Origin of the sequence: Dickeya ananatis (assembly GCF_019464615.1) — a bacterium.
Lineage (GTDB): Bacteria > Pseudomonadota > Gammaproteobacteria > Enterobacterales > Enterobacteriaceae > Dickeya > Dickeya oryzae.
In genome coordinates this window covers 863,726-979,068 of the sequence record NZ_CP040816.1, presented here as the reverse complement: position 1 = coordinate 979,068, position 115,343 = coordinate 863,726, and the positions used below count along the sequence as shown (strand labels likewise).

General features: G+C 53.9%; 100 protein-coding genes and 1 tRNA gene (2 of these 101 running past the window's edge). 49 read left to right on the top strand and 52 right to left on the bottom strand.

Annotation, left to right across the window (positions count from 1 at the left end; genetic code table 11):
• The 4 genes in view from FGI04_RS04285 to FGI04_RS04270 are tightly spaced (at most 48 nt apart) and all read right to left on the bottom strand, a layout consistent with a single transcriptional unit that may run on beyond the window.
• A protein-coding gene (locus FGI04_RS04285) for an ABC transporter ATP-binding protein (RefSeq protein ID WP_407273772.1) crosses the window boundary here: on the bottom strand, positions 1-189 show its beginning. It extends 591 nt beyond the left edge of the window; only the first 189 of its 780 coding nucleotides appear in the window; its start codon is at positions 187-189; its stop codon lies beyond the left edge, outside the window.
• Positions 186-1,073, bottom strand: coding sequence for a branched-chain amino acid ABC transporter permease (locus tag FGI04_RS04280; RefSeq protein ID WP_342700317.1), 888 nt, complete (start codon positions 1,071-1,073; stop codon positions 186-188). Before FGI04_RS04280 ends, FGI04_RS04285 begins: the two co-directional genes overlap by 4 nt.
• Positions 1,066-1,959, bottom strand: coding sequence for a branched-chain amino acid ABC transporter permease (locus FGI04_RS04275; protein ID WP_248589344.1), 894 nt, complete (start codon positions 1,957-1,959; stop codon positions 1,066-1,068). The genes FGI04_RS04280 and FGI04_RS04275 overlap by 8 nt, the downstream gene beginning before the upstream one ends.
• 48 nt (positions 1,960-2,007) lie before the next feature.
• A complete protein-coding gene (locus FGI04_RS04270) occupies positions 2,008-3,135 on the bottom strand; it encodes an ABC transporter substrate-binding protein (RefSeq protein WP_407336325.1) in 1,128 nt (375 codons plus the stop codon).
• A gap of 671 nt (positions 3,136-3,806) precedes the next feature.
• Here FGI04_RS04270 and FGI04_RS04265 point away from each other — a divergent pair.
• The 3 genes from FGI04_RS04265 (at position 3,807) to FGI04_RS04255 (ending at position 6,615) form a co-directional block, all read left to right on the top strand.
• The gene (locus tag FGI04_RS04265) at positions 3,807-4,508 is read left to right on the top strand and encodes a GntR family transcriptional regulator (RefSeq protein WP_016943408.1); all 702 of its coding nucleotides are present in this window, start codon (positions 3,807-3,809) and stop codon (positions 4,506-4,508) included.
• A 122-nt stretch (positions 4,509-4,630) separates the two neighbouring features.
• Positions 4,631-5,809, top strand: coding sequence for a M20 aminoacylase family protein (locus FGI04_RS04260; RefSeq protein WP_407336324.1), 1,179 nt, complete (start codon positions 4,631-4,633; stop codon positions 5,807-5,809).
• A 2-nt stretch (positions 5,810-5,811) separates the two neighbouring features.
• Entirely contained in the window at positions 5,812-6,615 is an 804-nt protein-coding gene (locus FGI04_RS04255; protein ID WP_168366115.1) for a pyrroline-5-carboxylate reductase family protein, read from the top strand.
• A gap of 206 nt (positions 6,616-6,821) precedes the next feature.
• On the opposite strand, the gene FGI04_RS04250 is transcribed toward FGI04_RS04255, so the two are convergent.
• The 5 genes from FGI04_RS04250 to FGI04_RS04230 are packed head-to-tail and all read right to left on the bottom strand — an operon-like array spanning position 6,822 to position 12,111.
• On the bottom strand, positions 6,822-8,336 hold the full coding sequence (locus tag FGI04_RS04250) for an ABC transporter substrate-binding protein (protein WP_407273777.1): 1,515 nt from the start codon (positions 8,334-8,336) through the stop codon (positions 6,822-6,824).
• Positions 8,317-9,354 (bottom strand): ABC transporter ATP-binding protein, encoded by a 1,038-nt coding sequence (locus tag FGI04_RS04245; protein ID WP_342700312.1) that lies wholly within the window; start codon positions 9,352-9,354, stop codon positions 8,317-8,319. The genes FGI04_RS04250 and FGI04_RS04245 overlap by 20 nt, the downstream gene beginning before the upstream one ends.
• A complete protein-coding gene (locus FGI04_RS04240) occupies positions 9,351-10,334 on the bottom strand; it encodes an ABC transporter ATP-binding protein (protein WP_342700311.1) in 984 nt (327 codons plus the stop codon). Before FGI04_RS04240 ends, FGI04_RS04245 begins: the two co-directional genes overlap by 4 nt.
• Positions 10,331-11,176: an ABC transporter permease gene (locus FGI04_RS04235; protein ID WP_342700310.1), complete on the bottom strand. Its 846-nt coding sequence runs from the start codon at positions 11,174-11,176 to the stop codon at positions 10,331-10,333. Before FGI04_RS04235 ends, FGI04_RS04240 begins: the two co-directional genes overlap by 4 nt.
• Complete coding sequence (locus FGI04_RS04230; RefSeq protein WP_407336323.1) at positions 11,173-12,111, bottom strand: ABC transporter permease; 939 nt, start codon at positions 12,109-12,111, stop codon at positions 11,173-11,175. The genes FGI04_RS04235 and FGI04_RS04230 overlap by 4 nt, the downstream gene beginning before the upstream one ends.
• 268 nt (positions 12,112-12,379) lie before the next feature.
• On the opposite strand from FGI04_RS04230, the gene FGI04_RS04225 reads away from it, so the two are divergent.
• Together FGI04_RS04225 and FGI04_RS04220 are read left to right on the top strand one after the other, a co-directional pair.
• Complete coding sequence (locus FGI04_RS04225; RefSeq protein WP_342700309.1) at positions 12,380-13,132, top strand: helix-turn-helix transcriptional regulator; 753 nt, start codon at positions 12,380-12,382, stop codon at positions 13,130-13,132.
• 84 nt (positions 13,133-13,216) lie between these two features.
• Positions 13,217-14,110 (top strand): proline iminopeptidase-family hydrolase, encoded by an 894-nt coding sequence (locus tag FGI04_RS04220; RefSeq protein ID WP_407336321.1) that lies wholly within the window; start codon positions 13,217-13,219, stop codon positions 14,108-14,110.
• 329 nt (positions 14,111-14,439) lie between these two features.
• Here FGI04_RS04220 and FGI04_RS04215 read toward each other — a convergent pair whose 3' ends face one another.
• The 3 genes from FGI04_RS04215 to FGI04_RS04205 are packed head-to-tail and all read right to left on the bottom strand — an operon-like array spanning position 14,440 to position 15,628.
• Positions 14,440-14,850, bottom strand: a complete 411-nt coding sequence (locus FGI04_RS04215) for a DUF6691 family protein (RefSeq protein ID WP_407336319.1) — start codon at positions 14,848-14,850, stop codon at positions 14,440-14,442.
• Between the two features lie 16 nt (positions 14,851-14,866).
• Complete coding sequence (locus FGI04_RS04210; protein WP_407336317.1) at positions 14,867-15,292, bottom strand: YeeE/YedE family protein; 426 nt, start codon at positions 15,290-15,292, stop codon at positions 14,867-14,869.
• Between the two features lie 6 nt (positions 15,293-15,298).
• On the bottom strand, positions 15,299-15,628 hold the full coding sequence (locus tag FGI04_RS04205; protein WP_016943401.1) for an ArsR/SmtB family transcription factor: 330 nt from the start codon (positions 15,626-15,628) through the stop codon (positions 15,299-15,301).
• A gap of 229 nt (positions 15,629-15,857) precedes the next feature.
• Between FGI04_RS04205 and FGI04_RS04200 the strand changes: the two genes are divergently transcribed.
• The 3 genes from FGI04_RS04200 (at position 15,858) to FGI04_RS04190 (ending at position 18,443) form a co-directional block, all read left to right on the top strand.
• Positions 15,858-16,997, top strand: a complete 1,140-nt coding sequence (locus tag FGI04_RS04200; RefSeq protein ID WP_038905122.1) for a ribosomal protein uL16 3-hydroxylase — start codon at positions 15,858-15,860, stop codon at positions 16,995-16,997.
• 315 nt (positions 16,998-17,312) lie between these two features.
• Complete coding sequence (locus tag FGI04_RS04195) at positions 17,313-17,789, top strand: WbuC family cupin fold metalloprotein (protein ID WP_342700304.1); 477 nt, start codon at positions 17,313-17,315, stop codon at positions 17,787-17,789.
• 465 nt (positions 17,790-18,254) lie between these two features.
• Positions 18,255-18,443, top strand: a complete 189-nt coding sequence (locus FGI04_RS04190) for a YjfB family protein (RefSeq protein WP_019844956.1) — start codon at positions 18,255-18,257, stop codon at positions 18,441-18,443.
• A gap of 167 nt (positions 18,444-18,610) precedes the next feature.
• Here the strand turns inward: FGI04_RS04190 and FGI04_RS04185 are convergent, their stop codons facing one another.
• Complete coding sequence (locus FGI04_RS04185) at positions 18,611-19,684, bottom strand: LacI family DNA-binding transcriptional regulator (RefSeq protein ID WP_210174124.1); 1,074 nt, start codon at positions 19,682-19,684, stop codon at positions 18,611-18,613.
• 267 nt (positions 19,685-19,951) lie between these two features.
• Between FGI04_RS04185 and FGI04_RS04180 the strand changes: the two genes are divergently transcribed.
• Positions 19,952-21,223 (top strand): maltoporin, encoded by a 1,272-nt coding sequence (locus FGI04_RS04180; RefSeq protein ID WP_407321620.1) that lies wholly within the window; start codon positions 19,952-19,954, stop codon positions 21,221-21,223.
• 154 nt (positions 21,224-21,377) lie between these two features.
• Here FGI04_RS04180 and FGI04_RS04175 read toward each other — a convergent pair whose 3' ends face one another.
• From FGI04_RS04175 to FGI04_RS04150, 6 genes are all read right to left on the bottom strand, one after another.
• Positions 21,378-21,692, bottom strand: coding sequence for a PTS sugar transporter subunit IIB (locus FGI04_RS04175; RefSeq protein ID WP_012885573.1), 315 nt, complete (start codon positions 21,690-21,692; stop codon positions 21,378-21,380).
• 117 nt (positions 21,693-21,809) lie between these two features.
• On the bottom strand, positions 21,810-23,867 hold the full coding sequence (locus FGI04_RS04170; protein WP_407321621.1) for a beta-galactosidase: 2,058 nt from the start codon (positions 23,865-23,867) through the stop codon (positions 21,810-21,812).
• Between the two features lie 133 nt (positions 23,868-24,000).
• On the bottom strand, positions 24,001-25,200 hold the full coding sequence (locus tag FGI04_RS04165; RefSeq protein ID WP_407321622.1) for a glycoside hydrolase family 53 protein: 1,200 nt from the start codon (positions 25,198-25,200) through the stop codon (positions 24,001-24,003).
• Positions 25,201-25,205: 5 nt separating this feature from the next.
• Positions 25,206-26,096: a sugar ABC transporter permease gene (locus tag FGI04_RS04160; RefSeq protein ID WP_342700298.1), complete on the bottom strand. Its 891-nt coding sequence runs from the start codon at positions 26,094-26,096 to the stop codon at positions 25,206-25,208.
• A gap of 16 nt (positions 26,097-26,112) precedes the next feature.
• Positions 26,113-27,420 (bottom strand): carbohydrate ABC transporter permease, encoded by a 1,308-nt coding sequence (locus FGI04_RS04155; RefSeq protein WP_038905132.1) that lies wholly within the window; start codon positions 27,418-27,420, stop codon positions 26,113-26,115.
• A 70-nt stretch (positions 27,421-27,490) separates the two neighbouring features.
• On the bottom strand, positions 27,491-28,723 hold the full coding sequence (locus tag FGI04_RS04150; protein WP_016943389.1) for an extracellular solute-binding protein: 1,233 nt from the start codon (positions 28,721-28,723) through the stop codon (positions 27,491-27,493).
• A gap of 361 nt (positions 28,724-29,084) precedes the next feature.
• Here FGI04_RS04150 and FGI04_RS04145 point away from each other — a divergent pair, with 361 nt between their 5' ends.
• Positions 29,085-30,197: an ABC transporter ATP-binding protein gene (locus FGI04_RS04145; protein ID WP_407336315.1), complete on the top strand. Its 1,113-nt coding sequence runs from the start codon at positions 29,085-29,087 to the stop codon at positions 30,195-30,197.
• A gap of 291 nt (positions 30,198-30,488) precedes the next feature.
• Here FGI04_RS04145 and FGI04_RS04140 read toward each other — a convergent pair whose 3' ends face one another.
• Positions 30,489-30,851 carry a hypothetical protein gene (locus tag FGI04_RS04140; RefSeq protein WP_342700295.1) on the bottom strand — a complete coding sequence of 121 codons (363 nt, stop codon included), beginning with the start codon at positions 30,849-30,851 and terminating at the stop codon, positions 30,489-30,491.
• 639 nt (positions 30,852-31,490) lie between these two features.
• Here FGI04_RS04140 and pelI point away from each other — a divergent pair.
• Positions 31,491-32,525 (top strand): pectate lyase PelI, encoded by a 1,035-nt coding sequence (gene pelI / locus FGI04_RS04135; protein WP_342700294.1) that lies wholly within the window; start codon positions 31,491-31,493, stop codon positions 32,523-32,525.
• Between the two features lie 127 nt (positions 32,526-32,652).
• Here pelI and FGI04_RS04130 read toward each other — a convergent pair whose 3' ends face one another.
• Positions 32,653-33,744, bottom strand: coding sequence for an iron-containing alcohol dehydrogenase family protein (locus tag FGI04_RS04130; protein ID WP_407336314.1), 1,092 nt, complete (start codon positions 33,742-33,744; stop codon positions 32,653-32,655).
• Between the two features lie 273 nt (positions 33,745-34,017).
• On the opposite strand from FGI04_RS04130, the gene manD reads away from it, so the two are divergent.
• From manD to FGI04_RS04105, 5 genes are all read left to right on the top strand, one after another.
• On the top strand, positions 34,018-35,232 hold the full coding sequence (gene manD / locus FGI04_RS04125) for a D-mannonate dehydratase ManD (RefSeq protein WP_016943383.1): 1,215 nt from the start codon (positions 34,018-34,020) through the stop codon (positions 35,230-35,232).
• A gap of 28 nt (positions 35,233-35,260) precedes the next feature.
• Complete coding sequence (gene uxaC, locus FGI04_RS04120; protein ID WP_342700292.1) at positions 35,261-36,667, top strand: glucuronate isomerase; 1,407 nt, start codon at positions 35,261-35,263, stop codon at positions 36,665-36,667.
• A gap of 30 nt (positions 36,668-36,697) precedes the next feature.
• Positions 36,698-38,242 carry an MFS transporter gene (locus tag FGI04_RS04115; RefSeq protein ID WP_407336312.1) on the top strand — a complete coding sequence of 515 codons (1,545 nt, stop codon included), beginning with the start codon at positions 36,698-36,700 and terminating at the stop codon, positions 38,240-38,242.
• A 63-nt stretch (positions 38,243-38,305) separates the two neighbouring features.
• Positions 38,306-39,763, top strand: coding sequence for a mannitol dehydrogenase family protein (locus FGI04_RS04110; RefSeq protein ID WP_407336310.1), 1,458 nt, complete (start codon positions 38,306-38,308; stop codon positions 39,761-39,763).
• A gap of 132 nt (positions 39,764-39,895) precedes the next feature.
• Positions 39,896-40,582 (top strand): GntR family transcriptional regulator, encoded by a 687-nt coding sequence (locus tag FGI04_RS04105; RefSeq protein ID WP_019844939.1) that lies wholly within the window; start codon positions 39,896-39,898, stop codon positions 40,580-40,582.
• 280 nt (positions 40,583-40,862) lie between these two features.
• Here the strand turns inward: FGI04_RS04105 and FGI04_RS04100 are convergent, their stop codons facing one another.
• Entirely contained in the window at positions 40,863-41,861 is a 999-nt protein-coding gene (locus tag FGI04_RS04100) for an MBL fold metallo-hydrolase (RefSeq protein ID WP_407321627.1), read from the bottom strand.
• A 151-nt stretch (positions 41,862-42,012) separates the two neighbouring features.
• Between FGI04_RS04100 and FGI04_RS04095 the strand changes: the two genes are divergently transcribed.
• Positions 42,013-42,918 (top strand): LysR family transcriptional regulator, encoded by a 906-nt coding sequence (locus FGI04_RS04095; protein WP_407336308.1) that lies wholly within the window; start codon positions 42,013-42,015, stop codon positions 42,916-42,918.
• Positions 42,919-43,059: 141 nt separating this feature from the next.
• On the opposite strand, the gene hutU is transcribed toward FGI04_RS04095, so the two are convergent.
• The 7 genes from hutU to FGI04_RS04060 all read right to left on the bottom strand — a co-directional run bounded on the left by hutU (position 43,060) and on the right by FGI04_RS04060 (position 50,996).
• Positions 43,060-44,751 carry a urocanate hydratase gene (gene hutU / locus FGI04_RS04090; protein ID WP_342700287.1) on the bottom strand — a complete coding sequence of 564 codons (1,692 nt, stop codon included), beginning with the start codon at positions 44,749-44,751 and terminating at the stop codon, positions 43,060-43,062.
• 13 nt (positions 44,752-44,764) lie between these two features.
• Positions 44,765-46,327, bottom strand: a complete 1,563-nt coding sequence (hutH, locus tag FGI04_RS04085; protein WP_342700286.1) for a histidine ammonia-lyase — start codon at positions 46,325-46,327, stop codon at positions 44,765-44,767.
• A 107-nt stretch (positions 46,328-46,434) separates the two neighbouring features.
• Positions 46,435-47,220, bottom strand: a complete 786-nt coding sequence (locus FGI04_RS04080) for an ABC transporter ATP-binding protein (RefSeq protein WP_038914370.1) — start codon at positions 47,218-47,220, stop codon at positions 46,435-46,437.
• Positions 47,217-48,077: an ABC transporter permease gene (locus FGI04_RS04075; protein WP_168366140.1), complete on the bottom strand. Its 861-nt coding sequence runs from the start codon at positions 48,075-48,077 to the stop codon at positions 47,217-47,219. Before FGI04_RS04075 ends, FGI04_RS04080 begins: the two co-directional genes overlap by 4 nt.
• Positions 48,078-48,095: 18 nt before the next feature.
• Positions 48,096-49,058 carry an ABC transporter substrate-binding protein gene (locus FGI04_RS04070; RefSeq protein ID WP_407321631.1) on the bottom strand — a complete coding sequence of 321 codons (963 nt, stop codon included), beginning with the start codon at positions 49,056-49,058 and terminating at the stop codon, positions 48,096-48,098.
• A 232-nt stretch (positions 49,059-49,290) separates the two neighbouring features.
• Positions 49,291-50,055 carry a YkgJ family cysteine cluster protein gene (locus tag FGI04_RS04065; RefSeq protein WP_407336305.1) on the bottom strand — a complete coding sequence of 255 codons (765 nt, stop codon included), beginning with the start codon at positions 50,053-50,055 and terminating at the stop codon, positions 49,291-49,293.
• 251 nt (positions 50,056-50,306) lie between these two features.
• On the bottom strand, positions 50,307-50,996 hold the full coding sequence (locus FGI04_RS04060; RefSeq protein ID WP_342700283.1) for an ATP-dependent Clp protease proteolytic subunit: 690 nt from the start codon (positions 50,994-50,996) through the stop codon (positions 50,307-50,309).
• 317 nt (positions 50,997-51,313) lie between these two features.
• Here FGI04_RS04060 and hutC point away from each other — a divergent pair, with 317 nt between their 5' ends.
• From hutC to FGI04_RS04040, 4 genes are all read left to right on the top strand, one after another.
• Positions 51,314-52,063 (top strand): histidine utilization transcriptional repressor HutC, encoded by a 750-nt coding sequence (gene hutC / locus FGI04_RS04055; RefSeq protein WP_407336303.1) that lies wholly within the window; start codon positions 51,314-51,316, stop codon positions 52,061-52,063.
• A gap of 601 nt (positions 52,064-52,664) precedes the next feature.
• Positions 52,665-53,981, top strand: a complete 1,317-nt coding sequence (locus tag FGI04_RS04050) for a PTS transporter subunit IIC (RefSeq protein ID WP_038925280.1) — start codon at positions 52,665-52,667, stop codon at positions 53,979-53,981.
• Between the two features lie 192 nt (positions 53,982-54,173).
• Positions 54,174-55,787: an ATP-binding protein gene (locus tag FGI04_RS04045; RefSeq protein ID WP_342700282.1), complete on the top strand. Its 1,614-nt coding sequence runs from the start codon at positions 54,174-54,176 to the stop codon at positions 55,785-55,787.
• Positions 55,788-55,810: 23 nt separating this feature from the next.
• Positions 55,811-56,503 (top strand): response regulator, encoded by a 693-nt coding sequence (locus tag FGI04_RS04040; protein WP_016943370.1) that lies wholly within the window; start codon positions 55,811-55,813, stop codon positions 56,501-56,503.
• Positions 56,504-56,530: 27 nt separating this feature from the next.
• Here the strand turns inward: FGI04_RS04040 and FGI04_RS04035 are convergent, their stop codons facing one another.
• From FGI04_RS04035 to FGI04_RS04005, 7 genes are all read right to left on the bottom strand, one after another.
• The gene (locus FGI04_RS04035) at positions 56,531-58,075 is read right to left on the bottom strand and encodes an HAL/PAL/TAL family ammonia-lyase (RefSeq protein ID WP_407336302.1); all 1,545 of its coding nucleotides are present in this window, start codon (positions 58,073-58,075) and stop codon (positions 56,531-56,533) included.
• A 10-nt stretch (positions 58,076-58,085) separates the two neighbouring features.
• On the bottom strand, positions 58,086-58,868 hold the full coding sequence (locus tag FGI04_RS04030; RefSeq protein ID WP_407273804.1) for an ABC transporter ATP-binding protein: 783 nt from the start codon (positions 58,866-58,868) through the stop codon (positions 58,086-58,088).
• Positions 58,861-59,577: an ABC transporter permease gene (locus FGI04_RS04025; RefSeq protein ID WP_407273805.1), complete on the bottom strand. Its 717-nt coding sequence runs from the start codon at positions 59,575-59,577 to the stop codon at positions 58,861-58,863. The genes FGI04_RS04030 and FGI04_RS04025 overlap by 8 nt, the downstream gene beginning before the upstream one ends.
• Entirely contained in the window at positions 59,574-60,296 is a 723-nt protein-coding gene (locus tag FGI04_RS04020; protein WP_038905155.1) for an ABC transporter permease, read from the bottom strand. Before FGI04_RS04020 ends, FGI04_RS04025 begins: the two co-directional genes overlap by 4 nt.
• A 16-nt stretch (positions 60,297-60,312) precedes the next feature.
• A complete protein-coding gene (locus FGI04_RS04015; RefSeq protein ID WP_407336301.1) occupies positions 60,313-61,170 on the bottom strand; it encodes a transporter substrate-binding domain-containing protein in 858 nt (285 codons plus the stop codon).
• Between the two features lie 336 nt (positions 61,171-61,506).
• Entirely contained in the window at positions 61,507-62,055 is a 549-nt protein-coding gene (locus FGI04_RS04010) for a HutD/Ves family protein (RefSeq protein ID WP_407336300.1), read from the bottom strand.
• Positions 62,055-63,419 carry a formimidoylglutamate deiminase gene (locus tag FGI04_RS04005; protein ID WP_342700276.1) on the bottom strand — a complete coding sequence of 455 codons (1,365 nt, stop codon included), beginning with the start codon at positions 63,417-63,419 and terminating at the stop codon, positions 62,055-62,057. The genes FGI04_RS04010 and FGI04_RS04005 overlap by 1 nt, the downstream gene beginning before the upstream one ends.
• Before the next feature lie 230 nt (positions 63,420-63,649).
• Here FGI04_RS04005 and hutI point away from each other — a divergent pair, with 230 nt between their 5' ends.
• Both hutI and hutG read left to right on the top strand, forming a co-directional pair.
• Positions 63,650-64,864 (top strand): imidazolonepropionase, encoded by a 1,215-nt coding sequence (hutI, locus tag FGI04_RS04000; protein ID WP_342700275.1) that lies wholly within the window; start codon positions 63,650-63,652, stop codon positions 64,862-64,864.
• A complete protein-coding gene (gene hutG, locus FGI04_RS03995) occupies positions 64,861-65,661 on the top strand; it encodes an N-formylglutamate deformylase (RefSeq protein ID WP_342700274.1) in 801 nt (266 codons plus the stop codon). Before hutI ends, hutG begins: the two co-directional genes overlap by 4 nt.
• An 11-nt stretch (positions 65,662-65,672) precedes the next feature.
• Here the strand turns inward: hutG and FGI04_RS03990 are convergent, their stop codons facing one another.
• The gene (locus FGI04_RS03990; protein ID WP_407321634.1) at positions 65,673-67,625 is read right to left on the bottom strand and encodes a methyl-accepting chemotaxis protein; all 1,953 of its coding nucleotides are present in this window, start codon (positions 67,623-67,625) and stop codon (positions 65,673-65,675) included.
• A gap of 427 nt (positions 67,626-68,052) precedes the next feature.
• Between FGI04_RS03990 and folD the strand changes: the two genes are divergently transcribed.
• Positions 68,053-68,922 (top strand): bifunctional methylenetetrahydrofolate dehydrogenase/methenyltetrahydrofolate cyclohydrolase FolD, encoded by an 870-nt coding sequence (folD, locus tag FGI04_RS03985; protein WP_020477073.1) that lies wholly within the window; start codon positions 68,053-68,055, stop codon positions 68,920-68,922.
• Positions 68,923-68,927: 5 nt separating this feature from the next.
• Positions 68,928-69,140, top strand: coding sequence for a ribosome-associated protein YbcJ (gene ybcJ / locus FGI04_RS03980; protein ID WP_016943363.1), 213 nt, complete (start codon positions 68,928-68,930; stop codon positions 69,138-69,140).
• Between the two features lie 94 nt (positions 69,141-69,234).
• On the opposite strand, the gene cysS is transcribed toward ybcJ, so the two are convergent.
• Both cysS and FGI04_RS03970 read right to left on the bottom strand, forming a co-directional pair.
• Positions 69,235-70,620: a cysteine--tRNA ligase gene (gene cysS, locus FGI04_RS03975; protein ID WP_342700272.1), complete on the bottom strand. Its 1,386-nt coding sequence runs from the start codon at positions 70,618-70,620 to the stop codon at positions 69,235-69,237.
• A gap of 466 nt (positions 70,621-71,086) precedes the next feature.
• Positions 71,087-71,509: a DoxX family protein gene (locus tag FGI04_RS03970; RefSeq protein ID WP_038908661.1), complete on the bottom strand. Its 423-nt coding sequence runs from the start codon at positions 71,507-71,509 to the stop codon at positions 71,087-71,089.
• A 338-nt stretch (positions 71,510-71,847) separates the two neighbouring features.
• Here FGI04_RS03970 and ppiB point away from each other — a divergent pair, with 338 nt between their 5' ends.
• From ppiB to FGI04_RS03940, 6 genes are all read left to right on the top strand, one after another.
• Positions 71,848-72,342 (top strand): peptidylprolyl isomerase B, encoded by a 495-nt coding sequence (gene ppiB / locus FGI04_RS03965; protein WP_012885612.1) that lies wholly within the window; start codon positions 71,848-71,850, stop codon positions 72,340-72,342.
• Between the two features lie 10 nt (positions 72,343-72,352).
• A complete protein-coding gene (locus tag FGI04_RS03960; protein WP_407273810.1) occupies positions 72,353-73,075 on the top strand; it encodes a UDP-2,3-diacylglucosamine diphosphatase in 723 nt (240 codons plus the stop codon).
• 222 nt (positions 73,076-73,297) lie between these two features.
• On the top strand, positions 73,298-73,807 hold the full coding sequence (gene purE, locus FGI04_RS03955) for a 5-(carboxyamino)imidazole ribonucleotide mutase (RefSeq protein WP_016943358.1): 510 nt from the start codon (positions 73,298-73,300) through the stop codon (positions 73,805-73,807).
• Entirely contained in the window at positions 73,804-74,874 is a 1,071-nt protein-coding gene (gene purK / locus FGI04_RS03950; protein WP_407336299.1) for a 5-(carboxyamino)imidazole ribonucleotide synthase, read from the top strand. The genes purE and purK overlap by 4 nt, the downstream gene beginning before the upstream one ends.
• Positions 74,875-75,451: 577 nt before the next feature.
• Entirely contained in the window at positions 75,452-76,735 is a 1,284-nt protein-coding gene (locus FGI04_RS03945; RefSeq protein WP_407321635.1) for an HAAAP family serine/threonine permease, read from the top strand.
• 61 nt (positions 76,736-76,796) lie between these two features.
• Complete coding sequence (locus FGI04_RS03940; protein ID WP_023640340.1) at positions 76,797-78,167, top strand: L-serine ammonia-lyase; 1,371 nt, start codon at positions 76,797-76,799, stop codon at positions 78,165-78,167.
• A 297-nt stretch (positions 78,168-78,464) separates the two neighbouring features.
• Here the strand turns inward: FGI04_RS03940 and FGI04_RS03935 are convergent, their stop codons facing one another.
• The 5 genes from FGI04_RS03935 to FGI04_RS03915 all read right to left on the bottom strand — a co-directional run bounded on the left by FGI04_RS03935 (position 78,465) and on the right by FGI04_RS03915 (position 84,666).
• Positions 78,465-78,905 carry a helix-turn-helix domain-containing protein gene (locus FGI04_RS03935; protein ID WP_342700267.1) on the bottom strand — a complete coding sequence of 147 codons (441 nt, stop codon included), beginning with the start codon at positions 78,903-78,905 and terminating at the stop codon, positions 78,465-78,467.
• Between the two features lie 217 nt (positions 78,906-79,122).
• Positions 79,123-79,683, bottom strand: a complete 561-nt coding sequence (locus FGI04_RS03930) for a YolA family protein (protein WP_407321636.1) — start codon at positions 79,681-79,683, stop codon at positions 79,123-79,125.
• Between the two features lie 320 nt (positions 79,684-80,003).
• Complete coding sequence (gene pstB / locus FGI04_RS03925; RefSeq protein WP_434964880.1) at positions 80,004-80,819, bottom strand: phosphate ABC transporter ATP-binding protein PstB; 816 nt, start codon at positions 80,817-80,819, stop codon at positions 80,004-80,006.
• Positions 80,820-80,836: 17 nt separating this feature from the next.
• The gene (gene pstA / locus FGI04_RS03920) at positions 80,837-82,483 is read right to left on the bottom strand and encodes a phosphate ABC transporter permease PstA (protein WP_407336298.1); all 1,647 of its coding nucleotides are present in this window, start codon (positions 82,481-82,483) and stop codon (positions 80,837-80,839) included.
• Complete coding sequence (locus tag FGI04_RS03915; RefSeq protein WP_407336297.1) at positions 82,480-84,666, bottom strand: ABC transporter permease subunit; 2,187 nt, start codon at positions 84,664-84,666, stop codon at positions 82,480-82,482. The genes pstA and FGI04_RS03915 overlap by 4 nt, the downstream gene beginning before the upstream one ends.
• A gap of 221 nt (positions 84,667-84,887) precedes the next feature.
• On the opposite strand from FGI04_RS03915, the gene ppk1 reads away from it, so the two are divergent.
• The 3 genes from ppk1 (at position 84,888) to FGI04_RS03900 (ending at position 89,384) form a co-directional block, all read left to right on the top strand.
• Entirely contained in the window at positions 84,888-86,957 is a 2,070-nt protein-coding gene (gene ppk1 / locus FGI04_RS03910; protein ID WP_342700263.1) for a polyphosphate kinase 1, read from the top strand.
• Between the two features lie 4 nt (positions 86,958-86,961).
• Entirely contained in the window at positions 86,962-88,491 is a 1,530-nt protein-coding gene (gene ppx, locus FGI04_RS03905; protein WP_342700262.1) for an exopolyphosphatase, read from the top strand.
• A 626-nt stretch (positions 88,492-89,117) separates the two neighbouring features.
• The gene (locus tag FGI04_RS03900; protein ID WP_342700260.1) at positions 89,118-89,384 is read left to right on the top strand and encodes a DksA/TraR family C4-type zinc finger protein; all 267 of its coding nucleotides are present in this window, start codon (positions 89,118-89,120) and stop codon (positions 89,382-89,384) included.
• Positions 89,385-89,466: 82 nt separating this feature from the next.
• Here the strand turns inward: FGI04_RS03900 and FGI04_RS03895 are convergent, their stop codons facing one another.
• Entirely contained in the window at positions 89,467-89,895 is a 429-nt protein-coding gene (locus FGI04_RS03895; RefSeq protein WP_012885626.1) for a universal stress protein, read from the bottom strand.
• A 225-nt stretch (positions 89,896-90,120) separates the two neighbouring features.
• On the opposite strand from FGI04_RS03895, the gene FGI04_RS03890 reads away from it, so the two are divergent.
• On the top strand, positions 90,121-90,486 hold the full coding sequence (locus tag FGI04_RS03890; RefSeq protein WP_038905175.1) for a DUF4186 domain-containing protein: 366 nt from the start codon (positions 90,121-90,123) through the stop codon (positions 90,484-90,486).
• Here the strand turns inward: FGI04_RS03890 and FGI04_RS03885 are convergent.
• Both FGI04_RS03885 and FGI04_RS03880 read right to left on the bottom strand, forming a co-directional pair.
• Entirely contained in the window at positions 90,483-91,007 is a 525-nt protein-coding gene (locus FGI04_RS03885) for an isochorismatase family protein (RefSeq protein ID WP_407321639.1), read from the bottom strand. The two genes, FGI04_RS03890 and FGI04_RS03885, sit on opposite strands and share 4 nt — an antisense overlap.
• Before the next feature lie 179 nt (positions 91,008-91,186).
• Positions 91,187-91,274, bottom strand: a tRNA-Ser gene (locus FGI04_RS03880).
• Positions 91,275-91,509: 235 nt separating this feature from the next.
• Here FGI04_RS03880 and yccA point away from each other — a divergent pair.
• Together yccA and tusE are read left to right on the top strand one after the other, a co-directional pair.
• Positions 91,510-92,169, top strand: a complete 660-nt coding sequence (gene yccA / locus FGI04_RS03875) for an FtsH protease modulator YccA (RefSeq protein ID WP_407336296.1) — start codon at positions 91,510-91,512, stop codon at positions 92,167-92,169.
• A gap of 156 nt (positions 92,170-92,325) precedes the next feature.
• Positions 92,326-92,655, top strand: a complete 330-nt coding sequence (gene tusE / locus FGI04_RS03870; protein ID WP_016943341.1) for a sulfurtransferase TusE — start codon at positions 92,326-92,328, stop codon at positions 92,653-92,655.
• Between the two features lie 30 nt (positions 92,656-92,685).
• Here tusE and yccX read toward each other — a convergent pair whose 3' ends face one another.
• On the bottom strand, positions 92,686-92,964 hold the full coding sequence (gene yccX, locus FGI04_RS03865) for an acylphosphatase (protein ID WP_038905181.1): 279 nt from the start codon (positions 92,962-92,964) through the stop codon (positions 92,686-92,688).
• Positions 92,965-93,168: 204 nt separating this feature from the next.
• Here yccX and hspQ point away from each other — a divergent pair, with 204 nt between their 5' ends.
• Entirely contained in the window at positions 93,169-93,477 is a 309-nt protein-coding gene (gene hspQ, locus FGI04_RS03860; protein WP_016943339.1) for a heat shock protein HspQ, read from the top strand.
• Between the two features lie 89 nt (positions 93,478-93,566).
• On the opposite strand, the gene FGI04_RS03855 is transcribed toward hspQ, so the two are convergent.
• The gene (locus FGI04_RS03855) at positions 93,567-93,980 is read right to left on the bottom strand and encodes a CoA-binding protein (protein ID WP_038906428.1); all 414 of its coding nucleotides are present in this window, start codon (positions 93,978-93,980) and stop codon (positions 93,567-93,569) included.
• 250 nt (positions 93,981-94,230) lie between these two features.
• Between FGI04_RS03855 and FGI04_RS03850 the strand changes: the two genes are divergently transcribed.
• Both FGI04_RS03850 and FGI04_RS03845 read left to right on the top strand, forming a co-directional pair.
• Entirely contained in the window at positions 94,231-94,884 is a 654-nt protein-coding gene (locus tag FGI04_RS03850) for a DUF2057 family protein (protein WP_342700255.1), read from the top strand.
• A 142-nt stretch (positions 94,885-95,026) separates the two neighbouring features.
• Positions 95,027-95,485, top strand: coding sequence for a methylglyoxal synthase (locus FGI04_RS03845; protein WP_012885637.1), 459 nt, complete (start codon positions 95,027-95,029; stop codon positions 95,483-95,485).
• Positions 95,486-95,560: 75 nt separating this feature from the next.
• Here FGI04_RS03845 and helD read toward each other — a convergent pair whose 3' ends face one another.
• Positions 95,561-97,618 carry a DNA helicase IV gene (helD, locus tag FGI04_RS03840; RefSeq protein ID WP_407336295.1) on the bottom strand — a complete coding sequence of 686 codons (2,058 nt, stop codon included), beginning with the start codon at positions 97,616-97,618 and terminating at the stop codon, positions 95,561-95,563.
• A 167-nt stretch (positions 97,619-97,785) separates the two neighbouring features.
• Between helD and FGI04_RS03835 the strand changes: the two genes are divergently transcribed.
• Positions 97,786-98,232: a YccF domain-containing protein gene (locus tag FGI04_RS03835; RefSeq protein ID WP_038925220.1), complete on the top strand. Its 447-nt coding sequence runs from the start codon at positions 97,786-97,788 to the stop codon at positions 98,230-98,232.
• Positions 98,233-98,241: 9 nt separating this feature from the next.
• Entirely contained in the window at positions 98,242-100,443 is a 2,202-nt protein-coding gene (yccS, locus tag FGI04_RS03830; protein WP_342700253.1) for a YccS family putative transporter, read from the top strand.
• On the opposite strand, the gene FGI04_RS03825 is transcribed toward yccS, so the two are convergent.
• The gene (locus tag FGI04_RS03825) at positions 100,440-101,069 is read right to left on the bottom strand and encodes a TfoX/Sxy family DNA transformation protein (protein WP_342700252.1); all 630 of its coding nucleotides are present in this window, start codon (positions 101,067-101,069) and stop codon (positions 100,440-100,442) included. The genes yccS and FGI04_RS03825 overlap by 4 nt on opposite strands.
• A gap of 219 nt (positions 101,070-101,288) precedes the next feature.
• Here FGI04_RS03825 and sulA point away from each other — a divergent pair, with 219 nt between their 5' ends.
• Positions 101,289-101,783 carry an SOS-induced cell division inhibitor SulA gene (sulA, locus tag FGI04_RS03820; RefSeq protein ID WP_012885642.1) on the top strand — a complete coding sequence of 165 codons (495 nt, stop codon included), beginning with the start codon at positions 101,289-101,291 and terminating at the stop codon, positions 101,781-101,783.
• A 363-nt stretch (positions 101,784-102,146) separates the two neighbouring features.
• On the top strand, positions 102,147-103,211 hold the full coding sequence (ompA, locus tag FGI04_RS03815; protein ID WP_342700250.1) for a porin OmpA: 1,065 nt from the start codon (positions 102,147-102,149) through the stop codon (positions 103,209-103,211).
• Positions 103,212-103,902: 691 nt separating this feature from the next.
• Here the strand turns inward: ompA and FGI04_RS03810 are convergent.
• Positions 103,903-104,865, bottom strand: a complete 963-nt coding sequence (locus tag FGI04_RS03810) for an aldo/keto reductase (RefSeq protein ID WP_407336294.1) — start codon at positions 104,863-104,865, stop codon at positions 103,903-103,905.
• Positions 104,866-105,120: 255 nt separating this feature from the next.
• On the opposite strand from FGI04_RS03810, the gene FGI04_RS03805 reads away from it, so the two are divergent.
• From FGI04_RS03805 to FGI04_RS03785, 5 genes are all read left to right on the top strand, one after another.
• Positions 105,121-106,302, top strand: coding sequence for a NupC/NupG family nucleoside CNT transporter (locus FGI04_RS03805; protein WP_012885645.1), 1,182 nt, complete (start codon positions 105,121-105,123; stop codon positions 106,300-106,302).
• Between the two features lie 210 nt (positions 106,303-106,512).
• Entirely contained in the window at positions 106,513-107,778 is a 1,266-nt protein-coding gene (locus FGI04_RS03800) for an MdtA/MuxA family multidrug efflux RND transporter periplasmic adaptor subunit (protein WP_407336293.1), read from the top strand.
• Positions 107,778-110,918 (top strand): MdtB/MuxB family multidrug efflux RND transporter permease subunit, encoded by a 3,141-nt coding sequence (locus FGI04_RS03795; RefSeq protein WP_407336292.1) that lies wholly within the window; start codon positions 107,778-107,780, stop codon positions 110,916-110,918. The genes FGI04_RS03800 and FGI04_RS03795 overlap by 1 nt, the downstream gene beginning before the upstream one ends.
• Complete coding sequence (gene mdtC / locus FGI04_RS03790; protein ID WP_342700247.1) at positions 110,915-114,004, top strand: multidrug efflux RND transporter permease subunit MdtC; 3,090 nt, start codon at positions 110,915-110,917, stop codon at positions 114,002-114,004. The genes FGI04_RS03795 and mdtC overlap by 4 nt, the downstream gene beginning before the upstream one ends.
• A 95-nt stretch (positions 114,005-114,099) precedes the next feature.
• Positions 114,100-115,343, top strand: partial view of an MFS transporter gene (locus FGI04_RS03785; RefSeq protein ID WP_342700246.1) — the 5' portion only. It continues 160 nt past the right edge of the window; 1,244 of the gene's 1,404 nt are visible here — the first part of the coding sequence; it begins with the start codon at positions 114,100-114,102; the stop codon falls past the right edge of the window.

Sequence of the window (115,343 nt, the reverse complement as noted above, 5' to 3'; positions counted from 1 at the left end):
AAATGTGATGCTGCCGCCATCCGGTCGGGTAAAACCGGAAATGGTGTTAAGCAGCGTGCTCTTACCGGAACCATTCGGCCCCAGCAGACCAAGAATTTCGCCCTTCTCCAGCGTGAATGATACGGATGTCAGTACCTGGTTGCCGCCAAAAGCTTTGCTGACATCAGCCACTTCAAGCAAACAGCTCATGATAACGTCCTTAATTTTTCCGGTAACAGGCCGCCGGGGCGGGTAAGCAGACAGAGTAATAAAGCCAGACCTACCAACCCCAGGCGCAGAGCGCCAGTCAGGTCTGAGCTGATATGGAAATAATCTTTTGCGAAGGGGATAAAGTTATACAGCCCCTCCACCAGCAACACGCCCAGCAGCACGCCGCGCACATTGCCAATACCGCCTATCATCACCATGCTCCAGATAAGAAAGGTTTCCGAAGAGAGCAAATAATCCGGGCTGACATAGTCGGTGTACCAGGCCAGTAACATGCCAGCCAGACAGCACATCACCGCGCTGCTCATTAACGCCCGGCATTTCAACCAAGGCAGCGCATAGCCCATGCAGATAGCCAATTGAGGTTGCTCGCGCATCAGGCGTAGCGCCCGACCAAACCGACTGGCACCGATCCGCAGGCTGGCGAGTGTAGCGACGATGACGCAGAGCAGGATAATGACCGCGAAGATACGCGTATCGGCGGCGGTATCGCCGGTTGACCAGGGTGCGGACAACCCGCCAATCCCCTGCGCGCCGCCCGTCAGACGGTCTTCATTGACGACCGCAATACGGATGATTTCAGCCAGCGCCAGCGTGGCGATGCCCCAGTAATCCGCCGTGAGCTGACGGCCCAGCAACGTCATCAGCGCGCTGATAACAATGGCACACAGTAACCCGGCCGGGATCACCAGCCACAGCGGCAACCCCAAATTGCTTCCCAGACCGATGGCATAAGCGCCGGTTCCGACAAACACGATATGACCGAAATTCAGCAAACCGGCGTAACCTGCCTGTAAATTCAGGGCAAGCGCGACGATGGCATAGATCCCGCCAAGGCAAAGGATATGCAGTAAAAACTCAGACACGGCGGACCTCCCGGTTAAACAGGCCATAAGGACGCAGCAACAGCGCCAGCAGCAGAATCACAAACGATGAGGCATTCACCCAGGTTACCGGGATAAACAATAAGTCGCCGCCAAACAGCCAGCTCCAGTCGATGTTGGTAACGAGGGTTTCGGTTGCCGCGATAAGGAGTGCGCCAAAAATGGCGCCCATTGGGTTTCCCAGCCCGCCGAGAATGGCGGCAGCGAGTACCGGCAACATCAGATCATTGCCCTGGTTAACCCATGCGCTGGCGTTCATCGCCAGCATACTGCCCCCCACAGCAGCCAGCATTCCGGCCACCAGATTGACGTTGTGGATAATGGCACTGGCATTCAACCCGGAGGCTGCCGCCAGATCCCGGTTACTGGCCAGCGCACGGATAGCGCGCCCTTGCGGCGTGCGAAACAGCAGCAGGCTGAACAGCACCACCAACGAAATCGTGACGCCAAGACTCCAGAGCTCGTCGGTCGAGATACGTGTGTCCCCCACCTGCAAGAGTTCGCCCACTGGCAGGGAATAATTCACCGGGGCCGATCCTTCAACCCCGAGAACCAGTGCAATCAGCACCATCGATACCGCCAGCGAGCCAATCATGGCGTTAGCGGTGCCGCTTTTTAGCAGCGGCTGGTACACCCAGTGATGCAACATCATGGACAGCATGCCGCAGACTATTGCCGAAAACACGATTGCCATAGACAACGGCATGCCAAGACGAAGCCCGGCGGCGGTAATAAATGAACCGACCATGGCATATTGCATGTGGGCGATATTGGCGAACCGTACCAGCCCGTACACCAGGCTTAATCCCAGCGCGACCAGCGACAAATCCGCCGTGCGAATCAATGTATCAATCAAAAACTGCAGCATGGTGTTTCCCCGATGATGTAGCGTGAACTGGCAAGATAAAGCGGCTCGTTACCGGGGAACCGGTACGCCATTAAACGCTTTCACTTTCAGGTATGGCTGGGACTGACGCTGGTTATCGGCATCCAGATTTAATGTGCCGGTAATCCCCGTAAAGCCAGGCGCAACGGTTTTCATTGCCGCGATCATCGCAGCCGGATCGGCACTGTGTGCTTTATCAATTGCCGCCGCCGCCAGCATCACGCTATCCCAGGCATAGCTGCCATATACGGAGCGCGGTTTCTCATGGAATTTTTTCTGGTACAGCTCGGCATAATTTGCGCCGTTGCCGCTCGCCGCTTGCTGGTCAATACCCGCGACTTCCATACCAACCTGTCCGTTGGTGTACTGTGCCGGAGAACCTTCAATAGCCATGGTTAAATACATGCCATACCAGGGCGTTTTATTCAGCCCCAGTTCCCAGGCTTCACGGTTGAGCACAATGGCATCCTGGCCGTAACTGGTATAGACATAGGCTTGCGGGTGGGCGCGGGAGATTTGCTCCAGCTCACGGCGATAAGAAGGCTGACCGCTGGTATAGAGCACTTTGGCGACCACTTTGCCACCCACTTTTTCAAACGCTTTGGTGAACTGCTCCGCCATCCCCTGCCCGTAAGCCCCATCCGGTGCGATAAAGGCGACGCTGCTGTAACCGAGCTGGCGCACATCTTGTGCCGAGAAGCTCGCAGAAAGGGAATCCAGGCCAATAACGCTCCAGGACGTGGCACCAATTTTGCGGATATCAGTGCTGGTACCGGAAATATTGATGTGCAGCAGATTGTTCTTCACCAGATATTGCCCAATCGGAATGGTGACGCTGGAGGAAAAACTGCCCACCACTAACGGCACATGGTTAACCTGAGTTAACTTGCGCACAGCATTCAGGCCGGTTACCGGGCTTTCAGCGGAATCTTCCACGATCACATGCAATGGCTGACCGTTGACGCCGCCCTGGGCATTGACCTGTTCAACCGCCAGTTCAATACCACGACGCTGATCTTCGCCAATGCTGGCGCTGGTGCCGGTTAAGGGCAGAATCGCCCCAATGTTCACATCGGCCTGCGCCGTATGCGCCAGACCTAACAACGTCATACCTGCCAGTATTGACAGCGTCATACCCTGCCCAAAACGATTTTTCATGTTGGTTCTCCGGTTTGCTGTTACCGACTTCTGAGGCCGGTGTTGTGTCGCCTGTGCAAACGTGCACAAGCCTGCCTGGTCATGCCAAAAAAGTGCGCACCAAAGTGAATATATAAGTGCATACACTTGTGCATTAAGCAAAGACGATGCCAGAAAGCCAGGCTGTTCCCGACAGCACGTGCTTATTTCAGGTGAGACGAATGCAAATTCCCGAATAAATACAAGGAAATCTAAAATAATAAAAATCGCATAGTAAAACTTTCACTTTCTTTTTTATTGTGATTGATAAAAACGTCTGCATACAAAAGTGAAGTCACGTTGATTCATTTTGGTGCAACGCTGCCGTAAAATGGTGCGAAAAAGTCACCCGCAAAATAAATAAGATATAAAACACTTATAAATCAGTATTTTTCAAATAAAACAGAAGTGTATTCACTTTTGTGTTGAGTTGTTTTTTTCGCTGTGTTATCTATACCAAAAATAATTCGAGTTGCAGGACGGCGGCAAGTGAGTGAGTCCCGATGAGCTTACTCAGGTAAGTGATTCGGGTGAACGAACGCAGCCAACACACCTGCAACTTGAAGTATGAAGGGTATTAAAAACATTACGTGAAACAACCTGTGCAGCATTTTTATTTTCGTGCTGAGTGTGCGGTAAATTAAAGGGATAATATGGTTACTATTAAAAAGAAATCCCGTAGCGCTGACAGTGTGGAAAAGGTCTACGAGAAAGTGAAAGGCCTGGCGATTGATTACCACTTTCGTCCCGGCGAACGGGTGAATGAAGTTGAGCTTGCGGCACAACTGGGCGTCTCGCGCACCCCGGTACGGGAAGCGCTGAACCGTCTGGCAAAAGATGGCTTTATGAACTTTGTACCCAACCGGGGTTTTTACTCCCGCGACCTGACGCCGGAGGGTGTCCGCGAGCTGTATGAAGTGCGAATGGTGATAGAGCAATCCACCTTTCGTTTCGCCTGCCTGCGGGCAACCGATGAAGAGATCGCCGCGACCACGGCTATCTGGGAAGAAGTGAGCCAGCATCGCCCGGCACAAACCGAACAGGACTGGGCGAAGATCGCGGAAATCGACGAACGTTTCCACATGGAGATAGCGCGTATTTCCCATAACGGTCGGCTCTATGAAATGCTCGATAGCCTGAATTCGCTCAGCCGTTTTTTCCGGCGTATCGATCTCGAAACCCCCGTGCGCAGGAATAATGCTTATGATGAACATGTCGACATTATCGCGGCTTTACGTCAGCGGGATATAGAAAAAGGCGTAGTGCTAATTGAGCAACATATTTCCTTGAGCGCTGAGCACGCGGTTGAAGTAACAAAGGAGGGGCTGGCCAGAATCTATTTTGGCAAACCCTGAGCTGCTCTTTTTCGTTAAAAAAAACACAATAATGTAATTCGCTACCAGAAGGCGCTATGCGTTCTGGTCATCTATTCACAGCGTCATGCTGCGGCATTGTGCCGGGAAAATGCAGAGGAAATATGCGCGCCATTCCCGAAGAGATTATTCAACAGGCGATTATCTGGCGACGTGAGATTCATGCGCACCCGGAAATTGGCTTACAAGAGTTTAATACTTCCGCGAAAATCAGCAGCCTGCTACACGAATATGATCTTGAAGTGCATACCGGTATCGCGGGTACTGGCGTGGTTGGTGTGCTTCGCCATGGTGAGGGGCCGGCAATAGCCCTGCGCGCTGATATTGATGCCTTACCCATCCAGGAAAATAACGCCGTTGCATGGTGCTCAACCTCGGCAGGCACGATGCACGCCTGTGGACATGACGGGCATACCGCCATTCTACTGGGAGCGGCACGCTATCTCAGCCAGACCAGAGCATTCAACGGTACGGTGTACTTTATTTTTCAGCCTGCGGAAGAGAATGCCGGTGGCGGGCGTTTGATGGTGGAAGAAGGGATCTTTACGCGCTTTCCCATTTCTGCGGTTTATGCGCTGCACAACTGGCCGGGGCTGTCGGTGGGAGAAGTGGCCGTTAGCGCAGGCCCGATGATGGCTTCGCAGGACAATTTTTTTATCACGCTGACTGGCGTAGGATGCCATGCGGCGATGCCGGAAAAAGGGGCCGATCCGGTGCTGGCTGGTGCGCACCTGATTACCGCATTGCAAACGATCACAACACGCCGCCTCTCTCCATTGGACAACGCCGTGATCAGCGTGACGCAACTGCAGGCCGGAGAAGCGATAAACGTCGTTCCGCAGACAATGCACGTGTCTGGCACGCTGCGTTGCCTGAGCCAGGCTGCCAGAAAGCACTGCCAGAGCCTGATGGCGGAGTATGTCGAACAGCTCGTCCAACCGTTTGGCGTCACGGGCAGCATTCGCTGGGAATACGGTTACCCGGTAACCGTCAACCATGCGCAACAGGCCAAAATACTGGCGGATGCCGCACGTCATGTCCCCGGTATCACGCAGGTTCATACGCAGTTATCGCCATCCATGGCAGCAGAAGATTTCGCCTATTTTCTGGAAGCCTGTCCGGGCGCTTATCTGTGGCTGGGGGCCGATGGCCCAACGCCGGGCGCGGCATTACATAACCCGCATTACGATTTTAATGACCAACTTATCGCACCCGGCATCGGTCTTTGGGTATCGCTGGTGGAGAGGTCATTGGGCCCTGTTTCTGTTACTTCCGAGGATTAACTATGAGTCATATCCACTTTATTGGTGCCGGTCAAATGACCGAAGCCATTCTGCGCGCCGCCTTAAAACGCGGGACATTAACAGCGGATAAAGTCAGCTTATCGGATATTGATCCTGAGCGAATTGAAACGCTGAAAGCGCGCTATCGGTTGAGCAATACACAAGATTTGCCCACCGCGCTGGCCGCCGCGGATCACATCGTGATAGGGGTTCGTCCGCAGGATGATATTGCCGGTGTCGCACAGTTGATTAAAGCGCATGCAACACCGCAGGCGTCGGTCATTTCTATTATTGCTGGCGTAACGCTGGCTCAGTTGTCTGCCATGCTGGGCGAGTCGCGCCCGATTACACGGATTATCCCGAATACGCTGACGGATACCGGGCTGGGCTACAGCGGCGTGGCGTTTAATGCTTATGTCAACAGCGCGTCTGTCATGCCATTCCTCGAAAGTTTCGGCAAAGTGATGGTGCTGGAAGAGCGGCTGATTGATGTCTTCACCGGTTTTGCTGTCGCTGGCGTCAACTATGTCTATTACTTTGTCGAAGCGCTGGCTGATGCCGGTGTTCTTGCCGGATTAACCCGCACTCAGTCAACACAGGTGGTGTGGGAAAACCTGGTCGGCGCAGTTGAAATGCTCAAGTTATCCGGACGCCATCCGCGCCAACTGATGGATATTAATAACTCTCCGGCGGGTGTCGGCATTAATGGTTTATACGAGTTGAATAAAAGTGATTTCGCAGCCGGCCTGCAAAGCAGCGTTCTGGCTGCGGTACGCCGTACCACCGAGCTTTCCGGTCAAAAATAACGCGTTAATAAGGTTGGTCGATGTCAGTAATTTCAACGTCCCTGGCCCCTGCCGCTATTGGGCCTTATGTTCAGGGGGGAGTATGCCCTTAATGGCATCAGTGTAACAGTCAGGGCAGCTCGCCTTGTTTGGGTATGCCTGTGTAGCGATGGCTCCAAGCCGCATGAATAGTTATATAGCGGCCTGGAGCAATCTTGAAGTATATATTATTTCTTCACCGTATCTTCGAGGAAGAAACGGCCAAGCGGGTTCTGGTAGAAACCGTCGATGTTTTTCCGAGTTACATTACGATAAGAGCTATAATAGAGATCGATCCAGTTCACATCGGCTTTCGCCATTTTTTGCAATTCAATATACATTTGCTCACGTTTTTTCGGATCCATTTCCACCCGCGCAGCCGCCACGAGTGATTTCACTTTGTCATTATTATAACGCGTCATGTAATTCATGTTCGAATCGTGGCCCAGCACAAAGGTGGTTTTCTGATCCGGGTCGAGAATATCATTGGTCCAGTACATCACCGAAATATCATAGTCGCCCGCTATCAGCATATTCCAGCTTTGGCTCGGATCAACTTTTTGCAGGTTCACTTTCACACCCGCTTTCGCCAGTTGCTGTTGCAGCAGAATGGCAATCTGCTCATCCACTTCATCACCGGCATTCACCAGATAATTCAGTGTGAGGTTAGACGCCCCTGCGGCTTTCAGCATCTGCTTTGCTTTCTCTGGATCGTAGGCGCGGCGCAGGTTATCGCTGTAGTGATACAGCGCACCAGCCGGGATATAGGAGTTCGCCACCTGGCCGTAGCCAAAGGTCACGGTCTTCACAATCGCCTCTTTATCGATGGCGAAGTCCAGCGCCTGCCGCACTTCCACTTTACCTAACACACCGTGCGAGTGGTTGATCAACAGATGATCTTCACGGGTTGATGGATCCAGTTCCACCTTCAGGTTGTTGTCTTTTTGCAGTGAGGCAATACGCGAAAACGGCACCATTAGCGCGGCATCCAACTCACCGGCCTGCACTTTCAGCATACGGGTGTTGTCATCAGGAATGGTCAGCCAGTCCACTTCGTCGAGGCTGACGTTCTTCGCCTGCCAGAAGTTCGGGTTCTTCACCAGCACGATTTTCTCGCCGCGCACCCACTCTTTCACGCTAAACGCGCCAGAGCCGACCGGTTTTTCGGCAAACGTCTCCGCCCCTTCGTCCTTCAGCGCTTTTTCCGAAATAACCGACGCATTCGGCAATGCCAGTTGTGACAGGAATGGTGCAGACGGCGATTTCAGCGTGACGACCAGCGTGCGTGCATCCGGCGCTTCGGCTTTATCGATAATGCTGTACGAATCGCGCCACAATGAACCGGCATCGTCACGAATACGCAGCAGGCTGAACGCGGCATCGCTGGCGCTCACCGGTGTACCGTCGGAAAATTTGGTGTCGCGAATTTTAAAGGTATAGACCTTGCCGTCCGGCGAAATGGTCCAGCTTTCCGCCACGCCCGGCTCCAGCCTGGTGCCGGTTTTATCCACCCGCACCAGCGGATCAAAGACGTTGGAAAACACCCAGTTGTCGGCGTTTTGCGCCGATTTGATAGGGTCGAACGTGGTGCTGTCTTCGCGACGACCAATAGTTAATACGCCTGCCGCCTGCGCCATTTCGCTGACCACACTGAGCGCCAGAAAAACGCTGGCTGCCAACAACTTAACATGCCTGTGCTTCATCAAAAGATCTCCTGGTTAAAGGAAAAACAGTCTCATCGCCTGTGTGGGTCAACACACAGGAATATGCGTGATCGGCAATCTGCCGGGTTGGAGGTAACGCGCCCGTGCGACACTGCACTTGCGCATAGGGGCAGCGCGGATGGAAAGCGCAACCTTGTGGAATGGATAACGGGCTGGGCGGTTCACCGCCAAGCGGTTCTGCGGGCAGCAGTTTATCGGGGTCAATTTCCGGGATAGCCGCTACCAGCGCGGCGGTATAAGGGTGGCGCGGCTGCATGAACACCGCTTCGCAGGGGCCTTCTTCGACAATGCGCCCGAGGTACATCACCGCCACGCGATCGCACAGGCGGCGTACAATCGCCAGATCGTGCGCGATAAACAAAATCGCCAGCCCCATCTTTTCGCGCAGCTCCATGAGCAGGTTAACGATCTGCCCCTGAATGGAAACGTCCAGTGCCGCCACGCACTCATCTGCTACAATCAACCGGGGTTCGATCGCCAGCGCGCGCGCAATCCCGGCACGCTGGCACTGCCCGCCGCTCAGCTGGCCAGGCCGAACCTTCGCTTGCTCCGGGCGCAGCCCGACTAACGTCAGCAGTTCAACCACCCGAGCATTCACACCGCTGCGCGGCACTTTTCGATGCACACGCAACACTTCCGCGATACTGTCGCCGATGGTCTGGCGAGGGTTAAGCGAGGCGAAAGGATCCTGAAAAATCATCGCCGTTTGCAGGCGCAACCGCGCCACGTCGCTCTTCAGCCCATGAGTAATACGGTATCCATCGAAGCGCACCTCGCCCGCCGTCACCCGCTCAAGCTGCAATAACGCCCGCCCCAGCGTGCTTTTGCCGCTGCCGGATTCGCCCACCAAACCGAGGGTTTCCCCGGCATGAATTTTCAGTGTGACCTCATTAACGGCGTGCACCATCCGCCTGGCGCCCATCAAGCCGCCGGAAACCGGAAAGGTCACGCTGACATTATCCGCCTCTAACAGGGGCCAGTTTGCTGATGTCGTCATGCGCCCTCCCGCAGGCTAATTGGTTGTAATGCGTGATGGCAGGCCGCCGCATGCGTCAGCGTGTCGCGCCCCTGCCGCAGCGCAGGCTGCTGCTGACAAGCCGCGCTGGCGTACTGGCAGCGGGGATGAAAGCGGCAACCGGCCGGGAAATTATCCGCCACTGGAGGCTGGCCGCTGATGGTCACCAGTCGCCCCTGCCCGCCTTCGTTGGCTGGCTGGCAATCAATTAATCCACGAGTGTAGGGATGCAGCGGCTGCGCCAGCACATCGCGCTTGCCGCCCACTTCGCACAGCCGCCCGCCGTACATGACGGCGATGCGATCGCAGGTTTGCGCCACCACACCGAGATCGTGGGTGATCATGATCACCGCCAGCCCCAGTTGCTGGCGCAAGTCGCTGAGCAGACGCAGGATCTGCATCTGCACAGTGACATCCAGCGCCGTGGTTGGCTCGTCGGCAATCAGCAGCGACGGCTCAGGTGCCAGTGCCACGGCGATCATTGCGCGCTGGCGCATGCCGCCGGAAAATTCATGCGGATAGTTATGAATGCGGTTTTGCGGATCGGGGATACCGACCTGACGCAGCAGTTCTTTGGCATCTTCCCGCGCTTGTGCGCGGCTGGTGCCGAAATGACGGCGGCGGCTTTCAGCAATCTGCTCACCGATAGTCATCACCGGGTTGAGGTGGCTGGCCGGGTTCTGGAAAATCATCCCCATTTCACGTCCGCGCACCGCCGACATTTGCGCTTCGCTTAACGACAACAGGTCGCGGCCGCCCAGCCGCACTTCGCCGCCGGTAATGGCCAGCCCCTGGCCGGGCAGCAGACGCATCAATGCCCGACAGGTCACGGTTTTCCCGGAGCCGCTCTCGCCGACCAGGCCGAGCATCTCGCCGGCATTCAGCGTAAATGAGACTTTATCGACCAGCGCGATATCCGGCTCGCGGGTAATAGTCAGTTCTGAGACTGTCAGCAGTGTCATACGCGCGCTCCCAGTTTATCGCCAAGGCCATCGGCCAGCAGGCTGAAGCCCATCGCCAACAACACAATCGCCAGCCCCGGAAAGGTGGTTATCCACCACGCGGTGGTGATAAAGCTCTGCCCCTCCGCCACCATCACGCCCCACTCCGCCGTGGGCGGCTGCACGCCCAGCCCAAGGTAGCTGACCGCCGCACCGTTCAGCAGCACCAGCACACAGTCGGACATGGAGAACACCAGCGCGCCGGTGATAGCGTTCGGCAACAGATGGCGGAACAGAATGCGTGCGTGGCGGTAACCAAGGCTGCGTGCCGCGACAATAAAATCCCGCTGTTTTAGCGTCAGCACTTGCGCCCGCACCAGCCGGGCGTAAGAGACCCAGCCGACCATCGCCATCGCAATATAGAAACTGCCCAGCCCCGGACCGAGGATGGCGATGATCGCCAGCATCAGTACCAGAAAAGGAAACGCCAGCACGATGTCAATCAGCCGCATAATGGCCGCATCCACCACGCCGCCGAGATAACCGGACAGCGCACCGAGCGTGGTGCCGAGCAGAAACGGGAAGATAACCCCCAGCAGGCAGATTTGCAGATCCACCCGCGCGCCCCACAGCACGCGCGAGAAGATATCGCGGCCAAAGTTATCGGTACCGAACAGGTGCGCGCCGCCGGGGGAAAGCAGACTCGATGTGGCATCCTGCGTAATGGGATCAAACGGTGCCAGCCATGGAGCAAACAGGGCGATAAACAACCACAGACCGACAATCACTATCCCGGCGCGCAACGCGTGCTGGCGTGGGATCGCCCGGCGGCGTAACCCGGAAATCACGCTGAGCGCACTCATAACTTCACCCTCGGATCCAGTGCCACGGTCAGTACATCGGCCAGCAAATTGACCACCACCGTTGCCAGCGCAAACACCATCACCACGCCCTGCACCACCATGTAGTCGCGGCTAAAAATCGCTTTCACCAGCAACTGTCCCAGCCCCGGAATAGCGAACACGCTCTCAATCACTACCGTGCTACCAATCAGCCAGCCAATATTCACCGCCAGCAGGTTTAACGTCGGCACCAATGAGTTGGGCAACACGTGACGCCAGAAGATACGGTTTTCACGCTGCCCCCGCGCCCTCGCCGCCACCACATAATCACTGCTCATTTCCATCAGCAGGCTGGCGCGCAGGTTACGAATCAGGACTGCTGATAATGCCAGTGCTACCGTCAGGCACGGCAGCACCATATGGTGCAGCTGGTTGGCAAAATCACTGCCGTAACCGGAGACCGGGAACCAACCGAGCACCACGCTAAAAATGATGATCATCATGATGCCGAGCCAGAACGCCGGAAACCCTAACCCGGCTGTGGTGAACAGACGGATCAGTTGATCCGCCACCCGCCCTCGCTGCCGTGCCGCCAGCGAGGCCAGAGGAATAGTAAGGATCACCGCCAGCAGCACGCTGCCAAACACTAGCCACAATGTCGGTTCAAGACGTGAGTTAATCAGCTTCAGGGTATCAACGCGGTAGACAATCGATTTGCCCAGTTCCCCCTGTAATAAATTGCGCAGAAAGTAGCCGTACTGCACCCATAATGGTTCATCGAGACCAAACTGCGCACGGATACGCGCCAGTGCTTCTGGCGTACTGTGTACGCCGAGCAGAATGCGCGCCGGATCGCCGGGGATTGCCCGTACCATCGCGAAGGTAATGATGCTGATCCCAAACAGTACGGGCAGCAGTTGCAAGGGTCGAAATAACAGAAAACGGTAACGATGCATCAGCGAACTCCCATGGTGCATACGGTGGTGAAGGGTTAAAAAATCGCTCCGCCACAGTGCAGCCCTGTGTCATCAATTTGCGCCTGGTCAGCCTTATCAGGCGTTTTCTTTACGCTAACGACATCATTCAGGGCTGGGTAGTTAGCAAAAATACTAGTTTTACCTTTCCCGCAGGACGGCACCGGAATTGCATGCCTTGGCGAAGCCACGGGGAAATTGCACAAACCGTACCCGTGGCATGGCACCGTTTATCTTGGGGGAGTTCATTATGCGTATTGATATCGAAAGCCCTGGTGCAACCAACACCGCCAGGCTTGAAGAGGCTTTTGCCGGGCTGTTTGCCCGGACGCAGGCGTTGGGTTTTGATGCGGTGATTTACGACTACACGCCGGTGCCGCGTTCGCTGGAAGGCGCGCTGATTACGCCATCGCTGCTGGAGATGCGCAATGTGCCGGATGATATGCGCTGGCTGTGGTGTGAGCGTGGCTACTATCAGGTCGATCCGGTTCAGCATTTTGCACTGGGGAGTTGCGCGCCGTTTGTCTGGTCCTATCAACGCCCGGATCGCAGCGCATTGCAGGGGCGACTGGATGAGAATGCGCAAGAAGTGACACACTACATGCGCGATAACAATATGCCCTGCGGCGCTACTGTGCCGCTACATCTGCCCAATGGTGGTTTTGTCACGCTAACCGGCATTGTGACCAACCAGCGGGAAGAGCGGGATATCAGCGAAACGCTGGCGCAGTTGACCTTTCTGGCGCACCGCTTTCAGGAGTCGGCGTTCCCGCTGTTTGACGCCTCAATGCTTACCTGCCGCCATGTCAAACTGAGCAACCGCGAGCGCGAATGTCTGGCGTGGTCCGCCGAAGGACTGACGGCGAAAGAGATTGCCCGCAAGCTGCACCGCTCGGTCGCGACTGTCACGCTGCATCTGAATACGGCGGCGAAAAAGCTCGGCGCGACCAACCGCGTGCAGGCTGTTGTCCGGGCGTTGCATTACCGTTTGCTGGACAGTTAATAACTAGCATTTTTGCTAGTGTTCAGCGCAAGCAGTGACGTTCTAACCTGAAAGCCACTTCACTTAACAGGGTAAACGTCACTCATGTACACCATTCGAGAAGGCTATGTCCCTTTCCGGGGGTATCAGACCTGGTTTCGCATCTGCGGCGATCTGCACAACGGTCAGACACCGTTGGTGGTCGCGCACGGTGGTCCCGGCTGCACTCACGATTATGTTGATGCGTTCAAAGATATCGCCGAAACCGGGCGCGCCGTGATCCACTACGATCAATTAGGTAACGGACGTTCCACCCATCTGCCAGAGAAAAGCCCCGATTTCTGGCAGCCCTCGCTGTTTCTCGACGAACTGAATCATCTGCTGCAGGCGCTGGAGATTGCCAACAACTACGCGCTGCTGGGGCAATCCTGGGGCGGAATGCTGGCAGCAGAACATGCGGTCACCCAGCCGCAAGGGTTGAAAGCGATGATTATCGCCAACTCACCGGCCTCAATGGCGCTGTGGCTGGAAGGCGCGGCGAAACTGCGCGCGCAGCTTCCGCCGGATGTGCAGCAGACACTGCTGGCGCACGAAGCGGCAGGCACGCTGGACAGCGCTGAATACAAAGCAGCCAGCCAGGTATTTTACCAGCGCCATGTCTGTCGGCTCTCACCCTGGCCGTCGGAAGTGCAGCACACCTTTGACGCCATAGACGCCGATCCGACGGTATATCACGCGATGAACGGCCCGACGGAATTCCACGTTATCGGCAACATGAAAGAATGGACGATTATTGACCGTTTGCCACAAGTACGCGTACCCACATTGCTGATTTCTGGTCGCTATGATGAAGCCACGCCCGAGGTGGTGCAGCCGTTTATGGACAAGATTACCGGTGCACAATGGGTCATTTTCGAATCCTCCAGCCATATGCCCCATGTCGAAGAACGGGCATTGTGCATGCAGACCGTCAGTGATTTTTTGACGCAGTGTTGTTAATGGTTGCGAACACCAGGTGGGTGGTACCAAGTGGGTAGTACCAGATAGATACCCCAAATAATTCGAGTTGCAGGACAACACACTCGCGTGTTGAACAAGGCGATGCGTTGGCCCTGCAGGGCAAAGCCCGTTAGAGCCTTGTAACGCGGCAAGTGCGTGACAAATTCGTTGGGAACGAATCTGACCAGCCAACGGCTGGCCTCTGGTGAGAGACAGGATGTCTCTCATTTCATCCCGATGAGCTTACTCAGGTAAGTGATTCGGGTATCTGTACGTGGGGGACATCGCGGCTCACCAGAGCACGAGATCTTTTATAAAATAGCACCTCATCAAAAACGCTTAATCAGCCCGGCGAATCCCATGCCGCCCAACATCGCCAGGGTAAATAACATTCCTTTGGTATAACCTGCGCCCACCAGCACCAACGCCGGTCCGGGGCAAATACCGGCAATCCCCCACCCGGCTCCGAATAACAGCGCACCGGTGATGAGCGAACCATCTATTGTTTTACTTTTCGGTAAGGCCATGTCCATGCCGAGAAGTGCCGTCTTGCGTCGTTTTGCCAGCGAAAAACCAACAATACCGACGGCGATAGCCCCCACCATCACAAACAGTAGTGAGGGATCCCACGCGGCGGATACATTCAAAAAACCCAACACCTTTTCCGGGTTAGCCATTCCGCTCATCAGTAACCCAAATCCAAAGATCAGGCCGGAGAAAAAAGACACCAGAAGAGTCATCGTCTTATCCTTACCACTAAAAATAGCCGATTAATGTGGCCGTCGCGAAACCCACCACCATAAAAACCAGGGTGGCGACCAGCGAACGCACAGAAAAACGGGACAACCCGCAGACACCGTGCCCACTGGTGCATCCCGAACCCAGTCGTGTTCCCACCCCCACCAGAAAACCGGCCAACAGTAATCCCGGCGTAGAAGTACTGAGCGTAACGTCTGGGTGGTGGAAGAACGCGGTATACAAAAGCGGTGAGAGAATGAGACCAGCAAGAAACGCCAGCCGCCATTTCTCGATTATTTTTCCTTTTCCGGGCAACACGCCGACCAGAATCCCACTGATACCGGCGATTCTGCCACAAAAAAGAACCAGTACACTGGCCGCGATACCAATCAGCAACCCGCCGCTTAAACTGGGCAATGGCGTGAATTGTTCAAGATTGATCATGATGTTTTACTCATCCTCTGCCTGTGGGCAGTACAGGGTATATAGCGTGTTGAGCAGTGACAGTACCCGTTCATCTTCGATGCGGTAAAAAATCTGTTTGCCTTCCCGCCGTGTCGTCACCAGATTCAGACGCCGCATCACGCCTAACTGTTGCGACAGCGTAGGCTGGTGTATGCCCAATCGCTCTTCTAACTGAGCCACACAGGCTTCCCCGCGGGTAAGCTGGCACATCAACAGTAAGCGGTCATCGTTAGCAAGCCCACGCAGCACATCCGCCGCCGCTTGGGCTGCCTTTCTCATGTCGTCGGGTAACGTCTGATCGCCGGTTTGTAGCATAGCTGACACCCCATCAATATACAATTATATATAATATATTTTCATTCATTATTCTTTCAACCGCGATGACCGCCTGTCATGACGTTGTACGCCGTGATAGCGGTCACGCCCTCGCCAACACATTCACAATGATAACCGCCCAAACGCACGACCTTGACCCATGACAAGGCGACCGGGCATCCAGCGTCTTTATAATCAAGCCCGTTTGTCTTCTCACTGGTGTGAATGTATGGCTTATCAGCTTAACCTTAACTGGCCCGAATTTTTAGAAAAATACTGGCAGAAACAACCTGTTGTCTTAAAAAATGCCTTCCCGAATTTCATCGATCCGATTACGCCGGATGAGCTGGCAGGTCTGGCGATGGAGCCGGAAGTCGATAGCCGCATCGTCAGCCATGTGAATAACCAATGGCAGGCATGGAATGGCCCATTCGAGCAGTTTGATCACTTAGGGGAAACCGGCTGGTCATTGTTGGCGCAGGCGGTTAACCATTGGCATGCGCCGTCTGCCGAACTGGTGCGCCCGTTTCGCGTACTGCCGGACTGGCGTTTAGACGACTTGATGATCTCCTTTTCCGTACCGGGTGGTGGCGTTGGGCCGCATATCGACCAGTACGATGTGTTTATTATTCAGGGGATGGGCCGCCGCCGCTGGCGGGTCGGTGATAAATTACCGATGCGTCAGTTCTGCCCGCATCCGGCACTGCTGCACGTTGATCCGTTCACGCCAATTATTGAAGAAGAGCTTGAACCGGGCGACATCTTATATATTCCGCCGGGTTTCCCGCACGATGGCTTCACCTTCGAAACCACACTCAACTACTCGGTTGGTTTCCGTGGGCCGAACGGTAGAGATTTGATCAGCAGCTTTGCAGACTATGCGCTGGAACACGACCTCGGCAGCGAGCACTACAGCGACCCGGACTTAACCTGCCGGGAACACCCAGGCCGGGTGGAAGAGTATGAGCTTGATCGCCTGCGTAACATGATGATTGAGGTGATCAATCAGCCGGAAGCGTTTAAACAGTGGTTTGGTCGCTTTGCGAGCACGCCGCGCCACGAGTTGGATATCGCACCAGCGGAACCGCCCTACGAACCGGATGAAATTGCCGATGCCCTGCAGGCCGGTGAAGTACTGACCCGCTTAAACGGACTACGGGTACTGCATATCGGGAACCATTTTTTTATTAATAGTGAAGAACTGGATACCGTCGCACCGGATGCAGCCGATGCCTTGTGCCGTTACACCACTATCGGTAAAAAAGAACTGGGTGACGCGCTGCACAACCCGGCTTTCGTGGCGGAATTAACCGGACTGATCAATCAGGGTTACTGGTTTTTCGACGATGACATTGCAGACGACGACTAATATCTATTAGTCGCGACCAGATCTGGCACTTTTACGGCACAAAGCATGACTTAAGCTGACAGGCAGCTTTGTGCCAAGCGGACATTACTATCGATAATATGTAATTTTCACCGAAGAACAGAACATACCCCGTTGACACCATGCAATGAATGATCTGATACATAGGCGAAAAATTGATAAGCTATTTTCAGTAAAAGTAACAAATCCTGTTTCTGCTTTGGAAAGTTGAAACGCTAATGATTAAAAAGATATTGATAGCATAAAACCTCACGGCATCCGGGTTACTGTGAGCGACCTACATTCACAAAGGCTAATATGAAACAAATTACGTTCAGTGATCTACAAGAACAAAGCGCACAGGCTGAAAATTCCCCTCGCTTACGTGCTCATCGTAATCTCCACCCTGAATTGAGCGATCCTGTTCAGCGCCTGGCTATCGCTATGGAACCGGGTACCTATGTTCGCCCTCACCGCCACCCGCACACGTTTGAGCTGCTGACATCCCTCATCGGACGCTTTTTGGTATTGAATTTTGATGACGAAGGCAACGTGACCCACCGCGTTGTGCTAGGTGAAGACTGCAAGGTGCTGGAAATGGATGCTGGGACCTGGCATGCAGTTTTGTCGATGGATAAAGGAGGCGTTATTTTTGAGGTAAAACACGGGGGTTACCAGCCAGTAGCTGAGCAAGATATGGCCCCATGGGCACCCGCCGAAAACGAGCCGGGAACGGCTGAGTTGATGAAATGGTATGCACTGGCGCAAGTGGGTGATGGTGGTTTTACCCTGTAATTTTTGCTTTGAGCGGAATGCTTCTACATGACTTTTCCAAAAAACACCACTGTGTGGCCGAAAATGCAGAGGCACTGGTGATCTTCAGACGCTGATTCTCATTTTTATTTATCTGAATCGACACGGCATCGGTAGTCATCTTTTTAGCGCCAACTTCCGCTTCTCGCTCAAAACCGGCTGTCAGATTTGATTGTGCACTACCAGAAAATACTGTCAGGTCAAGTTTGAGCTAATACGACTAATGTGACGAAAAGAGCGGCAGTCATGTCCAGAACCTGCTAGCCTAAAGTTTGAGCAAAAAAGACCGATACCGTAAAGACGCTGGTGTGATATTGCACCAGCGCATCGGTATGCGAATGGATACCGTATTGATGGACGTCACGTCGGTACGCAGAGCGGTTCATTTACACAGAGCAGTTCATTGCTGTACCGGCCCTCTTCCAGCACAACCATAGGATAACCACAATGGATGTATCACAGATTGCATCGCTTTCCACTGGTCTGAATAACATGCAGCTTAGCAGCGAGATCGGTACTGCTGTTCTTAAAAAATCTCTGGATAATCAGAAAGACACCGTGACCAGCCTCGTCCAGTCCATCCCTCAATTACCTGCCAATCCGGCTATCGGGCGTAATATCAACACCACCGCCTAATCCCGGTTGTCTTATCAGGAACGCGGCAGTACGGGGTTCCCGTTAAGACTGATTTTGCAAACCCGGCGAGTCACTCTCGCCGGGTTTTTATTCTTGCCAGTTTTTGTTCCCACCGGCTCTTACTTCTTACTCTCAGCAGATTTTTACCGTTGTTTGCACAACGCCTTTTACTGACTCAAGCGATGCGCAATCAACCGTAATTCTTCGGCGATTTGCTGCAAATCGCGCTGCTCATCAATACGCGGGCCGGTAGAGTTACGGATAACCAACCTGGCAGGCAGAATGGAAGACGAACGTTGAACGTCGCTGTCACCAGCGCTCAGCAGGCGATTAACCGCTTCCTTGCCCTGCAGGTCGAGATCCAGCGAGACGGTGGTTAACGCCGGGTGGAAGAACGAACTTTCATAAGTCCCGTCATAACCAATCACTGATTTCTGGCCGGGAATAGTCAACTGGTTTTGATGAAACGCACTCAATACACCGAGCGCCATCTGGTCGTTGGCGACCAGAACCGCGCTGAATTGCGGCGTTTCACGCAGCATCTGCAATGCGCTGGCGTAACCGCTCTGTGCATCCCAGTTGCCATGCATCACCGTTGTCGGCGTCAGGCCGTATCCCTCCAGCGTTTCCAGCCAGTTTTTTAGCCGCAGCCTTGCGGAAACTGAGCCGGCTGGTCCCGCCAGTAACGCAAAATCACGGTGCCCCAGTTCATACAGATACTTCACGCTGGCGCGCGTGCCATCCGCCGGGTTAAATGACACGTTGAACACCGAACTGTAGGGGTCCACATCCAAAAACAGGCACAAAACGTCGTCGTTGTCCGCGGCGATACGCTGCGCTTCTTCCGTTTCCAGCGGCACGTTGATGATAACCTTATCAACCCGCTGTGACTTGAGTTCATTAATAGAATCCTGAATGCCATGATTGACGTTCTCATCAATCATCGAGATCAGTACCTGATAGCCTTCGATATTTGCGTATCTTTTCACCGCCGCGGCGACTTGTGACGGTGCGTGCAGCGCCAGCGATGTCGTCACCAGCCCCACCGTCATGCTTTGCTTACCCACCAGTTGCTGAGCCAGTCGGTTAGGTACATAACGCAGCAACTCGATAGACTGCTCCACCTTGCGGCGCGTGGACTCGGAGACATTCGCAGATTTATTTAGCACCCGCGATACCGTCTGATAAGAAACACCCGCATGGCGGGCAACATCCTCTAACGTAGCGCTTTTCGACTTCATGGTCGGGTTTCCCGTCGTGGTTTTAGCGGGATTGTAACAGCTGCCTCAACCAAAAAACCATGCCCGAAATGCCATTCTGGCTAAATCACATAAAAGTATTACGCTCACACAACAAAAACCCGTGACGGACCTCACCAATCACTACAAAACAAAATGATTTATTTGCATTAAATCACAATAAACCAACGAAATCGTTGCTCAGTTTTACGCTTAAGCATTTTATCTACCCATAAATGTGAACGTAATACATTACAACAAGAGGCCATCATGAACACCAAACTCCTTACTGTCTCTACCGCACTCACCGCCATGTTGATCTCGCCTGCCTTGCTGGCAGCAGAGGCCACCAGCGTCCCCATCGATTTTCACGGCTACCTGCGTGGCGGTGTGGGAGTATCCAATGATGGCGGCATGGCACAATGGCAGAAAAACAAAGTTGGTCGCCTGGGTAACGAAAACGATACTTACGGCGAAGTGGAACTGGGCTCAGAGGTGTACAAGAAAAACGATGTCAGTTTCTACGTCGACAGCATGGTCAGTATGGTGTCAGATGGCTCTAACGATAACGAAACCACCGTCGGCAATGATGCTCAGTTCGGCCTGCGTCAGTTGAATTTGCAAATTAAGGGGCTGGTCCCCGGCGATCCTAACGCGATGATCTGGGGCGGGAAACGCTACTATCAGCGTCACGATCTCCACATTATCGATACCAAGTACTGGAATATTTCCGGCTCGGGTGCCGGGATCGAAAACTATACGCTGGGCCCAGGTGCGCTGTCCGTTGCCTGGATACGTGGCGACGCCAACGACGTGGATGACCGCATCAACGGCAACAGTAACGTCAACATCAATTATGCCGATGTGCGCTATGCCGGGCTGAAACCCTGGAAAGGTGCCTGGACCGAATTCGGTATCGACTATGCCATGCCCAATGCCACCAAAAAACAGAAAGACTACGGCGGATTGTACGATGCAGACAACGGCGTCATGCTGACCGGTGAAATCAGTCAGGACATGCTGGGCGGCTATAACAAGGTGGTGTTGCAGTATGCCAATAAAGGACTGGCGCAAAACATGGTGTCACAGGGCGGCGGTTGGTATGACATGTGGAACCAGGTTAACAGCGCTACCGGTTATCGCGCGATCAACACAGGACTTATCCCACTCACCGAGCGGCTGTCATTCAACCATGTATTGACCTGGGGCTCGGCTAACCACATCAATGAAGCCACAGATACCACCCGGCTGCTGTCGTTGGTAGGGCGTTTGCAATACCAGTTTACCGATTATGTGCGCGGCATTGGTGAAGTGGGTGCGTTTACCCAGAAAGACAACTTCAAGAACGGCACTTCATTTAAACAAAGCGGTGAGAAATATACGTTGGCACTGGCGCTGGCGGTAGGCCCGGCATTTATGTCACGACCGGAATTACGGCTTTATACCTCTTATCTCAACGACAGTCAGGATGGCAAGCCGTTCAAAGACGGTACTGCGAGTAACACCTGGAACGTTGGCGTACAGGTGGAGGCCTGGTGGTAACCGGCCCTAGGAATATTCCCTTCTCCGGTAATTTTTTCATCATTGTTATCTGAATGTTTAACGCTATGTTTTGAGGATAACCAGCCGGGTTATCCTCTTTTTTATTTACCCGCATATTGCGTATTTATTATCTAACTCAATTTATAGCGTGCGGTTATTCCTGCCGGGAAAAATGTTCCTCCAGTAATTTACGCAATGTATCCGACTGTTTGCCAAATATGGCATGAACCTGCTGGCCCAGAATAATCACGCCCAGCGCGCCTTCTTGCTGTAATCCCTGTGAATCAACCACACTCAGATTTTTTACCGTCACCCGCAGCCGGGTAATACAAGCATCGACCTGTTCGATATTCTCCCGCCCACCAAATAACTGCAGCAGACGCTGAATTTGCTGTTTATCGTCGTCGCTTAATTCCGCCGTCGGCTTCGGGTGTGAAAAATAACGCATAACAGAATGCAGACTGACCATGAGCATACTCCTCTGAGGGTATCGTTCGGTACACGGCGACGCCCATCGGCACGGTGGGTTTCGCCCCAAAAGAAAGCGCCCATGCCAACACGGCAATGGGCGCAGGTTTGATAGCGGTTACACCAGACGGCGGCGGATCACCCGGCAATCCCAGGCGGAAAGGACAACATCGCTCAGCGGCGCACCGGTCAGCATATCGCGGTACCCGGTGGGCAGTGGGAGCGTGTGCGGCAGCGCGCTGTAGTTTTCAATGAAGATAAACTCGTCGTCACCGTTGGTGCGGCGGTGTGCCGTTACCGCTTCGGGGAATGGAATGTCCAGTGCCCGGGGCAGATTCAGCTCACGAATGATAGCGGCAAAGAAATCGCGCTGAAACGACAGGTCGTTACGCGACGTGACGTACCAGGCTTTCCCGTTGCCGACGCGATTCACCGTTACCGCGGGTCGCCCGGCATAGAAATCGTCACAGTAGCTGGCGAGCGCCGTCGCCCCCTCAAGGTGAATCAACTCGCACAGATGGCGTGCCTGATATGGCCCTGTCAACCCGATATCATTGTCCGACAGCCCCAGCACCCGGTTATATTCGCCGTCAGCCAGGCAATCAATCTCTTCTGACCAGATTCCCAACAGCGGGCGCAGCGGGCCGGGAAAGCCGCCCAGATAACACAGATCGCTGTCGTTAACGATACCACTCCAGTAGGTCACCACCACCTGGCCGCCTTGCCGGACAAACTGCTCGAGACGCTCGGCAAATCCCGGCCGCACCATGTAGAGCATCGGCGCAATCAGTAACCGATAGCCGCTGAAATCACCGTCAGCGTTGATAACGTCTACCGCGATCCCCTGCTCCCAGAATGGACGATAATGCTCCGCTACCGTTTTTTCATATTCCAGACCCAGGTTACGCGGCCCCTGCGCATCATCCATCGCCCAGCGGCTTTCCCAGTCAAACAGAATCGCCACCTGTGCATACACCCGGCTGCCTGCCACATCGGCGAGTTGCGATAAGATCAGCCCCAGTTGGGCGACTTCACGACCGACGCGGGTATCAACATGGCCGACATGATCCACCACCGCGCCGTGGAATTTCTCCACCGAACCGCGGCTCTTACGCCACTGAAAATACTGCACCGCGTCCGCACCGTGCGCCACCGCCTGCAATGAAGAGAGAATGTGCATCCCCGGTTTCTTGAGCTTGCTGAGCGGCTGCCAGTTGGTCACGCTGGGGGTCGATTCCATCAACACAAACGGTTTACCCTGCTTGAGCGAGCGCATCAGATCATGGAACAGGGCGATATAACAGGCGAGCGTGGCCTCGTCCTTATCCCGATGCCACATCGGGTAACTGTCCCAGGAAATAACATCCAGTACCTGCGACAACTGCCAGTAATCGTAGTCGTAGAAATACTCCATGAAGTTGGTGGTGACCGGAATAGCCGGGTTGACTCGCTTCAACGGGGCAATTTCCTGTGCGCAGAAGTCTTTCGCCTGTGCGGTATTAAAGCGCCGCCAGTCAAGGTTCAACCCATGAATGGACACCTCGCCTTGCGGTGCGGGTGATTCAATCTGTGACCAGTCGCTGTAGGTGTGGCTCCAGAAATCACTCCACCAGGCATGATTGAGGTTCTCCAGCGTCTGGTAACGTGCCTGCAACCAGTGACGAAAGGCCTGCTGACAGCGAGGGCAATGGCACTCACCGCTGTATTCGTTAGAAATATGCCAGCCGATGACCGCCGGGTGGTGCCCGTAGCGTTCTGCCAACAACGTATTGATTTTTTGGACCTTATCCCGATACACCGGCGATGACAGGCAATGATTGTGGCGGCCACCGTGCAACGCCGGTACCCGGTCACGCCCGACACGCAACACGTCCGGGTAGCGCTGCGACATCCAGGCCGGACGCGCGCCGCTGGGTGTCGCCAGAAACACGGAAATGCCCTGCTGATATAATTTATCAATCACCTCATCCAGCCAGTCGAACCGATATACCCCTTCCTGCGGTTCCAGTTTGGACCAGCTAAAAATCCCCACCGACATGACATTACATTTCACCTGTTTCATCATGGCGATATCGTCATCAATCATGCCGGGGTAATTCTCCCATTGCTCCGGATTATAATCAGCGCCATGTAATAACCCTTCGACCTTCGGATTCAAAGGCGGAAATCGTTTCATAAAACAATCCTTAATACTGAATAGGCAAACAGCATCGTTGCACTATTTTGATATGCAGGCGGGCGGTAACGCATTACTCTCCGACATGCCTCGAAGACCACCAACACACCTGCACGTGAAATATGACGGGTATTTATTTAAAGACTTTTATCGAAGGCAACACCTCCCCCTGGCAATTAAATAACGCCTGATTTTCACGGGCGTTGCCCAATTTCCAGTGGTCATTGATATAAGTCATACCGGCTTCGGTGGCCCAGGTATTTCCCGGCGGGGTTATCCAGGCAGGTTCCCAATAGAACACCCCTTTGCCGCGTTTTTTCGGCACATCAATCACGCTTTGCATCAGGTCACGAACGAAATCAGCCTGCCCTTGCACCGTAGCCGGATAGCCACCCGCCGCTGCTTCTTTTTCGCCAAAGCTGTTTTCGGCGTTGTCACAGTTCGCCAGGGTATAGCCGTAGGCGGCCTCTACCACGATAACGTCCTTGTTGTAGCGCTGGCTGATATCGTCCATGTTGGCTTTCAGAGCGCTGATGGGGCCGTTCCAGTAGGCGTACATCGACAGACCAATCACATCGAACGGCACACCGCGCTTGGTGATTTCATCAAACCACCAGCGGAAGGTATCGTTCTTGGTGCCTTCTGCCAGATGCAGCATGATCTTCACCTGCCCTGGCGAACTGAGGTTTTCGCGCAAACCGGCAATCGCAGCATTCAGCAGGCCAGCCAATCGATCGAATTCGCCGCCGCCCTGCCCCCAGCTTTTGCCTTCCGGCCACAAGATGCCGCCGTTGGCTTCGTTACCGATCTGCACCATATCCGGCAACACCCCTTCCCGCTTAAAACGTGCGATGGTGTCACGGGTATAGTCATGAACAGCGGTTTTCAGTTGATCGTAGGACAGGTTAGCCCAGGCTTTCGGCTTGAATTGCTTGCCGGGGTCAGTCCAGAAATCGCTGTAGTGAAAATCCAGCAGCAGCTTCATCCCTGCGGCTTTGGCGCGTTTAGCCAGCGCCAGGGTAGTTGCCAGATCGTTATCACCACCGCCGTAGGGGTGCCCGGCGCTGTCTTTTGGGTCTACCCACAACCGCAACCGAATATAATTAACGCCGTTCTTTTTCAGCAGCGCGACCGGGTCGACACGCGTGTGGTTTTCGTCATAAAACACAGCCCCCTGACGTTCCACTTCCAGCAGGGTGGAAATATCAGCCCCTTTGATAAAATCGGCCGGGGTATTGCGCAGCGGTTTAATAACGACAGACTCCGCCGCCATGAGCGGCATCGCGCCCAGCGACAGGGAAACAGCCAGTAAAGCGGGTATCATTTTTTTCATCGTGATTATCCTTTGGTACTGCCTGAAGTGAGACCGGAGACAAAATATTTTTGCAGCATCAGGTAAAGCAGCGCGACCGGCACGGCAATCAACACCGCACCGGCCGCGTAGGTGGTGTAGCTGGCCCCCATTTTCTGGGCCACCAGGTTGTACAAGCCGATAGGCAGGGTGTACTTATCCGGCGTGCGCAAAATGGTGCTGGACAGGATGAAATCGCCCAACGGGCCGGTGAAGGAAAACAGCGCCACCACGGCGATAATGGGCTTGGATAACGGAAGAATGATCTCAATGAAGATACGAAAATTGCCTGCACCGTCCATGCGCGCTGATTCGTCCAGTTCACGAGGAATGGCGTCCAGATAACCTTTCATTAAGTAGGTGTTCATCGGGATCATGCCAGCGACATAAATCAGCACCAGCGCCAGATGGCTATTGATCAACCCCAGCAGTTGCGACAACACAAAAATGGCAATCAGCGCCGAAAACTGCGGGATCATCTGCAACAGCAAAAATAACATCAGGCCATTCTGCCGCCCTTTGAAGCGGAAACGGGAAAAGGCATAAGCGGTGAAACTGACACTTAACAACGTCAGCACCATGGTCAGGAAGCTGATTTTCATCGAGTTCACGTACCAGGACAGATAATTGACCTGACCGTTAAACAGATCCGCATAGTGCTGGAAGGACGGATTATCCGGAATGATCGAGGTGCTCAACAGGCTGTTGCCCGCATTGAGCGATGCCCCGACCGTCCACACCAGCGGATAAATGATCACCACGGACACCGCAATAATCACCAGCCAGGATAGCGAAAGCCGAATCGCCCTCTCACGTTTGATGCTTTGATGATTAACACCCTGCCGATTAACGCGTTGATGCTGAATACGCTGAGTCATCGCCATCATTGCCCCCTTAGGCCATCTCATCGTTTTTAAACGACCGGGTCGCCCGGAATTGCCACAACGCCAGGCCAACGACAAAAATCGACAGCAGGATGGTGATGGTGGCGGCAATCGCATACTGGGACGACGACATCGTCAGTTTGTAAATCCAGGACACCAAAATATCGGTGCCCCCGGCATTGGAGCCGGCGACGGCAGGCCCGCCGTTGTTAAACAGATAGATAATGTTGAAATTGTTAAAGTTGAAGGTGTACTGGGTGATGATGATCGGCGCAATCGAGTACAGCACCAGCGGCAGGGTGATGGTGCGCAGTTGCGTCCAGCGGCTGGCACCGTCCATCGTGGCCGCCTCGTACAAATCCTCCGGAATGGCCTGTAGCACACCGGTGGTCATGGCGAACACAAACGGGAAGCCGAGCCAGGTCTGCATCATGATCAACGCTGTTTTGGTCCAAAACGGATCGGTCAGCCAGGCTTTGGGGCTCACCCCTAACGATGCCAGAATGGCATTGTTAATCACGCCAAACGAATCGTTGAACATCCCGGCAAACACCAGAATAGTGACGAACCCCGGCACCGCCCACGGCAGAATGAAAATCGTGCGAATCAGCGGTTTAAAACGCAGGTCTTTCTGGTTTACCAGGATTGCCAGCAATACCCCCACCGTGCACTGCAACGTGGTCGCCAGCAGCGTCCACACCACCGTCCATTGCAGCACATCCAGAAATGTCGAACGCCAGATGCTGAGGGTAAAAATACTGACGAAATTCTTCAGGCCGACCCACTCCACCAGTTTGGCGGGCGGGGTGTGGTACAGGTTGTAGTTGGTAAAGGCGATGGCGAAACCAAACAGAATCGGGAATATCACCACAAACACCAGCAGGATAAACCCCGGTGTAATCATCAGGTAAGGGAAGCCCTCGCTCAACAACAGGCGGTATTGCTGCCGCACACTATTCAGCGCCAGCCCCTCATCGCGCCGCTTGCCGTTACGCCAGGCGTCGTTGATAGACCAGGCATAAATCAGCACACCAAACGCGATGATAAGCAAGCTGATGATCCCTTCCGCCAGCAGGAAGATGGAGTTATCACGCGGGACTTCCTCGCCCAGCGTATACACGCCCCACAGACCGGTGCGCAGAAAATCATGAAATACCCCCAGGTAACTACCGAGCAGCACTAAAAAGATCATGCCCTTCGCCCACTGACGATGGTAAAACTGCCCGCCGCCGGGCAGCACGGCGCAGCCTGCCGCAACCCAGGCGTGGCGTCGGGTACGCTTTTCCCCACAAAGGGGTTCGCCAGAACTGATAATCACACGCGACTCCTTGTTATCGCGGGAGGCTGCCCTCCCGCACGATATGACCGATGCCAATGAATAACGGCGGTTACTGATTGCTGGCCTGCATCGCCTCAACCTGCATTTTGATTTGCTTCACCGCGTTATCGAGTGCCGCTTTCGGTTGTTGCTTGCCGGTCATGCTCAACTCCAGCGCCGCGTTAGCTGGCCCCCAGACTTCGCCCATTTCCGGAATACCCGGCATGGGCACCGCACGGGCGGCCTGAATGGCAACCGCGCTGGCTTTCTCGTCGTTCTTAATTAACGGGTCGTCGATCATGCTTTTTTGCGGCGGGATCTCACCGGTACGCTGGTAGCGGACCTTCACGTAACGCGGCTGGTTGATGAATTCGATAAAGCGTTGTGCCAGCGCGTTGTCCTTGCTCCAGGTCGATACCACATAGCCTTTCACGCCAAGGAATGAGCTCATTGGTTTGCCGTCCGGCAGCAGCGGTAGCGGTGCCACGCCGTAATGAATACCCGCCGCCTCATAGGGCTGGAACGCCCAGGGGCCGTTGATCACAGCGGCGGCTTTTTTCTCAGTGAACAGCGAATCAATGGCGTTTAACCCGTTATCACCGATAATCCCTGCGGGAAAGAGTTTATCCGCGTAAAATTTACGCAGCAGTGTGACGGCATCCACCGCCCCCGGTGTATTCAGCCCGATGTCCAACGGGTTGAGGCCACCTTTATCATTCTTGCCGAAGATATAGCCGCCCATCGGCCCAATAGCGCCCCAGCTGTAGTAAATCTGATCAAACTTCGCCAACAGCCCGAATGCCCCCTGCGCCTGCCGCTGGCGGGAAAAGTCATACCACTCCTGCAAGCTAGCCAGTGGTTTGCTCACCAGTTCCTTGTTGTAAATCAGCACCAGGGTTTCCACCGCTTTCGGCCAGCCATACACCTGATTGTTCATGCGAAATGCGGCAATCGACGCCGCGGTAAAGCTGTCCTGCACGGTTTGGTCGAGTTTGAGCGGCGCGATCAGCCCCTGCACCACCGCCCCGCCTACTTGATCATTGGGGATGACCAGCACGTCAGGGCCAATCCCCGCCGGGCCATCTAAGCGCAATTTCTCCAGTTGCTGGGCATACGGCATTTCCTGCAGGTTCACGCTGACGTTGAACTGTTTTTCGAAATCCCTGATGGCGTCTTTAATGCCATCCGACTTGCGGATGTCTTCCCAAACGGTCAGTGACGGCGCGGCATGCACCGAAAAAGCCGACAGATGGCCGACCACCGTGGTGGAGAGTAGCAGGGCGGTAAGTGTTTTGGTTTTCATTATCGACCTCATGTGAAGGTATAACATTTTAAATAAAAAATCATGGCACTTCGCATTGGCAAACCTGACATCACCCCATGATTAATGGGTTAAAACCGAAACGAATCATCTGATGATGATGTTATACGCTACGCTAAGCGTCCTGATATGACGACAGAAAAGTGGCTATTGTGTGATCACAATTGCAGAAATGAAACATGCCGATAGGGTGCGAAAAACAAGGCAGTTATAGTCTTTTCAACGTAAATGCGTGCTCAGGTTATCCGATATTAATTGTTACACGTAGTACATTTACTGACTGACGCGACGCTGGCGGCATCTTGCCGTCGCCGTATTGATAAACCCGTTTGAGGAAAAGCGGATGTCCAGCATATGCTTACAAAATGTCACCAAACGCTTTGGCAACACTGAAACGCTGCACAATATCAATCTGGATATCCAGGCGGGTGAGTTTGCGGTGTTTGTTGGTCCTTCTGGTTGCGGCAAATCCACGCTACTGAGGATGATCGCCGGTCTGGAAGAGATTAGCGATGGCAAGATTCTGATTGATGACGACGTGATGAATGACGTTGCACCGGCTCACCGCGGTGTGGCGATGGTGTTTCAGTCTTACGCGCTCTATCCGCACATGACGGTGGCGGAAAATATGGGCTATGGGCTGAAAGTCAACAAGGTGCCGAAGGCGGAGATTCGCTATCAGGTCGAGATGGTCGCCAAAACCCTACAGTTGTCTCATTTGCTGGACCGAAAACCGAAACAGCTGTCCGGCGGACAGCGCCAACGCGTGGCTATCGGCCGCGCCATCGTGCGTAACCCAAAAGTGTTTATGTTCGACGAGCCGCTCTCCAACCTCGATGCTGAACTGCGGGTGGATATGCGTTTGCACATCGCCAGGCTGCATCAGGAACTGAAAACCACGATGGTGTATGTGACCCACGATCAGGTGGAAGCGATGACACTGGCCGATAAAATCGTGGTGATGAATAGCGGCAAGGTGGAGCAAACCGGCTCGCCAATGGCGCTGTACTACAACCCGGTCAATCGCTTTGTCGCCGGTTTTATCGGCTCACCCAAGATGAACTTTCTGCCATCGACCGTCATCGACTGGCAACCGCATCAGTTAACTGTCGCGTTGACGGCAGAGAAAACGCTGACGCTGGCTATCGCCACCTCCCCGCTCGAAACTGGCGATGCGATTACACTGGGCATTCGCCCGGAGCATCTCGGTATTCAGCCGTCCTCGCACCCGGTGACGCTGGATTTCCAGTGCGAAGTGGTTGAACGACTGGGTAATAACACCTACCTGTTCGGGCAGTGCTACGGTCACGACGGTTTTAAAATTCTGCTGCCCGGCGACGTACAATTCCGTCCCTGGCAGGCGATCACTGTCGGCTTCGACGCCACTCACTGTCTGGTGTTTGGCGCCACTGGGCGGCGTATCAACGCCGACGTGCCCGTACCTGATGTGCATTGATATTGGGAGGGCATTCACGTTATAGCCTCCCACACCTTGTACAAAACGAGGCCGGAGATACACCTGTTAAGTCGCACAGTTATTTTATACAGAGCACTGACAGAGTGAAGCCCACGGATGGGCTGAGTAACAAAGCGGACTCCCTTGCAACCTGGTGTATGGTGTGAATACCGTTTGGGAAACCGATGCGCTCTACTCAGGAAAATAGGGAAATCATGCAGAATAAATAATCGTGGCATTCTTTCCCTATAACACCACTCATGGAGAAATACTACTTATGGAAATAACACCTTACTTTATTATCTTCCATCCATCATGTTTCTGAATAAAAAACAGCACAACGGTTTCTTTTTTGTTTCTACCTTGCGGTGGGGTGACATCGAGTTCAATGTTGCATTGATAAGTATTAATCTCAACTTTAATACAATCCAACTTTTTTAATGAATTGATTTTAATTAACATCTCGTCATTAAAAAGCGAACCTACTCGCTGTTTTATTTCCTGATTGGTTTGCATCACGCTCTCATCAACGGCCTGCCTGATTTCCTGCTCTGTTGGTTCAACGCCGCCACATCCCGACAGCAATGTGACCCCTCCCATTACAACACTCCATAGTATGGCAACTTGTGTTCCCCAAACGGTCTTCTTCATCATCACCACAGACATCCCTATTTTAATCCTCAGTATAAATCCCTATAAATAAAAAACGATGTGACATACATATGAATGCATTCACCATTTTTACGTTACAATGCTTTACTTTGTTAAGAAATAACAGAATAGTCATCCGAATAAAAATCAACCCATAATTACCTGACCAGACGGGTGTTTGATACCATCATCGGAGAGCGAGCCTGGTAATATCCGAGTCAATCATCACCTGATAACCTGCCTGCGGTGCCAACGGGAAACATCTCATTCATATCGCTATCACCGCTCAATAAACCACTCACTGTATTATTCGCCTGTTGCCATATAGCTGTCAGACCCACTCTTAAATACAGGGTAAAATCAATTCACCAACAATAAAAAATTGATGTCTGTCACAGTCGTTTTTATATTTTCCATTCGCACATCACAAATAATCATGATGAATTCCTATTTTCATAACGGAAAAATAAGACGGATCATCTTCACCCAAAATTAATTTTCAAAACGGCGGTTTATTTTTATCCCATTTTTTATTTTTTGTTCTATAGTAGTCTCGATACTTTCAGGAAGTACCCGCTTTTATTTATTTCTTTCTCTCAACTGAATGAGAGTCAATACCTGTGGGATTTACAAGGAGATTGTATGTTTAAGTATGTATTGCCTCTGTGTGCACTCGCGCTGGCGGCACCGTCGCTCGCGACCCAAACCACACTGATGTTATCCCAGAAAAGTGATGTCAATTATCTGGGCTGGTCTACCGATGCCAGTAAAGTTGTGCGTCAGGAAGTATATCGCGGCACAACCAGTAATCCTGACCTGCGTGAGCGCATCGCCGTGCTGGATGCAGAAACCCGTACCTTTAACGATGCAGACACCAATAGCGGCGTCAACTACTGGTACTGGGTGGATGTCGTCAGCGACAATCAAAACCAGACCGTTTCGAATGCCGTGACCACGGCACCGAGCACCGGCCCGCTGCGTGCAGCAAAAGCCAGCTCTGAGTGCAAACCGGGCGTCACATTCGAAAACCGCACCGTCGATTGCGGCGGCGTGACCATCGGTACGTCCTGCCCGAATGACAGCGATAAACAAAAGCCGCTGATCATCCTGAAAAACGCCACGGTGAAAAACCTGCGTATTTCGGCTTCCGGCGGTGCAGATGGTATTCACTGTGACAGCGGTAACTGCACCATCGAAAACGTCATCTGGGAGGACATCTGTGAAGATGCCGCAACCAATAACGGTAAAACCCTCACCATCGTTGGCGGGATAGCGCACAACGTCAAAGGTGGTTACGGCGGTAAACCGGACAAAGTGCTGCAGCACAACTCCAAAAACAGCACCACCGTGGTGAAGGGCAACTTTACCCTGACCGGTGAACACGGAAAGCTGTGGCGCTCTTGCGGTGATTGCTCCAACAACGGCGGCCCGCGTTTCCTGACCGTCACCAGCGCCACCGTGAACGGCACCATTGACAGTATTGCCGGTGTTAACCGTAACTACGGCGATGTGGCCACCATCAGTGGTCTGAAAATCAAGAATTATAAAGAAGGCAAACCGCCCGTCTGCGAAGAGTTCAAAGGCGTGGTGAAAGGCCAGGGCTCAACGGAAAAATACGGTGAGAAGTGGGATACCGCTAACTGCAAGGTGAGTCGTTCTGGCGTCAGCAAACTCTGACAGGGTCATGTGACCGATTGAAACACAACACGGGCTTCCATAAGTATCCCTCAAACAAAGACCGGGCTCGCCCGGTCTTTGTTATCGCCTACCCGCTGGGTGAGCCGACTCCGTCATGGTTAGCGCATTACCCGGCCGTGACGCGCACCGCCAGCGCTTCAACCCGGCGTATCGACTGATACAACTGCGACTCTGTCACGTTAAACGGCATGTTCGCCATATCCGGCGCGTCAATCGAGGCACGAATAATCGCCGCCAGTTCGTCTTCTGACAAATCCGGGCAGATAGTCGCCAGTGTCAGCGGCACCGCACAGGCATGAGCCAGCCGAATCGCCTCCAGCAACTCCTCATCGCTGCGTTGCTCCAGCGCCAGCAGGCACAGATTGCCAAAACCGACCAGCAAGCCGTGACCAAATTCACGGGTTTTATCACACACGGTAAACCCTTCATACAACGCATGGGAGGCCGCGGCATGTGCGCCACTGGCCATCAACGATGTCAGACCGGCAAACAGGAAGATGGCATCCAGCACCTGGTCCAGCGCGTCATTGGCTTGCCCTTCCATTACCGCACGGCAGGCGGCCTCGCCGTGTTGCGCTATCAACCGAAAACAGATCTCGCTGTTAGCGCGTGACGACGCCGCAAAGCCATTGCTATCGTCACCCTTATCAATCGCACGGAACTCATACCACTTGGCAAGCGTATCCCCCAGCCCGGCCGCCAGCCAGCGCAGTGGGGCACGAACCAGCAGCGCACTGTCTATCACTACGGCGGCGGGGGCCACCGGCAGGTGATACAAATCGTGAAAATGGCCGTCATCATGGTAACGCACCGACAGCGGTGTCACCGCCGCGCAGGTAGCTGCAATAGTCGGCAATGTCACCACCGGAATGCCACACTGAAACGCCACCGCTTTCCCTGTATCCAGCGCTTTACCGCCACCCACCGCCAGGATCAGATCACTGTCGGTTTCACGCACCCGCGCGCACAACCGTTCTATCTGACTGACGCTGCATTGCTCACCAGACCACTCCACCGCCGTCAGCGTCACCCCGGCCTGCCGCAGTTGCTCAATGATCACGGTTTGTGCGGCTGCCAGCGCCTGATGCCCTCCAGCCACCAGAACCCGACTACCGAACCGGGCGCATACCGCCCCCAACTGCTGACTGGCCCCGACGCCGCGTAACACGGTGGCGGGAAAGAAAACCTGTTGTGTCATCTCTATTATTGTTCCTGTTTGCTGTCATTGATTGCAATTAATGGCCTATCGGGGCTCGATGCTGCCCCCTGTTTTTGCCAGTCACGCTATTTATCAAGCAAACACTATGCCACTTAACGGCTGTTTTTCGCTACAGGTGCCATCGGCGGTTCCGGCATGGCGTGAGGCGTTTTTTTACCCGTCCAGATGAATAACTGTGAGGCAGCGCATAGTGCACGCAAATATATACTTGTATGGTAGTTAGCGTAGAAGACATAAAAAGGACTCAAAACCGTGAAAATTGTTAGCGCAGAAGTGTTTGTCACCTGTCCGGGACGTAATTTCGTTACCTTGAAAATCACCACGACCAGCGGTGTCACAGGTCTTGGCGATGCCACGCTGAACGGACGGGAGCTCTCCGTTGCGTCTTACCTTAAGGATCATATTTGCCCGCAGTTGATCGGCCGTGACGCCCGGCAGATCGAAGACATCTGGCAATATTTCTATAAAGGCGCTTACTGGCGTCGCGGTCCGGTCACCATGTCCGCCATTTCCGCCGTGGATATGGCGTTGTGGGATATCAAAGGCAAAGTAGCGAACATGCCGCTCTACCAGTTACTGGGCGGCGCTTCCCGCAGTGGCGTCATGGTGTATTGCCATACCACCGGCCATTCCATCGACGAGGTGCTGGATGACTATGCCCGCCACCGCGAGCAGGGTTTCAAAGCGATTCGTGTGCAGTGCGGCATTCCGGGTATGAAAACCACCTATGGTATGGCGAAGGGCAAAGGGCTGGCGTATGAACCCGCCACCAAAGGCAACTGGCCGGAAGAACAAGTCTGGTCGACGGAGAAGTATCTCGACTTCACCCCCAGCCTGTTTGAAGCCGTGCGTAACAAATTTGGTTTTAATGAACACCTGCTACACGACATGCACCACCGCCTGACACCGATTGAGGCTGCGCGTTTTGGTAAAAGCGTGGAGCCATACCGTTTGTTTTGGATGGAAGACCCAACACCGGCCGAAAATCAGGCCTGCTTCCGTCTGATTCGCCAGCACACCGTCACGCCGATTGCCGTCGGCGAGGTCTTCAACAGCATCTGGGATTGCAAGCAACTGATCGAAGAGCAGTTAATCGATTATATCCGCACCACCATCACCCACGCCGGTGGCATTACCGGGATGCGCCGTATCGCCGATTTCGCCTCGCTGTATCAGGTTCGCACTGGTTCGCACGGCCCGTCGGACCTGTCACCCGTCTGCATGGCCGCCGCATTGCACTTCGATCTCTGGGTGCCGAATTTCGGTATTCAGGAATTTATGGGGTATTCCGAACAGATGCTGGACGTCTTCCCGCATAACTGGACGTTTGAAGACGGTTATATGCACCCCGGCGACAAACCCGGTTTGGGGATCGAGTTCGACGAAAAACTGGCGGCCAAATATCCCTACGACCCCGCTTATCTGCCGGTTGCCCGTCTGGAAGATGGCACGCTGTGGAACTGGTAAACCAACGACAGGGTGAGGAAAGAAAGCCATGAGCTTGATTAACGACAACTTCATGATAGGCAACCCAACGGGGATAGCGCTCTACCAACAGGTCGCGCGTGACTTACCCATCATTGACTATCACTGTCACCTGGAGGCCAGGGATATTTACCACAACCGCCCGTTCAGCAACATGACCGAGCTATGGCTGGCTGGCGATCACTACAAATGGCGCGCGATGCGCGCCAACGGCATCCCCGAGGCTTACATCACTGGCGATGCCACGGCAGAAGAAAAATTTCAGGCCTGGGCAGAAACCGTGGAAGCGGCATTCGGTAACCCGCTTTATCACTGGACACATCTGGAGCTCAAACAGTACTTTGGCATTGATGAACCGCTCAGCAGCCGCAACTGGCGTGAAATCATGGAGGCCTGTAATCGCCAGCTCCGCGATGAGGCTTTCACGCCACGCGCGCTGATGACGCGCTCCCGAGTGGAGGTTATCTGCACCACCGATTCTCCACTGGATGACTTGCACTACCACCAGTTATTAAAGCAGGACGACACCTTCGCGCCACGTGTATTGCCAACTTTCCGTCCGGATGAGTTTTTTTCCCAGCAACATCAGGTATTTTCTACTGCACTGACACGCCTGTCAGAGTTAACGGGTGAAAAAATTACCCAACTGGCGGATTTTGAGCGTGCACTGGAAGCGCGGGTGAAATATTTCCATGATGTCGGCTGTCGTATTTCCGATCACGGATTGGGAGAATTCACGTTTAGCAAATTCACGCCACATGAAGCCGATGCGGTATTCCTGAAAAAAACACAGAACAAGGCATTGTCCCCCACAGAAGAAACCACCTGGCAGAGTGTGTTATTAATTATCCTGTCCAGGCTTTATAAAAAATATGATTGGGCCATGCAAATTCATTTCGGCGCCATTCGTAATAACAATCAGCGAATGCTTGAAAAAGCGGGCATCAACAGTGGATTTGATTCCATTGCCGATCAGAATCAATTAGCCAGCAATCTGAATGCCTTTCTCAATGCCATGACCAGGGAGAATCACTTACCGAAAACCATTCTCTATAATCTCTACGCAACGTACAACGATATTGTGGCTTCGACGATTGCCAATTTCCAATCTGGCGAAGACGGCGTTAAATCACCGTTACAGTTCGGTTCTGGCTGGTGGTTTAACGATACCCGTCGTGGAATGCAAAACCAACTCAACACCCTGGCAGACCAAGGGTTGTTGATGAATTTCGTCGGCATGCTGACTGACTCACGCAGTTTTGTTTCTTATCCTCGTCATGATTATTTCCGACGTATTCTCTGCGGATTAATCGGACAGTGGATTGAGAATGGCGACTATCCTGCCGACATGCTTATTCTCCAACGTATGGTAAGAAATATTTGCCACGATAACGCCCTACACTATTTTAAATTCTGATTATTACTCTCATTTCAATGAGGATAAATTATGTCTGGTACCAAGAAAGTCACGATACCTGTCAGTATTGGTTATGGCCTGACAGATATTATGGGTGGCGGTGCCTTTACCGTCATCGGAGCCTGGTTACTCTTTTTCTATACCACCTTTGTGGGGTTAACTCCCGTAGAGGCGGCGTCTATTGTCGCCATCGCTCGTATTGTCGATGCGATTGTTAGTTTATTTATGGGCAGCTTTACCGATCATTTCTATAAAAATTATTTTGGTAAAAAATTTGGCCGCCGCCGATTCTTCTTATTAATTGGTGCGCCATTGATGCTGGTTTACGCCCTGTTATGGGTAAACGGCATGAACTATTGGTTCTACTTGTCGGTGTATTTGGCATTCGAAATCATCGCCGCGATGGTGCTCATTCCGTGGGAAACGCTACCGTCGGAAATGACCAAAGGATTTAACTCACGCACCAAGCTCTCTACCTGCCGTATGTTTCTGTCGGCACTGGGAACATTCCTCGCCACTTTTATCCCCGGCCTGCTGATTAAATATTATGGCGAGCACGACGCTAACGCGTATCTGGTTAATGGCGTGCTGTTCGCCGTGACCTTTATGCTGTGCGTGTTTATCTCATGGAAAGTGACCTGGGAACGTGAGCTCACCCCGGAGATGCTGGCGGAACTGGAAGCGAAACAACACCCTGGCACCGTATGGGAAAAATTGCGGATGCTCGGTGGGCTGCTGAAGGATTATGCCTCTACCCTGCGTGTACGGGCCTTTAGAAAACACCTGGCGATTTACCTGTTCTCGTTTACCGCCAAGGACGTCTATAACACCGTGTTCGTGTTCTTCTGCGTCTACTGCCTGAACGTGTCGTCGTCATTTGCTGGCAGCCTGCTTTCCATGAGCATTGTCGGGTTACCAGTGACGTTGCTGGCAGGGCTTGCCATGATCAAATACGGCCCGTCACGTCTGTACATCTTCGCCTACACGGTGATGATGGTGTGTCTCGCCGGTTTCTTTTATGTCTATCGTGTACCGATGGATAACAAGACAGTGGCACTGGTGGCGCTGGCGGGTTGCTATCAGGTTGGCCGTTGCGTGCTGGAATTTACCCCCTGGAATGTCTTCCCATTCATTCCGGATATCGATGAGATGGTCACACGCCAGCGCCGTGAAGGGCTGTTCGCGGCAGTCATGACCTTCTCACGCAAAACCACGGTTGCCATCGCCACCTTTGTCGTCGGTTTGCTGTTGCAATCGGGGGGCTTTGTAAAAGGCAGTCAGGTGCAACCGCAGGAAGCGATTAACACCATCGCCGGGCTGATGTTTATCGGTACCGCCGGATTATTGCTGATTGCGCTGTGGCAGGCGTTGACCTTCCACCTCAATAAGCAAACGCACAAAGTCCTTATCGATGAAGTCGAACGCTTGAAAGCGAACGGCAGGAAGCAGGACGTCACGCCAGAGACACGTCGTATCGTGGAAGACTTGACCGGTCATGCCTACGACACCCTGTGGCAACACACCGAATCCCCCACCCTCAACAGGGCGCGAACCATCACTCACGTAGGTGAATAACATTTCAGCAGTCACTCCGGTGGTCAAAAACCACCGGTAAGCATTCACGTTAGGAAAAAAGTCATGACAACTCCACTGTTACAGGCAAACGCGGTAAAGCCTGAGTATGACCGTAGCAAACTGGTGGCACGCATCGCCCATATTGGCTTTGGTGCCTTCCATCGCGCTCACCAGGCGGTGTGCGCAGATAAACTGGCCGCGCAATTCGGCAGCGATTGGGGCTATTGTGAAATCAACCTGATTGGCGGGGAGCAACAGATCAACGATATCCGGCAGCAGGATCTGCTGTGGTCGGTATCGGAAATGGCAGGCGATAACTGGAGCAGCCGCCTCATCGGTGTGGCGAAAAAGGCATTGCACGCCGAATTGGACGGCATTGAAAACATTCTGGCGGCGCTCAGCGCACCCGAGATAGCCATTGTGTCGATCACCGTGACGGAAAAAGGCTACTGCCACCACCCCGCTACCGGGCAGTTAAACACCGAACACCCGTTGATCGTGCATGACCTTCAGAACCCGGCACAACCCCGTTCTCTGCCGGGTGTGATACTGGCTGCTATCAGACGTCGTAGAGAACATGGCCTGCCGCCGTTCAGCGTCATGTCGTGCGATAACATGCCGGAAAATGGCCATGTGACACGCAACGTCATCACCCAGTTAGCGCAATTGCAGGAGCCCGGTCTGGCAGGCTGGATAGAACAGAATGTGACGTTTCCGTCAACCATGGTGGACCGCATTGTACCGGCGGTCACCGCGGAAACACGGGCACAAATCACCGCCATGTTGGGGGTTGATGACCCGGCGGGTGTCGCCTGCGAGCCCTTCTTCCAGTGGGTCATTGAAGATAACTTCGTCAACGGACGACCGGAATGGGAAAAAGGCGGCGCTGAACTGGTATCGGATGTCTTACCCTATGAAGAAATGAAACTGCGTATGCTCAACGGCAGTCATTCGTTTCTTGCCTACCTCGGTTATCTGGCGGGCTACGCGCATATCAGTGACTGTATGCAGGACCCGGTACTGGTCGCCGCCGCACGTCACCTGATGCTACAGGAGCAGGCACCGACACTGCGTACCATCGGGGTCGACAGGGTCGCTTACGCCGACGCGCTGCTGCAACGTTATCGCAATACGGCGCTGAAGCACCGCACCTGGCAAATCGCCATGGATGGCTCGCAAAAACTACCGCCGCGCCTGCTGGATTCCATTCGCTGGCATCTGGCCCATAACAGCCGGTTCGACATGCTGGCGCTGGGGGTGGCGGGTTGGATGCGCTATGTCGGCGGCGTGGATGAACAAGGCCAGCCGATCGAGATAAGCGATCCACAAAAAGAGGTGCTGGCGCAGGTTGTCCAGCACAGCGCACAGGGTGAGGCGCGTGTTAACGCCCTGCTGGCGCAGGAGAGCATTTTTGGTCGCGACCTGCCCGCCGATAGCCGTTTTGTCCAGACCGTCACCCGCTATTATCTGTCGCTGGTCAATCACGGCGTTAACGCCACGCTACAGGCACTAATGCAATAATACCGACCGACGCGCACAGGCCGCCCCGTCAACCTGTGCGCCCCCCCGGTGGGGAAAATCACACGCCTTATGGATAAGGCGTTGGCTAACCATGTATCATGATGACAAACAGCTTAAATACACCACGGATGCATGGATAACTACGCCCAAATCAACAGCAACGAACCTGTTAATCAACAGATCTATCGTGTATTGCGCAAAGACATTGTGGAATGCACGATCCCTCCCGGCAAACTCTTGTCTGAAAAGGAAATTTCGACTCGTTTCTCTGTCTCCCGTCAACCGGTACGAGAAGCGTTTATCAAACTGGCGGAAGCCGGGCTGGTACAGATTCTGCCGCAGCGCGGCACGTTCGTAATGAAGATTTCCGAGCAGCGCGTGGCCGATGCCCGTTTTATTCGTCAGGCGCTGGAATGCGCGATTGTACGCCGGGCTGTCGAGTTCATTACTGACGAACAGTTACTGATGCTGGAACACAATTTGCGCCGTCAGGAACTGGCAGCCCAGAACGAGCAGATACGCGAATTTCTCAGCCTGGACGATGATTTTCATCAATTACTGACGCAGATAGCCCGGTGTCCACTGGCCTGGGAAACCATTGAGTCGATCAAAGCCACGATGGACCGGGTTCGCTTCCTGAGCCTCAGCCAGGTGTCGCCGCCCGCCAGCCTGATTCAACAGCATTATGTGATTTTCAATGGATTAAAAGCGCGTGATGCTAACGCGGTGGAAGCCGCGATGAGTGGGCATTTGCAGGAAATGATCCACTCCATTACCCCTATTGCTGAACAGAATCGGGACTGGTTTGAGCACCCCTGACCGTTGGCATCAGACATATGCGTTCCCGATTGAAAACAGAAAGGGCAGGATGCCTACCCTTTCTGTTTGTTAGCAATTTATTCGCAATAACAAGATAACTCAGCACATGGGTTTCACGTTAATCCCAGATTAAATGAACCGCTATAGCTTATACCCGTCATACTTCAAGTTGCAGGTGTGTTGGCTGCGTTCGCTCACCCGAATCACTTACCGGTGTAAGCTCATCGGGATTCGCTCTCTTGCCGCCTTCCCGCAACTCGAATTATTTTGGGTATGATTATCAGGAGGGATCCCACATCAGAGGAATAAACTGATAACCAGAATCGACACTGATGAAATGCCCCATCGCCGGGAAAGAAAAGTGAAAACCCTGCACAAGGATTTTTTCTTTTACCATTCTGTCATACAGCTGCCGCCGTGTTGTTTCAGCCTGTATCGGATCCATGTCAGACCAACCATGCCAATCAGGATGGCGGACAAACAGAGCAGGATGTGTCGTGACATCGCCCTGTACAATCCCTACCTGACCTTCTGACTTAATAATAAATGATGAATGACCGGGTGTATGACCAGGGGTCGACATGGATGTCACACCGGGAGCCACTTCTTCTTCCGGACCAAATTTTCTAACCTTATTACCCAGAATGCCAAAAATATGACGAGCACGTTCAAAATTAGCTTTTATCCCATCAGTTGCGGCTTTCGCCATATTACTGTCACTCAGCCAGTAATCATACTCAGCAGCGGGAACCAGTATTTGTGAATCAGGAAATGCCGGTTTATCGTCAGCAGTAATCAACCCCCCAATATGGTCTGCATGGAAATGGGTAATCAGTACTTTATCAATCTGATTTTTCTTGTAACCTGCTGCGGCTAAATTTCGATGAAACTGTCCACCGACGCCTTTGCTTTGCACAAAGGCTTTTTCACCCAATCCGGTATCGATAATTATCGTTTGTCCCGATGAATGAAGAACAACAGGAGTAAACGTCAATGTAATCGTATTAGGATCAAGGAATGAAGCAGCCAGCTCAGCGGCCACATCATGAGGACTGGCATTGACAACAAAATCATCTCTTCGGGGAAAGCTATTAGAGCCGTCAGTCACTGAATACAGTTCAACGGCCCCCAATTGATGGCGGTAAATGCCGCTATTACCCAAAATTTGGCGCTCCTGGTCATGCTGTTCGGCCGCCAACAAAGGAAACGCTTTTGTAGAAGCTATCGCCGCGAATGTTGCAGAGCCAGCCAGAAGAGCACGTCGTGAAAGATTTGCCATATAACGCTCCTGTCGTTTACCCGATACCATGAAAATCTGCGAGAAAAATCGCCTTGGGAAGAAACTATATCTGGCCACTTAGATGAAATTAAGATATCAATTACCATAAGAGTTATACTCAATTTTCATTAAATAAAGCAGGGGTACAGGCGTGAACCGGAATGACTTAACTGACCTGAATATCTTTGCCACTCTCGCTGAAGAGTTGAATTTCACTCGCGCAGCAATCCGCCTTGAAACGTCTCAGTCGGCATTGAGCCATGCACTAAAACGATTGGAAAAGCGCCTTGGAGTTCGACTCCTTGCACGCACGACCCGGCAGGTAACGCTGACCCAGGCGGGTGAACAGTTATATAAAAACCTCCGACCGGCTTTCGACAGTATTGCTGAGGGCCTGAATGAAGTGGGGATATTACGAGAAAAACCATCAGGTTTAATTCGTATTACCGCTCCACCGCATGCAGCAAGATATATTCTCTGGCCTGTGATACGTGAATTCAGTCAGGAATTTCCCGAAGTGAATTTCGAAATAAACGTAGACTCCGGAACCAAAGATATCATTGCGGAAAGATTTGACGCTGGAGTACGTCTCGGAGAACTGATAGCTAATAATATGGTGGCGGTACGCATCGGCCCAGATATGCAAATGGTTGTAGTAGCATCCCCCGACTATATTCAACGTGCGGGAGCACCTGTCACCCCAGCCGATCTTGCTGCACATAACTGTATTAATTTCAGGCTTCCGACAAGTGGTGGAAATTATATCTGGGAATTTGACAACGGCAGAGAAAAAGTCACCGTAAGGGTTGAGGGACGGTTAACATTCAATGATACCGATATGATTATTGATGCCGCGGTGCAGAGTGGTGGAATAGCCTGCCTGACGGCGATACAAGCAGAAGAACCGATACGACAAGGGAAATTGGTTAGCCTATTGCAGGACTGGTGTAAACCTTTCCCTGGATACTATCTGTTTTATCCGGAAAGAAAAAATAACTCGGCAGCATTCCGACTGTTTATCGAACGCCTACGTTCACAAGCTCAGTCAACATCCTGAACACAGCGTATTGGCGCAAAGAATACGACGCTGATTACTCACTACATTCAGCGCAACGTCACACAGCATTATCGCTCACCCCGGTCACTTACCTGCGTAAGCGACCGGGGATTTCTGGCGTGGTGGCTACCTGTTGATAGTTTACTTCACCATTGGCAAATTCAATTGATGCGTTGCCGCACAGGCTTTAGCGGCGTCATAACCGGCATCCGCGTGGCGCATCACCCCGGTAGCCGGGTCGTTCCACAGCACACGCCCCAACCGGGCATCCGCCTGCTCGCTGCCATCACAGACAATCACCATACCGGCATGCTGGGAAAAGCCCATGCCGACGCCGCCGCCGTGATGCAAACTGACCCAGGTTGCGCCACCCGCCGTATTCAGTAGCGCGTTGAGCAGCGGCCAGTCGGAGACTGCGTCCGAGCCGTCCTGCATCGCTTCCGTTTCCCGATTGGGTGACGCCACCGAACCGCAGTCCAGATGATCACGACCGATAACGATCGGCGCTTTTAGTTCACCGTTACGCACCATTTCGTTAAACGCCAGCCCGGCCAGATGTCGCTCGCCCAGCCCCAGCCAGCAAATGCGTGAGGGAAGCCCCTGAAACGCGATGCGCTCACGCGCCATATCCAGCCAGCGGTGCAGGTGGTGATTATCCGGGAACAGCTCTTTGAGTTTGGCATCGGTTTTGTAGATATCCTGCGGATCGCCGGATAGTGCCACCCAGCGGAACGGCCCTTTGCCTTCGCAAAACAGCGGACGAATGTACGCCGGGACGAAGCCGGGAAAATCAAAGGCATTCCCCACCCCTTCATCGAATGCACGCTGGCGAATATTGTTGCCGTAATCCACGGTAGGCACGCCCATGTGGCAAAAATCCAGCATCGCCTGCACATGCACCGCCATTGAGGCACAGGCAGCTTTCGTCACCGCCTGCGGATTGCTAACACGCTCCTGTTCCCAGCGCGCCACACTCCAGCCAGCGGGCAAATAGCCGTTGAGCGGGTCATGGGCAGAGGTCTGGTCGGTGACGATATCCGGCTTCATGCCGCCGGCTTTGGCCCGTTTCACCAGTTCCGGCAACACCTCGGCAGCGTTACCGAGCAGGCCGACGGAAATGGCCTTTTTCTGCGCGCAGGCCTCGGCGATCATCGCCAGTGCCTCGTCAATACTGTTGGCTTTATAGTCGAGATAACGGGTACGCAGCCGAAAATCAATGCGAGACTCCTGACATTCCACCGCCAGCACACAGGCACCGGCCAATACGCCAGCTAGTGGCTGCGCGCCGCCCATGCCGCCAAGCCCGGCGGTGAGGATCCATTTGCCGCTCAGATCGCCCTGATAGTGCTGGCGACCCGCTTCTGCGAAGGTTTCGTAAGTCCCCTGCACAATGCCCTGCGCACCGATGTAAATCCACGACCCGGCGGTCATCTGGCCGTACATCATCAGCCCGGCTTTATCCAGTTCATGGAAGTGTTCCCAGGTGGCCCAATGCGGCACCAGGTTCGAGTTGGCAATCAACACCCGGGGAGCGTCAGCATGGGTGCGAAACACCCCAACCGGCTTACCGGATTGCACCAGCAGGGTTTCATCCGCCTTTAACTGACGCAGACTGTTCAGAATCGCGTCGAAGCAGTCCCAGTTGCGGGCGGCTTTGCCAATCCCGCCATACACCACCAGATCTTCCGGACGTTCGGCCACATCCGGGTCAAGGTTATTCTGGATCATGCGGTAGGCGGCTTCTATCAGCCAGTTTTCACAATGCAGTTCGGTGCCGTGCGGAGCACGCACAACGCGGGCACCCGCAGACGTCATAGACGAAGAGGAGGTCATAGCACATTCCTTATCAAACAGAAGCAAAAGCCGGGTCAGCGGCATAACTGGGCAACAATGCGGTGATAACAGACGGCCAGTGATCACGGCTGGCCCACTGGCGCATCAGCTCAATATCGGTCGCCATCAGACGGTCACGTTCCAAAAACGCCACCTGTTCACGCACCTGCGCCAGCTCACGCTCCAGCAACGGCGAACTTTTCAGTGGACGATGGAAGTCGATGCCCTGCGCCGCCGCCATGGCTTCAATCCCCACCACCGTCGCGGTGTTAAAGCACATGCTGCCGAGGCGGCGAGCGGCGTAGGTCGCCATTGATACATGGTCTTCCTGATTGGCGGAGGTCGGCAGGCTGTCGACGCTGCCAGGATGCGCTAACGATTTGTTTTCTGACGCCAGCGCGGCGGCGGTCACCTGGGCTATCATAAATCCGGAATTCACCCCGCCATCGTTAACCAGAAACGGCGGTAACCCGGATAAGGTGCTGTCGAGCAGCAGCGCCATGCGCCGTTCTGAAATGGCACCGATTTCCGCCACCGCCAATGCGATGATGTCAGCGGCGAACGCCACCGGTTCAGCGTGGAAATTGCCGCCCGAAATGACCTCGTCGGCATCGGGAAACACCAGCGGGTTATCCGACGCCGCGTTGGCTTCAATACCCAACACGCGGGCGGCATGACGCAAATTATCCAGACACGCGCCCATCACCTGCGGTACGCAGCGAATCGAATACGGGTCTTGTACCCGGCCACAATGCACGTGTGACTGCAAAATCTCACTGTCAGTCAGCAAGGTGCTGACGGCCACGGCGACCCCTATCTGCCCATGTTGACCACGTGCCTGATGGATACGGGCATCAAACGGTTTCACCGAACCTTTGATGGCCTCCAGTGATAGCGCCCCTGCCACCAGCCCGGCGGCAAACACGTTTTCAGCCTCGAACAGGCCACGCAACGCCAGCGCGGTGGACACCTGAGTACCGTTGAGCAGCGCCAGCCCCTCTTTCGGCCCCAGCACCAACGGCTCAACGCCAGCGCGCGCCAGCCCGTCGGCCGCCGGGACCAACACGCCGTCAACCCGCGCCTGCCCTTCTCCCAACAGCAGCAGCGATAAATGCGCCAGCGGTGCCAGATCGCCACTGGCCCCCACCGAGCCTTTTTCTGGAATACAGGGCATAACCCCGGCGTTAAACAGCGCCAGCAAGGTGTCGATGACCTGCAATCGCACCCCGGAGTGCCCACGAGCCAGACTAATGACTTTGGTCGCCATCACCAGACGCACCACGTCATCCGGCAACAGTTCACCGATACCAACGCTGTGGGACAACACCAGATTACGCTGTAGTTCCGCCAGTCTGTCGGCGGGGATACGGGTCTGGGCCAGCTTGCCAAAACCGGTGTTGATGCCATAGACCACCCGGTCCTGACGCACAATGTTCTGCACCGTTTCCTGCGCGGCTGCCACCGCCGTGCGCGCCTGTGCCGCCAGCGTCAGGGTGACGTTCCCCCGATAAATCGCGCGCAGTGTGGCGAGATCCACGGCGCCGGGCGTCAGGCAATAGCTTCGGGTTTGTGACATATATCTAATCCTGTATAGACAAGTAAAGCTAAACCAATCCGGCTGCGTTCATCATCCTTTATCCAGCCGGTGCGTATGTTTCATCCTGCACACCCGCAGTGCGCTGCTCAGTGGGCCAGCGCCTGCCGGGTTTCACTACGAATCTCTTCCGTCACCCGCGCCTTGAGCGCCATAAATTCTGGCGAGGTTTTAAGGGTATAGTCTCTCGGCCATGGAAAATCCACTGCCACTTCCGTTTTAATCCGACCCGGCCGGGCGCTGAAAATCGCCACTTTGTTCGCCATGAAAATCGCTTCGTCGATATCGTGGGTGACGAATAACACCGTCTTGCGCGACGACTCCCACACCGACAACAACAACTCCTGCATCATGACCCGGGTCTGGTTATCCAGCGCACCGAAGGGTTCATCCATCAACAGGACTTTCGGGTCGTTAGCCAGCGCGCGGGCGATGGCGGTGCGTTGTTGCATGCCACCGGAGAGCTGGCGTGGGTAATGATGCTCGAACCCGTTTAACCCCACCTGATGCAGATAATACTCGCTGCGCTCGCGTTGTTGCGCCGCACTGACACCCCGCTCCTGCAACCCAAAACAGATGTTCTCGCGCACCGTCAGCCACGGAAACAAGGTATAGCTCTGAAAGACCATGCCGCGATCGGCTCCGGGGCCATCCACCAGCGCGCCATCCAGCCAGACTTCGCCACGGGTTGGCGCATCCAGTCCGGCAATAATGCGCAGTAACGTCGATTTCCCGCAACCGGATGGTCCTAAAATCGTGACGAAGTCGTTTTCATTGACCTGATAATCGATGGGCTGCAACGCCGGGATAGCCTCACCATGCGGGCCAGTAAACACCCGCTCAACCTGCCGAATGGTCAGCTTGCTGTATTTCATGACAGGCTCCAGGCAAATAAACGGCGATTAACGGCTTTGAACAGGAAATCGGACAGCAACCCGATAACGCCGATAACAATAATGCCGAAGATGATTTGTCCGGTATTGAGCAGCGCCTGGCTATCGACAATCATGTGGCCGATACCGCTTGAGGCACCAATCAGCTCGGCGACGATCACGTAAGTCCAGGCCCAGCCAAGTACCAGCCGCAACAATTCAGCGATCCCCGGTGCCGCACCGGGGATCAACACCCGGGTCACCACACTGCGGCTGGAGCACCCGAGCGTATACGCCGCTTCGACCAGATCACGCCGTGCAGCGCCGACGCTGACCGCCACCATCAACACAATCTGGAAGAACGAGCCGATAAAAATCACCAGTATCTTCTGCATCTCACCGATACCGGCCCACAAAATCAGCAACGGTACGAACGCCGAGGCGGGCAGATAACGGCAGAATGACACAAACGGTTCGAAGAAGGCTTCCACCAGCTTGTAGGCCCCCATCAGGATGCCAAGCGGCACCCCAATCAACGCCGCCAGCAGAAAACCCGCCACCACGCGCATCACCGTCATGCCGATGTCTTGCTGAAAATCATAATCAGTAAACAGCAACACCCCTTCATGCAACATCGTCAGCGGGTTAGCCAGAAATGTGGCGGAAACCACACCGCTGAACGTCACCAGTGACCACAAGCCGATAAACAGCACGAAGAACCCCACGCCAAGCGTCCAGCGTAAGCGCATCGATACCGGTCGCAGCGGCACCATCAACGGGTTATGCACCCGAACCGGCGCATCGGGCAGCGCCGCAGGTGTACGCATGGTGGTGTGAGGGAGGCTATTGATGTCCGCCATGTCCGCATCTCTCCTCGGTTATTTCACATAGCTGGCGTCATACAGCGCGGAAAGATCCGGTTGCTGGCGAATGACTTTCGCCTCCAGCAACAGTTTTGACGCTTCTTCGCTGAACCGGGCGATTTCGCCACTAAAGAAGACGCGATTTTGCTCCCGGTCCTGCCAGCGTAGATAACGGGCTGACTCGGCGAACTCCTTACCGCTGGTTTTCACCGCCGCGCCCATGATGTCGTAGGCCTTTTCCGGCTGAGTTTTAATCATCTCCAGCGCGTCAAAATAGCTTTCTACCAAGGCTTTCGCGGCCTGCGGATGTTGCTGCAAAAACGCCGGCGTACAACCGAGCGTGTCCATCACCATCGGGTAATCGAGTGTTGTGGCGAGAATTTTTCCCTTGTCCGGCTGCTGACGAATGGTAGATAAGTACGGTTCATAGCTCATGGCGGCGTCATTCTGCCCGGCAACAAACGCCTGAGCCGCCGCCTGCGGCGACAACGTTGCGATGTGGACGTCTTTCAGGCTCATGCCGTTTTTATCCAGCATCCACGCCAGTGCGAAGTACGGTGAAGTCCCGGGCGCATCAACGCCGATGGTTTTCCCTTTCAGGTCATGCACGCTGTTAATGCCGTTGCGTACCACCAGTCCATCCGCACCATAGGATTTGTCGAGCTGGACAATCTGTTTGAGCATCACACCACTGGCCGCCCAGGAAACGTAGGTTTCCACCGTCGTTGCGGCACACTGAATCGCACCGGATGCCACCGCCAGATGGCGGTCTTTCTGGGGGATCATTTTCAGATCCACCTTCAGCCCGTGCTGTTGAAAAATACCGGCCTTATCCGCCAGTGTCAGCGGGGCGAAGCCAGTCCAGCCGGAAATACCGATAGCCACCGGCGTTTCCTGCGCCTGTACGCTCAGGGCGCTAGCCAGACAAACAGCCATCAACGAGATTTTCCAACCGGTACGACCTGGTGCTGTACTCATGTTTCTACTCCTGTCAGGAAAAGAAAAAGCAATGGACTGCAAGTGTTATAATCTTGTCTATACAAGCAAGAGGCGTGCCAGCACAGCAGTACGGGCAAATTGACGGAAAAGCGGCGGGATGAAGCAACAGGAAGAAGAGAACCACCACAGAGAAGGAGACAGAGCGCCCTATAACGGTGCACCCTGCCCTGTTTTCAGTCACGCAAATGGCGGTACTTCGCTGACTACTGCATCAGACTGCGCGTAAACCGATAAACCCATAATATTGGGACGGCCCGGTAACCGCGTCAGCACCGGCCTGTTTCAGGGTTTCCAGCACGTCCTCGCCGGAAACATGGAACTGCCATGCACGGCCCGGTGCGGCGTCAGCATGTTCTTCGGCAGTAAACTGCCCGGCCAGTTCCAGCGCCGACAGAAACGCCGTCATATCCGGCAGGTATGCCGTGAAACCATCACCTTTGAGCGCACTGGTGGCGATCCCCAGCCAATGGCAAATCGATGCTTTGATATGAATATCATCACGATCCGCCTGGCGGGAACGTTCGATCAACACCTCGGTTTCACGGTCCACCAGCCGGTCTGAAACAATCAGCGCGTCACCGTGTTGCCAGGCCTCGGGCGGACAATCCTTGTTAACCTGCCGCAGTGGAATATGCGGGTTGATCTCCATCGGGTAAATCCGGCATACCAAGGGCCGACGCGCATAGATTCGACAACGTAAGTCGTCGTCCAGATGCCGACACGGGCCAGGATTGTAGGCCGCAAAGGTGATGGCAATAAATGCCCGGGTCTCACCACTTATCACATCGCAAGAGCGTGACTGGGCATGCTGTCGTTGTTCTGGGGGGATACCGATACCATTTTGCAGAAACCCCTCCACCAGAACGATGATTTGCCCACCGTCCTGCGCCCATTCTTTCGCCTCAGTCAGAGTCAGGGGAACATGATGACCTATGCAGCATTTACCGCATTCCACACAAGAAAACGTTGTATTCATCGATGATCGACTCTTATTGACACCACATGCACAAATCAGGAATACAGCCCGATAAGATTGAAGACGTCACCTGAACGCCATCCCAATAGTTAGGATTGCGTAAAGATAACGTTAGAATAACGATAAGGATCGATATTTTGATAAATTTACAAAATGCGATGGGCGTTCTACAGGAACAGGCCGTCTGTCTGACGGCCATGAGGAGAAAAGGTCAGTGAAATCAGGTTTGGGTAAGGCATTGGGGGAAAACGTTATCCCTTATCCCGGGGCGAACCATCATTGATGAAATAAACCACATCGGCGGCATGAATCTGTTCTTCGGTTGCGGTCGTTATGCCAATGTTTTCCGCTTCACTATTGCTCAGAAACAAATGCGCATCTTCGCTGTGTAACGCCTTGTTCATCGCCTCATCACTCAGCGTAGTACACTGCCGGTAAACGTTTTTTAGCATGTCGACATAATGCGAAGACCACTGCTGCTTAAGCTCCAGGCTGTCCGGCGTACTACTTTTCTCGTTCTGATTAACGGCTGGAGGATGGATAAGCAGGGTCGTATTCGGCAACATGACCCGATTTTTGGCCCCACAGAACAGTACGGTAGCGGCAGAAGCCGTCATCGACATATCGACGGTCGTCACCGGAATACGCGAGCTTTTTATCGCCAGATAAGCAACATGGGCGCTGTCTAACTCACCACCCGTACTGTTGATATACAAATAGAGGTCGTGCGCGTTTTTGAAGCGCATATTCGCTTCATCCAGCGCCATCGTCAGCTCGGTCACTTTTTCTTCATTGATATTTCCGCTGAAATACATTTTTACTGCGCTCACGGCGTCCGGCGCGACACCCGGTGTGGTGATCATTTTCAGCGTTGCCAACGCACTTGCAGGCAATACGGTCAACGGTAATAACGGTAGCAACAGGCAGAGGCGTTTCTTCACGTTTATTTCCTCATCAGTTATTCGGGCTGTGGTGTGTCACACCGCCGAATGGCAGGCAATTCACTGTGTTACAGGCTCTTTGGCTTTGGAAATGCCAAAAGGTAACGGGATATGATGAAATGTGACGTCTCTGGCTTTACTCTCTCAGCTTTTACTGTCTCAGCTTTTACTCCCTCGGTTTTTTACTCCCTCGTTTTTACTACAACCTAAGCAAACGTCAGCAACGACAAAAACCGCCTCGCCTCACAGGTTGTCTATACAGGACTGGGCGTTGTTCGTTACACTGCCATTATCTGTCGCCTTTTGAGGATAACGCCTTGACCGACCAGCAAACCGCGTCCCAACTTGCCGCGGCCATGAGTGATACCCCGGCCCCCATCTACCAGCGGGTAAAGCAAGCCATTATCAACCAGATTCGTAGCGGAGCCTGGCAATCACACCAACGGGTACCGTCGGAAAGTGAGCTGGTCAACGAATTGGGTGTCAGCCGTATGACCATCAACCGGGCATTACGGGAACTGACCAGCGAAGGTTTTCTGGTGCGGATGCAGGGAGTGGGAACCTTTGTGGCAGAGCAGAAAGCCCATACCGCGATGCTGGAAGTTCACAACATCGCCGATGAAATTGCCGCACGCGGTCATCGCCACAGCAGCCAGGTACTGCGGCTGGAACGTCTCAGTGCCGATGGCGATCAGGCCGCACAACTGGATATCGCGCCTGGGCAGCCACTGTTTCATTCGCAAATTGTGCACTATGAAAACGGCGTGCCGGTACAGTTGGAGATCCGCTACGTGAACCCCCAGGTGGCACCGGATTATCTGCAACAGGATTTTACTGTTGTCACGCCACACAGTTACCTGAGCCGTGTAGCACCACTGACCGCCGGTGAGCACCGGGTAGAAGCGGTTGCCGCTGAACCACGCCAGCGCGAGCTACTGGCGCTGGACGAACAGGAACCCTGTCTGCTGATCCGCCGCCGGACCTGGCACGGCTCGCGGGTCGTTACCGCTGCGCGGCTGTTTTATCCCGGTTCCCGTTATCAATTGTTCGGACGGTTCGGCGGCTAAGCGCCTGTCCCATTCGGCTATTCTGGTGCCAGCCACCCACAGGCAGAGAAACGGCACCTTAGTGTTGAATGGGAATATGGCGATATGAGAAAAGCAGATGGAAGCGGTCTCGTTGCATCACAAGGGGAGACAAGTTCCACATCAATACCGAAACCACCTGCTTTTATTCTGTGTTGCTCTTTTTATGTGCTATCTGTGACGATAAGGCGTACGTGACCAGGTTTTATTCATCATCCGATCACCCTACGATATACCCGCCAGCACAATTCACTTATTTCAATAAAAAACACTCAGTATTTTTACAAAAATTAAAAGATAATGCAGCCTGAATATGTAATAGCACTAAAACACATCAATTAATTCATCACCACACTTAACATTCGCAAAGATATTCATTAACATAAAGCGGATAAACCGTAACGCTTAATTCGTTGCCGACGGTAAAGAAACAAAAAAACAAAATCAACCAAATAATAATTAAGCGCATAAAAATCATTTAATGCTTTAAATTTATCCACCAATGTGACCGCAGATCAACTTTCACCGATATGAACACCGTTATTTTACCCTGAGTAGAAATTTATTAATAAAGGGGAATACCGTGCTTCAATTTCTGATTGAATTACTCAAAGACGCCGCCATATTGGTGAGTCTTTTCACCATGTTGGGAAATATTATTCAAAAGAAAAACATCAATGACATCATTACGTCAACAGTGAGAACCTATCTGGGTTTCATCATTCTGTTCGCCAGCGCAGACCTGCTTATCTCGCCGGCATTGAGTAACTTTTCAAAAATTTTCCTGACCGCTTTTCACGTCCAGGGTATCGTGCCCAACAATGAAGTGGTGATTGTTGTCGCGATGGAAAAACTCGGCAAGCTTTACTCTTCCGCTATTGCTGCCGGGCTTATCGGTGCCATGTTTTTCAATATTGTACTGGCTAAAATCACACCGCTGAAATATATCGTCCTCTCCGGGCATCATGTGTTCTTCATGGTCAGTTGTTTGACCATCATCGCCATGCTGCACGGCATCTCCGTTTCCAGCTCGGCGATATTGGCGACGCTTATTACCGGAGTGTGGTGTGTTATTTCTCCCGCCTTGCTGGTGCGCTATTGTCGACAAATTGAAAACTGTGATGCGTTGCGACAGTCCGGTGATTTCTCTATCGGTCAATTTGGTTCCACCAGTTATATGCTGGCTGGTTGGTTAGGCGAAAAATTCGGCAATAAAGAAGTCGACGCCGAGAAACTGGCTATTCCGACCAGTATCGGCTTCTTAAAAGATAAGCAGGTTTCAACCTTCTTTGTTATGTTGCTGTTTTTTGTTATCTCCTCACTGGTTGCCGGTGCTGAACACGTACAGCTCATCGCTGATGCCAGCCATAAAGATCACAGCCACACCAATATCTTTCTGTTTTTGCTCAAACAAGCTGGGTTATTTTCAGCCGGGGTTTATATGCTGACCCGCGGTGTACATATGTTTATCGAAGAACTGATTCCGGCGTTTAAAGGTATCAGCGATAAAATCATTAAGAAATCCATTCCGGCGATTGAAATTTATTCACTGTTTCCTTATTCCAACAACGCTGTTTTCATCGGTTTTATCTGCTGCACCATCAGTGGCTTCCTGACCATGATTTTGTTGCCGGTATTCGGTTACCCGGCCATGGTTCCCAGCTTGTTGTTTACCTTTGCCAGTGGCGGCGGCGCAGGCATTATCGGTAATGCCACCGGTGGTATCCGTGGCGCGGTCATCGGTGCAGTGGCTTGCGGCATCATCTCTATTGCCGGTTCGGCGTTTATTTTCCAGCCGATCCACGATGCGGGTGTCGATGCACCGACCACCTACTCAACCACCGATTTCACGTTACTGGGCCTTTCGCTGCATAGCGTGTTGTCATTGTTGAATCGCTAAAACGTTACCGCGACCCGCGTTATCACCAGAAACATTGATGCGGCCTGAGGCAATCAGGCCGCTTGTCTGTTTAAATAGCCCTACTCGCTCCTGTTTCCCGTGGCTCTCAAGCAATCAGATAGCTTACCCAGACGGCACGACAGGATGCGGCGGTCGTTATCTTTTGTACAACCATCACTGACGGAATACACCATGTCAGAGGCCATCACCCGCAGCGGCGAGCCAAGCAGCTCTTATAAGTATCAGATAATACTTTATTATTTCATCACATCGCTGGCCGTGGTGGTGGTGACCGGCTGCGCGGTTTTTCTCGTTATCAGTCATCTGCTGTATAACGACGTAGCGGATAAATCCAAGAATCTGGCGCTTATCCTCTCGCAGGACACGGCTCTCAAGCAGGCGGTCCAGCATCGGGATCTGGCGATGTTGCGTAATCTTATCGATCAACGCTACGCGCGCAGTGATGCCGATTTCATTGTCATCAGCGACCCGGATAACATCCGCCTCTACCATCCGGATCCGGCGCAGGTGAACCGGGTCATCAACGATAGCGGTAATATTGAACTGCTGCGCACCGGAAAAAGCTACACGGTCAACAATACCGGTTATTCCGGTGCCTCGGTCAAAACCCGCGCCCCTTTGCTGCTTGATGGTAAATTCATCGGCTATGTCTCGGTTGGGTATACGGAAGCGCACCGCCAGATCCTGCTGGAGGACTATTTCTCGCCATTCCTCGGCTTGCTGGTTGCCGTCTTTATCCTGATTTTACTCGGCGGTGTCTTTTCCTACCGTCTGCTGAAAAAGCAGATGTCCGGCCTGACGCCGGAGATGATCAATTATAGATACCAGGTACGCCGGGCCATTCTGCACGCCATTTACGATGGCGTGATCGCCGTCAGCCCGGAAGGTCGCATCATCGCCATCAATAACGCGGCCAAAAAGATGCTCGCTATCGACCATCCCAACAGCCCACTGACCGGACACGCCATTACCGATTATGTCGTTCCAGCTGATTTCTTTTTATCCAGCGAACGTCAGGAATGCCATGATGTAGACGTCACCTTCAACGGCTCGACGTTTATCGCCAACCGCGCCATCATCCTCAACCAGCAGGATGAGTTTGCCGGTTTTGTCATTAGCCTGAGGGAAAGAACGAACGAGACGTTGATGACCAAACAGGTCAATCACATCAAACATGAAAGCGAAGAGCTGCGGGTTATCAGCCACGAATTCAAAAACCGGCTGGCGGTTATCTACGGCCTGCTCCAGTTAGGAGAATATGAGCGAGTCAGCCAGTATGTTGCGCAGGAAAACGCCCAGCAACAGCAGCTTTATGACGCCATCATCCAGTCTTTCCACTGCCCCTGTGTTGCCGGGTTGATACTCGGTAAACTCGGGCGGGCGAACGAACTGGGCATCGACCTGCAGATTGACCCGCTCTCTTGTTACACTGGAACGGATGCACCACTGAGCGCCGAGGAAATGGCCTGTATCATCGGCAACCTGTTGGATAACGCGCTGGAAGCCACGGTGAAAATGCCCGCCCATGCGCAATCGATCGAACTTTATCTCAATGACAGCAGTGATGAAATCGTCTTATCGGTGCAGGATAACGGCCCAGGGCTCGGTCAGGTGGCAATAGAAGAGCTATTTATGAAAGGCACGACCAGCAAATCAGGACGCCATCATGGTGTCGGTTTGTATCTGGTGCAGTCGCTGGTACAAAAGGCACAGGGCGTTTGTCTGGTTGATACAGACGGCGATAACGACGGCGCAGTATTTTCCGTTTATATACCCAAAGTTTAACCGATAGTTAGAAGATTAACGCTATGGCAAATACGATCAGCGTCTTTTTGGTTGAGGACAATCACGACATGGCTTTCTTTATTGAAAGCTTCATCAGGAAACACCCTGAATTCCTGCTATTAGGCAGCGCAGACACGCTGGCAGATGCCCGAATAGCCATCGCCGCCCAAAAACCCGACCTCGTGATGCTGGATAACTACCTGCCCGATGGCACCGGCATCGACATGATGAAGCATCTGCGTGCCACCCAACCGGAGGTCGACGTCATTTTTATTACCGCGGCCAACGACATTGAGACGATCAAAGCGGCAATACGGCACGGTGCCAGTGATTATCTGGTCAAACCGTTCATACTGGAGCGGCTGGAAGAGGCGCTGAAAAACTACCTGATGTTCAACAGAAAAGTCGCCCAGAAATCGCACCTGCAACAAGACGAGATAGACCGGGTCATACGTCAGAGCATTCCACATCATGTGCCTGCCGGGTTTACCTACCCAAAAGGTATCGACGAGTTGACGCTTAATCAGGTACGGGCGGCGTTTTCCGGCGAGCACACGCAGCACACCGCCGACAGCCTGAGCGATATGATTGGCATCAGTAAGTCTACCGCCCGGCGTTATCTGGAATACTGCAAAAACATTAAATTGCTGGAAGCCCACATTCAGCACGGCACCGTCGGGCGGCCTCAACGTTTTTACCGACTGGCGTTCAATTAACGACCGAACCCCGGTTACGGTTCGCCGTTATCCACGTGTTTCTGAAACGTCCTGCCTGTTCGGGTAGGGCAATTCATCCCAGTCAGGCTCCTGATGCCGTAACACGGCTACCGCACGGGCGATATCCGGTGCCAGCCAGCGATCCTCCTGCCAGACCCCAACCTGTTGGCGCAGCAACTGCCAGGCCCGTTGTGTTCCCACACCGGCGTTATCCGGGCCGAGAAAATCCAACGCCTGTGCCGCCAGCAGGTATTCAATAGCCAGCACATGCCAGACGTTTTCCGTCAGTTTCAGCAATTTGAGCGCCGCCGGGGTGCCCATACTCAGGTGGTCTTCCTGCAAGCCAGAAGTGACAAAGTTATCGACCACCGCAGGCTGGGCTAATAAGCGGTTCTCACCACAGAGTGAGGCGGCCACATATTGGGCGATCATCATGCCGGAATTCACCCCCGGCTGGGCGACCAAAAAGGGAGGTAACCCGCTCACCAACGGGTTGATCAGCCGGTCCAGTCGACGTTCCGCCACGCCGGCCAGTTCGCATAACGCCAGCGCCAGACTGTCTGCCGCCAGTGCCACCGCTTCGCCATGTGGGTTTGCCTGCGATACCACCCGCCACTGTTCCGGCGTACCCAGCACCAGCGGATTATCGGTGGCGGCATTGAGTTCCATCTCGATGCGTTGCGCCGATGATGCAAACTGATCACGGCAGGCACCATGAATTTGCGGAATGGATCGCAGGCTCAACGCATCCTGCGTCCGGATGCCTTCGCTCTGGGCAATAATCCGGCTCCCTGCTAACAGGGCGCGCAGGCGCTGCCCAACCCGTTGGATGCCTGCACTCGGTTTCAATGCCAGCACTTCGGGGTCAAATGCCACGATCTGCCCACGCAACGCCTCAAAGCTCATCGCACCGGTCACATCCGCCCAGTCCAGTTGACGCGCCGCATCATCCAACGCCAGACAAGCCAGCCCGGTCATACACGGCGTGCCGTTGACCAGCGACAGCCCGTCTTTCGCGCCCAGCGTCACGGGTGCCACACCAATACGTTGCAATACCTGCGATGCTGGCAATACCTGACCTTGCCATTCCACCTCGCCGACGCCAATTAACGCCAGCCCGATATGTGCCATGTGGGTGAGATAACCCACCGAGCCTTGCGATGGCACGCAGGGTGTGACGCCCTGATTGAGCAGCGTCAGCAGCGCCCGCACGATATCCGGCTGAATGCCCGACTTGCCGTGGCTGTAATTGGCTATCGCCGCACACAGAATGGCGCGAGTCTGCTCGACAGGCAGCCGCGGCCCTACGCCACAGGCGTGACTGAGCAAGGTATTGCGCGACAGTCGCGCCAGATCCGCCACCGGTAAGGTGACGTTACATAACGCGCCCAGACCGGTATTCACGCCATAGGCCAGCGTTTCGCTGTCTACAATCTGTTCGACGATGCGCCGTGACTGGTTCATGCGGTGCCAGGCCGCCTCACTCAGGCTAAGCTGTGCGCCATGACGCGCCACCTGCACCAGTTCACGCCATGTTAGTGGTGCATCGCCCCAACGAATCTCGGTAACCATAGTGTTCCCCTTACACGGTCTGGTGGCTGGCGATAAATTGCTGAAAACGCGCCGAACTTTCGCCGCCGAACATGGCTTCTGGCGCGCCTTCACAGTCAATCCGCCCCTGATGCATGAACACCACCCGGCTGGAGACATGGCGGGCAAACCCCATTTCGTGGGTCACCACCAGCATGGTGCGCCCCTCTTCGGCCAGCCCGCGCATCACTTTCAGCACGTCGCCAACCAGTTCTGGATCCAATGCCGAGGTCGGTTCATCAAACAGCATCACCTCCGGCTCCATCGACAACGCCCTGGCAATTGCCACCCGCTGCTGCTGACCTCCGGACAGTTGTACCGGGTAAAAATGCCGCCGCTCATACAGCCCGACCTTCGCCAGTAACGCCTCAGCCTGTTCGACACAGTCGGCGCGCGAGCGCCTGAGAATATGCAATGGCCCTTCAATGACGTTTTGCAGCACCGTCATATGGCTCCACAAATTGAAATTCTGGAACACCATCCCCAATCGGGTACGCAGCCGCTCCACCTGACGCCTGTCAGCCGCGACCTGATGGCCGAGTTTGTGGCGTTTCATCAAGATCATTTCACCGCTGACCGCGACCGTGCCATCATCTGGCGTTTCCAACAGGTTGATGCAGCGCAAAAAGGTACTCTTGCCCGAGCCACTGGCACCCAACAGCGAGATCACCTCGCCTTTGCGCGCATCCAACGAGATACCTTTGAGCACCTCAAGCGCACCGAATGACTTGCGGATATCGATCATCGATAAGGTGATGGGGGCGGTTTTATACATGATCTCTCCCAAAAGACGTCGGTACCGCGGCCAGATTTGGCGACAACGCGCGTTCCAGCCAGGCAAACACCCTGACAATAATGAAGTTCAGCAGCAGGTAAATCAGCGCCGCGCAGACAAACACCTCCAGCGTGCGATACGTGCGCTGGATTATCTGTTGTGCGACACCGGTGATATCCCACACCGTGACCAGACTGGCCAGTGCGGTGGACTTGATCAGCAAGATCGCCTCGGTTGACCAGGCGGGCAACGCGTGACGCAACGCCACCGGCGCGATAATGCGGCGCAACAGTAGCCAGCGCGACATGCCGCATGCCAGCCCGGCCTCAATCTGCCCCGCGGGAACAGACAACAGCGCACCACGCAAAATTTCTGCGGTATAACCGGCGGTGCACAGCGCTAACGCCATCACGGCGCAACTGAATGGGTCGCGCAGTACTGGCCAGAACAGGCTGTCACGCACCACGCTGAATTGCCCCAAGCCGTAATAGACCAGAAATAGCTGGATCAGCAGCGGCGTCCCGCGAAAAATCAACATATACAGACGAGCAAACCCACTCAGCGGCCAGATAGCGCTCACCCGCATCGCCACCAGCAACACCGAAAGCGCGGCCCCCACCACAAATGAGGAAAAAAACAGCCCCAGCGTCACTGGCAACGCCGAGAGTAACCGCAGGAATGTTTGAGTCAGAAAAGCAATATCAATCATGACGGCTCCTGCATCGCTTTACGCCGATAAGGCTGAGACAAGATCCGCTCCAGGCGGGCAAACGCCGCATTGGAAAACACAGTCAGGATCAGGTAGAGAGCCGCACCGGCGAGGTAGAACAGAAAATAGTCGCGGGTCGAACCGGCGGCCATCTGGCTGGCGCGCATCAGCTCGATAATGCCGGTGACCGACACCAGCGCTGAATCCTTCAGGCTCATTTGCCAAACATTGGACAAACCCGGCAGGGCAAAGCGCATCACCTGCGGCAGCAGGATCCGCCATCCGATGCGCCAACGCGACATCCCCATCGCGCTGGCCGCTTCAAGTTCGCCGCTACTCACGGCCAGACGTGCCGCGCGGTACACCTCGCCCTGATACGATGCGGAAATCAACCCAATCGCCAACGCGCCAATCAGGAAAGGCGGCAGTTCGATAAATCCCTCGGCACCGAACCAGCGCCCAATCTGCGTCAACACGCCGGAACCACCAAAATAAAACAGGTAGATGATCAGCAGTTCCGGAATGCCACGAAACACGATGGAATACGTCTCCCCGGCCACGCGCCAGAATCGGCGCGTGGACAGTTTGGCCGCCGCGACCGCAGCACCGACCAATGCGCCGATCAGCAGCGCTGCCATCGTAAGGAACAAGGTGGTCAGCGCGGCCATCGCCAGCAGTCCGCCCCACCCCTGATCGCTGAAATCTAACAGGGCCAGCATACCGTTTCCTTAAGTCTTAGGGGGTGACGTCCGTTTTGAACCACTTCTCACTGAGCGTTTTTACCGTGCCGTCCGCCAGCGCGGCTTTAATAGCGGCATCAAATTTGGCCTTCAGCTCCGGGTCGCTTTTTCGAAAACCCAACGCTTCGCCCTCTCCCCAGATAGGCCCAGCCAGTTGCGGACCGCCTAACGTCAGGTTGCTGTTTTCCGGCTTGCTGAGGATGGAATTAGCGAAGGTAACATCGTCGAACACGGCATCAATGCGCCCTGCCTGCAAATCCAGAATGGCATCAGCGGACGCCGTGTATTCACGCACGGTGGCGACATCCCGAAAGTAGGTGTCGATAAAAGGCGTATAGACCGTGCCGGAAGCAATGCCGATGGTTTTGCCCTGTAGCGCACTGCGCAAACCCGCTATCGCCGGTTTAATCTGCTCAGGATCATTTGTCAGCTTAATCATTGCTTTATCGGCTTCGACAGGCAGCACCAGCTTACCTTTGACGGTAATAAAACTGGCTGGGGTGGACGCATAAGGAACAGAAAAATCCACCACCTGCTTGCGCTCTGGGGTAATCACGATGGCGTCCATCATCACATCGAACTTGCCAGCCTGCAGACCAGCCATCATGCCGTCCCAGTTTTGTACCACCAGCTTGCACTGGATGTTCATCCGCTGGCACAGGATAGTCATCAACTCTGGTTCAAATCCGCCCAACTTGCCGCCGGGCAAGGTCAGGTTCCAGGGTTCATAACTGCCTTCCGTTGCGATAGTGACCGATTTCCACTCTTTGGCCTGCGCACCTGCGCAAAAGACAGCCGACACGCTGACTACACATAAGGCAATCACAGACTGAACCAGCTTGCTCTTTTTCATGTCTTCCCCCTGGTGTTTACGCTTCAAAGTAATTACATGTATATACAACACCAGATAAGCAGCAAGATTCGGGCCATGATTTCAGTCGATGAGGAAATCCGGGTAGATAAATTCAGGCAACCCCGCCCGGCGGCGGTGAACAGGAAGCAGCAACACATCGAGGAAACACGGTTGCAGGTGGCACCGCGGATTTACAGATGCCACCGCACTATTATAGGTTGCGCCGCACAATTATAGGTTGCACCACACTATTGCAGCTTGCACCGCGCTATTACGGGTTGCACCGCACAATGACGGTGCCCAATGATTGTGCATCAGGATGATGCACAGAGCAGGTTATCGTGCGTGGATTGTGGCAAGAAGTAAGACTGCATTGTCATCATCGGGCATCCAGCCTGCCCCTGAAGACCGCCACCATGCCCCCTCCCCGGCAGCCAGGCGGTGTGTGTTCGCACACCAGTGGCCTGCCAGTACATAGGCGATGCCGTCGGTATCTGGCGTTTGCACCGCCGTCCCCCTGACGACCGAAACGTCTGCCCGGTAACCACACCTCTCCGCCATAATATTGAAGTCCAGACTGACGCCGCCGCACAGCCGCGCGGTGATAGCCTGTTCACCGGTAAAGGCAAATGGCTGATGCAACGTCAACCGGTGTTGCCAGCCTTCACCACACAGCATTACGCCCTCCCCGGACAACAGGGTGATCACCCGATCGACACCGGGAAAACGGGAAAAATCACCGTCTTTCTCGATGGTGGCGATACTGGCACGCCAGGCAAAATCCCCATCGGGCTGATCAGAGGCTATCCGGCAAATCTCGCGGGTTTCACCACCGCCGTTTTTCCAGCGGCTGACTGCTAGCCTATCCAGACTGAACCTGTTCATCACAGCACCGCCTGCAATGTTTTCATGACGTCGATAAACCGGGCGTCGGCTTCGTCGTCCAGCGCATGCCGTCCGTCGTTGATAACCGATTTACCCGCCACCCACACCTCCTGGATCTGCTGACTCCCGCCAGCAAACAGCCAGCGGTTGAGCACGCTGTCGTCGGCCACCGCACTGAGCAAAGCGTCGTCACGCAACACCAGCCAGTCGGCGCGCCAGCCTTCGCTTAATTCGCCGACCGGCACCCGGCAAGCCTGAGCACCGCCCTGCAATGCCTGAGCGTATAACAGGCTGCCGACCGCCGGTTGCTGCACGGTCACCACCCGGTTACGACGGCGATCACGCAGCCGCTGCCCGTATTCCAGCCAGCGTAGCTCTTCCACCACATTCAACGACACATGGCTATCAGAACCGATGCCCCAGCGCCCTCCCGCCGCCACATAGCGGTCAAGCGGGAAAATACCGTCGCCGAGATTGGCTTCGGTGGTGGGGCACAGCCCTGCCACTGCCAGGCTGTCGGCCAGTCGACTCAGTTCCCAGTCATCCAAATGGGTGGCATGCACCAGACACCAGCGGGCATCGACCGCAAACCGATTAAACAACCACTGTACCGGGCGTTCTCCGCTCCAGTTCAGGCAATCCTCCACTTCTTTTTGCTGCTCGGCGATATGGATATGTACCGGCAGGCTACTGTCGGTGGCCTCCAGCACATCCTCCATCTGATTCTGACTGACCGCCCGCAACGAATGAAAACACAACCCGTGATTGAGCAACGGATAAGGCTGAACCAACGAGGACAGCGTTTCCTGCTGGCGCAGGTAATGGTCCACATCCTGAATAAAACGCGCCTGCCCCGGTTGCGGCAGCTGTGCGCCGAAACCACTGTAGCTGTAGAGCACCGGCAACATGGTTTGACCGATGCCGACCTGCTGCGCCGCCGCCAGCAGATGACGCAACATGTCATGCTGGCGGTAGGGTTTACCATGCGGGTCGTGATGCAAATAATGAAACTCCGCCACCTGACTGTAGCCACCCTTGAGCATATCGATATACAACCGGGTAGCAATCGCGCCCACCTGTTCCGGCGTCAGGTGCGACACCATGCGATACATCAGGTCGCGCCAGGTCCAGAAACTGTCCTGCGGATGACCCGCCACTTCCGCCAGCCCGGCCATCGCACGTTGAAAAGCATGTGAATGCAGGTTAACCATCGTCGGCAGCACGATGCCGCTTAACCGCTGCGCACCTTCTGGCTCCGCCTGCGGCGTAACGGATTGCAGATACCCTTGTTCATCCACTTCCAGACGCACATGGCGCGCCATTCCCTGTGGCAGTAACGCACGTTCGGCAAAATAAACGGACATAGCAAGATCCTGTCGGTGATGGTCATCAATAACATTGTATAGACATATCTATACACCAAAGTTTGCGACATGGGATATAAGGCTTTTTTATTCCGCCATCAATGCGGGTCTACTACCGGTACTGTGACGGAGAAAGTGAATAAGAAATTCCTATTCCGTCACAGCTTGCTGAAATGCTGTGGTGGCGTATAACTTGTCTATACAAGATTATAACAGCAAGGGAATACACGATGACGATACCGTGCGACAGCCTGTGGCTGGGTGCTGATCTGGTCACCCTGCGGGGCGGCCGCTATCACGTGATTGAGGATGGAGCGCTGGCCGTCACCGCCGGGCGTATTGTCTGGCTGGGTGCGCGGCACGCATTGCCCGATTTCGCGCCGTCGCAGGTCACCGATTTCGGTGGCGGCATCATTACACCCGGTTTGATCGATTGCCATACCCATCTGGTGTTTGGCGGTGATCGCAGCGGTGAATTCGAACAACGCCTCAATGGCGTCAGCTATGCCGATATCGCCGCTGCCGGCGGAGGCATCCTTTCTACCGTCAATGCCACCCGCGAGGCGAGCCACGATAGTCTGCTCACCTCGGCACTGGCGCGTTTAAGGCCCTTACTGGCCGAAGGGGTGACGACGATTGAGATCAAATCCGGTTATGGGTTAGCGCTGGACAGTGAGCTGAAAATGCTGCGGGTGATCCGTGAACTGGGGCGACAACAGCCGGTGCAGGTTGTATCCACCTGTCTGGCCGCCCATGCTATTCCACCCGAATACCGGCAGCAGCCGGAGGCGTGGCTCGATCTGGTCTGCCAGGAGCTGCTGCCCACAGTCGTCAACGAAGGGCTGGCCGATGCCGTTGATGCTTTCTGCGAACACCTGGCGTTCAGCCCGGCGCAGGTCGAACGCGTGTTTCAGGCCGCACAGGCGCTTCACCTGCCGGTGAAACTGCACGCCGAGCAACTGTCATCGTTGCACGGCAGTGCGTTAGCCGCTCGCTTTCAGGCGCTGTCCGCCGATCATCTGGAATACGCCACCGAACAGGATGTCGCGGCGATGGCCGCCGCGGGCACGACCGCGGTGCTGTTACCCGGTGCCTATTACCTGCTGCGCGAAACACAATGCCCACCGATCGAACTGTTTCGCCGCTACGGTGTACCGATGGCTGTCGCCAGCGACTGCAACCCTGGCACCTCGCCCGCGTTATCACTGCGGCTGATGCTCAACATGGCCTGTACCTTGTTCCGATTAACACCGGAAGAGGCACTGGCTGGCGTCACCTTACACGCGGCACGCGCACTGGGGCTGGAACAAAGTCACGGCTCGCTGGAACCCGGTAAAGTGGCCGATTTTGTCCACTGGCCGCTGGCACGCCCGGCAGAACTGGTTTACTGGTTGGGCGGTCAACTGCCCTGTACGACGATTTTTCGAGGAGAACACCGTCCATGACGCCATTTACCTTGACTGAGGGTGACAGCCCACTGTTGCTCAGCATCCCCCACGCGGGTACCGATCTTACGCCGGAAGTAGCGGACCGGCTTACGCCCGCCGCTCGCCCGCTATCAGATACCGACTGGCATATTCCGCAGTTGTACGATTTTGCCCACGGGCTCGGTGCCAGCGTACTGGCGGCTAACTACTCACGTTTTGTTATCGACCTGAACCGCCCGGCCGACGACCAGCCACTGTATACCACCGCCACCACCGGCCTGTTCCCCGATATTTTGTTCGATGGCACGCCAGCATTTGCTGCCGGTAATGCGCCGTCTGATACCGATCGTGCCCGTTATCTGCGTGATATCTGGCATCCTTATCACCAGCAGATCCAACAGCAGCTGGCGCGCATTAAACTGCGCCACGGTTACGCGTTGCTGTTCGATGCGCATTCCATTGCGTCGCGTATTCCACGCTTGTTTGACGGACAATTGCCAGACCTGAACCTGGGTACCAACGGCGGCCTGAGCTGCGCGCCGGCTATCGAGTCAGCGTTGCTGGAGACCTGCCACTCACAACAGCACTGGAGCTGGGTCATGAATGGTCGTTTCCGTGGCGGCTACATCACCCGGGCTTACGGCCAGCCAGCACAGCACCAACACGCAATGCAACTGGAACTGGCTCAGTGTAACTACATGAGTGAACAGGCACCTTTCGCCTGGCAATCGGACAAGGCACAGGCATTACAGCCGATGCTGGAGCGCATCGTTCGCACCTTCATGGACGCGGCGGCCAGACAGTATCATCGCTGACAGCCGGTGTATTAACGAGGCAGGCCGATTCTTGTGCTGGCGATAGCATGGTCGTTATCAGCAACGACAAACCGATCGACCGTTTCTTTCATGTCACTGGCCTGCCTGTCGAGCAACTGGCTGGCCGTGGCCGCTTCCGATACCAGCGCCGCATTCTGCTGGGTCACTTGTTCCAGTTGATTCAGTGCCAGATGCACCTGATCCACACCCAGCGACTGCTCCCGCGCCGCCGTGGCGATATCGCTGACAAAATCACGCACCTGAGACGTACTCGCCATGATCTGTTTCATGGTCTCACTGCTGCGAGCAACCAGCGTCACACCGGCATGAACCTGCTCAATGCTGGCTGAGATCAAATCCCGGATACGTTGCGACTCACCCGCACTACGCTGGGCCAGATTGCGCACCTCCGTCGCTACCACAGCAAATCCGCGCCCTTGCTCACCCGCTCTGGCCGCCTCTACCGACGCGTTCAGCGCCAGCAAGTTGGTCTGAAACGCGATAGCGTCAATGGCGGCTGTGATTTGCGACATCTGCTCACTGGACTGCCGGATTTGCGTCATCGCATCGCTGGCCTGCATCGTGACGAGATCAGCCGCGCTGATCTGCGCTTCCATCGTCTTCATCAACCCGGAAGCCTGATCGGCGTAATCCGCCGTCTGCTTCACCGCAATGGCTATCTGTTCCATGCTGCTGGCGGTTTCCACCAACGAGGCCGCCTGTTCGTCCGTTCGCTGCGCCAAATCCTGATTACCCCGCGCAATCTCGGTACTGGCGCGCTCCACCAGTTGTGCACCCTGCTTAATGGTGCTCACCACCATCTCGATGTTTTCCAACGACCGATTGTAGGACTGATTCAATTGCGACAGCTCATCTTTACCCGGCACAGCCAAACGACAGGTCAGATCGTTACCCATTTCATCAATGGTTTTCAGTGTGGAGGTCAACTGCTGGTACACGTTACGCGCCACCAGCACCGCCAGTAATAGCGCCAACACCACCGCTGCCACCGCACCGCCAAGATAACCATAGCCGCTTATCCGTGCCTGAGATTCCAGCCGGTTCGCCCAGTTCAGCAATTCAGCGGAAGCGGCGTCCTCCACCACTTTTAATCGATCGATACGTTGGGTTTGCTGGCTAAACCACTCGTTAGCATCAATACCGAATCCACCGGTGGCGGCTTTAGCAAAGGCGGTATCACGCATTTTCAGCGCGGTTTGCGCTGCTGCGTCGCTTAGCGACCCCTGCAATTGCCGCCTGAGTGCGGGTTCAGCGAACTGATTAAACGCATTGGTGTAAGCATTCTCCATACCGACTAACTGGCTGAAACGCTCGTATTGGCCCGGAGCAAAGTGATCCACTGCAAACACTTCGGACAACAACGCTCGCATGATGCCTGCCTGCTCTTTGATATTCAGCAGGTTGTAATACGCGGCGATCCGGCTAACCAGCCCACCTTCGGTAACCAGGTGGCTCATGTCACCGACCAATGCAATAAGGTCGCTGACGTTGGCGGTGTACCACCCGACAACTTGCGTGGTGGGGAGTGCGAAACCATCAACCTGGGAACGCAGTGAGGACAATGTTTGCAAGCGCTCCTGCAGGCGGCTTAGCCGCTGTGCAATATCACCAGCAGAGTCAGATAACACCAGCGCAGACCGGCTTTCCCACAACGCCGCCAGTGCTTTATCTGTTTCGCCTCGCTGCTCGCGTAACGGGTCGGCAAATTTCTGTCCTTTACTGCCAATGTAGCCTGAACTCATACCGCGTTCGCGTTGCAGGGCGTGTGCCGCATTGCCCGCTCGCTGCGCCAGTGTCAGTAACTGGGCAAACTGCACCATATCCTGCTCAGTATGACGCCGATCCAGTACGCCGTTAGTGGCGAACCACAACAGCGCAACCAGTAATGGCGTCAGCGCCATCGCAAACTTGTAACGGATAGACAGCGAGGATAAACGCAGCATAAATGGCCCTCAAAAAACACCAGAGATAATCAACCGACTGATACTCACTTCATTTACATTAAAGGGGAAGTGTTTGACAAAAAAACAAGAAAATCAGTAATACCGAGTTCTTATGATTCTATTCCCTGCCACACCGCATCGAAAAACCCAACAACAGTTTAAAGTGATTAACACATTTTGGCGTTCGGCAGGCTAACACAGGGTGGCAGCCCGTCACAGTGAGAAACGCCGCCACTACTCCCTCCTGGGATGAATAACTACCCCTTATGAGGTAGTCTCATGACTGATCTTGTTACCCTGCGGTAACAAGATGCAGAGATAAATACCGTGTTATCACAATTAATCGACACACAACGCCTGACAGTCTGCAGCGCTTCTGCCAAAATAGGCGCATTCCCCCGTAGTGAAAATGATGGATTTTCTGTACATGGTTGCAAAAATTATTGATGGTAAAACGATTGCGCAGCAGGTGAAGGACGAAGTTGCCGTGCGCGTGAAACAACGACTGGCTGAAGGTAAACGCGCACCGGGGTTGGCCGTCGTGCTGGTAGGCGATAACCCTGCCTCGCAGATTTACGTCGCCAGCAAGCGTAAAGTGTGTGAGGAAGTGGGCTTTGTTTCCCGCTCCTACGACTTGCCAGCCACCACCACCGAACCGGAACTGTTGGCGCTGATCGACGAACTGAATGCCGATACCGCCATTGATGGCATTCTGGTGCAGTTACCGTTACCGGCTGGCATTGACAACACCAAGGTGATTGAACGTATTGCCGCCGACAAAGATGTGGATGGCTTCCACCCGTATAACGTCGGCCGACTGTGCCAGCGCGCACCGTTGCTGCGCCCTTGTACACCACGCGGTATCGTCACGCTGCTGGAACGTTATGACATCAATATGTTCGGCCTGAACGCCGTGGTAGTCGGTGCGTCCAACATCGTCGGTCGTCCGATGAGCATGGAACTGCTGCTGGCGGGATGTACCACCACCGTCACCCACCGTTTCACCAAAGATTTACGTCATCATGTTGAACACGCTGATCTGCTGGTCGTCGCGGTGGGTAAACCGGGCTTTATTCCGGGCGAGTGGATCAAGCCGGGCGCTATCGTTATTGATGTCGGCATTAACCGACTGGAAAATGGCAAAGTCGTGGGCGATGTGAAGTATGATGAAGCCGCCGAGCGCGCTGCGTATATCACCCCGGTACCGGGTGGTGTCGGGCCGATGACCGTTGCCACGCTCATCCAGAACACCTTGCAGGCTTGCGAGGAATACCACGACACTCCGGCACAGGCATAACCCTCATGAACGTATTCCATCTGGATAAACACCCGCACGTAGAACTGTGCGATTTGCTGAAACTACAAGGCTGGAGCGAAAGCGGTGCCGCCGCCAAGCTGGCGATTGCTGCCGGTGAAGTGACCGTCGATGGTCAGACCGAAACCCGCAAACGCTGCAAAATCGTTGCCGGTCAGGTGGTTCAGTTTGGCAGAGAGTCGGTGACAGTGCAGGCCTAATCGCCCGTTTTCATGTTCACCAGAAACCGTAAAGGCCCGCAAATCGGGCCTTTACTTTAGCGATACGCTGTCGCGATTATTTACGCCGCCAGGATTATTTACGCCGCCAAATAGTGCCTTGTGGACCGTCTTCCAGCACGATACCCATTTCTGTCAGACGATTACGCGCCGCATCTGCCAGCGCCCAATCTTTAGACTGACGAGCATCGTTACGCTGTTTGATCAGCGCGTCGATCTCTTGTACTTCACTGTCATCCGCCTGCGCACCGCTTTGCAGGAATAATTCCGGGTCGTGTTCCAGTAAGCCCAGCACACCGGCCAACTGGCGCAATGCTGATGCCAGACCGTTGGCTGCCGCGACATCATCTGCTTTCAGACGATTGACCTCGCGGGCCATATCGAACAACACCGAATAGGCTTCTGGCGTGTTGAAGTCGTCGTCCATCGCGTCACGGAAACGGTGCTCGAACGCCTCGCCACCTGCCGCAGGTACCGACGCATTGGTGCCACGCAGTGCAGTGTACAGGCGCTCCAGCGACGCACGCGCCTGCTTTAAGTTTTCTTCCGTGTAGTTCAACTGACTGCGGTAATGGCCAGAAATCAGGAAATAGCGAATAGTTTCAGCATCATAGTGAGACAACACATCACGAACGGTAAAGAAATTATTCAGCGACTTGGACATTTTCTCCCGATCGACCATGACCATGCCGGAGTGCATCCAGTAATTGACATAATCGCCACCGTGCGCGCAGGTAGACTGGGCAATCTCGTTTTCATGGTGCGGGAACATCAGATCAGAGCCACCACCATGAATGTCGAAATGCTCACCCAGTTGCTTGCAGTTCATCGCCGAACACTCAATATGCCAGCCGGGACGACCATTGCCCCACGGCGACGGCCAGCTTGGCTCGCCCGCTTTAGACATTTTCCACAACACAAAATCCATCGGATTGCGTTTCACTTCGGTGATTTCCACCCGCGCACCGGCCTTAAGCTGCTCCAGATCCTGGCGGGACAACACACCATAGCCCGGTGCGGTATCCACTGAAAACATCACGTCGCCATTATCCGCCACGTAGGCATGACGACGAGCGATCAATTTTTCAACCAGTTCAATGATTTCTGCTATGTAATGCGTCGCACGAGGCTCTTCATCCGGGGAGAGGATATTCAGCGCGCGAAAATCGGTATGCATCTCGTCGATCATACGGTTGGTGAGTTGCTCGATAGTTTCGCCATTTTCCGTCGCACGCCGGATGATCTTGTCGTCGATGTCGGTGATATTGCGAACGTATTTAACGTCATACCCCAGATAACGCAGATAACGCGCCACCACGTCAAACGCCACGAAAGTACGCCCATGACCAATGTGACACAGGTCGTAAACGGTTATCCCGCACACATACATGCCAACCTTGCCAGCGTGAATGGGTTTGAATTCCTCTTTTTGACGACTCAGGGTATTAAAGATCTTTAGCATCAGGGCATTCCATGGTGTTCGCAGGAGTTGTGCATCGTTGTCTGCGGTACGCGTAATAAAGTCGGTTTTTATCCGGTTTTCGGACGTAGAGCCTATCCCAATAGGCGTCATTGGCGCAGCCAGTTTGGACACGGACAGCGCCAGACAACATGCAACGCATGTTGAACGGACAAAGCACTTTGTCCGACCCAAAGGGCGAGCGCAGCGAGTAAACCGGAGCGTACACATAGTACGTGAGGATTTCGAGCACTGCCCAGGGCCGAAATGGCAAGTAAAACAGCCTAATTGGGATAGGCTATTAGCTGCGTATTGAAACCTGAACCCTGCCCTATTGCAAGCGGGCGCACCTAATATTCGTCCTTCCCCCGCCGTTTCACATTTCATTCAGGCTAAAATGCATAAACCCGGCGATATCGCCGGGTTTATATACGATCACGTGCAACCGAATTGGCCAGCGATATAACGCTTAGCGCAAGCGCGGGTTACTCATCACGGAATACTTACCGCTGCCCAGCAGCGCAATCGCGATACCGGCAAAGAAATAAACCGCGACACCTTCTGCACCCCAGGCACCGGTTTTTTCCAGCATGAACAGTGCTGCTGGTTCCGCCAGCAACAAGGCAACAATCATCGTGAAGGAGAAAATAAGCGCGGCAGGACGTGTAAAAATGCCGAGGATCATCAGGATCGGCGTCACCACTTCACCCATGAATACACCGTAGGCGATAAAGCCCGGCAGGCCGTGAGCCGCCAGCATTCCCTGAATGGGGCCAACACCCGCGATCAGCTTATGAACGCCGTGGAACAGCATCAAAATACTGAATGACAGTCGCAGAACCAGCTTACCGAAATCCGGGTTGTCCAATAGCTGATTAATCCGGTCTACCATAATTTACCTACCTGTATGATTATTGAGTGAGCAACGTGTTAACGAGAGTGACTATCAACTACAACAAGAATATGTTTAGAAAGTAAAAAAACATATCAAAATGATACTAGTTATTGATTTAGAGCAAGAAAAATATATTTCAAATTAATTCACATAGTTTTATTTATGTTAATGAATTTATTTGAAATAAAATTCATTGCACATGGCTCATTGTGCCCCACACCACACCCTGTGCTGACTCAGCCATTCACTTATGTTATAAGAGCGCTCTTGGCGGCTTGGCGCCTCGGTGAATATCTCTCATTATTCTGTGTATTATGGCTAAGTAAGGTTCATCTATGATTACGTTTCATACCAACCACGGCGATATCGTCATCAATACCTTCCCGGAAAAAGCGCCGGTTACCGTGGAAAACTTCCTGAACTACTGCCGCAGCGGTTTTTACAACAACACGATTTTTCACCGTGTGATCAACGGTTTCATGATCCAGGGTGGCGGTTTCGAACCCGGTATGAGCCAGAAAAGTACCAATGCGCCGATCAAAAACGAAGCGAACAACGGTCTGGCCAACAATCGTGGCACGCTGGCCATGGCTCGTACCAACGATCCGCATTCAGCAACCGCACAGTTCTTTATTAACGTCGTAGACAACGACTTCCTGAACTTCAAGTCTGAAACCGTGAATGGCTGGGGTTACTGCGTATTTGCTGAAGTGGCAGAAGGCATGGATGTGGTTGACAAGATCAAAGCCGTTTCTACCGGCCGCAGCGGTATGCACCAGGACGTACCGAAAGAAGACGTGATCGTCACCAGCGTAACCGTTAGCGAGTAACGCCCGCGGTATGTCGACGCTGTTTATTAGCGATCTGCATCTGAGCGAACAGGAACCGGCGATCACCGCCGGTTTTCTGCGTTTTCTGCAAGAAGAAGCCCCCAACGCCGACGCACTCTACATCCTGGGCGATCTGTTCGACGCCTGGATTGGCGACGACGACCCTGCCCCGTTGCACAAGACAGTCGCACAGGCGCTAAAGTCACTGACAGACAGCGGCGTGCCTTGCTATTTCGCACACGGCAACCGCGACTTTCTACTCGGCAGACGTTTCGCCCACCAGAGCGGTCTGCAATTGCTCGCCACAGAAACCGTACTTGACCTCTATGGCCGACGCACCCTGTTATTGCACGGTGATACCCTGTGTACCGACGATCACGCCTACCAAAATTTTCGCCGCAAAGTCCATAACCCGCTTATCCAGCGACTTTTCCTGTGGTTGCCCTTGTCTTTTCGCCTGCGCATCGCGGCACGTATGCGCGCGGCCAGCCAGCGAGCCAACCAGCATAAATCCATGACGATCATGGACGTCAATGCGGATGAAGTGATTAGCCGCCTGCAGCACCACCACGCCACCTTGATGATCCACGGGCATACACACCGTCCGGCTATTCACGTTATCGATCAAGGCAGTGTAAAGGCTGAACGCGCGGTATTGGGTGCCTGGCATCAGGAAGGATCGTGGCTCCAGGTGACGCCTGATGACGTTCGTCTGATATCGTTTCCATTGTAACGCCCCGTTTACACTGATTTTCCCTGCTAACGGCCCATTTCATCGCCACGCAACCGTTTTCCTCCCTTCTGGCTCATGGTATGCTCTACGCCCTCGCGGCCTGTAGCTCCAGTTTCAGGTCGCTGTTGCATCGTGCCATGACCGTATCACTCATGTTCACTGTCATTGCACGTCATCAACATGAATCACCACCGCCATGCAAACCACAGGAGCATTACAGGCATGTCATCCAACGCTGCCCCGGCGAAAATCGCTATTGTCATGGGTTCAAAGAGTGACTGGGCTACCATGCAGTTTGCTGCAGAGATCCTCACCACACTGAATCTGCCTTATCACGTTGAAGTGGTTTCCGCGCACCGCACGCCAGACAAACTGTTCAGCTTCGCCGAACAGGCGGACCAGAATGGCTTTGACGTTATTATCGCTGGCGCGGGCGGCGCTGCTCACCTGCCGGGCATGCTGGCAGCCAAAACGCTGGTGCCGGTACTGGGTGTTCCGGTACAGAGCGCGGCACTAAGCGGTGTAGACAGCCTCTACTCTATTGTGCAGATGCCGCGCGGCATTCCTGTCGGCACTCTGGCTATCGGCAAAGCGGGAGCGGCCAACGCGGCCCTACTGGCCGCGCAGATTCTGGCGCGTCACGATAGCGCACTGGCAACCCGTCTGGCAGCCTGGCGTCAGGCGCAAACCGACGAGGTACTGAACCATCCGGATCCGAGGGAAGAGGCATGAAACCGGTTTGCGTACTGGGTAACGGCCAATTAGGCCGCATGCTGCGTCAGGCTGGCGAGCCGCTTGGCATCGCTGTCTATCCTGTCGGGCTGGATGCAGAACCGGAATCCGTTCCGGTGCAACACAGTGTTATCACCGCTGAAATCGAACGATGGCCGGAAACGGCGCTGACCCGCCAACTGGCGCAGCACGCCGCCTTCGTTAACCGTGACATCTTCCCGCAGTTGGCGGATCGCTACACCCAAAAGCAACTACTGGATGAGCTGGGTCTGGCCACCGCGCCCTGGCAACTGCTGGCTTCAGCGCAAGAATGGCCGGCTGTCTTCGCCTCACTGGGCGAACTGGCGATTGTTAAACGCCGCGTCGGTGGCTATGACGGTCGTGGTCAGTGGCGTATCCGCAGCGGCGAAAAGCACAGCCTACCGGATGAATGCTACGGTGAGTGTATTGTCGAGCAAGGTATCGCATTTTCTGGCGAGGTCTCACTGGTTGGCGCTCGCAGCGCGACAGGCGAATGCGTATTTTATCCACTGACTCACAATCTGCACGAAGACGGTATTTTGCGTACCAGTGTCGCGCTGCCGACCCCACAGCCCCACCTGCAGCAGCAGGCGGAACAGATGCTGTCAGCTATCATGCATCGTCTCGGTTACGTGGGCGTAATGGCCATGGAGTGTTTTGTGGTAGGCGATCGCCTGCTGATCAACGAGCTGGCCCCACGAGTGCATAATAGCGGCCACTGGACGCAAAACGGCGCGTCCATCAGCCAGTTCGAACTGCATCTTCGCGCGATCCTCGGGTTGCCACTCCCTGCGCCGGTGGTCGCCAGCCCAGCGGTGATGGTTAATCTGATCGGCACTGATGTGAATATCGACTGGCTGGCGTTGCCGCTGGTACATCTGCACTGGTATGAAAAAGAGGTACGTCAGGGTCGCAAAGTCGGACACCTGAACCTCTCTCATCCCGATAATGCGCTGTTGAGCCAGACACTACAGGCATTAGCGCCCCTGCTGCCGGAGGCTTATCACTCTGGGCTGGCGTGGGCACAACAACGGTTAGTCGGTTAAGCAACACGGGTGTATGTCTTACCGGTGTATGTATTACGGGTCATCGGTGCATGCGGGTCAGCCATGACCCGCTGATACCCGTCGTTTATGCTTTACGTTGCAAACATGTTAAATATCTCTGCAACTCGAATTATTCAGGGTGTATCATCGCCCGGTACGATTTTTACGTGACATTATGATGATTGGGTTTATTATCTTCAGCGCGAATAAAATAAATACCTTGTGTCGGCTATTTATTTCACTCACGGACTTCCAGAATAAGAAATATTTCCGCTTTATTATTCACCAATTCAAACCAATTAACGCATCAAAAAAGATACCTCCCAAAATAAATTATTTAACGCATCAATCCTGATATTTTATTTTTGAATAATTGGGGTTAAAATAATTGACCTTTATTCATTTGTGTGATCGCCTCACTATTATTTCATACTGGTCAGGATATAGAATGCGGCCACAATAAAAGGTTACCCCGATTCACATGATGTCTCGTGTGACACCTGCGAATTACCCCTGTATTGGCCTGTAGCCGGTACGGCATTTTTTTATACTCTGTGTTCACCAAGGAGAAACTCGCATGAGCACAATTCAAGACAGCAGTCAGGTACTGGAGAAAGCTTCAGGCTGGCGTAAAAGCGATACCGTCTGGATGCTGGGCCTGTACGGCACGGCTATCGGCGCGGGCGTGCTGTTTTTGCCCATCAATGCCGGTATTGGCGGATTGATTCCGTTGATTATCATGGCAATTATTGCTTTTCCGATGACCTATTTTTCTCACCGCGCATTATGCCGCTTTGTATTATCCGGTAAAAAAGGTGGTGAAGATATTACCGAAGTCGTAGAAGAACATTTTGGTACTGGCGCGGGAAAATTAATCACCCTGCTTTATTTCTTCGCTATTTATCCAATCCTGCTGGTTTATAGCGTCGCCATTACCAATACGGTTGACAGCTTTATTACTCACCAGTTGCATTTACCGTCTCCGCCACGAGCGATTCTGTCTCTGATATTGATTCTGGGATTGATGTTTATCGTCCGCTTCGGTGAAGCCATGATCGTGAAAGCGATGAGCGTGCTGGTTTATCCGTTTGTCGCCGTATTAATGATGCTGGCGCTGTATTTAGTTCCACACTGGAATACAACTGTTTTCCATAATATTTCCCTGACCAACAGCACCACAGGTAATGGCCTGCTGGCAACGCTGTGGCTGGCGATTCCGGTCATGGTGTTTTCTTTCAACCACTCGCCGATTATCTCCTCTTTTGCGGTAGCCAAACGCCGTGAATATGGTGATAACGCCGAGAGAAAATGCTCCCGTATCCTGGCTTGCAGTCACATCATGATGGTGTTGACCGTAATGTTCTTCGTATTCAGTTGCGTACTGGCCCTCTCTCCGTCTGACCTGATGGAAGCGAAAGCACAAAACATTTCGATCCTGTCCTATCTGGCTAACCACTTTAATAACCCGGTTATGGGCTATCTGGCACCGGTTATCGCCACTATCGCCATTTCCAAATCGTTCCTGGGTCACTACCTGGGTGCAGGCGAAGGCCTGAACGGCATGATGACAAAAATGCTGCGCAGCCGCGGTAAGACGGTTTCAACCGCCAAACTGAACCGCATCACTGCACTGTTCATGCTGGTCACCACCTGGCTGGTCGCCACACTGAACCCGAGCATTCTGGGCATGATTGAAACCCTGGGTGGCCCGGTTATCGCCTGCCTGCTGTTCCTGATGCCGATGTATGCTATCCGCAAAGTACCAGCTATGCGTCAGTACAGCGGCGCGCTGAGCAATGTGTTCGTCACCCTGCTGGGCCTGATCGCCATCACCGCCATCGTTTACACCCTGTTCGAGTAATTCCTCTGTCCCTCCCGACGCAGGCGGTGCTGCTGCCTGCGTCAGCTGAAAGGAACCCCCTATGGTCAGCGTATTTGATATTTTCAAAATTGGTATCGGCCCTTCCAGTTCGCATACCGTTGGCCCGATGAAAGCTGGCAACATGTTCACCGACGATCTGGTCAACCTGTCTCTGATTTCATCGGTTGACGCCATCATCGTTGATGTTTATGGCTCGCTGGCTCTGACCGGCAAGGGCCACCACACCGACATCGCCATCATTATGGGACTGGCGGGCAATCTGCCAGACAGCGTGGATATCGACGCGATCCCGGCGTTTATTCAACAAGTACAGCACAGCGGTCGTCTGCCGTTGCTCAATGGCCGCTATGAGGTCAACTTCCCGCTGGACAGCGCACTGCGCTTCCAACCAGAGAACCTGCCGCTGCATGAAAACGGCATGACAATCCGTGCGCTCGACGCTAGCAAAAACGTGCTGTACAGCAAAACCTATTATTCGATCGGCGGCGGTTTTGTCGTCGATCAGGAACACTTCGGCCAGCCAATGACACAGGAAGAGCGCGCGCCCTGGCCGTTCTATTCCGCCCGACAACTGCTTCAACATTGTCACGACAATTGCCTGTCGCTGTCAGCGGTAGTGATGAAAAACGAAATCGCCATGCACGGCCGCGATGCGCTGGAAACCTATTTCGCCAGTGTCTGGCAAACCATGCAAAACGCCATTCATCGCGGTATGAATACCGAGGGCGTACTTCCCGGCCCACTGCGCGTGCCACGTCGTGCCTCGGCGTTACACCGGTTATTGTTCACCAACGGACGTTTTTCCAATGACCCGATGGATGCCATGGATTGGGTCAATATGTTCGCGATGGCGGTATCTGAAGAGAACGCCGCGGGTGGCCGGGTAGTCACAGCACCGACCAATGGTGCTTGTGGCATTATTCCTGCCGTGTTGGCCTACTACGACCGGTTCATTCAGCCGGTAACACCGGACACGTACCTGCGCTATTTCCTGGCCGCTGGGGCGATCGGCATTCTATTTAAAATGAATGCGTCGATTTCCGGCGCAGAAGTCGGTTGTCAGGGTGAGGTGGGTGTTGCCTGTTCGATGGCGGCAGCCGGTCTGGCTGAACTGCTGGGTGCCAACCCGGAGCAGGTGTGCATCGCGGCGGAAATCGGTATGGAACACAATCTTGGGCTGACCTGCGACCCGGTTGCTGGCCAGGTTCAGGTACCTTGCATCGAGCGTAACGCCATTGCGTCCGTTAAAGCGATCAACGCTGCCCGTATGGCGATTCGTCGCTCCAGCGAACCCCGTGTTTCGCTGGATAAAGTGATTGAAACCATGTACGAAACCGGCAAAGACATGAACGCCAAATACCGCGAGACATCCCGCGGAGGCCTGGCGATTAAAGTGGTGCAATGTGAATAAACGCGTGGTGCGCCTGAGCGCGCACCTCGTTAACAATTAACTTAACTAGCAATCATCAGCATCACTAGCAACAACCTTACTAACACCAGTCGCCAACAACAGTTCCCGCAGCATAACGCGCGGATACTCCCAGGGAGCAATACCCCACCGGGCTGATGCAATCTCATCAGCCCGGTGTATTTTTAGTCATGCGGTATTTTGAGTGACGCGGTATTTTCAATCACTGCGTAGTCGAGTATCACGGATGTTGGGCATCGCATACGTTAAGCACCATGTACATCAGGTAACGGTATGCTGTCAGGACGGTTTTTTCTCGTTGTCCGGCCAGGACCAAATCAGGTTGTTTTCTGCGGCGGACACATACCAGTCAAGCGCACTGGCGACCGGTTTTGGCATGGATTCTGCTGCAGCGACAGGGGCTGGTGTATCTGTGCTTTTCTTGCGAATACGCAGCGGCGCACGGGACTGCCCGCCATTTAAGCGCGCATTGAAGTTCTCCACTTCGGTATCAAACAGCACCCCTTCCAGTTGATGCAGACGATTCAACCCACGCAGGATTGCCAGCAGGCTGCTCAGGGTAATGGATTCCCCCATCTCCGCCCGTTTGATGGTCGCGATGCCAAGCCCGGCGCGTTCAGCCAGATCCACCTGGGATAACCGCTGCTGAATACGTGCGTCTTTTATACGTCGACACAGCTCGGTGATGATGTCACCTTCGCTCATGGTGCTGAATCTCATAATGCCTACCGTCATACGCGTGAATAAAAAACACTGCTATTTTATCACCACCGGGATAAATCACACGGATAATTAATGACGCGCATCAATTATTTTGATCAAACACATAAAATACCGTTCAACACGCCCATTTATTCTGTACAGATACGTTATTTCTGCCTGATGAGGCGAGCAGATTAAACCAACAGGCAGCGCGTGCGCTGCCTGCGAAAAACACTTACTGAATATTAATCGATGTGCTCAGGGTACGATTCGGGAAATTGGTCGATGTAGACTGATAGCGGAATACTACCGACGACATATTGTCTGCATTGAAATACGCCATCCAACCCGAAACGGTGGAGCCAGCCGGGCAGCTTTCGGTGTAACTACCATTTACAACGCAAACGGCGTTAACCTGGTACGGGCTGGTTTGCCCGCCGTTCAGCCAGCCGATGCGGTTACCGCCATACCCTTTTTCCAGCACGGCAATACGCAGCGTTCCGCCGGCATAGCCTGACAACGAGACAACATTGGCCGGCACAGCCTGCCAACCGCCTTTCAGCGAAGAATACACTGCGTAAACCTGCACTGAACTCAACGCCGGAGCCGGTGCGCGCAGCGCTTTGTGTCCGGAAGAGGACTCATCCTGTTCTGAACCGGCCGACAGCGGATGATCGACAAACGGAGAGTCGAGCGCGGTAATCACTGTTTGTACCGGTTCATCAGAGGTTTGAGCATAAACTGGCGATATTGCCGCCATGACCATACCCAGCGTAAAACCTATTTTTATAGACATTCTCATCCTGAGTGGTTCCATTGAATATGCAGCCCATTGCTGCGAAAAACATATTAATTCAACACAACAAAAACTCTCCAGTAAAAAACAGAAATAACCATCAACCATCACATAAAAAATAAAAATAAACACTGATATAAATAAAATACAAATAGCAATGCCGACTAAAAAATCAATTTTCATTTATTAGCATTGAAATATTAAAGAAAGGTTTTTCTTTGATTTGTTTTATTATTAACTAATATCAGACTGCAAATAAGTTTATGCCCAACACGTTGCCAATCGTGCGCGCCCCGCGTCAAGGTTCGCGGGGCACCAGATTAACCGAAACGACCGGTAATATAGTCTTCAGTACGCCGCTCGGCCGGTGCGGTAAACAGCGAGTCGGTTTCGTTGTACTCGATCAGGCGGCCATGATGAATAAACGCCGTGTAATCAGATACCCTCGCTGCTTGTTGCATGTTATGCGTCACCAGCACCAGCGTGAAACGGCGCTTGAGCGCACCGATCAGTTCTTCGATCACCAATGTCGAGATAGGATCGAGCGTCGATGTGGGCTCATCCAGCAATAGCACTTCCGGTTCGATGGCGATAGCACGGGCGATCACCAGCCGCTGCTGCTGACCACTGGACAGCGTGAGTGCATTGTCGCCGAGCCTGTCTTTCACCTCATGCCATAATGCCGCCGCCCGCAGCGCGCTTTCCACCGACTCATCCAACAGACGTCGGTCTTTCACCCCCTGCAAGCGCAGGCCGTAAATCACGTTTTCATAGATGGATTTAGGAAAAGGATTGGGCCGCTGAAAGACCATGCCGACCCGACGACGCAATGTCGATACATCCAGCGACGGATCGTTGATACACATGCCCTGCAAACGGATGTCGCCGTCGATACGACAGTTATCCATCAAATCGTTCATGCGGTTAAAACAGCGCAGCAAAGTAGATTTGCCACAACCTGACGGCCCAATCAGCGCCGTCACACGGTTTTTCGGAATACGCAAAGAAATATCACACAGCGCTTGTTTATCGCCGTAATACAAATTCAGCCCGTCGACCGACAGCGCGGTTTGTTCATCGGTTAACCGGTGGACGTCCATCACGGGGAGTCGCTCCAGTGGTTTAGGCATACCCATCACTATTCTCCCGCCACTTAGAGTGACATCGCTCGGTATTTTTCACGCAACACATGGCGAATGCCAATTGCCGCCAGATTCAACGCCACCACAATCAACACCAGCAGTAACGCGGTGGTATACACCAATGGGCGAGCCGCTTCCACATCCGGGCTCTGAAACGCCAGATCATAAATCTGGAACCCCAGGTGCATAAATTTGCGCTCCAGATGCAGATAGGGAAAGAGACTGTCCACCGGCAGTACGGGTACCGATTTCACCACCCCCACCAGCATCAGCGGCGCGGTTTCCCCTGCGGCTCGCGCCACCGCCAGAATCAGCCCGGTCATCATCGCTGGTACCGCCATCGGCAGCACCACACGCCACAGGGTTTCCGCCCGGGTCGCCCCCAACGCCAGCGAGCCATGACGCACCGATAACGGAATGCGTGACAGCCCCTCTTCCGTAGACACAATCACCACCGGCAACGTTAGCAGCGCCAGCGTCAGCGACGCCCACAGCAACCCCGGTGTACCGAAAGTCGGGTTCGGGAGCGACTCGGCGTAAAACAGACGATCCAACGTACCGCCCACCAAATAAACAAAAAAGCCCAGTCCAAACACACCGTAGACGATGGATGGCACCCCAGCCAGATTCGCCACTGCCACCCGCACCCAGCGGGTCAGGCTGGTGTTATCAGCGTATTCATGCAGATAAACCGCCGCAACCACCCCTAGCGGCATCACAATCACCGACATCAGGATAACCAACAGCACCGTGCCGAAAATCGCTGGAAACAGCTGGCCGGGACTACTGTCGTCGGGTTCAAACCGGGTTAACAGACTCCCTATCACCTGCAGCGTCTGGTGCGCCTTTTCACTGAAGGTCATCGCATTGGGGTACCACGCCCGCTCAATCATTTTGACCGGGATGGTATGCAGTTGCTCTTGCGCATCGCGCAGCAACACCGCCGTGCGGTTGATATCGGCATTGAACGCCAGCAGTTGTTGATTAAGCGCACTGAAATGACGCTCCAGCGCGGTTCGCTCAGCACCCAGGCGTGCCTGTGCTTGCTCATTCAGGCGGTTTTCCCGCCGCAGTTTTTCTTCCTGCAACCGCAGTGCGTCAAACTGCTGGTTCACCCGGCTCATCTCACCCAGGCGCAGCGTCTGAGCGTGTGTTATCAATTGGTGCACCTGCGCAATCCGCTGCTGTAGCGTTGATGCCAGGTTGTCGGACACCAATGGCTGCCCGTCTTCCGTCATACCATCAAGATAACCATACGCCATACCGTTGGTGGTGCGGCGCACCGCCAGCACATCAGCAGGCTGGCTGGCATAGGTCACCGAGGTGGACAGCAATGTCTGGAAACTCTGTCCGTAAGACTCTCGCCACCCGGTTTTAAGCAGATAGCGCGTAGCACCTGATGCGGGTGCATTGATGACCCCGGCATCCGCCAGTTGCTGGTGAGTCAGCGGTTGTTCATCATAGCGCTCACCGATCAACTGACGGGGATTGCCCTGTGCATCATGCAGGCTAAACGACCACACCGGTTGCGGCCACAGGTAGCGTGCGCTCTGCCCGACCAGCAGCGCGAACACCGCGACGATGGCAATCAGGCTGAACGTAATCGCAGACGCTGTTAGCCATACCCAAGGTGTTCCGGTGCGGAACCAACGCATCATGACAGCTCTCCCTCGTCGCGATAGCGGCGACGTAAACGCTGACGAATGATCTCCGCCAGCGAATTCACCACAAAGGTAAAGAGAAACAGCACCAACGCGGCTAAAAACAGCACCCGATAGTGCGCGCTGGACATTGCCGCTTCCGGCATTTCAATCGCGATATTCGCCGCCAGCGATCGCAACCCCTGAAACAAGCTGTTGTCCATCACCGGCGTATTGCCGGTCGCCATCAGCACGATCATGGTTTCTCCCACCGCACGGCCAAAACTCAGCATCAGGGCAGCAAAAATACCGGAACTGGCTGATGGCAGCACCACCCGCCACAAGGTTTGCCACGCGGTGGCCCCCAGTGCCAGCGACCCCTGACTCAGGCGAGCCGGTACGCTGAACAACGCATCCTCCGCCAGCGAAAAGATCAGCGGGATCAAGGCAAACCCCAGCGCGACACCCGCGACCAGCGTATTGCGCTGGCTGAAATGATCCCCCATCCATTGCCAAAGTGGTTGCCCCAGTAGACGTGAATCGAGCCACGGCCCCAACCAGCACGCCAGCGCGAGCATCAGCAACATCGCCGGTATTAACAGCAAGGCATCCCACCCGGCCGATACGCCGCGTCGCCAGCGTACAGGCAACTGCTCCAGCAACCACCCACTCCCCAACACCGCCACACCCCATAACAGTGGCAGCAACAGGATGGCGGTCAGGTACGTCGCCATACGGGGGGCCAGCCACAACGCGGCAATCAGCCCAATCACCACCGTCGGCAACGCGCCCATGATTTCCATGGCAGGTTTGATCCAACGCCGTAGCGTCGGCGTCATGAAACAGGCGGTATAAATCGCTGCCGCCAGCGCCAGCGGTGCCGCGAACAACATGGCATAGAGCGCCGCCTTGAACGTGCCGCTCAGTAACGGAACCAGACTGAATTTAGCCTGATAACTGTCGTCGGCTGCGGTCGGTTGCCAGACATAATCTGGTTCCGGATAGTTTTCATACCAGAGCTTTTGCCACAGCCCACGCCAGCCAATATCCGGATACGGATTATCGAGTTGATACGGTCGCCAGTCCGTGTCCGTTTCCAGCAACAGTGCTCGCCCACGTGGGGAAAATGCCGCGATTCGGGCCTGTGGTGCCAGTAACGCGCTCATCAGTTCGCCGGATTGCTTACTGGCAAACAACGAGAAATGCCCTTGCGGGTCAAGAGTGGCAAAAACGCAGCGGCGCGGCTCAACAATCAGATTCAGTTGCCGTCCATCGGTAGGGAAAATACGAATTTCACTCAAATGAGGCCCGGTTGCCGTTGGGGTATCGAACCATTGGCTGACGCGTCCATCAGCGGACTTGATCAGCAACGAATGCCCACCAGCCAGCAGCGATAACGACAGCGGTGCCGTTCCGGGTAAGGTGACCGTTTCACGGGCGGTAAGCACTTGCTCACGCAGTTGCCATACCGTCAGGCGGTTGCCACTCAAGGCATAGAGCTGCTGGCCATCCGGCGTCAGCAGCAGTTGTTGCACGGGGTCGTCGGGTTGAACCTGCGACACCGGTTGCAAGTCCGCGAGCGTCAACATGTCGACTGGCGGGGTATTGAGCGATAGCGCATAAAACTGCAAACGGTTCTCTGCGTCAATCAACGCCATCAACAACATATCGTCTGACTCGGCAATCGCCAGTTGCCGCAGCGGTTGAGTCGCCCCAGCCAGGCGAAGCGAATGCTCACCCAGCGGGTATCGCCACTGCGGTATACCGGCGCTGGACAACGGTAAGTCCGGGCGAAGCACTCTCAGTGCCCCGTCAGCCTGCCCCAGCACCAGTAGTGGGCGCTCACCGGTACTCATCGCCGCCACAGTAACCGACGACGCCACTGACACACTGGCATTAACCTGCCCGCGCACAAGATCGATAAACTCGCCGTTTCCCGCCGCATCAACCCGAAAAGCCCAGCGGCCACTATCATTAATACCAAGCGCCAGCGTCGGGTCGCGACTATCGACAGCCACTGGTGCCAACGGGCGAATTGACGCGGACGAAAACAGCGGGATCACCACATACAGCAGATAAAAAAAGATCATCAGCAACGCCAGCAGTACCAGCCATCCGCTGCCCACCACAATCCGGCGCGTCAGCCGGTCGATGAACGCCCGCTGCCTGTCCCGATACGCTAAATTGCCTGAGTCTGCCATCTGTCGCCGCTGTTCCTGCTGTGTCGAAAACCTGACCATCTTCTTGCATTGAGAAGAGGAAATGAAATATCCCGTCGCCGACGGGGTAACATATGTTGCCTTTACACCTGTAATATGACAATGGTAAGTCGATACGCGCATTCGCTTTTATCGTCATTTGCGCGCCATAATGAACGTGGATAGTAGCTGCACTTAAGTAAAAATAGTGTAACGGAGCGACAATGAGTCAGGACAAACTCTACATAGAAAAAGAGTTGAGTTGGTTATCCTTTAATGAACGTGTGTTGCAGGAAGCCTCGGACAAAACCAATCCACTGATTGAACGGATGCGATTCCTGGGTATCTACTCCAGCAATCTGGACGAGTTCTACAAAGTTCGTTTTGCTGACCTGAGACGCCGCATCCTGATCAATGAAGAACAAGGCTCCGATGGCGAACTGCGCCAATTACTCGGCAAAATCCAGGCCCGGGTACTGAAAACCGACCAACAGTTCGACAATCTGTACAACGAGTTGCTGCTGGAAATGGCCCGTAACCAGATCTTTTTGGTTAACGAGCGTCAGGTCTCCTCCAATCAGCAAATCTGGCTGCGCGAGTATTTTCGACAGAATCTGCGTCCACACATCACGCCAATTTTGATTCTGCCGGAAACCAATCTGGTCGAATTCCTGAAAGACGATTACACCTATCTGGCGGTAGAAATCATTCGCGGCGAAAAAACCGACTATGCGCTGCTGGAAATCCCGTCTGACAAGGTGCCCCGCTTTGTCGACCTGCCGCCAGAAGCGCCACATCGTCGCAAGACCATGATTCTCATCGACAACATCTTGCGTTACTGTCTGGATGATATTTTCCGTGGCTTTTTCGATTTCGACGCACTAAACGCTTACTCCATGAAAATGACTCGTGACGCCGAATACGATCTGGTCACGGAAATGGAATCAAGCCTGCTGGAATTAATGTCTTCCAGTCTCAAACAACGCCTGACCGCCAAACCGGTACGGTTCGTCTACCAACGCGATATGCCAGATGCGATGGTGGAATGTCTGCTGCATAAACTGGGGATCTCCTCTTATGATTCGGTGATCCCTGGCGGGCGTTATCACAACTTTAAAGATTTTATCGGCTTCCCGAACATCGGCCGCGCCAATCTGGTCAACAAACCGCTGCCACGTCTACGCCATCACTGGTTCAGCCAGTTCCGCAACGGGTTTGACGCCATTCGTCACCGCGATGTTCTGCTCTACTACCCGTACCATACGTTTGAGCATGTGCTGGAGTTACTGCGCCAGGCGTCTTTCGACCCAAGCGTACTCTCGATTCGCATCAATATTTATCGTGTGGCGAAAGACTCGCGCATCATCAATTCCATGATCCACGCCGCCCACAACGGGAAGAAAGTCACGGTGGTGGTGGAATTGCAGGCACGCTTTGATGAAGAAGCCAATATTCACTGGGCCAAACGGCTGACGGAAGCGGGTGTTCACGTTATTTTCTCCGTGCCGGGGCTTAAGATCCACGCCAAGTTGTTCCTCATCTCTCGTAAAGAAGGGGATAACATCGTGCGTTATGCGCATATCGGTACCGGCAACTTCAACGAGAAAACCGCTCGCCTGTATACCGACTATTCGTTGCTGACCGCCGATGAGCGCATCACCAACGAAGTGCGCCGGGTGTTCAATTTCATTGAAAACCCATACCGCCCAGTCAGCTTCCACCATCTGCTGGTGTCGCCGCAAAATTCCCGTGACCGTCTGTATCAGATGATCGATCAGGAAATAGCCAACGCACAGGCCGGTCTGGAAGCGAAAATCACGTTGAAAGTCAACAACCTGGTGGATAAGGGGCTGGTGGACAGACTGTATGCCGCCTCTGGTGCTGGCGTAAAAATCAACCTGCTGGTTCGTGGCATGTGCTCACTGATTCCAGAACTCCCCGGGATCAGTGATAATATTCGGGTTATTAGTCTCCTTGACCGCTACCTGGAACACGATCGCGTCTATGTATTCCATAACGGTGGCGACCACAAGGTATTCCTGTCATCTGCTGACTGGATGACTCGTAATATTGATTACCGTATCGAAGTCGCGGTGGAAGTACTTGACGACAGGCTGAAGGAACGGGTGCTGAACATACTGGATATCTTGTTCAGCGATACGGTAAAAGCCCGTGTGGTAGACAAGGAGCTGAGCAATCGCTACGTCACCCGCGGTAACAGGCGCAAAGTGCGCGCCCAGAATGCCATCTATGACTATATCAAGGCGCTCGAGCAACCCGGAGAACAGGCCTGATCCAATGCCTTTAATGAACCACACTACCGAACAACCTCAGGAATTCGCGGCTATCGACCTGGGCTCCAACAGTTTCCATATGGTGATAGCCCGCGTCGTTAACGGCGCGCTGCAAGTATTGAGCCGCCTGAAGCAACGCGTACACCTGGCCGACGGGCTGGACAGCCAAAACCAGCTTAGCGAGGAGTCCATCCAGCGCGGGCTAAGCTGTCTGGCGCTGTTTGCTGAACGGCTACAGGGTTTTCCCGCCACCAACGTGTCGATTGTCGGTACCCATGCGCTACGCCAGGCGGTCAACGCCCAGGATTTTCTGCGGCGCGCCGCCAAAATCATCCCCTACCCGATTGAAATTATTGCCGGTAATGAAGAAGCGCGTCTGATCTTCATGGGGGTAGAACACACCCAACCGGAAAAAGGCCGCAAGCTGGTTATCGATATCGGTGGTGGTTCTACCGAGCTGGTCATCGGCGAGGACTTCGAACCGATGCTGGTGGAAAGCCGGCGTATGGGGTGCGTCAGTTTCGCCCAACAATTTTTCCCCAATGGAGAAATCAGCGAAGCCAACTTCAAGCGCGCCCGACTCGCCGCAGCCCAGAAGCTGGAAACGCTGGCGTGGGAATACCGTATCTATGGCTGGGATTACGCCCTTGGCGCATCCGGCACCATCAAAGCCGCCTGTGAAATTCTGGTGGCGATGGGAGAAAAAGACGGTCTTATCACTCCAGAACGCTTGGAAATGCTGCGTGAGCGGATCCTGCAGTTTAAAAACGTCCGGGCACTCAGCCTGCCCGGCCTGACTGAGGATCGTCAAACCGTGTTGGTGCCGGGCTTAGCGATTCTGTGTGGTGTGTTTGACGCGCTCGCTATCAGGGAATTGCGTTTGTCAGACGGTGCCTTACGCGAAGGCGTACTCTACGAAATGGAGGGCCGCTTCCGCCATCAGGATATCCGTATTCGCACCGCGCAAAGCCTCGCCAGCCATTACAACATTGACCGGGAACAGGCAAAGCGTGTGCGGGAAACCGCCGAACAGCTTTACACGCAATGGGCACAGCAGAACCCGTCACTGGTACACCCGCAACTGGAAGCACTGCTGAAATGGTCGGCGATGCTGCATGAGGTCGGCCTCGGCATCAATCACAGTGGTATGCACCGCCATTCTGCCTATATTTTGCAAAACACCAATCTGCCCGGTTTCAATCAGGAGCAGCAGCAGTTGCTGGCGCTGATGGTGCGGTTACATCGCAAGGTAGTGAAGCTGGAAGAATTGCCACGCTTTAATCTGTTCAAGAAGAAGCACTATCTGCCGATGGTGCAACTGTTGCGTCTGGCTACGTTGTTAAACAACCAGCGTCAGGCGACCACCACGCCGCAAACGCTGCGCCTTATTGCCAGCGAAACCGCATGGACGCTGATCTTCCCGCAGGGGTTCTTCAACCAGAACACGCTGGTTCAACTTGATCTGGAACGAGAACAACAGTACTGGGACGACGTCAGCGGCTGGAAACTGTACATCGAAGAAGAACCGGTCTAATGGTTTTTCGGGCCGGCAGCCACTGTGTTGTCCGGCCTGACATTATCAAATCCGCTTTTTCTGTGATAATGTTCGCATTATTACAGCCAATCGCACATCTGACACCTCTTTCACCGCGCTTTTTGTCTCACTCACGTTGACCGTATCGCCAGCTTGTGCCTAAATAAAATACAGCGAATAGTCGCTATAACATGGAAACCGAAAATCAATGACGACACTAACCCATAAACGACGCATTGCCCTTCGTCAGCGACGACGATCCGGTACGCGCATCGCTCGTACTATACTTATGATTAGTTTTATTATTTTGCTTGGTCGTTTTGCCTATTCCGCCATCGGTGCCTTTTTCCACCACCAGAACATACAGCAACAACGTGTCACACAGCCTGTTGCCCCGACAGTCACCTCAACAGCCGTGACACCTCAACGCGAATAGCATCTATACTGCTGCTGTTGATGCCTGATTATTACGCATGAAATTGCGCCAGATGCCGTAGCATCCCGTGGTTGTGCCATTTTTATTTTATGCACCTGCCTACGCTTTTTGTCTGCGCATTTCAGTCCATATTCAATGCATCATCTCAATATTGATGAGAGAACGCTGACGAGAAAGAGGTGCCACTATTATGGCCAGCGGCTGGTCTAATGACGGAGCGGTGCAGGATCAAATTGACGCCACAGTGGATGACGCCATCGCCCATGCTCGTAGTCTGCTGCATCAGGGTGACAGCGCGCACTATTGCGAAGAATGCGGAGATGCTATCCCGCAGGCTCGCCGTCAGGCACTGCCAGGTGTTCGCTTCTGCGTGCAGTGTCAGGAAAAGAGAGATAAAAAACTCGCGATTAACAGCGGTTATAACCGGCGGGGCAGTAAAGATAGCCAGCTACGCTAAATAATACGGGCGTCGACGTCGACACGACATCTGCCTGACTAACATCACGCCCCACCAAAAGCCTTGCAACCTTATCCACCATTCACCGCACGACCAGCACCGATGTCTGGGCATGGCGAACGATTGCTGCGGCGTTTGACCCCAGCAGGTACGTTTTCACATTCGGGCGCCGCGAACCAATCACAATCAGGTCCGCTTCAATCTCCTGAGCCAGCTCCAGCACTTCATCACGCGGGATACCAAAACTGATGCTGTGAGACAGTTTGTCTGCGGGCAGGTCGATGGTTTTCAACAGCGCATGCAGTTTTTCATCCGCTTTGATCACCGCTTCATTCTCAAACTCTTTGATGCCAAACGAGTAAGCCGACATAAACGCCGAGGCGTCAGGTAACGCATAGAATAAGTGAACGGTCGCACCAGATTGCCTGGCCAGTTCCACCGCATGCGACAATGCCTTTTGCGTCAACGTTTCTTCATCAATATCCACGGGTACTAAAATGGTCTTGTACATCATCACGTCCTTAAGTCAGCCATCGCTATACTCAAAGCGTAGCCCCGTTTGCCGCGATGCGACATCGTTTTTCAGGTATTTGTGAAGCGAAGCCAGGTTTAGCGCCGATAGGGGCAATCTGATACAACAAGAAGCTAATACAACAGGTTATCTGGCAACCTTGCCTGCCTGCGGCAACGGGAGTAGTCTTGCCTGAGTTCAGCCCCTGACCCACAGACTGCAAGCATGACAACTCTTGATGCGCTGTTCTTACGGCTATCACGCTCTCGTTTCCGCCAGCGTTTTCATCTGGGTGCCAAAGAGCGCGACTACTGCTTTAGCAAAGGCAAAGAGCAAATTGCGGCTCATGCCGCCGATTTTATCGCCCGGAGACTGGCACCGGCAGAACCGGCCAACGACGGTAAACAGACCCCGATGCGCGGTCATCCGGTATTTATTGCCCAGCATGCCACTGCGACCTGCTGCCGGGGCTGTCTGGAGAAATGGCATCAGATAAGCCCACACCGCCCGCTCACCGATGACGAACAGCGCTACATTGTTGATGTCATTCTACGCTGGCTTGAAAACGACCTACTGCACCATACGCCTTAACGTTGTGCCTGCCACTCCTGCAAAATCACCGTGGTGTCTTTCACCAGCAAGGTATTACCGGGGATGATGAAGTCACGCCAGACATCATTATGCTGGTCGATAAGTTGTGCTGCACTCACTGCCCGTCTATCTGCCGTGGTGTGGGCATCACCGGCCACCGTTTGCGCATAACCACGGCTGGCGGCATTTTTAATGGTGGCATCAACACAATAGTCCGTCGCACAGCCACATAGCGTAAAATGCCTCACCTGAAGACGGTCCAGAATCTGCGCCAGTTCGGTACGGTAAAACGCATCACAGGCTGTTTTAGTCACCGATATAGCATTGGCAGGCCGATGTAGTGAAGGCAGCACCTGCCATGCTTCGCTGCCGGGTAGCATGTCGGCGTCCGTATGTTGGATAAAAATGGTCTGATCCGCGGCGTCAATCAACTGATTGATACGCTCAGTCACACTCTCCTGCTGATAGCGCGGCGTAGCGAACACCCCATTTTGCATATCGATGACGATTAACACCTGCATGTCTACCTCCGAAAGCTATAGCGCAAAACGCTATCATACTGCGCTATCGTGCAGGCAGACATCATTCATGACGGGAAACATCGCATGAAAAGAAACGGAGTGTGGGGAATGTGGAATAGCAAACGGGGACAACAGCAGAAACGAAAACGGGCCAGCATCATGCTGGCCCGTTAGAATTTTGGCGGAGGAGTAGAGATTCGAACTCTAGAACGCTTTCGCGTCGCCGGTTTTCAAGACCGGTGCCTTCAACCACTCGGCCACTCCTCCGCAACGACGCGAACTATAAACAGTGTGTCGGGTATTGTAAAGTGACATAGCGTTCAATCGCCTGAAAAACAGGCAACAACTGATTGAAAGTATACAAAATCGCCATCAGACTCAAACTTTTACCGTCAAGTAGGTTCAAGTCAGTAAAGAAGGGTAAAACGGCTTTAATAACATAATGCAACTACTTACTCTCTCTACAGACACAGTGGCCCCCTTAACAGAGAGAGTCGTTATTATGGATCGTATCATTGCCTCCTCTACGCGTGAGCAGTCGCTGCTCAGTACCCACAAGGTACTGCGTAATACCTATTTCCTGCTGTCGCTAACGCTGGGTTTTTCTGCTGTCACCGCCACGCTTAGCACGATACTGAATCTGCCGTCACCGGGATTTCTGCTGACGATTATCGGCTTTTACGGCCTGATGTTCCTGACCTATCGTCTGGCTGACCGCCCGGCGGGGATCCTCGCTACATTCGCGTTGACCGGCTTTATGGGTTATACCCTCGGCCCATTGCTCAATGCGATGATCGCCGCAGGCGCTGGCGACATTATTATGCTGGCGTTGGGCGGGACGGCCCTGGTGTTCTTCTGTTGTTCCGCCTACGTGCTGACCACCCGTAAGGACATGTCTTTCCTGTCCGGTATGCTGATGGCCGGTTTCGTCGTCTTGCTGGTGGCCACCATCGCTAACCTGTTCCTGCATCTGCCGGGATTACATCTGGCGATCAGTGCAGTGTTTATCCTGTTCTCCGCGGGCGCGATTTTGTGGGAGACCAGTAACATTATCCACGGTGGCGAAACGAACTACATTCGCGCGACCGTCAGTCTGTATGTGTCCATCTACAACCTGTTTGTCAGCCTTCTGAGCCTGTTGGGCATGTCGCGCAGCGAGTAACCCCAGCCGACATCAGTCAGCCAGACAAGGCACCTTCGGGTGCCTTGTGCTTTTTCAGGCACCCGACGTGACCCCACACCTGCGCTATCTTCTGCCTTCTGCGTCTGTCGCAAAGTTTGCTAGACTAGGCCCGTTTTCACGTGATACCGAGGCAATATGTTAGAGTTTGAAGGCAAGGTCATCGAAACCGATGCCCAGGGATATCTGAAAGATAGCGGCGAGTGGCAGGAGGGCATGGCTCCCTTATTAGCGGAGCAGGAAGGCATCACGCTCACCGAGGCACATTGGGAAGTGGTCCGTTTTGTCCGGGCGTTTTACCTCGAATTTAATACATCGCCCGCCATCCGTATGCTGGTCAAAGCCATGGCCCAGAAATACGGTGAGGAAAAAGGCAACAGCCGTTATCTTTATCGTCTGTTTCCCAAAGGCCCGGCTAAGCAGGCGACCAAAATCGCCGGGCTGCCAAAGCCGGTGAAATGTATCTGAGCATTCAGACCGAACAGACAAGCTCAGGGGTCAATAACGGATGGAGAAATCCCGTTCATCGGGTGCCGCGTGAGGTTCAGTCAGCACCTTATCCACCCGAGCATGACGTGGCCCTCCTTGCTTTAACCAGGCTACCAGTTGCGCGACGTCACGCTCTTCACCACTGGCGACGATTTCCACACTGCCGTCATCACAATTTCGGACATAACCACACACACCCAACTGTCGGGCCTGGAGTTGGGTGTGGTAGCGAAAACCGACGCCTTGTACCATCCCGTAAACCCACACAATCACGGACATTGTCGACATTTTTTCCTCCTCATCCATCACACCGGTGTTGTGTAAAAATGCATCAGAGTTAACGCCTTTTTACCTGCATCCAGCCTATTATTAATACAGCAGGAAGACTGACTGGCTTGTTACCTGGATGAACATCACCACCACGCCTGATGACTTGAAAATCACACGCCGTCCCCCCATTTAGGGTACGTAATACGTTTCTCGGGAGGTCATATGATTAATTGTAAATTCACCATCGGACAGCAGATTCGTCATAAACTGCTGGGGTACCCAGGCGTCGTCATTGATATTGATCCTGAGTATTCCCTTGAACAACCCAAGTGGGAAGAACTTTCAGTCAATGACACCTTGCGAACGGCTCCGTGGTATCACGTGGTGATGGAAGATGAGCATGGCCGCCCTATTCACACCTATCTGGCGGAAGAACAACTGATCAACGAAGGCCCCAACCCTTCCGATCACCCGTCGCTGGATGAACTGGCTGCCACTATCCGACGCCGCGCACCGCGTCTGCTGCACTGACACAGCCCCATCAACCATGAAGGTGATGTGATATGTGCAGCACACGCCTGCCGTCGGTAGTTATCCGGAATAGAACCTGAGCGGGAGGCTTATTTTCCCAACCCCAGGCGGGGAATTTCAATTTTAGGGCAACGATCCATCACGACTGATAAACCGGCGTCATGCGCCAGCACTGCCGCCGCTTCATTGATGACGCCAATCTGCAGCCACAACACCCGCGCCCCAATCGCAATCGCCTCCTGAGCGATTTCAAACGCTGCATTCGACTGGCGAAAGACATCCACCATATCTACCGGCTCAGGAATCTCAGCCAGCGATGCATAGACGTTTTGCCCCAGTAGTGTTTCCCCCGCCAGGCCCGGATTAACCGGAATAACCCGATAACCTTGCTCAAGCAGATAGGCCATGACCCCATAACTGGGTCGAGAGGGATTATCGCTGGCGCCAACCAGCGCGATAGTCTTCACCTCGGTGAGTAGCTTTTTTATGTCGTTATCTTGCATGGTTGCCTCCGTGACGATTAGCCCGACAAACGCCCGCGCTCGCATGAAGGAGGTCAGGCACTGTCTGGTATCAGTGTAACGCAGAATATCCATGGTGATGTGTGTGTCCGCTCAATCCGCCCGCTGGCACACCGTGCACTGTCTCCCTTTTCCTGCCACTTATTGATAACCAAATATTTCAATTTTAAAATTTTGACACATTCTGCCTGTTACTGAACAATACGATGATGAGATCCACGACGAGGTTTGTATGAAAACCCTTTCCGCTATCGCCGCCACCGCCATGCTGTGGTTGCTCACCTTCAGTTCTTTGGCGATGGCAACGACGCTCAAGCTGCGGCCTGACATCGAGTTGGTGATGGTGGATGGAAAGAAAGTCCCAGGTTCGCTGCTCAATGGTGCCGACAGCCTCGAGCTGGAAAAAAGCTACCATCAAATTGTCTTTCAGGTACTGAAATCCGTAGGATCTTCAGTTGGCACCAAACAGACTTACCGCTCTCCCGGTCTGATCGCCGTATTTGACGCCCGCAATCTGAGTGAAGTCGCTATCCGGCTCCCTGATCTGGACGATGCGGCAGCGCGTCAAAATTTTAGCCAGTCCCCCACCTATCAGTTGGTAGACAGCAAAAATCTGCCTATCCCTATTCGTACCGACGTGCTACCAGTTGGTGCCACCGAGTTATCGGGTGAAATAGAAAAACGCATGGCTGACTATAATCGTTCAGGCCAAGCGGCGGCGGCCATCACGTTCGCACCACTACCGTCTGCAAAGGCATCTACCACGCCCAACGCAGCGGCCAACCCGCTCGATCCACTCAGCATCATGCAATACTGGTTTCAACAGGCGGATAAAAATACGCGCCAGCGTTTTCTGGAATGGGCAAGAGACAGGGAAACCCAGTAAGCATGCTGATTTTACAGGCAAAAACGGCTGTTTTTGGAAAGATGCTCGCATTTTTTCAGTCTGCCACTTTCCACTGAAACCGCGTTTCCGTAATCTGTGAAAACTATATTGCTCGAAATTATACTGTTCGAAGGATGCCGCCATGGAGTACACCACCCGCACAATCGAGGTGCATAAGCACATTGCACTGGTTGCGCACGATCACTGTAAAGAATCGCTGCTGGAATGGGTTACCGCTAACAAAACCCAACTGGCGGAACACCATTTGTATGCTACCGGCACAACAGGCAACCTGATCCAACTGCATACCGGCTTGCCGGTCAGAAGCATGCTGAGTGGGCCGATGGGCGGTGATCAGCAGGTAGGTGCGCTAATCTCCGAAGGCAAAATCGACATGCTGATTTTCTTCTGGGATCCGCTCAATGCCGTGCCGCATGACCCGGACGTGAAGGCGTTGCTGCGTCTGGCAACGGTATGGAATATCCCGGTGGCGACCAATCGCTCCACAGCCGATTTTCTGATTAATTCCGCGCTGTTCCGCCAGCAAGTCTCCGTCACCATCCCGGATTATCAGCGTTATCTTCAAGGACGCCTGAGATAAGCCTGTATTTTTTGCCATCACTGGCCGGTGATGACCGGCCGGTTTTTCCTGCAAGCGTCACGGATAAAATCAGGCTTAACCTGGTTTACGCGGCATAGGCACACCTAACTGGTGCAAATCGTCCACAAATATGGACGGCTCATCACGGCTGTACAACAACCATACCTGATGTTTCGCGCGGGTCAGCGCTACATAAAGCAACCGCCGCTCTTCTGCATCCGGGTACGGTTCCGGGCGAGGCAGTAATACGGCTTCCAGTACCGATTCACGCACGGGTGCAGGAAACCCATCACGCCCTTCGTGCAACCCCAGGACAATCACGTAATCCGCCTGTTGCCCTTTACTGGCATGAATGGTCATGAAATCAAGGTGTAAATTCGGCCAACGGGTCTGCGCCTTATCCAACACCTCTGGGCGTAAATGGTGATAGCGAGCCAGTATCAGAATACGCGCCTCTGGCGTCACATAACCGCTCATCTTGTCCAGCAACGCGTCCAGTTGCTCCTGTTCCAGCAGCACGACTGATTTTTTATCACCATCCCGCAGGCTGTTAAGCGTTTTTTTCAACTGTGCCGGGTTTTGTTGAATAAACCGATTAGCAATCTCACCAATGCGGTGGTTAAAGCGATAGGTGGTATCCAGAATACATTGTGCCCCTTCGCCAAAATGCTGCTCAAACGCCGTCGTCAGCGTCAGCTCAGCACCGCTAAAGCGGTAAATCGCCTGCCAGTCATCGCCCACCGCAAACAGACTGCTCTCTGGAGACTGGCGACGCAGCGCCTCCAGCAAGCGGGCGCGCTGGGGTGAAATATCCTGAAATTCATCCACCAGTATATGGTGCCACGGACTGACAAAACGGCCTTTATCCAGATAGTTAACAGCCTGATGAATCAAACCGGAGAAATCTACAGCGCCTTCGTCTTTCAGGGCTTTTTTCCAGGCTTTCAATAAAGGAGCCATTAACCGCAGCCATTGCTGGAATAGTGGACGCGTTTCATCATCGGCCAACGCTAACATTTCACTCTGTGTGCCGCCTTGCATCCGCATCAACCCCAGCCAGCGCTCCAGCCGCCCTGCCAGCCTCGATGCAAGCACGCTATCCTGCCAAAAATTTCCTTCCGGCAGCGTCCACTCCAGCTCCTCAGTCAGCCACTGCCGCCATCCTTTCGCCTGGGTCTTTTTTTCATCACACTGCTGTTGCCAATGTCGGCTCAAAAACTCCCGCCGGTATACCCCGTCGGTTTCCAGTCGACTGATTACCGGTACTTTGCGGCTGCACTGTTGAATAATGTGTAACGCCAGCGCATGAAAGGTCATCGCCCGCACATCGTCGGTATCTAGCCGTTCACGGATACGGCTATTCATTTCCTCTGCCGCCTGTCGGCCAAACGCCAGCAACAGAATCTGTTGTGGCGACGCCTCCCCCCGATGCAATAACCAGGCAGCACGCGCCACCAATACCGACGTTTTGCCACTACCCGCACCAGCCAGCACCAACACGGCATTTTCACCATTGACCACCGCCTGACACTGGCTGGGGTTTAATGGTGAGCTTTCCACCGTATCGAAAAACGCGCGCTGCGCAACCAGCGTTGTTTGCGTCCAGCGCTGGTTAGCCTGTTGACGCTTCGCTTCACCTTGCTCCAGCCAGCACAAGCACTGCTGGTAGTTATCCCGACACGCATCAAACTCATTCAAGCGCGCCAACGGCAACGGCAATGCAGCGAACCCGGCACGAATCTCTTGCTGGACGCGCATCAACGCCTGACGGCTAAACCACCCATCCCGGTGTTCCTGTTCTGAAATCTCGTCGACCAGTCGTTGCAACACCGCACTGGAGACGTCGCTCATTTCCTGGCTCCAGCTTTGCCAGGCTTTAAATAGATGACGATAAAACTGTTGGGTTTCTTGCCACTCAGTGCCGTGCAGACGCACAACTTTACTTTCCGGCAACTCGAACTCCAGCTCTCCCCAAATCAACCCTTTCTTACAGCGAATCGCCAGCAATTGATTGAATGGAATCAAATATTCATGCCGGTCGCCGCTGACATTGACACCGGCATTCAGTAATTGCACACGGTTGTAAGGATGCTGTGCCAGATGCTTACCTAACGCGGTCGATTTCAGTTCCATGATCCCAGTGCCATTTTCAGAAGACGTGTTCAACGTTATCGTTCACAAATTGTAGTGTAACCGCTATCCGACTCCGCACTCTAGCAACAAAAACGCGTTAGAATAACCCGGCGAATAATGTGATAATTCTTTTCTCATCAGAGAGTTTGACCGAGGGTATTCCTATCATGCGAGCCGTACTCAATATCCTGAATTTCGTGCTGGGCGGTTTTTTCACCACGCTCGCCTGGTTGCTGGCTACCGTCGTCAGCATAGTACTGGTGTTTACCCTGCCGCTTACTCGTTCATGCTGGGAAATCACCAAATTGTCGCTACTGCCATACGGCAATGAAGCCATTCACATTGACGAACTACGGCCGGAACAAAAAAATTCACTGCTGAATGCCAGCGGCACGCTGCTGAATGTGTTCTGGCTGGTCGTTTTCGGCTGGTGGCTATGCCTGTCACATATTGCCAGTGGTATTGCACAATGTGTGACGATCATCGGCATACCGGTTGGCATCGCCAATTTCAAAATTGCTGCCATCGCGCTTTGGCCGGTGGGACGCCGCGTTGTCTCAGTCGAAGAAGCGCAAGCGGCAAGGGAAGCCAACGCCCGTCGGCGTTACCAGTAATCAGGGTGGATGATCATCGTGCAACAGAACGTCACAACCAGTCTGCGGCGGGTTATCTATAACAGTAGTTGGCTGTATAACCTGCGGATTCTGATAGCACTCAGCGGTGTGGCGATTGTGCCCTGGTGGCTTGGGGTATCGACCAGTACCATCCCGCTGACACTGGGCGTCGTGGCCGCGGCGTTGACTGACCTTGATGACCGTTTGTCCGGCCGTCTGTTCAATCTGATCATTACACTCGCCTGTTTTCTGGTCGCTTCCGTATCGATAGAACTGCTCTATCCACATCCCTGGTTATTCGCCATTGGACTGGCTGGCTCAACCTGGAGCTTTATCCTGCTAGGGTCGTTGGGGCAGCGCTATGCCACTATTGCCTTTGGCGCACTGCTGATCGCCATCTACACCATGCTGGGTATATCACTGTACAGCGACTGGTATCAGCAGCCGTTTTTACTGTTGCTGGGGGCACTGTGGTATAACCTGCTGACGCTGCTCGGTCATCTGCTGTTTCCCATTCGCCCGTTGCAGGACAACCTGGCCCAATGCTACCAGCAGTTGGCTCACTATCTGGAAATCAAATCCAATCTGTTTGACCCCGACCTTGATGACAGTGACCAGCCGCTGATTGATGTTGCCATGGCTAATGGTCAGTTGGTTGATACGCTCAATCGCGCCAAAGCGTCGTTACTCACCCGGTTGCGCGGCGATCGCGGTCAACGCGGTACCCGACGCACACTGCATTACTATTTTGTCGCGCAAGATATTCATGAGCGGGCCAGTTCAGTACACATCCAATATGAACAACTGCGGCATATGCTGCGCTACAGTGATGTGCCTTTCCGGTTTCAGCGCCTGCTGTTTATGTTATCCCGCGCCTGCCAGCAAGTATCACAGTCCATTTTATTACGGCAGAAATACCAGCACGATCATCGAATCGAGCGGGCCTTTTCCCACCTCCACGCCGCTATCGACAGGCTGGCTGCTCAAGGGGTGGAAACGTTATACATCAAAGCGCTACGTCATCTCCTCAATAACCTGCAAGCGATTGACGCCCAGCTCATCAATATTCAGTCCGAACAAACGCTTGAACGCCACAATCATCGCCTGTCGGCAGAAAGTCGGCTATCGGATGATAAAATTACTGGCTGGAGCGATATCCGCTTGCGCATCAGCCGCCATCTCACACCACAATCGTCACTGTTTCGTCACGCGGTGCGTATGTCGCTGGTGCTGTGTGTCGGCTATGCGATTATTCAGTTTACCGGTTTGCACCACGGTTACTGGATCCTGCTGACCAGTCTGTTTGTCTGCCAGCCTAACTATAATGCCACTCGCCGACGCCTGGCGTTGCGTATCCTCGGAACGCTGGGTGGGGTGTTGATTGGGGTGCCGCTGCTGTACATCGTGCCGTCACTGGAAGGGCAACTGGCGCTGATTGTTATCAGTGGGGTACTGTTCTTCGCGTTTCGCACGGTGCAATACGCTCAGGCCACGCTGTTTATCACCTTGCTGGTGCTGATGTGTTTCAATCTCCTGGGGGAAGGCTTGGAAGTCGCTATCCCCAGAGTCGTCGACACGTTGCTGGGTTGTGGTATTGCCTGGGCAGCGGTCAGTTTTATCTGGCCAGACTGGCGATTCCGCGGCCTGCCTGCGGTGATCAATAAAGCGATGGATATGAATTGCCGCTATCTCGATGCCATTATGGTGCAATACCATCAAGGCAAAGATAATGGACTGCCTTACCGAATCGCCCGGCGTGACGCCCACAATAGTGATGCGGAGCTGGCCTCGGTGGTGTCCAATATGTCGGCTGAGCCGCATGCCCGGACGGGACTGGAAAACGCCTTCCGGCTGATGTGCCTCAACCATACATTGCTGGGATATATCTCCACACTGGGAGCGCATCGGGAACATATTCAGTCGACTGAAACATTGCAATTGCTGAACGACGCTGTTTGTTACGTCGATGATGCGCTTCATCAGGACAATCGTGACCAGACTGCGTTGGATAAAGAACTGGAAGCACTGAAACACCGCATCCATAGTTTGTCGCCAGAGCAGGACAGTCAGGAACAGCTGGTATTACAACAGATTAACCTGATAATCGGCCTGCTGCCGGAACTGACGCAACTGAAAAACCAGATGATTGCTGAAGAAAATCGACCACAGGAACCGATGCATCGGAATCGACAACAGACCTCTGCCCATTAATTCAGTCTGGGCGGTCTCAACGAACGAGGACTGGCCTTCTCGAACCATTCAAGCAATTCGCTGCGTATGCCTTGCGGCAGCGCAGCCTGATGCACACCACAAATCGCACCAGCCAATGCCAGCAGCACATTAACACTCAAATTCTGACTGATGGTACGCAGTTTAAGGTAGCTGGTTTTTGCGCCAAGTCGGTGTAGCTCATCGATGTTTCTAATGCCTACCTTCCAGAGTAACCGCTCCAGATCATGATTGATATTTGGCAGGTCTTTTAGCCTGATACAACGCTTTCTGGCTGCTTTATCCTGGCGCGCACCCTGCAAAGATAATCGCGCCAGCTCCAGCAGTGCCGACTCATCCTGCCAGAGCGCCTCCGCAACCAAATAATAATTGAGCGGTACCGGCAAACCACGTTTGGTATAGATGAGTTTTGGCGCTTGCTCTTCGAGAAAAAACGCTTCGTTATGACGAGCCGCCCGCAAATAGAGTTCTCCGCCGGATACCAACGCGAAAATCACCCCATCCGCTGCAATGCTGTAGCCGCCGAACTGTGAGCGAGAGAAAATAGTTCCCAATGAGGAAAACACGGTTTTCGCCTGTAAAATCCTTTTTTCACATAGCTTTTTCATTACTTATTCCTTGTATTGAATGTTTTTCCCTGTTCACCAAAGACATCCGTAACGGGAACAATTAATTAAACACAGCAAAACCCGGTCTTCAAATACAAAACATGTCATACCGGCAATAACATGACGATTATGCGAAGCGCTTTCAGAAATTCCGGTTGATCTTTACCCACACAAAAGATACTGTACACCCATACAGTATAACTGTGAGGTAAAGAAACTATGCGTACTCAAACCATCCGTTCTCGTCATGTCTGCAATACGTCACGCCTGGGTCATAACGCGATGCCTCAAACCGCTTCCAGCGGCTTCATCAGCGAGATCGTCTATGGTGACGACCATCCCATGCTGACGCCATTACTGCTGCCTTTGTTGCAGCAATTGGGTACGCAATCACGCTGGCTACTTTGGCTTTCCCCACAGCAAAAACTTAGCCGCCTGTGGCTACAACAGACAGGATTACCATTGGAAAAGATGATCGAACTTCATCGCCTCAATCCGGTATCGACTGTTGATGCGATGGAGAAGGCGTTAATGACGGGTAATTACAGCGTCGTTCTGTGCTGGCTGCCAGACGAACTGAATAATGAACAAAAAATGCGGTTGCAAAGAGCGGCACAGCACGGAAATACCTATGGATTTATCATGCGTCCAGAGGGAGAAACAATCACAAGACCCTTTTCTACACTAAAAATTCACTCAAGATTGTATCATTGAATGAATATTAGGATTTTTCTTACAGGGATGTCGCCGGTTATCCGTAGTCCGCGGAAACACAGCGCCGAGCGTGTTATTGCGACGTACTAATATTAAAAGACATCAAGGTAATCTGACAAAATCGTCCATTATTTGTTAGTAATTATGTATGAACGACTGATTTTTTCATGGTGTCTGTCACATCATACTTGTAACTTTCTCACCACGTTGTAGACTTTAGCTCGCTGGAGTTGCCCTTCCATAATGCCAGTTCACTGGCAGCACGTAATTAGACCAAGGGCAATATCTCCGAGAAAGGATTTTAACCAAAGGCTAATTAGCTTACAGAGTTGATTGCCGATTTGGATGATAATGAGGCGTAAAATGAAAAAAACAGCTATCGCGATTGCAGTGGCACTGGCTGGCTTTGCTACCGTAGCACAAGCCGCACCGAACGATAACACCTGGTACGCAGGTGGTAAACTGGGCTGGTCCCAGTACCATGATACCAACCTGACCGGCAATGGTTACGACGCAACCAACGCGGCGCAGAGCCAGCTGGGTGCAGGCGCATTCGGTGGCTATCAGGCTAACCAGTATCTGGGTTTTGAAATGGGCTATGACTGGCTGGGCCGTATGAAATATAACGGTGGCAACCAGGGTAGTTTCAAAGCTCAGGGTATTCAGCTGGCCGCTAAACTGAGCTATCCGATCGTTGACGATCTGGATATCTACACTCGTCTGGGTGGTTTTGTATGGCGTGCTGACAGCCATGACAACTCAGGTCGTAACGATAACGACACTGGCGTTTCTCCGCTGGCTGCTGTGGGTGTTGAATACGCAATCACCAAAAACTGGGCAACTCGTCTGGATTACCAGTGGGTGAACAACATCGGTGACGCTGCTACCGTTGGTGGTCGTCCTGACAATGGTCTGCTGAGCGTGGGTGTTTCTTACCGTTTCGGTCAGGAAACTGCTGCTCCGGCTCCAGTTATTGCTCCGGCTCCAGCTCCGACCCCGGCTCCGGCTCCGGTTGTTCAGACCAAACGCTTCACCCTGAAGTCTGACGTTCTGTTCAACTTCAACAAAGCGACTCTGAAACCGGAAGGTCAGCGTTCTCTGGACCAGCTGTACACTCAGCTGAGCACCTTGGATCCGAAAGACGGTTCCGTAGTGGTTCTGGGCTTCACCGACCGTCTGGGTTCCGACCAGTACAACCAGACTCTGTCTGCTAAACGCGCACAGACTGTTGTTGATTACCTGGTTCACAAAGGCATCCCGTCTAACAAGATCTCCGCTCGTGGTATGGGTAAAGCCAACCCGGTTACCGGTTCTACCTGTGCTAACGTGAAAGCACGTGCAGCACTGATCGACTGTCTGGCTCCGGATCGTCGCGTAGAGATCGAAGTGAAAGGCATCAAAGACGTAGTGACTCAGCCTCAGGCTTAATTGCCACTGAGCATGCGTTAGCGGAAAAGGCGGTAACCCCTATAGATATTCTATAGATTTACGTTACCGCGTTCCCTGCCAGAAAAACAGCCTCTGCTTACGCGAGGCTGTTTTTTATTGGTGCCATTCAGTATTTTTCATTCCCGCTGATGACCTCTCCCAGATGATTTGGGGTAGACCTGTTTTCATAAGTGCACGTGTTTTCATGGCTATACCCAAAATAATTCGAGTTGCATGACAACACGCTCGCGTGTTGAACAACGCCATGCCGTTGGCCCTTTAGGGCAATGCTCGCAGAGCCTTGCTGGCTCTTGCCATCTGAGGGTGAAACGCACAGGTGAATGGTTCAGACTGGTCTCATAACTGATATCACTGTGATGATAAATATCATGGACTCAATAGCAGATCATGCTTAATTAAAATACAAACTGGAGTAGCAGTAGTCATATATTTCTATTCCTCATCAATTCACAGAAAAAATTGCATTTACTACGAGCCAAGCCATCAAATTGCTTTTCATTAGCGTTCTTTCATCGTAGGGGAAATATAAAAAAGAGGTGACATAACCTCGGTAAAGCAGACTACAAATAAAGCTAACCTTACGGTAAATAATATGGTTCACAAGCATGATGGTGGCGATCTGGCTTGCCACCAGATCGCCCATGGCTATGCGGTGAAACCATGTCCGGCTTCAGGCACTGGCGCTATTGAGTTGTTCAATCTCATGAGGCGTGAGCGCCAGTCGGGTGGCACTGGCCAGTTCCGCAACCTGCTCTACCGAAGTCGCACTCACTATCGGTGACGTCACACTGGGACGCGCTATCAACCACGCCAGCGCAACCTGAGCAGGTGTGGTGTGATGAGCCTCCGCAACCTGATCCAATGCATTCAAAATCGCCAGACCGCGCGGATTTAGATAATGTTCAATCACGCCCTGGCCACGGGCACTTTTTACCGCATCGGCGGCCGAGCGGTATTTGCCCGACAAAAAGCCGCTCGCCAGCGAGTAATAACCAATCACCCCTAACCCATTCGCCTGTACTACCGGTTCAAGCGTGGTCTCATAATGCTGACGATCATACAGGTTGTATTCCGGTTGCAGCGTTTCATAACGCGCCAAATGGTTATCTCTGCTCACTTGTAGCGCTTGTGCCAGACGCTCACCGTCATAGTTGGAAGCACCGATAGCACGCACCTTGCCCTCGCGAATCAACGCATCGAAGGCCGACAAGGTTTCCTCCAGCGGGGTGTGCTTATCATCTTCATGCGACTGATAGAGGTCGATATAGTCTGTTTGCAGGCGTCGCAGTGAATCTTCCACCGCCCGGCGGATATAAGCCGCCGATAATCCGTGCCGATCACCGCCCATATTCTTGCCGACTTTGGTGGCAATAATGACACGATCGCGGTTTCCACGCAGTTTCAGCCAGTTACCGATTATGCTTTCCGATTCACCGCCTTTATTACCGGGAGCCCAGACAGAATACACATCGGCGGTATCAATAAAGTAGAGCCCCTGATCAAGCAAGGCATCCAGTACCCGAAATGAGGTTGGCTCATCAATAGTCCAGCCAAATACGTTGCCGCCAAAAGTCAGTAACGGCACCCGAATTCCCGATTGTCCCAACTCACGTAACGCATCAGACGCAGGCATTGTCATCTCCTTGTGCTTACCTTTTCCCTACAACCAACATGCTGGCAGGGAACTTTCATCACAGCATTTTTCGGTCCGGCATGATGAAATATTGAGATATCTACCAGACAGAAGCGAATGCTATGAGACCCACGCTTTAGTTTAGGTTATTTTCCGCGATATAATTTCGGTTTTGCGTCTTACGTCGCATTTTAGGCGCAATCGTTACATAAAATGACGACCAAAAATCGGCCCCTATCATAATTTGGAGCAAACATGTCCAACATTCTGCAATTTATCCTGGCCCTGATCGTTGTCGCCGGCCTGTCACTGCTGGTGTGCCGCGATCGCAAAAGCATTCGCGTCAGGTATATTGTTCAACTTTTAGTCATTGAAATTCTACTCGCCTATTTTTTCCTCTACTCCAGTGCAGGGTTGGGTTTTGTGAAAGGGTTTGCGAGCTTGTTTGACAAACTGCTCGGCTTCGCAGGTGAAGGTACCACCTTCGTCTTTGGCAATATCGGTAACAACAGCTTTGTGTTCTTCCTCAAAGTGCTGTGCCCGATCGTGTTTATCTCCGCACTGATCGGCATTTTGCAGCACATCAGAGTACTGCCGTTCATTATCCGACTGATCGGTACCGTTCTGTCCAAAGTCAATGGCATGGGCAAACTGGAGTCGTTCAACGCGGTTAGCTCACTGATTCTTGGTCAGTCTGAAAACTTCATCGCTTACAAAGACATTCTGGGGCAGATGTCTGAAAAACGTATGTACACCATGGCAGCAACTGCGATGTCGACAGTATCCATGTCAATCGTCGGTGCCTACATGTCGATGTTGGACGCAAAATACGTGGTCGCGGCACTGGTGCTCAACATGTTCAGCACCTTTATCGTGTTGTCGCTCATCAACCCTTACGACACCAGTGAAGAAAAAGAACTGCACCTGAGCAATCTGCATGAAGGCCAGAGCTTTTTTGAAATGTTGGGTGAATACATTCTGGCCGGTTTCAAGGTGGCGGTTATCGTCGCCGCGATGCTAATCGGTTTCATCGCGCTGATCGCCGGTATCAACGCACTGTTCAGCGCGGTGTTTGGCCTGAGCTTCCAGGAAATTCTGGGTTATGTGTTCTACCCGTTAGCCTGGGTGATGGGCATTCCGAAAGCCGAAGCGCTGCAGGTAGGCAGTATCATGGCCACCAAACTGGTATCCAACGAATTCGTCGCCATGATGGAATTGCAGAAAGTAGCCGGTCAATTGTCGCCACGCAGCGTAGGTATTCTGTCTGTCTTCCTGGTGTCTTTTGCCAACTTCTCATCGATTGGTATCGTTGCAGGGGCTATCAAAGGGCTGAACGAAGCACAAGGCAACACGGTTTCCCGCTTCGGCCTGAAACTGGTTTATGGTTCTACTCTGGTCAGCCTGCTTTCTGCAGCTATCGCCGGGCTGGTGCTGTAACGCGTTTGTCCTGATAGTGACACCGTGCTGACATACTCAGCACCGTTCCCCGGCGTTAATGACGCCGGGGATCTTTTTCTACAAACCCTGACATATCTTCCACATTTCCTCCATTTTTGTCCTCCGTTAGCTGTTTACACTAGTATTATTATATTCAGTGTTTCATGGGCTTATCTTAGCCTGTGCTGATTGGAGGTTCCGTCCATAACTATGAACGCCGCACGCTTATTTCGTTTTTTGATACTGCTTGTTGTCATTGCCGCGGCGTTTTTCGCCTGGCGTTATTTCCGCCCCTCACAATCAGATTATGCCAACGAGGCAACAACCGCACAGCACGCGTCACCTCAGGGACAAGGACAAAACCGTAGCGGCAGCGGACGGCGGGGCTCTACCGCACCACCGCCGGTACAGGCCGCACTTTCCTCATCCTCCTCGGTACCCTATTACCTCTCTGGTTTGGGGACGGTCACCGCCGCCAATACCGTCACCGTCCACAGCCGCGTCAGCGGCCAGTTGATGGCTATCCACTTTCAGGAAGGACAGCAAGTTAAGGAAGGCGAGTTACTGGCAGAGATAGACCCGCGTCCGTTTCAGGTAGCACTGATACAAGCACAAGGGCAGTTGGCCAAAGATCAGGCGCTTCTGGTCAATGCCCGCCAGGACTTAGTCCGTTACCAGCAGTTATCCAAAACCAATTTGGTGTCCGGCCAGCAACTGGATACGCAGGAATCGCTGGTGCGCCAATACGAAGCGACGGTGAAATCTGATCAGGGCGCTGTCGCCAGTGCACAATTGCAATTGGATTACAGCCGTATCACCGCACCGTTCAGCGGCCGCGTCGGCCTGCGTCAGATTGATATCGGCAACTACGTGACCAGTACCGACAACCTGTTGGTATTAACGCAAACCCATCCGATCGATGTGATATTCACCGTGCCGGAAAGCGATATCGCCACCGTACTGAAAGCACAGAAATCCGGTCAACCGGTACCGGTGGAAGCCTGGGATCGGGGCAGTCAGCGCATTCTCTCTCAGGGGCGGCTGCTGAGCATGGATAACCAGATAGACGCCACCACCGGCACTATCAAACTGAAAGCCCGCTTCGATAACACCGATGATGCGCTATTCCCTAATCAGTTCGTCAACATCAAGATGAAAGTCGATACCCTGCAAAATGTGGTGATCGCCCCTTCAGCCGCGATTCAGATGGGTAACGAAGGGCACTTCATTTGGGTATTGAACGACAAAGATCAGGTGAGCAAGCACATCATCACCACGGGGATTCAATACGGCCAGCAAACGGTGGTTTCCAACGGGCTGAATGCAGGCGAGCGAGTGGTGACCGACGGGATCGACCGCCTGACCGAAGGCGCTCGCGTTGAAGTGCTGGCACCAGCAGCCGCAGACAGCAAATCTACTGCTGGTGCCGAGAAGCCCCAGCATGAAAAATCTCAGCATAAAGCGGAGAAATCCTGATGCAGGAAACGACGCCGTTACAGGATGCCACGCTAAATACAGGTGGTGGGCCGTCGCGCCTGTTTATTCTCCGGCCGATAGCCACCACCCTGTTGATGATCGCTATTCTGCTGGCCGGGATTGTAGGCTATCGAGCGTTACCGGTTTCCGCGCTACCGGAAGTGGACTACCCGACGATTCAGGTCGTGACGCTTTACCCTGGTGCCAGCCCGGATGTGATGACCTCAGCCGTCACCGCACCGCTGGAGCATCAGTTTGGCAGCATGTCCGGCCTCAAGCAGATGTCGAGCCAAAGCTCCGGCGGCTCATCAGTGATCACATTGCAGTTCCAGTTGTCGTTATCGCTGGATGTGGCAGAACAGGATGTTCAGGCCGCGATTAACGCTGCCACCAACCTGCTGCCTACCGATCTGCCTTTTCCCCCCACCTACAGCAAGGTGAACCCGGCAGACCCGCCGATCATGACGCTGGCGGTAACCTCCACTGCCTTGCCGCTGACGCAGGTGCAGGACATGATTGAAACGCGCATCGCGCAGAAAATCTCGCAGGTGGAAGGCGTCGGGCTGGTGACACTAGCGGGTGGGCAGCGACCATCGGTGCGCATTAAGCTCAATCCTGGTGCGCTGGCCTCCTATGGCCTGAGCAGCGAAAGCGTGCGTACGGCCATTACCGCCGCTAACGTCAACACCCCAAAAGGCAGCTTTGACGGCCCGGCGCGTTCGGTCACGCTCTCCGCCAATGACCAGATGCGTTCACTCGATGACTATCGCCAGTTGATCATCTCCTGGAAAAATGATGCACCGGTACGGTTGCAGGATGTCGCTACGGTGGAACAGGCGGCGGAAAATACCCGCCTGGCCGCCTGGGCTAATCAACATCAGGCTATTGTGCTCAATATTCAGCGTCAGCCCGGCGCGAACGTGATAGCCACCGCTGACCATATCCGCAGTCTGCTGCCGTCGCTGAAAGCCAGCCTGCCAAAATCGGTGGATGTCGCCCTGCTTACTGACCGCACGACCACTATCCGAGCCTCGGTCGATGATGTGCAGTTCGAACTGATTCTGGCTATCGCGCTGGTGGTGATGGTGATTTACCTGTTCCTGCGCAACGCCGTCGCGACGCTGATTCCCAGTATCGCCGTACCGTTATCGCTGGTGGGTACGTTTGCCGCCATGTATTTTCTCGGTTTTTCTGTCAACAACCTGACGTTGATGGCACTCACCATCGCCACCGGTTTCGTGGTTGACGATGCCATCGTTGTTATCGAGAACATCGCCCGTTATATCGAGCAAGGCGAAAAACCGTTACAGGCCGCGTTGAAAGGCGCGGGGGAAATCGGCTTTACCATCATCTCGCTGACGTTCTCGCTGATTGCTGTTTTGATCCCGTTGCTGTTCATGGGGGATATCATCGGCCGCCTGTTCCGTGAGTTCGCGGTGACACTGGCGGTGTCGATCCTTATCTCTGCGGTGGTGTCGTTGACGCTCACACCGATGATGTGCGCCCGCTTGTTAAGCCACCACTCATTGAGCCAACAAAACCGCTTTACCCGTGCCAGCGAGCGCTTTTTTGACACCGTGATCGCCTGGTATGGCCGTGGATTAACACGTGTTTTGAGTCATCCGTGGATTACCCTTGGCGTCGCGCTGAGTACGCTGGTGCTCACGGTCTTGCTGTATATCGTCATCCCCAAAGGCTTTTTCCCGATACAGGATAACGGCATTATTCAAGGTACGGTGCAGGCGTCACAGACTATCTCCTTCTCCGGTATGGTGGACAAGCAGCAGCAGGCTACCACGCTTATCATGCAGGATCCGGCGGTGGAAAGCGTGACCTCGTTTATCGGCGTGGATGGCACTAACCCATCGCTTAACAGCGGCAGGTTACAGATCAACCTCAAACCGCTGGATGAACGCAGTGACCGTATCCAGGCCGTGATTGCACGGCTACAGCAACGCACATCGGCACTGCCGGGCGTCCAGCTCTATCTGCAGCCGGTACAGGACCTGACCATCGATACACAAGTCAGCCGTACCCAATATCAGTTCACCCTGCAAACCATGTCGCTGGATGAACTCAGCACCTGGGTACCAAAACTGATCGCCGAGCTACAGAAGCTGCCGCAATTGCAGGATGTCAGCAGTGACTGGCAGGATGGCGGTGCTGTCGCCTACGTGAAGGTTAACCGGGATAGTGCCAGCCGCCTTGGCATCACCATGTCCCAGGTGGACAGCGCCCTGTACAACGCATTTGGCCAGCGACTGATCTCCACTATCTATACGCAATCCAACCAGTATCGCGTGGTGCTCGAGCAGCATCAGGACCACAACAACGGGCTGGGGTCGTTGGATGATATCCGGCTTATCAACACCAGCGGCGGCGTGGTACCGCTCAGCAGTATTGCGACCGTGGAAGAGCGCAAGGGGCCGTTATCCATCAACCATATCGATCAGTTCCCTTCAACGACCATTTCCTTTAACGTCGCGCCGGGCTACGCGTTGGGTGATGCGGTAAAAGTCATTCAGCAAACGCAGCAAAACATGCAGTTACCCAGCGACATCATCACCCGCTTCCAGGGCAGTACGCTGGCATTCCAGTCAGCGCTAACCAGCACTATCTGGCTAGTGGTGGCAGCGGTGGTGGCGATGTATATCGTATTGGGTGTGCTGTATGAAAGTTTTATCCACCCGGTCACTATCCTGTCTACGCTACCGACCGCAGGCGTTGGCGCGTTACTGGCACTCATGGCCGCTGGCAGCGATCTGAACATCATTGCCATCATCGGTATCATTTTGCTGATCGGTATCGTGAAGAAGAACGCCATCATGATGATCGACTTTGCGCTGGCTGCCGAACGTGAACAAAGGATGACGCCCTATCAGGCGATTTATCAGGCCTGTCTGCTGCGTTTTCGCCCCATTCTGATGACCACCATGGCGGCGCTACTCAGCGCCATTCCGCTGATGTTCAGTACCGGCGTCGGTGCGGAACTGCGCCGCCCGTTGGGGATTTGTATGGTGGGTGGTCTGGTGATGAGCCAGGTGCTGACGCTGTTTACGACACCCGTTATCTACCTGCTGTTTGATCGTCTGGCACATCGCCTGCGCCGCCGCCAGCCGCAGGAAGGGGAAGCACAGTGAAGTTCTTCGCGCTGTTTATCCATCGGCCGGTCGCCACCACATTGCTGGCGCTGGCGATAGCGCTGTGCGGGCTGCTCGGCTATCAGTTGCTGCCGGTGTCACCGTTGCCACAGGTGGACTACCCGGTGATTTCGGTCACCGCCACCATGCCCGGCGCATCACCGGAAACCATGGCGTCGTCGGTGGCGACGCCGTTAGAGCGCTCGCTGGGCCGTATTGCCGGTGTCAATGAAATGACCTCGATGAGTTCGCTGGGTAACACCCGCATCATCCTGCAGTTTGCGTTGGATAGAGACATTAACGGCGCGGCCCGTGATGTACAAGCGGCGATCAACGCTGCCCAGAGCCTGCTGCCGAGCAATATGCCAAGCCGCCCCTATTACCGTAAGGTCAACCCGTCTGACGCGCCGATCATGATCATCACGCTGACGTCGGACACCTACGGTCCGGGCCAGCTGTACGACTATGCCTCGACCCAGGTGGCCCAGCGCGTTTCACAAATTGATGGGGTTGGCGATGTCACCATCGGCGGTAGCTCGTTACCTGCAGTCCGGGTAGAACTTAATCCACAAGCGCTGTTCAATCAAGGCGTGTCGCTGGATACCGTTCGCCAGTCTATCGCCCAGGCCAACGTGCGCCAGCCGCTTGGTAGTGTGGACAGTGGCAGCACTCACTACCAGATTCAAACCAATGACGAACTGAAAACCGCCAACGTTTACCGATCGCTCATCATCCACTACAACAATGGCGCGCCAGTGCGTCTGAGCGATGTGGCGACGGTAAAAGACTCGGTGCAGAACGTCCTCAACGCCGGGATGACCAACGCTAAACCGGCGGTGTTGGTGTTAATTCGCCGCGCGCCGGATGCCAACATCATCTCCACCGTTGATGCAATCCGCGCCGCCATGCCTGAATTGCAAGCCATGTTGCCCGCCTCAATCAACCTGAATATCGCGCAGGACCGCTCGCCCACTATTCGTGCCTCACTGCGTGACGTGGAGCGATCGCTGACTATCGCGGTATCGCTGGTGATTCTGGTGGTGTTCCTGTTCCTGCGCTCTGGTCGCGCTACGCTTATCCCGGCCATCGCGGTACCAGTATCGTTGATTGGCACGTTCTCCGCCATGTACCTGTGCGGCTTTAGTCTGAACAACCTGTCGCTGATGGCCTTGACCGTGGCTACCGGTTTTGTAGTGGATGACGCCATCGTGGTGCTGGAAAACATTTCCCGCCATGTTGAGGCCGGTATGAAGCCGTTGCAAGCCGCGCTGCAAGGGGTACGGGAAGTCGGCTTTACCGTCGTTTCGATGAGCTTCTCACTGATCGCGGTATTTATACCGCTGTTGTTCATGGATGGCCTGCCCGGGCGTCTGTTCCGCGAGTTCTCGGTGACACTATCGGTAGCAATACTGATTTCATTACTGGTCTCCATCACCTTAACGCCGATGATGTGCGCCCGATTGCTGCGCCCCCACACCGCGCGCAGCCAGCCGCGTGCGCGTGGTTTCAACCGCCTGCTGCTCGGCTTGCAGCAAGGTTATGGTCGCAGTTTACGCTGGGTGCTGAACCACTCACGTTGGGTCATGATGGTGCTGTTGGGGACGATTGGTCTGAGCGTCTGGCTTTATATCAGCATCCCCAAAACCTTCTTCCCGGAGCAGGATACCGGGCGGCTGATGGGGTTCATTCAGGCCGACCAGAGCATCTCCTTCCAGGCGATGAAACGCAAATTACAGGATTTCATGACCATCGTGCGCGCCGACCCGGCGGTGGATAACGTCACCGGTTTCACAGGTGGGATGCGGACCAACAGCGGCTCGATGTTCATCAGCCTGAAACCGCTCGCCCAGCGTGACGTCAACGCGCAACAGGTCATCACTCGGCTACGCGCCAAACTGGCAAAAGAGCCCGGTGCCAACCTGTATCTGATGGCGGTGCAGGACGTGCGTATTGGTGGTCGTGAAGCGAATGCGGGCTATCAGTTCTCGCTGTTATCGGATGACCTGGCGGTGCTGAGAAGCTGGGAGCCCAAGATCCGTGATGCGCTGAGCAAGTTGCCACAACTGGCGGATGTCAGTTCTGACCAGCAGGACAAAGGGGCGGAGCTGAGGCTGGTCTATGATCGTGATGCCATGGCAAGGCTGGGCATCAATGTTTCCAGCGCCAACACGCTACTGAACGACGCCTTTGGGCAGCGCCAGATCTCCACCATTTACCAGCCGATGAACCAGTATAAAGTCGTCATGGAGGTTGACCCGGCCTATACCCAGGATCCTGCCTCGCTGGAGAAAATGTTCATCATCAACAACGACGGCAAGCCGATACCGTTGTCGTTCTTTGCTCACTGGCAACCGGCTAACGCACCGCTGGCGGTTAACCATCAGGGGTTATCGGCGGCGGCGACCATCTCGTTCAACCTGCCGGAAGGGGCCAGCTTGTCAGAGGCAACCACCGCGATTGAACGCACCATGACCTCACTGGGTGTACCACCCACTATTCGAGGTCAGTTCGCCGGTACCGCACTGGCGTTCCAGCAGTCGCAGCATTCGCAGGTTGTGCTGATTATTGCGGCGATCGTGACGGTCTACATCGTGTTGGGGATTCTGTATGAGAATGTCGCCCACCCGCTGACCATTCTCTCTACCCTGCCCTCCGCCGGGGTCGGCGCGTTACTGGCGCTGGAGTTGTTCAATAAGCCGTTCAGTCTGATTGCACTCATTGGCATTCTGCTGTTGATAGGCATCGTGAAGAAAAACGCCATCATGATGGTGGACTTTGCGCTGGTGGCGCAACGGGAAGGGAAACTCTCAGCGCATGAGGCGATTTTCCGCGCCTGTATGCTGCGTTTTCGCCCGATCATGATGACCACCATGGCGGCGTTGTTCGGCGCATTGCCGTTGGTGCTCAGTAGCGGTGACGGCTCAGAGCTGCGTCAGCCGCTGGGTATCACTATCGTTGGTGGGCTGGTGATGAGCCAGTTACTGACACTGTATACCACGCCGGTGGTGTACCTGTTCTTTGACAGCCTGCGCTGGCGCCGTCGTGAACGCACTGACGCCGCTACGCATACTGAACCGTCGGCATGATGCCACTTCAGTCGCCATTGCCGTATCTGTAATCGTCGCCGGGGTTCTCCCCGGCGCCTGCAAGGGACAGGATATTCCCGGGAGTAATACCACGCATGACCCATCAGCCCGCTTCCGTTCGCTGGCAATTGTGGATTGTAGCCTTCGGCTTTTTTATGCAAGCGCTGGATACCACCATCGTCAACACAGCCTTGCCTTCTATGGCGGTCAGCCTGAATGAAAGCCCGCTACGGATGCATGCCGTGATCGTCGCCTATGTTTTGACAGTCGCGATGCTGCTGCCTGCCAGCGGCTGGCTGGCAGACCGGATTGGCGTTCGCAATATTTTCTTCTCCGCCATTATGTTGTTTAGCCTCGGCTCACTGCTTTGCGCCCGCTCCACCACCCTCAACGAGTTACTGTTTTCCCGCGTGATTCAGGGTATCGGCGGTGCCATGATGGTGCCGATTGGACGCCTGACGGTGATGAAGCTGGTGCCACGCGATCAATATATGGCGGCGATGACCTTCGTTACCCTGCCAGGACAAATAGGCCCGCTGATGGGGCCAACACTCGGCGGTTTTCTCGTCCAGTACGCCAGCTGGCACTGGATTTTCCTGATCAACATTCCGGTAGGTCTGGTTGGTGCTTTCGCCACCTGGTGGCTGATGCCTAATTTCACCATGCCACCGCGCCGCTTTGACCTGCTCGGCTTTGTTTGTCTGGTGATCGCAATGGGCACCCTGACACTGGCGCTAGACGGCCAGAAAAGCCTGGGGTTGTCCGCCTTAGCGTTGAGCGCACTGGTGCTGACCGGCTTTCTGGCGCTGCTGGGGTACTGGTGGCACGCCAGAGACAACGAGCAATCGCTGTTCAACCTGCGTTTATTTGATACCCGCAGCTTTAGCATCGGCCTCTTCGGCGGCTGGCTGGCGCGTATCGGCAGCGGCATGTTGCCGTTTATGACGCCGGTATTTTTACAAATTGGCCTGGGTTACACACCGTTTCACGCCGGGATGATGATGATCCCGCTGGTGCTGGGCAACATGGGCATGAAACGGATCGTAGTGCTGATAGTTAACCGGTTCGGCTACCGTGTAGTGCTGATCGCCTCGACCTTGACGCTGGCGCTGGCTACGCTGCTGTTCGCGCTGGTCGCACTGATGAACTGGCACTGGATGACGCCGGTAGTGCTGCTGTTGGTCGGTATGGTCAACGGCATCCGCTTTTCCACCATGAATACCCTGACGCTCAAAGATCTGCCGGACGACCTGGCCAGCGGCGGCAACAGCCTGCTGTCGATGTCGATGCAGCTCTCCACCAGTATGGGGGTGACTATCGCTGGTCTGCTGCTCGGCAT

What these genes read in the sequence shown, in the direction of transcription:
- FGI04_RS04010 (WP_407336300.1), bottom strand. Translation starts at nt 62,055, where the DNA reads ATGAACAGGTTCAGTCTGGATAGGCTAGCAGTCAGCCGCTGGAAAAAC.
- FGI04_RS03805 (WP_012885645.1), top strand. Translation starts at nt 105,121, where the DNA reads ATGTCCAACATTCTGCAATTTATCCTGGCCCTGATCGTTGTCGCCGGC.
- uxaC (WP_342700292.1), top strand. Translation starts at nt 35,261, where the DNA reads ATGAGCTTGATTAACGACAACTTCATGATAGGCAACCCAACGGGGATA.
- pstB (WP_434964880.1), bottom strand. Translation starts at nt 80,819, where the DNA reads ATGGGTATGCCTAAACCACTGGAGCGACTCCCCGTGATGGACGTCCAC.
- FGI04_RS04130 (WP_407336314.1), bottom strand. Translation starts at nt 33,744, where the DNA reads ATGACACAACAGGTTTTCTTTCCCGCCACCGTGTTACGCGGCGTCGGG.
- FGI04_RS04035 (WP_407336302.1), bottom strand. Translation starts at nt 58,075, where the DNA reads ATGGTTACCGAGATTCGTTGGGGCGATGCACCACTAACATGGCGTGAA.
- yccS (WP_342700253.1), top strand. Translation starts at nt 98,242, where the DNA reads ATGATCATCGTGCAACAGAACGTCACAACCAGTCTGCGGCGGGTTATC.
- FGI04_RS04075 (WP_168366140.1), bottom strand. Translation starts at nt 48,077, where the DNA reads ATGGCGGACATCAATAGCCTCCCTCACACCACCATGCGTACACCTGCG.
- FGI04_RS04105 (WP_019844939.1), top strand. Translation starts at nt 39,896, where the DNA reads ATGGATAACTACGCCCAAATCAACAGCAACGAACCTGTTAATCAACAG.
- ppx (WP_342700262.1), top strand. Translation starts at nt 86,962, where the DNA reads ATGCCTTTAATGAACCACACTACCGAACAACCTCAGGAATTCGCGGCT.
- FGI04_RS04145 (WP_407336315.1), top strand. Translation starts at nt 29,085, where the DNA reads ATGTCCAGCATATGCTTACAAAATGTCACCAAACGCTTTGGCAACACT.
- FGI04_RS03835 (WP_038925220.1), top strand. Translation starts at nt 97,786, where the DNA reads ATGCGAGCCGTACTCAATATCCTGAATTTCGTGCTGGGCGGTTTTTTC.
- FGI04_RS04215 (WP_407336319.1), bottom strand. Translation starts at nt 14,850, where the DNA reads ATGACTCTTCTGGTGTCTTTTTTCTCCGGCCTGATCTTTGGATTTGGG.
- FGI04_RS04165 (WP_407321622.1), bottom strand. Translation starts at nt 25,200, where the DNA reads ATGAAAAAAATGATACCCGCTTTACTGGCTGTTTCCCTGTCGCTGGGC.
- hutH (WP_342700286.1), bottom strand. Translation starts at nt 46,327, where the DNA reads ATGTCACAAACCCGAAGCTATTGCCTGACGCCCGGCGCCGTGGATCTC.
- FGI04_RS04220 (WP_407336321.1), top strand. Translation starts at nt 13,217, where the DNA reads ATGTACACCATTCGAGAAGGCTATGTCCCTTTCCGGGGGTATCAGACC.
- FGI04_RS04230 (WP_407336323.1), bottom strand. Translation starts at nt 12,111, where the DNA reads ATGCATCGTTACCGTTTTCTGTTATTTCGACCCTTGCAACTGCTGCCC.
- FGI04_RS04030 (WP_407273804.1), bottom strand. Translation starts at nt 58,868, where the DNA reads ATGTATAAAACCGCCCCCATCACCTTATCGATGATCGATATCCGCAAG.
- hutI (WP_342700275.1), top strand. Translation starts at nt 63,650, where the DNA reads ATGACGATACCGTGCGACAGCCTGTGGCTGGGTGCTGATCTGGTCACC.
- FGI04_RS04200 (WP_038905122.1), top strand. Translation starts at nt 15,858, where the DNA reads ATGGCTTATCAGCTTAACCTTAACTGGCCCGAATTTTTAGAAAAATAC.
- hutG (WP_342700274.1), top strand. Translation starts at nt 64,861, where the DNA reads ATGACGCCATTTACCTTGACTGAGGGTGACAGCCCACTGTTGCTCAGC.
- FGI04_RS04190 (WP_019844956.1), top strand. Translation starts at nt 18,255, where the DNA reads ATGGATGTATCACAGATTGCATCGCTTTCCACTGGTCTGAATAACATG.
- yccA (WP_407336296.1), top strand. Translation starts at nt 91,510, where the DNA reads ATGGATCGTATCATTGCCTCCTCTACGCGTGAGCAGTCGCTGCTCAGT.
- FGI04_RS04270 (WP_407336325.1), bottom strand. Translation starts at nt 3,135, where the DNA reads ATGAAAAATCGTTTTGGGCAGGGTATGACGCTGTCAATACTGGCAGGT.
- FGI04_RS04140 (WP_342700295.1), bottom strand. Translation starts at nt 30,851, where the DNA reads ATGATGAAGAAGACCGTTTGGGGAACACAAGTTGCCATACTATGGAGT.
- FGI04_RS04150 (WP_016943389.1), bottom strand. Translation starts at nt 28,723, where the DNA reads ATGAAAACCAAAACACTTACCGCCCTGCTACTCTCCACCACGGTGGTC.
- FGI04_RS04065 (WP_407336305.1), bottom strand. Translation starts at nt 50,055, where the DNA reads ATGAATACAACGTTTTCTTGTGTGGAATGCGGTAAATGCTGCATAGGT.
- FGI04_RS03990 (WP_407321634.1), bottom strand. Translation starts at nt 67,625, where the DNA reads ATGCTGCGTTTATCCTCGCTGTCTATCCGTTACAAGTTTGCGATGGCG.
- helD (WP_407336295.1), bottom strand. Translation starts at nt 97,618, where the DNA reads ATGGAACTGAAATCGACCGCGTTAGGTAAGCATCTGGCACAGCATCCT.
- FGI04_RS04260 (WP_407336324.1), top strand. Translation starts at nt 4,631, where the DNA reads ATGCGCGCCATTCCCGAAGAGATTATTCAACAGGCGATTATCTGGCGA.
- FGI04_RS04185 (WP_210174124.1), bottom strand. Translation starts at nt 19,684, where the DNA reads ATGAAGTCGAAAAGCGCTACGTTAGAGGATGTTGCCCGCCATGCGGGT.
- tusE (WP_016943341.1), top strand. Translation starts at nt 92,326, where the DNA reads ATGTTAGAGTTTGAAGGCAAGGTCATCGAAACCGATGCCCAGGGATAT.
- FGI04_RS03850 (WP_342700255.1), top strand. Translation starts at nt 94,231, where the DNA reads ATGAAAACCCTTTCCGCTATCGCCGCCACCGCCATGCTGTGGTTGCTC.
- FGI04_RS03855 (WP_038906428.1), bottom strand. Translation starts at nt 93,980, where the DNA reads ATGCAAGATAACGACATAAAAAAGCTACTCACCGAGGTGAAGACTATC.
- FGI04_RS04210 (WP_407336317.1), bottom strand. Translation starts at nt 15,292, where the DNA reads ATGATCAATCTTGAACAATTCACGCCATTGCCCAGTTTAAGCGGCGGG.
- hutU (WP_342700287.1), bottom strand. Translation starts at nt 44,751, where the DNA reads ATGACCTCCTCTTCGTCTATGACGTCTGCGGGTGCCCGCGTTGTGCGT.
- FGI04_RS04180 (WP_407321620.1), top strand. Translation starts at nt 19,952, where the DNA reads ATGAACACCAAACTCCTTACTGTCTCTACCGCACTCACCGCCATGTTG.
- sulA (WP_012885642.1), top strand. Translation starts at nt 101,289, where the DNA reads ATGCGTACTCAAACCATCCGTTCTCGTCATGTCTGCAATACGTCACGC.
- FGI04_RS03900 (WP_342700260.1), top strand. Translation starts at nt 89,118, where the DNA reads ATGGCCAGCGGCTGGTCTAATGACGGAGCGGTGCAGGATCAAATTGAC.
- ppiB (WP_012885612.1), top strand. Translation starts at nt 71,848, where the DNA reads ATGATTACGTTTCATACCAACCACGGCGATATCGTCATCAATACCTTC.
- ybcJ (WP_016943363.1), top strand. Translation starts at nt 68,928, where the DNA reads ATGAACGTATTCCATCTGGATAAACACCCGCACGTAGAACTGTGCGAT.
- FGI04_RS03795 (WP_407336292.1), top strand. Translation starts at nt 107,778, where the DNA reads ATGCAGGAAACGACGCCGTTACAGGATGCCACGCTAAATACAGGTGGT.
- FGI04_RS04080 (WP_038914370.1), bottom strand. Translation starts at nt 47,220, where the DNA reads ATGAAATACAGCAAGCTGACCATTCGGCAGGTTGAGCGGGTGTTTACT.
- hspQ (WP_016943339.1), top strand. Translation starts at nt 93,169, where the DNA reads ATGATTAATTGTAAATTCACCATCGGACAGCAGATTCGTCATAAACTG.
- FGI04_RS04225 (WP_342700309.1), top strand. Translation starts at nt 12,380, where the DNA reads ATGCGTATTGATATCGAAAGCCCTGGTGCAACCAACACCGCCAGGCTT.
- FGI04_RS04245 (WP_342700312.1), bottom strand. Translation starts at nt 9,354, where the DNA reads ATGACGACATCAGCAAACTGGCCCCTGTTAGAGGCGGATAATGTCAGC.
- FGI04_RS03825 (WP_342700252.1), bottom strand. Translation starts at nt 101,069, where the DNA reads ATGAAAAAGCTATGTGAAAAAAGGATTTTACAGGCGAAAACCGTGTTT.
- ppk1 (WP_342700263.1), top strand. Translation starts at nt 84,888, where the DNA reads ATGAGTCAGGACAAACTCTACATAGAAAAAGAGTTGAGTTGGTTATCC.
- FGI04_RS04025 (WP_407273805.1), bottom strand. Translation starts at nt 59,577, where the DNA reads ATGATTGATATTGCTTTTCTGACTCAAACATTCCTGCGGTTACTCTCG.
- FGI04_RS03895 (WP_012885626.1), bottom strand. Translation starts at nt 89,895, where the DNA reads ATGTACAAGACCATTTTAGTACCCGTGGATATTGATGAAGAAACGTTG.
- ompA (WP_342700250.1), top strand. Translation starts at nt 102,147, where the DNA reads ATGAAAAAAACAGCTATCGCGATTGCAGTGGCACTGGCTGGCTTTGCT.
- FGI04_RS04235 (WP_342700310.1), bottom strand. Translation starts at nt 11,176, where the DNA reads ATGAGTGCGCTCAGCGTGATTTCCGGGTTACGCCGCCGGGCGATCCCA.
- FGI04_RS03890 (WP_038905175.1), top strand. Translation starts at nt 90,121, where the DNA reads ATGACAACTCTTGATGCGCTGTTCTTACGGCTATCACGCTCTCGTTTC.
- FGI04_RS03970 (WP_038908661.1), bottom strand. Translation starts at nt 71,509, where the DNA reads ATGGTAGACCGGATTAATCAGCTATTGGACAACCCGGATTTCGGTAAG.
- FGI04_RS03915 (WP_407336297.1), bottom strand. Translation starts at nt 84,666, where the DNA reads ATGGCAGACTCAGGCAATTTAGCGTATCGGGACAGGCAGCGGGCGTTC.
- cysS (WP_342700272.1), bottom strand. Translation starts at nt 70,620, where the DNA reads ATGCTAAAGATCTTTAATACCCTGAGTCGTCAAAAAGAGGAATTCAAA.
- FGI04_RS04070 (WP_407321631.1), bottom strand. Translation starts at nt 49,058, where the DNA reads ATGAGTACAGCACCAGGTCGTACCGGTTGGAAAATCTCGTTGATGGCT.
- FGI04_RS04250 (WP_407273777.1), bottom strand. Translation starts at nt 8,336, where the DNA reads ATGAAGCACAGGCATGTTAAGTTGTTGGCAGCCAGCGTTTTTCTGGCG.
- FGI04_RS04195 (WP_342700304.1), top strand. Translation starts at nt 17,313, where the DNA reads ATGAAACAAATTACGTTCAGTGATCTACAAGAACAAAGCGCACAGGCT.
- FGI04_RS04005 (WP_342700276.1), bottom strand. Translation starts at nt 63,419, where the DNA reads ATGTCCGTTTATTTTGCCGAACGTGCGTTACTGCCACAGGGAATGGCG.
- FGI04_RS04170 (WP_407321621.1), bottom strand. Translation starts at nt 23,867, where the DNA reads ATGAAACGATTTCCGCCTTTGAATCCGAAGGTCGAAGGGTTATTACAT.
- FGI04_RS04115 (WP_407336312.1), top strand. Translation starts at nt 36,698, where the DNA reads ATGTCTGGTACCAAGAAAGTCACGATACCTGTCAGTATTGGTTATGGC.
- yccX (WP_038905181.1), bottom strand. Translation starts at nt 92,964, where the DNA reads ATGTCGACAATGTCCGTGATTGTGTGGGTTTACGGGATGGTACAAGGC.
- FGI04_RS03935 (WP_342700267.1), bottom strand. Translation starts at nt 78,905, where the DNA reads ATGAGATTCAGCACCATGAGCGAAGGTGACATCATCACCGAGCTGTGT.
- FGI04_RS03800 (WP_407336293.1), top strand. Translation starts at nt 106,513, where the DNA reads ATGAACGCCGCACGCTTATTTCGTTTTTTGATACTGCTTGTTGTCATT.
- FGI04_RS04240 (WP_342700311.1), bottom strand. Translation starts at nt 10,334, where the DNA reads ATGACACTGCTGACAGTCTCAGAACTGACTATTACCCGCGAGCCGGAT.
- folD (WP_020477073.1), top strand. Translation starts at nt 68,053, where the DNA reads ATGGTTGCAAAAATTATTGATGGTAAAACGATTGCGCAGCAGGTGAAG.
- FGI04_RS03810 (WP_407336294.1), bottom strand. Translation starts at nt 104,865, where the DNA reads ATGCCTGCGTCTGATGCGTTACGTGAGTTGGGACAATCGGGAATTCGG.
- FGI04_RS04015 (WP_407336301.1), bottom strand. Translation starts at nt 61,170, where the DNA reads ATGAAAAAGAGCAAGCTGGTTCAGTCTGTGATTGCCTTATGTGTAGTC.
- FGI04_RS03945 (WP_407321635.1), top strand. Translation starts at nt 75,452, where the DNA reads ATGAGCACAATTCAAGACAGCAGTCAGGTACTGGAGAAAGCTTCAGGC.
- FGI04_RS04160 (WP_342700298.1), bottom strand. Translation starts at nt 26,096, where the DNA reads ATGACTCAGCGTATTCAGCATCAACGCGTTAATCGGCAGGGTGTTAAT.
- purE (WP_016943358.1), top strand. Translation starts at nt 73,298, where the DNA reads ATGTCATCCAACGCTGCCCCGGCGAAAATCGCTATTGTCATGGGTTCA.
- FGI04_RS04020 (WP_038905155.1), bottom strand. Translation starts at nt 60,296, where the DNA reads ATGCTGGCCCTGTTAGATTTCAGCGATCAGGGGTGGGGCGGACTGCTG.
- FGI04_RS03940 (WP_023640340.1), top strand. Translation starts at nt 76,797, where the DNA reads ATGGTCAGCGTATTTGATATTTTCAAAATTGGTATCGGCCCTTCCAGT.
- purK (WP_407336299.1), top strand. Translation starts at nt 73,804, where the DNA reads ATGAAACCGGTTTGCGTACTGGGTAACGGCCAATTAGGCCGCATGCTG.
- pelI (WP_342700294.1), top strand. Translation starts at nt 31,491, where the DNA reads ATGTTTAAGTATGTATTGCCTCTGTGTGCACTCGCGCTGGCGGCACCG.
- FGI04_RS04045 (WP_342700282.1), top strand. Translation starts at nt 54,174, where the DNA reads ATGTCAGAGGCCATCACCCGCAGCGGCGAGCCAAGCAGCTCTTATAAG.
- FGI04_RS03885 (WP_407321639.1), bottom strand. Translation starts at nt 91,007, where the DNA reads ATGCAGGTGTTAATCGTCATCGATATGCAAAATGGGGTGTTCGCTACG.
- FGI04_RS04110 (WP_407336310.1), top strand. Translation starts at nt 38,306, where the DNA reads ATGACAACTCCACTGTTACAGGCAAACGCGGTAAAGCCTGAGTATGAC.
- FGI04_RS04205 (WP_016943401.1), bottom strand. Translation starts at nt 15,628, where the DNA reads ATGCTACAAACCGGCGATCAGACGTTACCCGACGACATGAGAAAGGCA.
- pstA (WP_407336298.1), bottom strand. Translation starts at nt 82,483, where the DNA reads ATGATGCGTTGGTTCCGCACCGGAACACCTTGGGTATGGCTAACAGCG.
- FGI04_RS04275 (WP_248589344.1), bottom strand. Translation starts at nt 1,959, where the DNA reads ATGCTGCAGTTTTTGATTGATACATTGATTCGCACGGCGGATTTGTCG.
- FGI04_RS04255 (WP_168366115.1), top strand. Translation starts at nt 5,812, where the DNA reads ATGAGTCATATCCACTTTATTGGTGCCGGTCAAATGACCGAAGCCATT.
- FGI04_RS04265 (WP_016943408.1), top strand. Translation starts at nt 3,807, where the DNA reads ATGGTTACTATTAAAAAGAAATCCCGTAGCGCTGACAGTGTGGAAAAG.
- FGI04_RS04040 (WP_016943370.1), top strand. Translation starts at nt 55,811, where the DNA reads ATGGCAAATACGATCAGCGTCTTTTTGGTTGAGGACAATCACGACATG.
- FGI04_RS03930 (WP_407321636.1), bottom strand. Translation starts at nt 79,683, where the DNA reads ATGTCTATAAAAATAGGTTTTACGCTGGGTATGGTCATGGCGGCAATA.
- FGI04_RS03960 (WP_407273810.1), top strand. Translation starts at nt 72,353, where the DNA reads ATGTCGACGCTGTTTATTAGCGATCTGCATCTGAGCGAACAGGAACCG.
- FGI04_RS03845 (WP_012885637.1), top strand. Translation starts at nt 95,027, where the DNA reads ATGGAGTACACCACCCGCACAATCGAGGTGCATAAGCACATTGCACTG.
- FGI04_RS04175 (WP_012885573.1), bottom strand. Translation starts at nt 21,692, where the DNA reads ATGGTCAGTCTGCATTCTGTTATGCGTTATTTTTCACACCCGAAGCCG.
- FGI04_RS04100 (WP_407321627.1), bottom strand. Translation starts at nt 41,861, where the DNA reads ATGGCAAATCTTTCACGACGTGCTCTTCTGGCTGGCTCTGCAACATTC.